This is a genomic window from Bradyrhizobium semiaridum, assembly GCF_020329505.1.
Lineage (GTDB): Bacteria > Pseudomonadota > Alphaproteobacteria > Rhizobiales > Xanthobacteraceae > Bradyrhizobium > Bradyrhizobium semiaridum.
The window spans coordinates 337,328-452,670 of record NZ_JAGKJJ010000002.1 but is presented as its reverse complement, the minus strand read 5'-3'; the positions used below and the strand labels follow the sequence as shown (position 1 = coordinate 452,670).

The following is a 115,343-nucleotide window of genomic DNA, read 5'->3' as shown; positions in this document are numbered from 1 at the left end:
CGAAGGTGTTCTTCTTCAGCTTGTATTTGCCGCCGCCGATGGTCTCGTCGGCCAGCGGCGCGATGCCGTAGGCCGGCGCCGGCGGCCACAGCCGCAGCGCCTCCTTCAGACATTGCGTGATGTAGGTGAGCTGCGTGACCTGCTGATAGGTCGGCTTCGCATCGACGTCGGGGCCGAGGACGCGATCGACCTCCTCGTAGCACTTCTTCAGGATCTCGGGATGCTTCAGCAGCGCGTAGATCGTGCACGACAACAGGCCTGAGGTGGTCTCATGGCCGGCAATCAAAAAGGTGTTGATCTGGTAGCGGATGTTGACGTCGTCGAGCTGCTCGCCGGTGGCGCGGTCGACGCCGGTCATCATCGCGGCCAGCATGTCCTTCTTGTCGGAGGTGGCATCGGTGCTGCCGCGGCGCTCGGCGATGATCTCGTCGACCATCTTGTTCATGAAGGCGACGTCTTCGGCCAGCGTCTTGCGCCGCTTCTGCATCCACAGCCGTTCGAGCGGCAGGCCGCGGGTCATCATGATGGTTTCGAGCGAGCGCACCAGCGATTCCACGAAGGGATGGTAGTCGCGGCGATAGAACGAGTTGAAGCGGTAGTCGAAGCCGCACAGGCCGATGGTGTCCAGCGTCAGCGCCGTCATGTCGTGGACGACGTCGATTTCCTCGTCGGCGTTAAGCCGCTCCCATTTTTTGACCAGCTGCTCGGCGATATCGACCATGCTCGGGTGGTAGGACTGCATGGCGCGGTTGCCGAACGGCTGCATCAGGATGTTGTGCGCCTTGCTCCAGTTCGGCTCCTTGGTGTCGGCGGTGAACAGGCCGTCGCCGCCGACCGCGCGGACCCGGCGCAGCGAGCCGCGCACCGCCTTGTCGAACCGCTTCTCGTCGGAGAGCTCGTCGACCAGGTCGTGGCCGGACACGATGACAAGCGGCGCGCCCATCATGTCGAGCCAGAAGATCGGCCCGAGCTCCTTGGAGAGCCGCACCAGATCCTGCACCGGCGCCGTCGAATCCAGCGACAGCATGTTGCCGACCACCGGCTTCGTCGGCGGCTGCGGGATCGGACTCAGTCGGTTGCCGGACGCCATGTCGAGATTGCCCCCTGTGTCACCTCAAACTCACCCGTCATTCCGGGATGCGCCGGCAGGCGCAGGCCCGGAATCCATACTCGCGATCGTGGCTACGGATTCCGGGCTCGCGCGCCCCGGAATGACGAACCATTATCGTCACCCAAACCGCTTTTTACGCCACTCGATCAGTTTGGCGCTGACCTCGTCGGGCTTTTCCTGCTGCGTCCAATGGCCGCTGTCCTTGACCAGATACTTCTCGAGGTCAGGCACCAGCTTCTCCATGCCGTCGGCGGCCGAGGGCGGCAGCACCGCGTCGTTCTCGGCCATGATCATCAGCGACGGCACCTTCACATGATGGTCGAGGCCAGACGAGCGCTCCCAGTTGCGGGTGAAATTGCGATACCAGTTGATGCCGCCGGTGAAGCCGGTCTTCGTAAAAGTGTCGACAAACACCTTCTTCTCGTCGGCAGACAGGATCGGTTTACGCGGATCGTGTTTGGCGTCGTAATTCGCGATCATCTGCGGAAATGCCAGGTTGAGGCGGGCCGAGGCGCCGACGCCGGCGATCGGCTGCTCCTCTGGCGTGCCGGGCGGCCGCGCCACTGGCTTGCGCATGAAGGCATCGAAGGTCTGCTCGACCCGGCTACCGAAGATGCGGTCCGGCTCGCGCGCCGGGTCCTGGAACTGGACGATGTACATGTGCTCGCCGAAGCGCTGGCGGAACAGCGCGATCGGGTCCATCGGCGACCGGTCCCAATGCGGCGTGTTGACGCCGACGACGCCGGCGACCCGCTGAGGATGCCGCAGCGGCATCTGCCAGACCACGAAGCCGCCCCAGTCGTGGCCGACGAAGATCGCCTTCTCGACCTTGAGATGATCGAGCAGCCCGACGAGATCGGCGGTCAGATGCTCCATGTCGTAGGCCTCGACCGGCTCCGGCCGGTCGGTCGCGCCATAGCCGCGCTGATCCGGCGCGATGACGCGGATGCCGGCATCACCCAGCGCCTTGATCTGGTGGCGCCAGGAAAACGCCAGCTCCGGCCAGCCGTGGCACAGCACCACGGGCGGCGTGTCGGTCTTGGGCCCGGCTTCGTAGAAGCCCATGCGGATGCCGTTGGTCTCGGCGAATTGCAGCGGCGGCATTTCAATCATGACATGGATCCTATTCGGCCGCGCCCTTGACTTCGGCCGGCGGAGGCGCGAACGCCGCCTCCAGCGCATCGAACTCGAGCGGCAGCATGTCGCACATCACCTGCACATGCGGGATGATGTTGGCGCCGACGATGAAGCCGAAATCGAGCTGGTCGCGGTAGCTCTGCACGGTGATGTTCAGCGCAACGCCGTGGGTCGAGATCGAGACCGGGAAGATGTGCAGCAGCTCGGCGCCCGCCGCATAAAGCGTCTGCCGCGGCCCGGGCACATTCGACACCGTGATGTTGGTGGCCGGCGGCAGCACGTTGGAGAGGTCGGAGCGGCTGTACAGCAGCGCCAGGATCTGCACCAGGATCGGCGCGCCGAGCAGCGAGATGTTGGAGACCTGCGGCACCAAAGCGCGCAGCGGATGCGACATCTCCTTGGATTTGGTCGACTGCGCGATAATGGTCTCGAGCCGCTTCTTGGGATCTTCGACGTCGGTCGCGATCGAGCAGATCATGCCGAACACCTGGTTGTTCGCGTCGGCATTGCCCTCCTCGCGCAGCGAGATCGGCACGCCCGCGGTCAGCGACTTGTTCGGCAGCGCACCCTGGCTGAGCAGATAGCGCCGCACCACACCGGAGGCGAGCGCCAGCACGACGTCGTTGAGCTTGCCGCCGGAGGCCTTCGCCAGCGCCTTGGCGCGCGACAGCGAGATCGAGGTACCGGCAAAGCTGCGCTCCGAGGAGATCGCCTTGTTGAGGATGGTCGGCGGCGAGGACATCGCCTGCAGGCTCTCGCGCGAGCGCGGATCGGCGACCTTGGCGACGACGTCGGACAGGCTTTTCATCACGGTCGGCATGCTGCCGGCGAACTTCACCGCGTTCTCGATCTGGAACATGGCGTTGTCGAACAGGATCGAGCCGAGATCGCTCTTGCCCGAGCGCGGCAGCTCCAGGCTCTTCTGCGCGGCGGCTGCCGCCTCGAACGGCTGGGTCCAGAGCTGCTGATAGGCATCGATCAGGTTGGCCGCGATGTCGCGCGGCTCCTGCGCGACCTTCTTCGCACTCGGCGGCTCGACCACGCGCGGCACCGGCGTCAGGTCGTAGATCATGCTGGTCAGCGCCGCGCCGGCGCCGCCGTCGATGCAGGCGTGGTGCATCTTGGAATACAGCCCGATCTCGTTGTCCTTCATGCTTTCGAAGACGTAGAACTCCCACAGCGGGCGGGCGCGGTTGAGCAGCTTGGCGTGCATCCAGCCGACGATGCGCTCCAGCGTCGCGCGGTCGCGCGGCGCCGGCAGGCTGGCGCGGAAAATGTGGCGGTCGATGTCGAACTGGTCGTCCTCGACCCAGGACGGATGGTCGATGTCGAGCGGCGCCTTCTGCAGGCGCGCCTTGAGGATCGGCGCGATGTGCAGCCGCGAGGCGATCATCGCCTTGAACTCCTCGAAGAAGTCGCCCTTGTAGCCTTCGGGCAGGCGGAAGATCGCCATGCTGCCGACATGCATCGGCATCTCAGGCGTTTCCAGATAGAGGAACGATGCGTCCAGCGAGGACAGCTTCTTGGCGTCGCTCATGATTCCCTCCCGAGAGCAAACTCAAACGGGCGCCTTGACGGCGCTTCTCGTCATTCGATCAGGATAGTGCCTGTTCCGCAGGCCCATAGGCAATGGCAAACGGCCCCGAACGAGCAAAATGCCGGAATTGGCCCTCCGGCTGCGCCAGCCGGTCGGCGATCGCCCACAGCGCCGCCGGATTGACGCCGAGGCCGATATGGCTGGCGAGATGCACCTCGATGTTCTCCGCGGTCGCCGAGGGCCGCAGGCGCGAGGTACGCCAGTTCACGATGCCGTCGGTGCGGGAATAGATCGAGGTGGTCGGCACCGGCATGTCGCCGGCGATCGCCGCGCGCACCTCCGGGATGTCGTCCACGCCTTCGCCGGACAGGATCTCGTACAGCCGCGTCGCATTGGTGGCGCGGATGTCGTCGGCGAACGGGCTGCCCAGCGTGATGATCTGGCGCACCAGCTCCGGCATCTGCAAGGCGAGATCGCGCGCATAGACGCCGCCGAGGCTCCAGCCGATGATCGAGACCTTGCGCCCGGTCGCCTCGTGAATTCGCTTCAGCAGGTCGCGCAGCGCGCCGCGCCTGGAGCCGATGCCGCCGAAATTGCGGCCCATGTTCCAGGCATAGGCGTCGTAGCCGAGCTCCTTCAGATAGCGCCGCATCGGCGCCATCGAGAGATCGCTGGCAAGGAAGCCGGGCAGCGTCAGCACCGGATGGCCGTCCCCCTTCGGCGCCTGCATCAGGAGCGGCGACAGCAGCAGGCTCGAATTGAGCTCGAGCACGCCGCGCGCCTCGGCCAGCATCAGGAACAGGCTTGGCGGGCGCAACCGGCGTTCGGTCACCTCGGCGCTCCTGTCCATGATTTCGCTACCTCTTGTCCTTCTTGCCCATGCCGCCGAGGCCGGCCATCGTCACGAACATGTCCTGGAAGCGCTCGGCGATCTTGGGATCGAAGGTGAACCAGCTCTGCATCAGCGATTCCGGCGAGATCTTCTCGATGTTCGAGGTCATCTGCTGCTGCAGCTTGTCCATCACGGCGGCCTGCATCGGCGCCACGTCCGGCAGTCCGAAGAACTGCCGCGCTTCGAGGGGCGTGCAATCTATTTCGACATTGACCTTCATAACCGCCTCCTCAAACGCGCCTGGCTCGCGTCAGTATCGCCACGACAGGGTGAATCATGCAAGCGATCCAACCTGCCCCATCGCCGGGCCGGCCTCAATCATCCGTTATGTCAGCCAAACCCTGCCGCGGCAAATCGCCCGGAATGGCAAACGAGGCGCTGCCGCCGCCAACTCCCTCATCACGGCGGAAACCCTCGAAAGTTGAATGTCGCCTGCTGGGGCCGCCCGCCTATCCTGCCCCCCCGGTCGGAGAAACCGCAACCACGCCGCCGATTGACCCTTGGGAAATCGCGCTTGCGCGGCGAGCAAACTCTGGCAACATGGCCGGTAAAATCTGCCGGAACGCGCGCCCGGCCAACAAAAACGGGGGACGAAGATCACATGTCGGGACGTCGGAATCTATTTGCTGCGACAGCGGTCGCCCTTCTTGCCTGGACGCTGCCGGCATCCGCCCAGACCTTGCGCTATGCCAACCAGGGCGAACTCAAATCGCTGGATCCCTATACGCTGAAGGAATCCACCACGATCGCCCATCACGGCCATGTCTATGAAGGCCTGATCGCGCGCGACAAGGACCTCAAGATCATCCCGGCGCTGGCCGAAAGCTGGGAAACCGTGAGCCCGACCAAATGGCGCTTCCATCTGCGCAAGGGCGTGAAATTCCATAACGGCGATCCCTTCACCGCCGACGACGTGCTGTTCTCCGCCGAGCGCGTCCGCGCCAAGGGCTCCAACTTCCTCAGCAACGTGCCTGGTGACGCCAAGTTCACCAAGGTCGACGACTACACCGTCGACGTGACGCTGGACTCGCCCAATCCCATACTGATCTCGCAGTGGGATAGCTGGTACATCATGGACAAGAAGTGGTGCGAGGAAAACAACTCCGTCGCACCGACGCCGGCCTCCGCGACCACGCCGAGCTTCGCGGCGCTGCACGAGAACGGCACCGGTCCGTTCACAATCGAGAGCCACCAGCCCGGTGTGAAGACCGTGTTCAAGGCGTTTCCGGGCTATTGGAAGAAGCCGGAGCACAATCTCAAGGAGATCATCTTCACCCCGATCGGCTCCGACGCGACCCGCGTCGCCGCGCTGCTCTCGGGCGAGGTCGACGTGATCGAGCCGGTTCCGATCCAGGACATCCAGCGCGTCAATTCCAGCGGCAACGCCACCGTGCTGACCGGGCCCGAGATCCGCACCATCTTCGTCGGCATGGACGAGTCGCGCGACGAGCTCCTGTTCTCCAACGTCAAGGGCAAGAACCCGTTCAAGGACATCCGCGTCCGCGAGGCGATCTACAAATCGATCGACGTCGAGCTGATCAAGAGCCGCGTCATGCGCGGCATGTCGACGCCCTCGACCTTGATGATCGCGCCGCAGCTCTATCCGCTGTCGAAGGAGTTCACCCGGCCGAAGCTCGATCCCGACGGCGCCAAGAAGCTGCTCACCGACGCCGGCTATCCGAACGGCTTCGAAGTCACGATGGATTGCCCGAACGACCGCTACGTCAACGACGCGGCGATCTGCCAGGCGGTGGTCGGCATGCTCGCCCGCATCGGCATCAAGGTGAACCTGCTGGCGCAGCCGAAGGCGCAGTTCTTCGCCAAGGTGCTGAAGCCCGGCGGCTATCAGACCTCGATGTTCATGCTGGGCTGGACCCCGGCGACCTCGGACTCGCACAACGTGCTGCACGACATCCTCGGCTGCCGCGACGATCCGAAGGATGCGACCCGAGGCGAGGCCAATCTCGGCGGCTATTGCAACAAGGAGGTCGACGCGCTCACCGACAAGGTGCTGGTGGAAAGCGACACGGCCAAGCGCGACCAGCTGATCAAGCAGGCCTACGAGATCGTCATCAAGGACTTCGGATACGTGCCGCTGCACCAGCAGTCGCTGGCATGGGGCGTATCGAACAAGGTCAAGCTGGTCCAGCGCGCGGACAACCAGGTTCTGCTCTACTGGGCCACCAAACAGGGTGAATGAGTGACCCCAGCGAATTCGGTCCCGGAAGCGGCTGCTTCCGGGACCTCTCGTTTTCCGGCCGCGCAATGCCGCGCCGGCGCCGGTCCAAGTCTGAAAAGCAGTGAAAGGTAGAGATGCTCGCTTTCACTCTTCGTCGCATGTTACAGGCGATCGGCGTGATGCTCGCTGTCGGCGTCATCGCGTTCTCGATGTTCCGCTTTGCCGGCGATCCGGTGAACCAGATCGTCTCGATCGACACCTCGGCAGCGGAACGCGCCTCGATCCGGCAGTCGCTCGGCCTCGACGATCCCGTGCTGGTGCAGTTCGCCCGCTACTTCATCGATGCCGTCCAGTTCAAGTTCGGCGTCTCCTACCAGTTCCGCCTGCCGGTCTCCTCGCTGCTGATGGAGCGCCTGCCGGCGACGCTGGAGCTTGCGATCTGCGCGACGCTGTTCGCGATGGTGGCCGGCATCCTGATGGGGGTCTATTCGGCGCTGCGCCGCGACACCGTGCTGGCCAAATTATTCCAGGCGGTATCGCTGATCGGCATCTCGCTGCCGACCTTCCTGATCGGCATCCTGCTAATCTATCTGTTCGCGGTAACGCTGGGCTGGCTGCCCTCCTTCGGCCGCGGCGAGGTGGTGAAGCTCGGCTGGTGGACCACCGGGCTCCTGACCGTCTCAGGGTTGAAGGCGCTGATCATGCCGGCGATCACGCTCGGGCTGTTCCAGATGACCCTGATCATGCGGCTGGTGCGCGCCGAAATGCTCGAGGTGCTGCGCACCGACTACATCCGCTTCGCCCGCGCCCGCGGCCTGACCACGCGCGCGATCCATTTCGGCCATGCGCTGAAGAACACACTGGTTCCCGTGATCACCGTGGCCGGCCTGCAGTTTGGCTCGGTTATTGCTTTCTCGATCATCACCGAAACCGTGTTCCAATGGCCGGGCATGGGGCTTCTGTTCGTGCAGGCCGTGCAAAACGTCGATATCCCGATTATGGCCGCCTACCTGTTGATGGTCTCGCTGATCTTCGTCACCATCAACCTGGTGGTCGACATCCTCTACACCGTGGTCGATCCGCGCCTGCGCTCGACCGTCGGCCGCGCGTCGTGAGGGCTTGATCGATGTCCGACGCCGTCGTTCCCCATCGCAACCAGGACAGTGCGCAGGGCGCGCGGGTTGGCGCCGGCTGGTTCAGGCGCGCGCTCGACAGCGACATCTTCTATTCGTTCCGCCGCTCAAAGCTGACCGTGGTCGCCGCCGTGATCACGGCGCTGTTCTTCCTGCTGGCGATCTTCGCCTCCTGGCTCGCAGTGCAGAACCCGTTCGATCCGGCGCAGCTGCAGCTCTTGAACTCGCGGATCTCGCCGCTGTGGACCGCCGACGGCCAGAGCCCGTTCCTGCTCGGCACCGACGAGCAGGGCCGCGACGTGTTCTCGGCGATCCTCTACGGCCTGCGCATCTCGCTCGCCGTCGGCCTTGCCGGCGTGGTCTTCGCCGGCGCGCTCGGCATCGGACTCGGGCTGATCGCCGGCTATTTCGGCGGCGCGGTCGACGGCGTCATCATGCGGATCGCCGACGTGCAGCTCACCTTTCCGGCGATCCTGATCGCGCTCCTGATCAATGGCGTCGCCAAATCGCTGCTCGGCAACAAGCTCGACGAGACCAGCACGCTCGGCGTGCTCGTGATCGCAATCGGCCTCAGTTTCTGGGTGCAATATGCCCGCACCGTGCGCGGCTCGGTCATGGTCGAGAAGAACAAGGACTATGTCGCCGCGGCGCAGCTGATCGGCCTGCCGGCGCCGAAGATCATGCTGCGGCACGTGCTGCCGAACACGATGGGCCCGATCCTGGTCATCGCTACCATTAACCTCGCGCTTGCGATCATCACCGAGGCGACGCTGTCGTTCCTTGGCGCCGGCATGCCCGACACCATGCCCTCGCTCGGCACCTTGATCCGGATCGGCAACAATTATCTGTTCGCCGGCGAATGGTGGATCGTCGCCTTCCCGGGCATCGCACTGGCAGGCCTGATCCTGTCGATCAACCTGCTCGGCGACTGGCTGCGCGACGCCCTCAATCCGAAGCTCCGATGACCCAGCCCGTCCTCTCCGTCCGCAACCTCGAAGTGGAATTCGTCACCCGCCGCGCCACCTTGCGCGCGATCAACGGCGTGTCGTTCGACATCGCGCGAGGCGAGGTGCTCGGCGTGGTCGGCGAATCCGGCGCCGGAAAATCGGTGACCGGGCTCGCCGTAATCGGGCTGATCGACCCGCCCGGCCGCATCTCGGCCGGCGAGATCGAGCTGTCGGGCACGCGGATCGATCACCTGCCGCCCGAGCAGATCCGGCGCATCCGCGGCAAACGGATCGGCATGATCTTCCAGGATCCGCTGACCAGCCTCAATCCGCTGTACCGGATCGGCGACCAGATCGTCGAAACCATCCGCACCCACACCAACCTCACGGAAACCGCCGCGCGCAAACGCGCCATCGACTTGCTCGCCGAGGTCGGCATTCCCGCGCCGGAGAAGCGCATCGACGGCTATCCGCACGAATTCTCCGGCGGCATGCGCCAGCGCGTCGTCATTGCGCTCGCGATCTGCGCCGAGCCCGAGCTGATCATCGCCGACGAGCCGACCACCGCGCTCGACGTCTCGGTACAGGCGCAGATCATCGCGCTGATCAAGCGGCTCGGCCGCGACCATGGCACCGCGGTGATGCTGGTGACCCACGACATGGGCGTGATTGCGGAAACCTGCGACCGCGTCGCAGTGATGTATTCCGGCCGCATCGCCGAGATCGGCCCGGTGCAGGAGGTGGTTCGCAATCCGCTGCATCCCTACGCCAAGGGCCTGATGGGTGCGATCCCGACGCTCGCCGGCGAGGACAAGCGCCTGGTGCAGATCCCCGGCTCGATGCCGCGGCTGTCGGCGATCCCGCCGGGCTGCCCGTTCAATCCGCGTTGCGCGTTCGTGTTCGACCGCTGCCGCGTCGATCGTCCCGAGCCGATCCGGCAGGGCACGCAAGCCGTCGCCTGCCATCTGTTCGATCCGGTGAAGGAGACGGCGGCATGAGCGCGACGCTGATCGACGTCAAAAACCTGCGCCGCGTCTTCGACGTCTCCAAGCCGTGGCTCAACCGCATGCTCGAGGGCGGCCATCTCGAATACCTGAAAGCCGTCGACGGCGTCACGTTCGACATCAAGCGCGGCGAGACCTTTGCGCTGGTCGGCGAGTCCGGCTCGGGCAAGACCACGGTCGCGCGCATGGTGGTCGGCCTGTTGCCGCCGACTTCGGGCGAAGTCGTGATCGACGGCGTCTCGATGACCGATCCGCGGCAGGCCCAGGCACGCCGCCGCCTGCGCCGGCGCATCCAGATGATCTTCCAAGACCCCTATGCGAGCCTCAATCCACGCTTCCGGGTCGATGCCATCGTGGCCGAGCCGATCCGCGCCTTCGACCTGATTCTGGGCGAGCGCGACATCAAGGCCCGCGTCGGCGAACTGCTCTCGCTGGTCGGCCTGCACCCCGACGACGGCTTGAAATTCCCGCACGAGTTTTCCGGCGGCCAGCGCCAGCGCATCGCGATCGCCCGCGCGCTGGCGTCCGAAGCCGAGTTCATCGTCTGCGACGAGCCGACCTCGGCGCTCGACGTCTCGGTGCAGGCGCAGATCCTCAATCTGATGCGCGATTTGCAGGACAAGTTCGGCCTGACTTATCTGTTCATCAGCCACAATCTGGCAGTCGTCCGCCACATGGCGAGCCGGATCGGCGTGATGTATCTCGGCCGCATTGTCGAGATCGCCGAGGGCCGGAAACTGTTCGAAAACCCGCGGATGCCCTACACCAAGATGCTGCTCGGCGCGGTTCCGGATCTGGCGATGTCCGGCCGGCAACGCATTCCGGTCAAGGGCGAAATCCCGAACCCGATCAATCCGCCACCGGGCTGTTCCTTCAACCCGCGCTGTCCCCTCGCCTTCGACCTGTGCCGGCAGAAGGCGCCGGACCTGATCGAGGGCGTCGCCTGCCACGCGGTCAACGATCCCGCCGCCGCCGTTCCGGCGTGATCACGCGGATGCGACGCGTCATGTCTACCAGGTAGTTGGCATCCCAGCCCGCCTGTGATCAAGTGCGCGCGCCGCCAATAAGAAGAAATGGTGAAGCCACATGAGCAACATCAACCCCGATCCGTTCACAACTCGCCCCGAAATCGAGGGCACGTTCGGCGTCGTCACCTCGACGCACTGGATCGCCACCGCAGTCGGCATGGCGACGCTGGAGAAGGGCGGCAATGCCTCTGACGCCGGCGTCGCGACCGCCTTCACGCTGCAGGTGGTCGAGCCGCATCTGAACGGCCCGGGCGGCGACGTTCCGGTTATCGTGCACGACGTCAGGCGCGGCAAGACCGAGGTGATCTGCGGCCAGGGCCCGGCACCAGCGAAAGCGACGATCGCGCATTATCGCAGCGAAGGCCTCGACATGGTGCCCGGCACCGGCCTGCTCGCGGCCTGCGTGCCCGGCACGTTCGAATCCTGGATGCTGCTGCTGCGCGACTACGGCACGTTGAAGCTGCGCGATGTGCTGGAGCCCGCGATCGCCTATGCCCGCGACGGCCATCCGCTGGTCGAGCGCGCCTCGGCGACGATCCAGACCGTCGAGCAATTGTTCCGGAAATACTGGACGACGTCAGCCGACGTCTACCTGCCGAATGCCGAGGTGCCGAGACCCGGCACCATCTTCACCAACAAGCGGCTGGCGGAGACGTACACACGCATCCTGCAGGAAGCCGAGAGCGCCGGCGGCGACCGCATCGCGCAGATCGAGCGCGCGCGCCAGGCCTGGTCGAAGGGTTTTGTCGCCGAAGCCATCGACAAGTTCTGCCGCACCCAGGAGGTGATGGACGTCTCGGGCTCGCCGCATCGCGGCGTGCTGTCGGCCGACGACATGGCGCGATGGGAGCCGACCATCGAGGCGCCGCTGACCTACGACTACGGCCGCTACACCGTGCAGAAGGCAGGTGTCTGGAGCCAGGGCCCGGTGATGTTGCAGCAACTCGCGCTGCTGAAGGGTTTTCAGCTCGATGGACTCGATCCCACAGGGCCCGACTTCATCCATTTACAGATCGAATGCGCCAAGCTCGCCTACGCCGATCGCGAGACGTTCTACGGCGATCCGAAATTCACCGACGTCCCGATCGAGACGCTGCTGTCGGACGCCTATAACGACGAGCGGCGCAAGCTGGTCTCGAAGGACAAGGCGTTGCTCGACTTCGTCCCAGGCTCAGTCGAAGGTTTTGGGGCTGTCGTCAAACTGCGCCGCGCCGAAGGACATCGCGAGGCGGTCGGCGCCATGGGCGCCGGCGAGCCCACCGTCGGCCGGTTCGGCGAGGTGCGCGGCGACACCGTGCATTTCGACATCATCGACCGGGACGGCAACATGATTTCGGCGACGCCGTCCGGCGGCTGGCTGCAATCATCGCCGGTCATTCCAGAACTCGGTTTCTGCCTCGGCAGCCGTGCCCAGATGTTCTGGCTGGAGGAGAACCATCCGGCCGCGCTCGCGCCGGGCAAGCGCCCGCGCACCACGCTGTCGCCGACCATGGCGCTGCGCGATGGCGAGCCGTATCTATCATGGGGTTCGCCCGGCGGCGACCAGCAGGACCAGTGGATCACGCAATTCTTCCTGCGCCACGTCCATGCCAAGATGAACCTGCAGGAGGCGATCGACGCGCCGGCCTGGCACTCCGAGCATTTCCCGATCTCGTTCTGGCCGCGCACCGCGCGGCCCGGCGTGCTGGTGCTGGAAAGTCGCGTGCCGAAATCGACGATCGACGAGTTGAAGCGCCGCGGCCATGTGGTGGAGATCGGTCCCGACTGGTCGGAGGGCCGCCTGACCGCAGCCTCGAAGGTCGGCCCGCGTCGCCGCGCCGCGGCCAACCCGCGCGGCATGCAAGGCTACGCCGCAGGCCGCTAGAGACGAAGGTTTGCATGACCTGGTCGATCATCGCCCGCGACAGCGCTACCGGCCAGCTCGGCATTGCCGTTGCGACGCGGTTCTTCGCGGTCGGCGCGCTGGTGCCGCACATCGCACCTGGCGTCGGCGCGATCGCGACGCAGGCGCTGGTCAATCCGTATTTCGGCGTCGACGGCCTGCGCCTGCTGCGCGGCGGTGCGAGTCCACACGATGCCATCGCCGTGCTGCTTGCGGCCGATAGCGGCCGTGAGACCCGACAGGTGCACGCCATGGACGCCAGCGGCCGCATCGGCGCGCATTCCGGCAAGGACTGCGTCGACTGGTTCGGCCATATCGCGGGCGACGGCTTCTCGATCGCCGGCAATATGCTGGCGGGACCGGCGGTGCTCGGTGAAACCGCCCGCGTCTATGCCGCCAACGACAAGCTTCCTTTCGCGCAGCGGCTGATCAAGGCGATGTTCGCCGGTGAAGCGGCCGGTGGCGACAAGCGCGGCAAGCGGTCGGCGGCGCTGCTGATCCACGGTACGGAGGAATGGCCTGACCTCGACCTGCGGGTCGACGATCATTCCGATCCCCTGCGTGAACTGGAACGGCTGGAGGCCGTCAGCCGCGAGCACTGGGTGCACTTCCGAAAATTCCTGCCGACCCGGGACAAGCCGGCCGGCACCACCGATCGCGCCACGATCGAGACCGGCATCAAACTTGCAACGGCGAGCCGGCAATGACGATACGACCGTTGATCGAGATCGAAGGCCTGCGTGTTTCCTTCCAGGGTGACGATGGCCGCACCACACATGCCGTCGACAGTGTCGACCTTTCCGTCGCCAATGGCGCGACGCTCGGCCTCGTCGGCGAGTCCGGCTGCGGCAAGAGCGTGACATCGCTTGCCATCATGGGACTGCTGCCGAAGCAATCTGCCACGGTCTCCGGCACGATCCGCTTCGACGGCTTCGATCTGCTCCAGGTTCCGGACGAGACGCTGCGCGACCTGCGCGGCAATCGCCTCGCCATGATCTTTCAGGAGCCGATGACCTCGCTGAACCCGAGCTTCACGATCGGCGACCAGATCATCGAGACGATCCTGCGCCATCGCGGCGGCTCCCGGCGCCAGGCACGCGATCGCGCCATCGAACTGCTGCGGCGCGTCCATATCCCCTCGCCCGACAAGCGCATCGACGAGTTTCCCCACAAACTCTCGGGCGGCATGCGCCAGCGCGTGATGATCGCGATGGCGCTGGCCTGCGATCCGCAGCTGTTGATCGCCGACGAGCCGACCACCGCGCTCGACGTCACCCTGCAGGCGCAGATCCTCGATCTGATGCGCGAATTGAAGGCGGCGAGCGGCGCGGCGATCATCCTGATCACCCACGACCTCGGCGTCGTCGCCGAAGTCTGCGACGAGGTCGCGGTGATGTACGCCGGGGAGATCGTCGAGCGCGCGCCGGTCGACGAATTGTTCGCCAATCCGCAGCATCCCTATACGGTCGGACTGCTCGGCTCGATCCCGCGGCTCGATCGCCGTACCAGCCATCTCGCCACCATCGAGGGCATGGTGCCGAACATGGCGAACCCGCCCGCCGGCTGCCGCTTCGCTGCGCGCTGCCCGTTCGTCGCGGGCGACTGCGCCAAAGCGGCGCCGCCGCTCGCGATGCTGAGCGCGACCCACGCCTCGCGCTGCATCAGGGCGCCGCTGGAACGGCTGGTGTCATGACGGCGCTGCTCGAGGTCGAAGGGCTGGTGAAGCATTTCGTTGCCGAACGATCGCTGTTCGGCCGCGCGACCGCCCATGTCAAGGCGGTCGATGGCGTCAGCTTTACCGTCGAGGCCGGCAAGACGCTGGCGCTGGTCGGCGAATCCGGCTGCGGCAAATCCACGGTCAGCCGCCTCGTGTTGCGGCTGATCGAGCCGGACGCCGGCGCCGTCCGTTTCGAAGGCCGCGATCTCGGCGCGCTCAATGCCGAACAGCTGCGCGCGTTTCGCCGCGACGCACAGCTGATCTTCCAGGACCCCTATGCCTCGCTCAATCCGCGGATGACGGTGAGCCAGATCCTCACCGAGCCGCTGGCACTGCACAATCTTGTACCGCCTGCGCGCCGCCGCGAACGCGTCGAGGAGCTGCTCCGCCTGGTCGGGCTCGAGCCGCGCTTCGCGCGCCGCTATCCGCACGAATTCTCCGGCGGCCAGCGCCAGCGCATCGCGATCGCGCGTGCACTCGCGGTCGAGCCGAAGCTGATCATCTGCGACGAGCCGGTATCCGCGCTCGATGTCTCGATTCGATCGCAGATCCTCAATCTGCTGCGCGATCTGCAGGATCGGTTGAAACTCGCCTACATCTTCGTCTCGCACGACCTCGCGGTGGTCAAACACATCGCCGATCGCGTCGCCGTGATGAACCTCGGCAACATCGTCGAGGCTGCCGACGCCGAGGCGCTGTTCGCGGCGCCGCGTCATCCCTATAGCCGCGCGCTGTTGTCGGCGATCCCGGTGCCCAAGCCGAAGGCAAAACGCAGCCGCATTGTGCTGCAGGGGGAAATGCCGAGCGCGCTCAATCCGCCCGATGGCTGCCGATTCCACACGCGCTGCCCGTATGCGATCGAGCGCTGCCGCAGCGAGATGCCTCAGCTCAGCGACGATGGCATCGGACATGCGACGGCCTGCCATCGCGTGGCGGAGCTGCCGCCGGCGGACGCGATCGTGCCGTCCGATGGCGGCTTCACCCCGACATTGGAAAAACTGGTCGCGGCGTTCAACGCAGTGGAAGCTGTGGGGCGGACCGGGGTTGGTAACGAGACAAGAGCGTAGCGAATAAAGAGGGGTTGGCGATGAGAATCTGGCGCTTGGCGGTCCTGGTGGCGGCCCTTGTGGCGTGGTGCGGAACAGCCGCGCGTGCCGAAACCACCCTGCGCATCGGGCTCGCCGAGGACCCCGACATCCTCGACCCCACGATCGCGCGCACCTATGTCGGCCGCATCGTGTTTTCCGCATTCTGCGACAAGCTGTTCGACATCGACGAGAAGCTCAACATCGTGCCGCAGCTCGCGCTGTCGTACGAGACGTCGGCCGACGGCAAGGAGATGACGATCAAGCTCCGCCCTGGCGTCAAATTCCACGACGGCGAGCCGTTCGACGCCGAGGCGGCAAAGTTCTCGCTGGAGCGGCACATGACGCTGCCGACCTCCTTCCGCAAGTCGGAGCTCGCCAGCGTCGACCATGTCGAGGTCGTCGATCCCCTCACCATCAAGCTGGTGCTCAAGACGCCCTACTCGCCGCTGATCGCCCAGCTCACCGACCGGTCCGGGATGATGGTGTCGCCGAAGGCCGCAAAGGCCGCAGGCGACAAGTTCGGCCTGCATCCGGTCTGCGCCGGGCCCTACAAGTTCGTCGAACGCGTGCAGCAGGACCGCATGGTGTTCGAGAAATTCGCCGGCTACTGGAACAAGGACAATGTGTTCATCGATCGGATCGTCTACCTGCCGATCGTGGACGCCACCGTGCGGCTTGCCAATCTGAAGTCCGGCGCGCTCGACCTGATCGAGCGCGTGCTGGCAACCGACATCAAGGACGTCAAGGCCGATCCGAAGCTCGTGCTGTCGACGGCGCCCGACCTCGGCTATCTCGGCCTCACCATCAACATCGCCAACGACAAGAACAAGGGACCGCTCAGCCAGTCGGTAAAAGTGCGCCAGGCGCTGGACCTGGCGATCGATCGCGAGGCGCTCAACCAGGTGGTCTTCAACGGCGAGTTCACGCCGGGCAATCAGTGGGTCAGCCCGACCCATCCCTATTACCAGAAGTCGTTCCCGGTTCGCGGCGCCGATGTCGCAAGAGCCAAGGCGCTCCTGAAGGAAGCCGGCGTCCCGCTGCCGGTCACGGTCGACTACATGGTGCCGAAGGGACCGGAATATGAGGCGGTCGCCCAGGTCGTCCAGTCGATGGCGGCCGAAGCGGGCTTCGACATCAAGATCCGCGTGGTCGAGTTCGCGACCACCTTCAAGCAGGCGCAGGCCGGTGAATTCCAGGTATTCGAGATCAACTGGAGCGGCCGGATCGATCCCGACGGCAATTCCTACATCTTCATGCACAGCAAGGCGCCGCAGAACGACGGCGGCTATTCAAATCCGGAAGCCGACAAGCTGATGGAAGATGGACGTCTCACCGCTGATCCCTCCGAGCGCAAGGCGATCTACGAGAAGCTGACCAGGATCCTGCTCAACGACGAGCCAATCATCTACCTCTATCACCGGAAGCTCTTGATTGCGCACACCAGCAAGCTCGAAGGCTACCGGCAGATGCCGGACGGCCTGGTGCGGGTGGTCGGGCTAAAGCTGAAATGATGGCTAGGGCGATGGCGGCGCGGAGCTCACAATGCTGAATTTCCTCGCCAGGCGGCTGCTGCAGATCATCCCAACGCTGTTCTTCGTGTCGGTGCTGATCTTCTCGCTGCAGCACCTGCTGCCGGGCGATCCGGCGCTGGTGATGGCCGGCGAGGAACGCGACCCTGCCGTCATCGAGCAGATCCGCAAGCTGTACCATCTCGATCAGCCGGTCGCGGTGCAATATGTCTATTGGGTCAAGGGCGTGCTGTCGGGTGACCTCGGCGAGTCCTTGCGCAACAAGATGCCGGTGCTGGCACTGATCGCGCAGAAGCTGCCGGTCACGATGCAGATCGCCGGCATGGCGATCGTGATCGCTTTCCTGATCGGCATTCCTGCCGGCATCATCTCCGCGGTGAAGAAGGGCACGGCCTGGGACTACGGCGCCAATTTGTTCGCGCTGTGGGGCATCTCGACGCCGAATTTCTGGCTCGGCATCATGCTGATCTTCCTGTTTTCCGTCCAGCTCGGCTGGCTGCCAGCCTCGGGCTACGTGCCGCTCAGCGAGAACTGGCGCGCCAGCCTCGCCGCCTCGATCATGCCTGCCTTCGTGCTCGGCAACGCGATTGCCGCGATCCTGATGCGGCACACCAGAAGCGCCATGCTGCAGGTGCTGGAGAGTGACTATGTCCGCACCGCGCGCGCCAAGGGCCTGTCCGAACGTTCGGTGATCCTCAAGCACGCGATGCGCAACGCGCTGACGCCGATCATCACGCTCGGCGCGCTCGAGCTCGGCACGCTGCTGTCGGGCGCGGTCTTGACCGAACAGATCTTCTCGATCCCGGGATTTGGCAAGCTGATCGTCGACGCCGTGTTCAACCGCGACTATGCCGTGGTGCAGGGTGTCGTGCTGACGACCGCGACGATCTACATCACGCTCAATCTGATCGCCGATCTCGCCTATATCCTCGTCAATCCGCGGCTGAGGAGCTGAGCCGATGACCGACGCCGCGCTCGGCCCGCTCCCCACCCTCGCCGCCTCCGAAACGCTCGACAGCCCGGCGCGGCGCGCCGGGCGGCGGCTGATCCGGCGCAAGGGCGCAGTCCTCGGCCTCTCCGTGATCTCGGTCTTCATCGTTATGGCGGTGTTCGCGCCGTGGATCGTGCCCTACGATCCGACCGCTGCCAGCTGGTCGCTGGTGCGGAAAGCGCCGTCGGCGCAGCACTGGTTCGGCACCGACGAGCTCGGCCGCGACGTGCTCGCCCGCGTGGTGTTCGGCGCCCGCGCCTCGCTGCTCGCCGGTCTGACCTCCGTCAGTATCGCGCTGGCGATCGGCGTCCCGCTCGGGCTCGTCGCCGGCTACCGCGGCGGCTTCATCGACGCGCTGATCAGCCGCATCACCGATGCGATGCTGGCCTGCCCATTCCTGATCCTGGCGATCGCGCTCGCCGCCTTCCTCGGCCCGAGCCTCGGCAATGCGATGATCGCGATCGGCATCTCGGCAACCCCGATCTTCATTCGCCTGACCCGCGGTCAGGTGCTGAGCGTCAAGGTCGAGGATTACATCGAGGCGGCGCGCGCCATGGGCAATCCGCGCTGGCGGATCGCGCTGGTGCACATCCTGCCGAACATCCTGCCGGCGCTGCTGGTGCAGGCGACGCTGTCGATCGCGGCCGCGATCATCGCCGAGGCCGCGCTGTCCTTCCTCGGCCTCGGCCAGCAGCCGCCGGCGCCGTCCTGGGGCAGCATGCTCAACGCCGCGCAGCGCTTCCTCACCAATGCGCCCTGGATGGCGATCTGGCCTGGGCTGGCGATCTTCCTGGTTGTGCTGTCGTTCAACCTGGTCGGCGACGGCCTGCGCGATGCGCTGGACCCGAAGGCGCGGTAGGCCATCAGCGACGCCGACCACCTCTTCCCCGTCATCCTGAGGTGCGAGCCCTGCAGCGCAATTGCGCTGCTGGGCGAGCCTCGAAGGATGAATCGGCCACCAGCCGGGCCGTGCATCCTTCGAGGCTCGCAAGGGCTCGCGCCTCAGGATGACGGGGTTGGATTTGGGCGGCCCACCGTCGCCGCTACGATCCTCACAATGATGCGGAGGATTCTTACGACGCTAAATCACCACCTCGCGCAGCACGCGGCGGCAATCCATCTCGTATTCGAGATCGACCACCGGCGGGCGGCAGAAGTGCCAGGTCAAGCCGGAGCGCGTGGCGCCGCGGCGGACCAGTTCGTCGACGATCACGGGATGGACGTCGTGGACGGTGTAGGCCTGCACGTTGGTGGTCTCCGTCCAGCCGAAGCCGAACTCCGCAAGGCGGCGCTCCATCTCGCCGGTGGTGAAGCGGACCTTCTCCCGCCATGCGTCCGGGCTGAGGTCGCGATAGCGCACGATGCGCTCGGGATAGCTGCCGGCGCCGCCGCGCGCCTCGGCGCCGCCTGCGATCACGAAGGATGGCGACGCGCCGCTGCTCGGCCGCGTGAACGAGAACGCGTAGAACGACGGCTCGGACGGCGGGTCGATTTCCGGGCAGACATTGCTGCGCGCCACCGGATTGGTGCTGCCGTCATAGAGGCCCCATTCAGCGAGCGTCTTGACGTAATGCTGGTTGAAGGCGCGAAACCCCTCCTCCGTGAAGGCGGCGGGTGACCGCAGCTCGCAGGCGCAGAACGAGGTCAGCGGCCGGCCCGTGCTCTGGATGTAGGCCGCGATCCGCGCAAAGCCTTCGGCGAGCGGTAGCAGCCGGTCGAACCGCACCCGCTCGATCTCGTAGCCCGCACTCGCCTGCGCACCGCTCGAATACTGGAACACGGCAGGGATGAAACGGTAATTGCCTGCCACGAAGTCGCTCACCATGTCTGTTTCCTCCAGATCTTGTCAGGCGGGCTTCCTGCCCGGTCCGCGCGTCGAAGGATATCACGGCCAAAAGAAAAGGCGGCAGTGGCTCTCGCCAGTTGCCGCCTTTCCTGTACGCATGAGTCTGGAGCCTCAGGTCGGTTTCAGTGCACCCGGATGACCGCCGCCGAGATCGAAATCGGCGATCTGCTTGGCCCGGTCCGAACGGGACGCCGCCTCGTGGTCGGTCGCGATCACCGTGTAGACCATCGGCAGCACGAACAGCGTGAACAGCGTGCCGATCGTCATGCCGGCCACGACGACGAGGCCGATCGAGAAGCGGCTGGCCGCGCCGGCGCCCGAGGCGGTCAGCAGCGGCAGCAGGCCGGTGACCATCGCCGCCGTCGTCATCAGGATCGGACGCAGCCGGATCCGGGCCGCCATCTCGATCGCCGAGCGGCGGTCGAGCTTTTCGTTGAGCTGGAGCTCGTTGGCGAACTCCACCATCAAGATGCCGTGCTTGGTGATCAGCCCGACCAGCGTCAACAGCCCCACCTGGGTGTAGATGTTCATGGTGGCGACGCCGAAGAACAGCGGGATCAAGGCGCCGACGATCGCCATCGGCACGCTGATCATGATCACGAACGGGTCGCGCAGGCTCTCGAACTGCGCCGCCAGCACCAGGAAGATGATGATGATCGCGAACGCGAAGGTGACCATCAGCTGGCTGCCTTCACGGACGTATTGCCGGGAGTCGGCCAGGAAGTCGTAGCTGAAGCCGGACGGCAGCTTCTTTGCCTCGCCCTGCAGGAAATCCACCGCCTGTCCCATCGAGACGCCCGGCATCGGCACCGCCTGGAAGGTGGCGGAGTTGAGCTGGTTATAGTGCGTCAGCGCGTTCGGATCGACGCCGGTCTCGACCGTGACGACGGTCGAGAGCCGCACCAGCTGCCCGGTCGCGGTCGGAACATAGTAATTGTCGAACGATTCCGGTGCGAGGCGCGCGGCGCGCGGCACCTGCGGGATCACCTGATAGGAGCGACCCTCGAGGTTGAAGCGGTTGACGTAGTTGCCGCCGAGCAGCGTCGCCAGCGCGTTGCCGATCGACTGCATGGTGATGCCGAGATCGCTCGCCTTGGAGCGGTCGACCTTCACCCGGACGACCGGCTGGTTGAAGTCGAGGTCGCTGTCGGTGACGATGAACAGGCCGCTCTTGCGCGCGGCGTCCTTCAGCTTGTTCATCTGGTCGAAGACCTGCTGGAAGCCGGACGTCGAGCTGATCACCATCTGGACCGGCAGACCGCCCGGACCGCCCGGCAGCGGCGGCAAGCTGAACGCGAACGCGCTGATGCCCTCGATCTTCGACAGCTCGTTCTGCACCAGCGGCTGCAGCGTCTGCGCGCTGCGCTTGCGCTCATCCCACGGCTTGAGCAGCATGCCGGCGAAGCCGCCCTGCGGACCGGTGATGCCGTTCAGGACGAAACGCAGATCGGTCTCCGGAAACTTCTGGAACTCCTTGTCCATCTTGTCGCCGTAGAAATCGATGTAGTCGATGTTGGCGTATTTCGGCGCCTTGGTCACCGCGAACACGATACCCTGGTCTTCCTGCGGCGCCAGTTCACTCTGGGTGTGCATGAAGAGGAAACCGACCAGACCGAGGATGGTCAGGGCGAACAGGGCCGTGATCGGCCGGTAGTCCAGCGAGCGATCGAGCATGCGGCCATAGCCGCGGGTGATCGAACCGAACACGCGGTTGACCAGCCTGGCGAAACGGCCCTCTTCGGCGCTCTTGAGGAACACCGAGCACATCATCGGCGACAGCGTCAGGGCGACCACGCCCGAGACGATGACCGAACCGGCCAGCGTGAAGGCGAATTCGCGGAACAGCGCGCCGGTGACGCCGCCGAGGAAGCCGATCGGCGCGTACACCGCCGCCAGCGTGATGGTCATCGAGATGACCGGGCCGACGATTTCGCGGGCGCCCTTCAGCGACGCCTGTACCGGTGGCATGCCCTCCTCGAGATGGCGGTGGATGTTCTCCACCACCACGATGGCGTCGTCGACCACGAGGCCGATCGCCAGCACCATCGCCAGCAGCGTCAGGAGGTTGAAGCTGAAGCCGGCCGCCGCCATCAGGATGCAGACGCCGACCAGCGACAGCGGAATGGTGACGACCGGAATGACCACCGAGCGGAGCGAGGCGAGGAACAGGAAGATCACGACGACGACGATCAGCACCGCTTCACCGAGCGTCTTCTCGACCTCGTCGATCGACGACTGGATGAATTTGGTGGAATCGTAGGCCACTTTCATCTTCATCGACGGCGGCAGGTTGCGCTCGAGATCGGGGAACAGCGCGCGCACGCCCTTCACCAGGCTCAGCGGGTTGCCCTGCGGCGTCGCCTTGATGCCGATGAAGATCGCGTGCTCGCCGTTGAAGGCGACGCTGGCATCGGTGCTCTGCGCCGCGAGCTCCACCGTCGCGATGTCCTCGATGCGCACGAAGCCGCCGTCCTTCGACTTCACGATCATCCGCTTGAACTGATCGATGTTCTGAAGGTCGGTATTGGCCGACACGTTGGAAACGATGAAGAAGCCCTTGGTCTGGCCGGCGGCGGCCTGGAAGTTGTTGGCGGCGATCGCGGCGGCGACGTCGTTCGGCGACACGCCGCGTCCGGCCATCCGGGTCGGGTCGAGCCAGACGCGCATCGCAAAGGTCTGGCCGCCCAGGATGTCGGCGGAGGCGACGCCGTCGACCGTCGAGAGTACCGGCTGCACGACGCGGGTCAGATAGTCCGAGATCGCCGATCCGGTCAGCTCTTCGCTGGAGAATCCGAGATACATCACCGCGATGGTGTCGCCGGTCGCCTTGGTCACCACGGGGTCGAAGGCTTCCTTCGGGATCAGGTATTTGACCGAGTTGACCTTGGCCAGCACCTCGGTCAGCGCCTGGTTCGGATCGTGATTGAGCTTGATGTAGACCTGGATCGTCGAGGTGCCGAGCACCGAGTTCGACGTCATGTAGTCGACGCCTTCCGCTGAGGCGACGGCCTGCTCGATCGGCGTGGTGATGAAGCCGTTGATCAGCTCCGGCGACGCACCGGGATAGGACGTCGTGATCGTCACCACGGTGTTCGACAGGTTCGGATATTGCCGGATCGGCAGCACCATCGCCGCGCGCAAGCCGATCAAGAGGATCAGCAGGCTGACCACGACCGACAGCACCGGTCGCTTGATGAAAATATCAGTGAAGGCCATCGCCAACTCTATTCTTGTTGTGCGCCGAATTCGGCAGCGCGTGGCGGAGGGCCCCGCTGGGCCCTCCTGATAATGATGATCGCATCAGTAGCGCGGCGGCTCGGCCGGCACCGGCGGCGGCGGATCGGTCGAGATCGCAACCGGCATGCCCGATTGCAGCTTGATCTGGCCGACCGCAACGACCTTGTCGCCGGGCTTCAGGCCCTTGAGGATCTCGACACGGCCCTCGACGCGATTGCCGGTCTTCACGAAGGTACGGTCGGCGGTCAGCGTGATCTTGCCGTCGTCGCTCTTCTTCTCGTTGATCAGGAACACCGAGTCGCCATACAGCGTGTAGTCGACCGCCGTCTCCGGAACGGTGACGACGGCGGGCTTCTCCGGCAGCACGATCGTGGTGGTCGCGAACATGCCGGGCTTGAGGATGCGATCCGGGTTCTGGATCGTGGCCTGCACACGGATGTTGCGGGTGTCGGTCGAGATCTGCGGCTCGATCGTCGTGATCTTGCCCTCGAAGGTGCGGCCCGGATAGGCGTCGACCACAACCCGCACGGTCTGACCGACCTTGATCTGCGAGCTCTGCTTTTCGGTGACGGTCAGGTTGGCATACAGCACCGACAAGTCGGTCAACGTCACGATCTGTGTGCCGGCGTTCAAGTACTGGCCGACCTCGACCATGCGAACGCCGAGGTCACCCTCGAACGGCGCGCGCACCAGCTTCTGCGAGATCAGCGCCTCGGTCTTGGCGATGCCTGCCTTGGCCTGGTCGTAGGTCGCCTGCGCCTGATCGACGGTGGACTGCGGTCCGAACTGGCGCGAGGCGAGCTGCTTGGCACGATCGAGCTGCAGTTCGGCAACGGTGGCCTGCGCCTTGTAATTGGCGAGGTCGCCCTGCTCGGGTGCATCGAACAACTGCACCAGCGGCGTGCCCGCCTTCACATGGCTGCCGGCCGTGAACAGGATATCGGTGATGCGGCCGGACACGTCGGAAGTGACGTTGACCTGATGCACCGCGACGAGATCGCCGACCGCGGTGAGCAGGTTCGGAATCACCTCGGACTTCGCCTCGACCGCGGAGACGTTTGACGGCGGCGGCTTGTTGTTGGCGAAGAACTGCGCGATCATGTGGCTGCGGAAGGCGTTGAAGCCGACCAGCCCGCCGACCAGCACGGCCAGCAGCAAGCCAACGATGACGAACCAGCGCACCATGCGGACCGGGCGCTTGGCCGGCTTTTCCTTGATCGGTTGCCCCGAGATGTGGCTTTCGGACTGAATGTTCATGTCATGCACTTTCTGCAGTTACCGACTGTCCCGCACTCGGTGACGGCTCGCGGCTCAAATGAGTTGAGATTGCGGCTTCGGTAAGTCCGATGCCGCGGAGAATGAATTGGCAAAGCTGCCGCTCGGCTGCAGCGGCATCGCCGTAGGGGAGACATGGTGTCGCAGGAAGCTGCGTCAGCGCGCCCATCAGCACGGTATGATGCGCAAACCAGAACAGGTTGAGCGGCTCGTCGCCGATCCTGGTCGCTTCACCCGCGGAGATTGCGCGCTCGAGCGAAGCGGCGAAGGTCGGGCCGATCAGCTTGCCGACTTTGTCGTAAAGCAGCCGCGCGAACTCGCCGTCGTCGAGATGGCTGGTCACCATCAGCCGCATCCGCTGCGCCTCTTCCTGGTCCGGCGCATCACGAAGCTGCATGAAGTGGCTCACCATGCCCTGCACCAGCTCGACCAGCGTCGCGGTCGACGGCTCCTGACCCAGCAGATGCGCCAGATCGGGATCGGCTTCGCACTCCTCGGCCAGGATCTCGGCATAAAGCGCGGCCTTCGAGGGGAAGTGCTTGAACAGCAACCCTTCGGAAATGGCAGCCGCGGCCGCCACGCTCTTGGTCGTGGTGCCGGCAAAGCCGTTGCGGGCGAAGCATCGCTTTGCGGCGCTCAATATCAGCTGACGCCGCAAATCACTCGTCATGCGTAAGTTCGACATTTGGGGTCGTGAGTAATCACTCACCTTACCCAATGTCAAGGTTCTATTGCACCGCGAAAGTCATTTTATATCGGACTGTGGCCGAGCGACCCTCTGATCCGATTGACGATGTAGGTGCCGTCCCGGCTGGACAGCACGCGCTCCAGATTGGCGTCGTCGATCTTCGCACTGGCGAACCGCGGGCCTGCCGTAACATCCTGTAAAGTCGAGGCAAAACCCTCGACCTCCGCCATGGTCGAGATCGCCCTGCAATCGCCGATTCCGCACGCTTTGGCAACGCCGACGAGGTCGACGCCGGCCCCGGTGTGGCTGGCCTGGCCGCCGGTCTCGCCGTAAGCCTCATTATCAAGCACGATGATCGAGAGGTTTTTCGGCTGTTGCAGGCCGACGGTGGCGAGGCTTCCGATGCCCATCAGCATCTCGCCGTCGCCGGTGATGACCACCACCGGCAGCGTCGGCTGCGCCAGCGCGAGGCCGAGCCCGATCATCACGGCGCCGCCCATGCCGCCCCACAGATAGAAGTTGCGGTCGTGATCGCCGGCCGCGGCGATGTCATAGGTGGAGGCGCCGAGGCCGCCGACGGCAATGGCGCCGCCCCGATCCTTGAGCAGTGCGGCGACGACGGCGCGGCGGTCGAGGAGATTGGCTTTGCTCATTTGGTGAAGACCTTTGCCCCGATCAGGCGCTGCGACAGCAGGACGGCGGTGGGCGTGCAGGCGTTGTAGGCCTGCGCGGCGCCGGCCTCGACGACCTCGCGCACCTCCTCGGGGTGCGAGGCGCGCAGCACCTTGACGCCGGACAGTTCGAGGATGCCCTGGGTGTTCGAGCCCATCGGCACCTGCCAGGGATTGAACTCGCCCCACTCGCCGCGCATCGTCACGAGCGTCAGGAACGGCAGGCGGAAGATCTGCACCAGCGAGAGCATGTTGATGCAATTGCCGACCCCGCTCGATTGCATCAACAACACGCCGCGCTGGCCGCCGGCCCAGGCGCCGGCGAGCAGCGCCACACCCTCCTCCTCGGTCGTCAGCGCGATGCCGCGCATGGTCGAGGAGCCGAGGACGCGCTCGATCAGCTGCGAATGTCCGGCGTCCGGCACGTAAGGCACCTGACGGACCTCGAAGCGCTGCAATATCGAAAAGATCTCCTCGGGCCAGGAGGCCGCGGTTTCGGCACGGGCATGCATCGGCGTTTCCGGTCTTGGTTCTGTTTGGCCGCGACTGTAGAGGGGCGCGCGCGCTTCATCAAAGCGCAATAGCGCATGTGGCTCTGCGATTTGCTCGCATCGGATGGGACGCGGCGCGCGTTCCGCGCCGGCCGCAAATCCTGTTGCGCGACAGCCGCGGGCGGCTTACGATAGTTGCAAATGAAACTAATTAGGGCTGGATATCCGCCATGAACGGAGACGCGTGCGCCCTGGCTGACGATTTCGACCTCGAGAAGCTGACGGGCGAATTCTACGCCAACCCCTACCCGACCTATCGGGCGCTGCGCGAGCACGCGCCGGTCAAGCGGCTGCCCAACGGCTGCTATTTCCTGACCCGCTACGACGACCTCGTCACCGCCTACAAGAACACCAAGGCGTTCTCTTCCGACAAGAAGAAGGAGTTTTTGCCGAAATACGGCGACTCGCTGCTGTATGAGCACCACACCACGAGCCTCGTCTTCAACGATCCGCCGGCGCACACCCGCGTGCGGCGGCTGATCATGGGCGCGTTGTCGCCCCGGGCGATCGCCGGCATGGAAGGCGACCTGATCGCGCTGGTGGACCAGCTGCTCGACCGGATCGCCGCGAAGGAGCGCTTCGAGCTGATCGGCGATTTCGCCTCCGCGATCCCTGTCGAGGTGATCGGCAATCTGCTCGACGTGCCGCATGACGAGCGCGAGCCGCTGCGCGACTGGTCCTTGGCGATTTTGGGTGCGCTCGAGCCTGTGATCGGCAAGGAGGCGTTCGAGCGCGGCAACAACGCAGTGAAGGATTTCCTCGCCTATCTCCAAACCCTCGTCGAGCGCCGCCGCGCCAAGCCCGGCAATCCCGAGCGCGACGTGCTGACCCGGCTGATCCAGGGCGAGGACAATGGCGAGCGGCTGACCGCGAAGGAACTGCTGCACAATTGCATCTTCCTGCTCAATGCCGGCCACGAGACCACCACCAACCTGATCGGCAACGGGCTGGTGACGCTGACCGAACATCCGGATCAGAAGGCGCGGCTGATCGCGCAGCCCGATCTGATCAGGACCGCGGTCGAAGAGATGCTGCGCTACGAGAGCTCGAACCAGCTCGGCAATCGCATGATCGTCGAGGACATCGAGCTCGGCGACACCAAGTTGCCGGCGGGCACGCTGGTGACGCTGTGCATCGGCGCCGCCAACCGCGACCCCGCCCAATTTCCCGACCCTGAAGCCTTCGACGTCGCGCGCACGCCGAACCGCCACCTCGCCTTCGGTACCGGCGCGCATCAATGCGCCGGGATGGCGCTGGCCCGCCTCGAAGGCGCGATCGCGATCTCGCGCTTCCTTGCCCGCTTCCCGAACTACGCGCTGGACGGCGCGCCGGTGCGTGGCGGCCGCGTGCGCTTCCGCGGCTTCCTCAGCGTGTCCTGCCGGCGCGAGGCGTGAGAATTTCCGCGAATTGGCCGGCGACCCCACTTCCCTGTGGAGGAACTGATGTCCAAATCAGCTGCAGGCGCGCATTGATGTAATCTGGCGCGATCGCGGGAGTGACGCAGGATGAGTCCATCGGTCACTGATTTCCTCGCAACCGAAGCGCAGTTCGGCACCTATAATTATGAGCCGATCGGGGTTGTGCTATCCCGCGGCGAGGGCGTCTGGGTTTGGGACACCGACGGCAAGCGGTATCTCGACTGTCTCTCCGCCTATTCGGCGGTGAGCCAGGGCCACTGTCATCCGAAGATCCTGGCGGCAATGATCGAGCAGGCGCACCGGCTGACGCTGACCTCGCGTGCCTTCCACAACGACCAGCTCGCTCCCTTCTACCGCGAGCTCGCGGAGCTGACCGGCTCGCACAAGGTGCTGCCGATGAACAGCGGCGCCGAGGCGGTGGAAAGCGCCATCAAGTCGGTGCGCAAATGGACCTATGAGGTCAAGGGCGTGCCGGACGGGCAGGCCGAAATCATCGTCTGCGCCAATAATTTCCACGGACGCACGCTCGGCATCGTCGGCTTCTCGACCGACCCTGCGTCGCGCGACCATTTCGGTCCGTTCGCGCCGGGCTTCAAGATCATCCCGTTCGGCGATGCCACAGCGCTCGAGCAGGCGATCACGCCGAACACCGCGGCCTTCCTGGTCGAGCCGATCCAGGGTGAAGCCGGCGTCATCATTCCGGCGCCAGGCTATTTTGCCCGCGTGCGCGAGCTTTGCACCACGCACAATGTGATGCTCGTGCTCGACGAGATCCAGACCGGGCTCGGCCGCACCGGCAAGCTGCTCGCGGAGCAGCACGAAGGCATCGAGGCTGACGTGACGCTGCTCGGCAAGGCGCTGTCGGGCGGCTTCTATCCGGTCTCGGCGGTGCTTTCGAACAACGAGGTGCTCGGCACGTTGCGGCCCGGCCAGCATGGCTCGACCTTCGGCGGCAACCCGCTGGCCTGCGCGGTGGCGCGGGCGGCGCTGCGCGTGCTGATCGAGGAAGGCATGATCGAGAACGCTGCGCAACAGGGCGCGCGCTTCCTCGCCGGATTGCAGGACGTCCGCGCCAACGTGATCCGCGAGGTACGCGGGCGCGGGCTGATGCTGGCGATCGAACTGCACCCGGAAGCCGGTGGTGCCCGCCGCTACTGCCTGGCGCTGCAGGCGCGCGGCATCCTCGCCAAGGATACCCACGAGCACACCATCCGCATCGCCCCGCCGCTGGTGATTACGGGCGATCAGGTCGATTGGGCCGTTGAGCGGATCGATGCGGCGCTGAAGCAGGATCTCTCGTGACGATGGGACAGGCCTTATCTGAAGCGTAGGTTCGCGCGCGAGAGCTGGCTGATCGAGGAGCAGCCCATCAGCCGCATGTCCCGCACCAGTTCCGCCTGCATCAGACCGAGCGCGCGCTCGACCCCAGCCTGGCCGGCCGAGGCCAGCGGATACAGATAGAAGCGTCCGAGACCGACCGCCTTGGCGCCCAACGACAGCGCCTTCAGCACGTGGCTGCCGCGCTTGATGCCGCCGTCCATCATCACGTCGATCCGGTCGCCGACCGCATCGACGATCTCGGCCAGTTGATCGAACGCCGCGCGGGAGCCGTCGAGCTGCCGGCCGCCATGGTTGGACAGGATGATGCCGGTGCAGCCGATCTCGACGGCACGTTTGGCATCCTCGACCGACATGATGCCCTTCAGGCAGAACTGCTCGTTCCACTGCCGGACCATGCCGGCGACGTCGTCCCAGGTCATCGCGGGATCGAGCATCTCGGTGAAATAGCGGCCGATCGACATCGCGCCGCCGCTCATGTCGACATGCTCGTCGAGCTGCGGCAGCTTGAAACTTTCATGGGTCAGGTAGTTGATCGCCCATGCCGGCTTGATGGCGAATTGCAGCATGCCGCCGAGCGTCAGGCGGAAGGGAATCGAAAACCCGGTGCGCAGATCGCGCTCGCGGTTGCCGCCGGTGATGCTGTCGACGGTCAGCATCATCACGTTGACGCCGGCCTGCTTGGCGCGCTGCATCATCGCCGAGTTCAGGCCGCGATCCCGGTGAAAGTAGAACTGGTAGACCTGCGGCGTGTCGTGCGCCTTGCGCAATTCCTCAAGGCTGGTGGTGCCGAGCGAGGAGACGCCGAACATCGTGCCGAATTTCGCCGCCGCGGCAGCGACCGCCCGTTCGCCCTGATGGTGAAACAGCCGCTGCAACGCCGTCGGCGAGCAGTAGAACGGCGTCGCCAGCTTCTGCCCCATCACGGTGACCGAGAGATCGACCTTCTCCACGCCGCGCAGGACGTTGGGCACCAGATCGCAGCGCTCGAAACTCGCGGTGTTCTGCCGCAACGTCGCCTCGTCGTCCGCGCCGCCGTCGATGTAATTGTAGATCGGTCCCGGCAGCCGCCGCCGTGCCAGCTCGCGGAAATCATGGAAATTATAGCAATCGCTCAAACGCATCTCGTGCTCCGATCCGGGCGGCGCCGTGCGACGGCTTTCCTTCCGTACGCACCGCCGCGCCCCGAAATAACGGGCACGCCTCGCCTTGTCCACCGAACGGGATTTGGAAGTCAGGCCACCTGGCGGTCAGACTACCGTGCGGTGCCGCTCGATGCAGGTCCGCATCACCTCGTCGATCGGCCGGCTCCACCAGTCGTTGGAAAAGATCTCGATCTCCGAATAGCCGGCAAAGCCCTGCGCTTCGACCGCCGCGCGCACCGACCTGATGTCGATCACGCCGTCGCCCATCATGCCGCGGTCGTTGAGGATGTCCTTGGTCGGTACCAGCCAGTCGCAGACATGGAAGGCGAGCAGGCGATCCTTGCCGGCCCGCGCGATCTGGCTCATCAGCTCGGGATCCCACCAGATGTGATAGACGTCGAGCGCGACGCCGAGCGCACCGCTGCGGCCGGGATCGAGCGCATCGCAGATGTCGAGCGCGTGTTTCGTCGTGTTGACGCAGGCGCGATCGGCGGCATAGGCCGGATGCAGCGGCTCGATCGCGAGCGGCAGCTTTGCCTGCTTTGCATAGTCCAGCATCTCGGCGATGCCGTCATGCACCTGGTTCCGCGCCACCGCGATGTCCTTGGACGCCGCGCTGCCCGGCCGCGAATATTGCGGCAGGCCGCCGACCACCAGCACGATGCAGGACGCGCCGAGCGCGGCGGCCTCGTCGATCGCGCGGCGGTTGTCGTCGCGCGCCTCCATGCGATGCGCGTGATCAGCCGGGAACATGCCGCCGCGGCAATAGCCCGACAAATCGAGCCCGGCGTCCTTCACCGCACGCACCGCACGCTCGAGGCCGACGGCGGCGACCTGGTCGCGCCAGGGATCGATGGCGCGGATGCCGTGACGCGCGCAGGCGTCGATGATGGCAAGGAGATCGCCCTGCTTGCGGACCGTCGCCGTATTCAGCGAGAGCCAGCGATGGTCACCGGAAAAATCGCGCATCAGGGTTCAATGCCGCGCGTCGCGAGGATCGTCGCCATCCGGCGCGTCGCCAGTTCCGGATTGGCGAGCAGCCCGGCCTTGTCGGCGAGCCGGAACAGCTCGGCGAGATGCAACGTCGAGCGCGCGCTCTCCTGTCCGCCGACCATCGTGAAATGATCCTGGTGGCCGTTGAGGTAGGCCATGAACACGATGCCGGTCTTGTAGAACCGCGTCGGCGCCTTGAAGATGTGGCGCGACAGCGGCACCGTCGGACCCAAGACGTCGTGGAAGCCGGCCTCGTCGCCAGCCGCCAGCCGCGACAGCGCGTAGGACGCGGCAGGCGCGATCGCATCGAAGATGCCGAGCAGCGCGTGGGAAAATCCCTTGTCGTCGCCGGCGATCAATTCGGCATAGTTGAAGTCGTCGCCGGTATACATCTTCACCCGCGCATCGAACCGACGCCGCATGTCGATCTCGCGCTGCTTGTCGAGCAGCGATACCTTGACGCCGTCGACCTTGGCCGCGTTGGCGTTGATGATTGCGACCGCCGTGTCCATCGCCTTGTCGAGATCGGCCGTGCCCCAATAGCCCGACAGCGCCGGATCGAACATGTCGCCGAGCCAGTGGATGATCACGGGTTCGCGCACCTGCGACAGCACGCGATCATAGACCCTGGCATAATCCTCGGCGCTGCTGCCGAGTTTTGCCAGCGCGCGCGAGGCCATCAGGATGATGCGGCCGCCGGCTTTTTCGACTGCGGCGATCTGCTCCTCATAGGCGCGGACCACGTCGTCGATCGATTTTGCGTTCTCGACAGCGAGATGATCGGTGCCGGCACCGGAGAACACCAGTGCGTTGCCCCTGGCCTTCGCCGCCCTGACCGAGCGCTGGATCAATTCCAGCGAGGTCGTCCAATCCAGCCCCATGCCGCGCTGCGCGGTGTCCATCGCTTCGGCGACTCCAAGGCCGAGATCCCAGACATGCTCGCGGAACGCAATGGTCCGGTCCCAGTCGATCGCGGCCGTCAGCCACGGGTCGACGTCGGCACGCGGATCGGCGACCACATGCGCCGCCGAGAAGGCGACGCGGTTCAGCGTGCCCTCGAGCTTCGCCGGAAAGGTCCGCGACGCGGCGAGACGATAGGTCTCGATGCCGCCATCAGCGGTCGGCAGCTTCAAGGACAATGAGGACATCGGCAGGACTGTCTTGTTCATGACAACGGCCCTTGTTCAGACCACGATCGGCGCGACGTCGATCCAGCGCCGCTCCTTCCAGCTCTTCAGCGCACACTCGGCGAGTTGTACGCCCTTGGCGCCTTCCAGCAGCGTGTGCTTGTAGGGCGCATCCTCACAGACGTGGCGGATGAACATTTCCCACTGCTCCTTGAAGCCATTGTCGTAGACGACGTTTTCCGGCAGCTTCTGCCAGTCGGCGTAGAAATCGTGCAACCGCTTCTCGTCCGGGTTCCACACCGGCCGCGGCGTCGCCTGGCGCGCCTGGATCATGCAGTCGGTGAGGCCCGCGACCGCGGAACCGTGGGTGCCGTCGACCTGGAAAGTCACGAGGTCGTCGCGATAGACCCGTGTCACCCAGCTCATGTTGATGTGGGCGATCACGCCGCCCTTGAGCTTGAAAGTCGCATAGGCGGAATCATCTGCCGTCGCCTGGTACTTCTTGCCCTTCTCGTCATAGCGCTCCGGGATGTCGGTCGTCCCGATGCACACCACGCTCTCGACCTCGCCAAAGAGATTGTCGAGCACGTAGCGCCAGTGGCAGACCATGTCGAGGATGATGCCGCCGCCGTCCTCGCTGCGGTAGTTCCACGACGGGCGCTGCGCCTCCTGCCAGCCGCCCTCGAACACCCAGTAGCCGAACTCGCCGCGGACCGAGAGCATGCGGCCGAAGAAACCGGAATCGCGCAAGAAGGCGAGCTTCTTCAGGCCGGGCAGGAACAGCTTGTCCTGGACCGTACCGTGCTTGAGGCCCTTTGCATTGGCGAGTTTGACCACCGCGACCGCCTCTTCCAGGTTGGTCGCGATCGGCTTCTCGCAGTAGACATGCTTGCCGGCGTTGATCGCCTTGGTGAGCAGCGACGGCCGCGCCTGCGTGGTGGCGGCGTCGAAGAACACGGTATCGGCCTTGTCCGCCAGCGCGCGGTCGAGATCGGTGGTGTGACGTTCGATGTTGAACCGCTTGGCCAGCGCCGCGACCTTCTCGGCATCGCGGCCGACCAGGATCGGATCGGGCATGATGCGGTCGCCGTTCGACAGCAGTACGCCGCCCTGCTCGCGGATCGCGACGATCGAGCGGATCAGATGCTGGTTGAGCCCCATCCGGCCGGTAACGCCGTTCATGATCAGGCCGAGGCGTTTGGTGGTCATAGTGTCTGCTCCTGCAAAAGGCGTGAGGTGGGCCGCTTCAGCGGCTGCATGGCGGACCAGTCCGGATGGACCGAACTGGCAAAGCCGGGGGCGGCGGCGATTGATCCGGTCAGGAGATCGCCGTCATGGATCGCGAGGCGGACTTTTGCGCCGTCGCGCCTGTAGAGATCGGGATGCGCGGCAAGGAAGGCATCGGCCTCGTCGGCCGGCGTCTCGGCAAAACCGTCGACATAATGGTGCCCGTTGCGCTCGGCATGGGTGACGCCGATCAGCGCGCCGAGCGCAAGATCCTGCTGCACGGCAAGCCCGGTCTGGCAGGTCAGGTCCTCGCCGCTGATGAAATACGAATCGCCCGCTGCGCTCCACACCGCGGCGCGCGCGGCGTTGATGATCGACTTGTAGATACCCTTGCACGATTTCGAGGAGATGCCGCGATAGCCGAGCGCCCGGGCCGCCGGGAATGCGTCGTAGGAATCGTCGGCCTCATCGATGATGAAGCTGCGCGCGGACAATGCCCCGAGCGGCGAGGCCTTCGTAACCTCGCGAGGCATCGGCTGTTCGATGTAAAGCAGATTTGCCGCGATCGGCGCCAACGTCGCGTCATGATCGAGCTGGTCGACCAATGCCTTCAGCGTCGCCAAGTCGGCATACTGCTCATTGGCATCGAGCGTGACCTTGACCGGGTATGCCAGCGTCGCGAGCTCCTTGCCGATCCGCGCCAGTCGCGCCGCGTCATGCGCCGGATCGCCGTTCAACTTGAGCTTGAAATAACGCGCGCCGGCATTCTCTCGGAGGTCGGCGACACCGCCTTCACCCTCGATCCTGTCGTCCATGCCGACGGTGTGCCGGATCGCAACGCGACCGAGCGGCTCGCGCGCGGCAAGGAACCGCGACACGGCGATGTCGTCGAGATCAGGCGACAGCCGCGCATCGACACCTGCGATGTTCGCGGCCATGCCGTCGAAGAAGCTCACACCGGCTGAGCGGAGGGCCGCGTCCAGGATAGCCTTGTCGATTTCCGCTGGGCCAAGCGCCGCGACGAGCGGCGGGATATCCTCCGCGGCGCAGGCTGCGACGTGCGCACCGATGCATCTGGCGTGCAGGCCGAACGCGGTATCGAGGTCTGGATTCGAAAGATACAGTTCGCGCGCGATGGCGAGCGACCGGCGGAGCTCGTCGACGGTCTGCTCCGGCGTCAGATGCGGCCGCTTGTCGAACCATTTCGCCGCCAGCATTTCGGCGGTGACGCCGACGGCGCGCCCGCTGCCTTCGACTTCGATCTCGACCCGCACGAACAGCTGCGTCGACGCACTGATCGTGACGGCGCCAAAGCGGAACGGACGGGCAAACGGCACCGGTCGTTCGAAGAAGGTGATATCCCTGACAGCGAGGCGAAGCGGCATCGAAGCTCTGGCCTAGTCCAGCGTTCCCTGCGTGAAGAAGTGTTTTCGGATCCGCTGCACCAGTTCGGTGAAGACGGGATCCGACATCGAATCCAGCGAACGCGGCCGCGGCAGCGGCACGTCGTAGATCGCAGCGATCGCACCGGGCCGCTCGGTCATCACGAGCACGCGGTCGGCGAGGAACACGGCTTCCGGAATCGAATGCGTGATCAGGAGCACCGTCTTGCCGGTCTCGCGCTGGATCCGCATCAGCTCGACATTCATGCGCTCGCGCGTCATGGCATCCAGCGCGCCGAACGGCTCGTCCATCAGCATGATCTTGGGATCGTGCACCAGCGCGCGGCAGATTGAAGCGCGTTGCTGCATGCCGCCCGAGAGCTGCCAGGGCAGCTTCTTCTCAAAACCCTCGAGCCCGACCAGCTTGAGCAGCTCCTTGGCACGCGCCAGATACTTGTCCCGCGGCAGCTGCTTCATGTCGATCGGCAGCATCACGTTGGAGAGGATGTTGCGCCATGGCAGCAGCAGCGCGTTCTGGAACACGATGCCGACATTGCCGTGCGGCCTGGTCACCTTGTCGCCGTCGATCAGCACCTCGCCCGTGGTCGGCGGCAACAGGCCCGAGATCATCTTGAGCAGGGTGGACTTGCCGCAGCCGGACGGGCCGACCACGACGAAGAACTCGCCGTCATTGATGGTGAAGTCCAGCGGCCGCAGCGACGGCACGTCGCCGTCGCGCGACCGGTAGGTCTTCGACACGCCGGACAGTGTGATGCCCGGCGCGGCGCTGCCGGCGCGGTCCGACACCAGGCGCAGATGCGCGGCGGGTTGGCTGACGTGAGCTGGTTTCGTAGCAGCGTTCATCGCAGCTCCCTCTCCCGTTGATGCGTCACGAACCACCCTTCGGCAGATAATCGTTGGTGTAGAACGCCTTCGGATTGTCCTTGGCTTTGGCGTCGAGGCCGCCATATTCGACCATCAGGTTCACCGAGTCGGTCATGTTCTCGTCGGTGACCTGGAACGGCCGCTTGTCCTTGGTCTCGGGCGTGCGATAGAGCGGGATCGTCAGCTCGAAGCCCTGCGTCAGCGTATCGATCTTGCCGCCCTTCGGGTTGGCGTCGAGGATCGACTGCGCCGCGGCCTTCGGCTCCTTCTCGGCGGCTTCCACCGCCTTGGTCGTTGCCGACATGAAGCGGCGGACCAGGTCGGCATTGGCCTTCACATAGTTGGAGTTCGCGATGATGCCTGATGACACCATGTGGATGCCGTAGTCTGCGAACTTGATCGGATAGACGTCCTTGCCGGTGGCGTCCTTGATCTTCATCGACTGGTCCATGACGTAGCCGAGCAGGAGATCGGCCTGGCCGTTGATCACGGCGTTGAGCTTGGTCTGGCCGTCGCCGGCGACGGTGTGGAAGTCGCTCTCCTTCAGGCCGGTCTTCTTCAGGAACAGCGGCCAGATCTGCGTCATCGAGTCAGCCGGCGTGATCGCCACCGTCTTGCCCCTGATGTCCTCGGGCTTCCTGATGTTCTTGTCGACAAAGCCCATCGCCGACATCGGGCTGGTCTGCAGCAGCACGCCGGTCGCGATCACGGGCGCCCCCTTCACCGCGGCGCGCATCATGGTGGGCACGTCGACGTAGCCGAAATCGGCGGTCTTGGCGGCCACTGCCTGCGTGGTCGCGGCCGAGCCGCGGCCCTCCTGGATCTCGAGGTCGATGCCTTCGGCGGCGTAGATGCCCTTGGCCTTGCCGTAATAGAACGGCGCGTGCTCGCCATAGACGTACCAGTTCAGCATCAGCACGACCTTGTCGGCGGCGGCCGCCGGCGCCATGGCCGATACGGTCCAAGCCAGCGCGGCAATGACAGCAGTGATTGATCGCATCAGATAACCCTCCCGTTATTTTTTCCCGTCATTGCGAGCGAAGCGAAGCAATCCATTCCTCCAACTGCGGCACTGTGGATTGCTTCGTTTTGCTCGCAATGACGAACGCTGTTTCTTTTCAACCCTACGAAGCGAAGATGATGTCGTCGCGCTGGCTGACGTGCCAGGGGATCACCAGCCGTTCGATGCGGTCGACGATCCAGAACAGGACCACGCCGAGCAGCGCCAGGATCACCAGCGCCGCGAACATCGTCGGCAGGTCGAAGGTGCCGATCGAGCGCTGCATCACATAGCCGATGCCGGAATTTGAGCCGACGAACTCACCGACGACGGCGCCGACCACGGCAAGCGTCACCGAGACTTTCAGGCCGGAGAAGATCGCGGGCATCGCATGCGGCAGGTTGACCGCGCGGAACACCGCGAAGCGGCCGCCCTGCATGGCGCGGGCCAGATCGACCATGTCGGGGTCGACCGATTTAAAACCCTGTACGGCGGAGACCACCACCGGGAAGAAGCCGAGCAGGAACGCCGAGATCACCTTCGGGATGATGCCGAAGCCGAACCACACCACGAACAGCGGCGCGATCGCGATCTTCGGCACCGATTGCGAGAACACCAGCAGCGGATAGACGTAGCTCTCCACCGTTCTGGAGCCCGCGATCAGCATCGCGACGGGAATGCCGAACAGTGCCGAGAGCAGGAAGCCGCAGATGGTGGCGTAGGTGGTCGGCCAGGACTGTCGCAGCAGCTCCGGCCAGTCGGTCCACAGCACCGCGACGACGTCGCCGGGCGACGGGATCTGGTAGGCCGGGATGCGGAACAGGCGGATCGCCAGATCCCACGCCACCACGATGACGACCAGAAACAGCAACGGGCGCACCCACGCCGCGTTCAGCACCTTCGATGCGATTGAAGGGCTCTTCGCCTCCGCCACGTCGCGCTCCCTATTGTCGGTTCTTCGTTGGTGAAATTAACCCGTTGGATAAATACTGTCCAGCCCCCTCGCGCGCGGCAAATGCACGCCGGGATTTGCGACTTTCGTCAGGTGGAAATTACAGGATTGACGGCCCGTAGCCCGGATGAAAGCGCAGCGCAATCCGGGATCAAACCATCCGCGGAGCGAGTGGCCCCGGATTGCGCTGCGCTTCATCCGGGCTACGCAGGTGATACGCGCCGCGAGATCGCCGCCTCACACCACTCGGTGTTCGAGCGACGGCAGCGCGGGCGCGCCGACGAATGCGGCGGTGGACTTGCCGGTCAGCGCGGCCAGCACCAGCGCGATCATATGCTCCAGCCGCTCGTCGCGCGCCTCCTTCTTCAGGAGGTCGCGGCCGAAGATCACGCTCAGCGTCGCGCTGTTGGAGAGATAGAAGAACGCCAGGCCCGCGATCGAAATGTAGAGCTGCACCGGATCGACCGCGACGCGGAAATCGCCGCTCTCGACGCCGCGCGTCACCACGGTGCGGATCATCTCGACAAACGGCGAGTGCATCGACTTGACCTTGGTCGAGCGCTTAAGATGCTTCGCCTTGGCGAGGTTTTCGGTATTGAGCAGCGCCAGGAACTCGGGATTGCGCAGGAAATAGTTCCAGGTGAAATCGATCAGGCGGCCGATCGCCTCGGGTGGATCGAGATGCTCGAGGTCCAGCGTGCGCTCCTCGGCGCGGATCTTCTCATAGGCGCCTTCCAGCACCTCGAGATAGAGATCCTCCTTGTTGCCGACGTGGTAGTACAGCATGCGCTTGTTGGCGCCGGCCGCGGCCGCGATGCGGTCGACCCTCGCGCCCGCGAGGCCATAGGCGGCGAACTCCTGCTTGGCCGCCTCGAGAATGCGCAGCCGCATCCCCGCGGGGTCACGCTGCCATTTCAGGATTCGCTTTGCCTTGGCCAAATCGATTGCTCAGTGATGCCGGTTGGTCAATGTAGCACGATGCGCCCGGTTTGCGAACGAATGTTGTGATGGTGGGCGCGCGCAAAATAGGTCTCGCATTTGCGGCATGGCCTCGCTTTTTTCTCGTCGTTCCGGGGCGTGCGTCAGCACGAGCCCGGAATCCATCAACCCACAGGCGTTGCGGATGAATGGATTCCGGGCTCGCGCCAAGAGGCGCGCCCCGGAATGACGAGAGAATGGAGCTTGCGGCTACTCTTCCGTGCCTGGCGACGGCTGCACCAGCAGCGTCGGCACACCGCAGGTGCCGCTGCGCACCGTCATCACACGGGTGCCCGGCTTGCGGCCGGTGCGGACGTCGGAGACATCAACGCCGGCCGCCGTCAGTCGCGCGTGGGTGGCCTCGATATCGGAAACACGCCAGCAGATACCGCGCAGCCGATCCGAGGCGCCCGGCTCCGCCTTGTCCGGCCGATGCGTGACCTCGACGACGAGATCGCCGCAGCGGAAGAACATCAGCCGTCCCCATTCCGGGTGCGAGCGGTCGAGCGCCATGTCGAGCCCGAGTCGCGCGCCGTAGAGCGCGGCACAGCGTTCCGGGTCCGCCGTGGAGACGACGACATGGTCCATCGCGGTGATCGATGCCGGCGTGGTGCGTACCGACAGCGGCCGTTCCTGGTCGCGCTCCAGGAAAAACATGCGGACGCCCCGCGTCGTTTCGGTCGCTGCGCGAGTGCGCTTCCACGACAGCACCGCGCCGCTGGCCTCATCGCGGCTTTCGACCTCGACGACCGGCTCCGGCCTCAGCGTCAAGCGGTCGAGGCGGCGGTGCAGCCTCGTGATATCACTGGTGCGGAAGCAGAGGCTCGCCAGCCCTTCGCCCTGCGTCGCCAGCGCACCGCGGACGCGCTGCGCGGCCTCGTCGTCGCCGCGTGGCGCCATCAATTCCAGCGTGGTGTTGTCGAGCGTGAACAGCACGCGGTCGGCGCCGTCGCCGCTGTTGCGCCAGGAGGGTGCCCGCGCGAACAGCGTCTCATAGGCAGCGGCCGCCGCCGCGATGTCGCCGGTGAGGACGACGACGTGATCGAGACCGGTGATCATGGCTGGTACCCTCCCGAATCTGGCGTCATTGTGCCCTCCTACGCTGCAAGTACGGCGCAATCCCGGAACCGCTTCCAGCGGACGGCCGTTATGCCGGATGCCAGAACGGCCCGCGGACCACGTCAACCCGTCACTCTAGCCGCAATCCAGGCAGGGTTGCGAATAATTTCAGCGAACTCGGCGGAGCAGCGATGCTAGTCTGCATCACCGGCCGGGACCACAGCAAGCCACGACGGAAAGCGAATGCAGGCTCTCTTCATCGGACAGACCTATATCGACGTCACCTTCATCACCGACCATATGCCCGTCGGCGACGAGAAGCACGTCGCCGACGCCTATGCGGTGTCGTTCGGCGGCAACGCCGTGACCGCGGCATTTTGCTGCGCCAAGCTCGGCATCGCGCCGGACCTGATCGCCACCATGGCCAATGACTGGCTGGGGCGGATGTTCTGGGACATGGCCGACCGCTACGGCATCTCGATGCATCCGCGCAAGGTCAACTCGTCCTCGCTGTCCTTCATCATGCCCAAGGACGGCAAGCGCGCGATCGTGCGCTGCCGCGACGACCACCACATCCACCCCTTTCCGCTGCTCAACCTGCAGGGCTGCCGCGCCCTGCATATCGACGGCCATCAGCCGGACGCCGCGATGCACTACGCCAAGCAGTGCCGCGAGGAAGGCATTTTGACCTCGCTCGACGGTGGCGGCCTACGCACCAACACCCACGAGCTGCTGCAATATATCGACGTCGCGATCGTCGCCGAGCGGCTGTGCGAGCAGATGGACAAGACGCCGGAGCAGATGCTCGACTACCTCAAGGAGCGCGGCTGCAAGGTCGGCGGCATCACCATGGGCGAGCGCGGCCTGCTCTGGTATGACGAGGCTGGCGCGGTGCGCACGCTGCCCGCGTTCCCGATCTCGCGCCAGCGCGTGATCGACACCAACGGCGCCGGCGATGTCTTCCATGGCGCCTACATCTATTCTTATCTCTCCAACCCGAGCAAGGGCTGGCAAGAGCATTTCAAGTTCGCCCGCGCGGCATCGACCTTCAAGATCCAGAAGCTCGGCAACGAGGCCGGCCTGCCGACGCTGGCCGATATCGCGGCGGTCAAGCAGGAGTTTCGGGCGGACGCTTGATCGGGTGAGGCATGGGGCGCGTCTTCGTCGCTGGCAGTATCAACATGGATGTGGTGGCAACGGCCGAGCGCCATCCGCGGATTGGCGAGACCGTCGCCGGCGAAGCCGTGTTCTACTTTCCCGGCGGCAAAGGGGCCAACCAGGCGGTGGCCTCGGCCAAGCAGGGCGTGCCAACCACGCTGGTCGGCCGGCTCGGCACCGATGCGTTCGCGAAGGAGCTGAGAACGTTCCTTGCCGCACAAGGCGTCGATCTCGGCTTCGTCAAGCACACCGACAACATGCATTCCGGCACGGCGATCATCACGCTTGCCAATGCCGACAACACGATCGTCGTCGTGCCGGGCGCCAACGGGCTGGTCGATGCTGATGACGTCGCAGCGCCTGTCCTTGCAAAGGGCGACGTCGCGGTCAGCCAGTTCGAAATCCCGCTGCCGACGATCGCGGCGTTCTTCGAGCGCGCCCGCGCCGCCGGCACCACCACAGTCCTCAATCCGGCGCCAGCGAAAACAGCCGACTCCGCGCTGCTCGATCTCGTCGACATCCTGATCCTCAACGAGACCGAGCTCGGCGTCCTCGCCGGAACCGAGCTCAGCGACGGCGACCCGCCGGCGCGCTTTGCCGAGGCGGCGCGGAGCCTGGCGCAAGGCAAGACCATCTGCGTCACGCTTGGCAAGCGCGGCGTGCTGGCGCTGCTCGATGGTGGTGAGCCGATGCTGGTGCCCGGCCGTGAGGTGAAGGCCGTCGACACCACCGGCGCCGGCGATTGCTTCGTCGGTGCGCTGGCCTCGCAGCTCGCGAGCGGCGAGCCGCTGCGGGATGCGCTCGCCTACGCCAACGTCGCCGCCTCGATCTGCGTGCAGCGAATGGGTGCCGCGCCGTCGATGCCGACGCGGGAAGAAGTGGAGGCGCTTCTCCCCCCACGTCGTCCCGGCGAGATTGTTACGTCAGCGCGCTCTTCAGATCAAAGCTGGCATCCGCCGCCTGCTCCGGCGTGATCGAGCCGCCGGCGCCGAGCAGCCTCCGGCCGAACATGTGATCGCCGGCGCGGTTGACCGACTCGATGCCGAGCAGCCTATCGCCGCGATAGCAGAACGCCGAGAACGCGCCCTGCGCGCGGTCGCCGCGCACCACGACGCGGTCGTAGCCGGTGGTGAGGCCGGCCATCTGCAGCTTGTCGGGACCCTGGTCGCTCCAGAACCACGGCAGCCCGTCATAGACCTCGGTCTTGCCGGTCAGCCGCGCGGCCACGCAGCGGGCGTGGTCGGTCGCGTTCTGCACAGATTCCAGCCGCAGCGATCCGCCGAACCGCTTGCTGGTGTAGAGCGCGCAATCGCCGATCGCGGAGACATTGGGATCGGCGGTCGCAAGATGCTCGTCGACGATGATGCCGGACGCCACCGGCAATCCCGCCTCCGCCGCGAGTTCGACATTCGGCAGCACGCCAACACCGACCACGACGAGATCGGCCGGGACGTGGGTGCCGTTGCTCAGGCTGACACCCGTCACCTTTGCGCCGCTGGCCTCGATCGCCGTCACTTGGACGCCGAGGTGAATGCGAATGCCTGCCGCCGCATGCCGCGACTGTGAAAACTCGGAGATCTCCGCGGTCACGGCCCGCGCCATCACCCGCGTGGCGAGCTCGACCACGTCGACCTCGAGACCCTTGCCGCGCGCGGTGGCGGCGAATTCGAGGCCGATGAAGCCGGCGCCGATCACGACGACGCGCATGCCGGGCTTGATCATGTCGCGCAGCGTCTGGCTCTCGTCGAGCGTGCGCAGGTAACGCACCGCGTCGAGTTTGGCGTTGGGGATATCGAGCAGGCGGTTTCGCGCGCCGGTCGCGAACACCAGATGGCCGTAATCGAGCGAGGCGCCGGAGGCCAGCGTCACCTTCCGCGCGCTGCGGTCGACCGCATGGGCACGGTCGGTGATCAGCTCGATCTTGTTGTCCTGGTAGAATTTGTCGGGCCGGAACATCAGCGTCTCGGGTCCGCCGGTTCCCTTCAGATAGGCCTTCGACAGCGGCGGCCGCTGATACGGCAAATGTCCCTCGTCATTGAGCAGTGTGATGCGCTCGGCGAAGCCGGCCTGGCGCAGCGACGCCGCGAGCTGGAAGCCGGCGTGTCCCGCGCCGATGATGATGACCGCACCCGTCATCGCGACAACCCAAATCCGAGCGAGCAGGAGTGACCCATGCCGTTCCTCTCCGTCGATGTTAGCTTGCTTGCCCCGTCCCCGCAGCGCTCGTGTCTGCGTACCCGAGGGCGGGCACCATTTGGCCCGATGGCCCGCGCCGGCGCAAGGGGGGTCTCCACCAAATCGAGCTGCCCCTGCCGCCTGCGGCAAGGCTGGATTGCCAGGCCTGCCGCCAAGGCCTTAAATGCCGGGAAACAAACAGCCCCAAGGTCTTCAACAAGGTCTTCAATATGCCAGAACCCGCCACCACCCCCGCCAGTGATCCCGCTTTGCTCCGGATCGACGGTGCCATCGCGACCATCACGCTGAACCGGCCGGCCGCCTTCAACGCGATCGACATGTCGATCGCCAAGAAGCTCAGGCAGATCGGCGCCGAGGTCGAAGCCAACAAGGACGTCCGCGTGGTGGTCATCGAAGGCGAAGGCCGCGCCTTCTGCGCCGGCGGCGATCTGCAGACCATCGGCGCCGCGGCCGAAGCCGACAACATCCCAGCCGTGGTCGGCGAGATGCTCGAGAACTATCACGCCTTCATCACCGCACTGCGGCGGATGCCCAAGCTGGTGCTCGCCAGCGTGCACGGCTCGGCAGCCGGCGCCGGCCTGTCGCTCGCCTTCGTCGCCGATCTCTGCATCGCCGCCGAGGACGCCCGCTTCACGCCCGCCTATGCCAAGATCGGCGTCTCGCCGGATGGCGGCGGCACCGTGGGTCTCGCCGCCAGCGTCGGCCCGCGCCGCGCGCTCCAGATATTCCTCGCCGAGGATAATTTCACCGCGCAGCAGGCGCAGCAATGGGGCCTCGTCGCCAAGGTGGTGCCTGCGGCCGAGCTCAAGAGGGCGACGCGAGAGTTCGCATTGCGGCTGGCGCAGAACGCTCCGGCCGGCCTCGCCGCCACCAAGGCGCTGATCCATCAGGCGCCGACCACACCGATCGAGGCACAGCTCGACGCCGAGCGCGACGCCATCATCGGCTGCATGAACACCGACGAGTTCCGCGTCGCCGTGAAGAAGTTCACCAGCAAGTCGAAATAGCTCCTGATGGCCTTGCGGTCCCGCTCCTTTCTGTGTCTCCGCCACGGCGCCACTGACTGGAACCGGCAAGGCCGATTTCAGGGCCGCCCGGCGCGGCCACGCTGCGGCTCGCGGGCTCGGCGATCGGTGCGCGTCGCATGGACCGGAGACGCATGGGCCGGCGAAGAAATCAGTCAGTTCGGACAGATATAGCCGGTGCCGCCGGGCGCCTTGAAGCAGCCGACCGATTCCGGGATCACCTGCTTGGGCAGCCACAGCACGACCTTCGGGAAATAGATCGTGAAGCAGATCGTGACCAGGAACACGACATAGATCGGCAGCGCCGCGCGCAGCGCCTTCACAAAACTGATGCCGACAAATTTCGAGGCCATCAGCAGCACCAGCCCGTAGGGCGGCGTGATCAGGCCGAAGGCGAGCGTCGCGATCAGCACGACGCCCATATGGACGCCGTTGATGTCGCCGGCCTGGGTCAGCGCGTTCACCAGCGGCATGAAGATGATGATGGTCGGCACCGGCTCGATGAAATCGCCGACCACTGTGAACAGCAGCACCATCAGCAGCATGATGAGTTGCGGATCGTTGCCGGCGATCGCGGTGATCCAGTCGGCGATGTAGATCGCCCCGCGCAGGTAAGCGAGCATCCAGCCGAATGCGTTCGCAGCGCCGATCGTGATCAGCGGCAGCGAGAAAATCAGGCCGGCAAGGCAAAAATCGTAAGGGATCTTCTTCAGATGCCCGCGGTTGAGCGCCGGGATTACTACGATGATGATATAGGCCACCGCGACCACGCCGGCCTCGGTCGGCGTGAACCAGCCGGTCAGGATGCCGCCGAGCAGGATCACCGGGATCATCATCGGCAGCGCCGCGTCGCCGGCGGCAAAGGCGACCTGGCGCAGCGGCGCGCGCGGCTTGCGCAGGCCGGAGGGACCGAAGAAGTAGCAGTAGATCATCAGCCCGAAGCCGATCATCAGCCCCGGCACTACGCCGGCCATGAACAGGCCGGCGATCGAGACATTGCCGACCGCGCCGTAGACTACCGCGGTGATGCTCGGCGGCACCAGCGCGGCGATCGTCGAGGCGGAGGCGATGATCGCGGCGATGAAGGCGGGCTCGTAGCCCTCCCGCTTCATCGGGCCACCGAGCGCCCGGCTCATTACCGCGACGTCGGCGGTGGTCGAGCCGGACATTTCCGAGAAGAACATGCTGAAGACGACGACGACCTGCGACAGCCCGCCCCTGATGTGACCGACCAGCGACACCGACAGGTTGGCGATCCGGACCACGACGTTGGCCGAGCTCATGAGCTCGCCGACCAGGAGGAAGAACGGGATCGCCAGCAGCGCCTCGGAATCGACGCCGTCAAAAATCTTCTGGATGATCGCTGCCAACGAGACATCCGACAGCAGCGCGCCGATGAACACGCCGGCCATCAGCGAGAACGGCACCGGCACGCCGAGATAGCCGAAGAACAGGAAGCTGACCGACATCAGCAACAGCACGATCGGCGCGCTCATGGCTGCGCTCCGGTCTGCGTGCCGGTGTTGATCGCGGAAATCGCAAGATCCTCGTCGGGCGGTTCCGGGTGGTCAAAACCGTTGCGAAGGCCATTGACGAGCTGCTCGATCGTGAACAAGCCGATCAGGATGCCCGACAGCGGAATGATCGCATAGAGCGATGCGATCGGCGTGCCCGATGGCAGCCGGAAGCTGCCGAAGCCGCGGAGATAGTTGAGATAGCCGTACCAGACGAGACAGAACGCGACACCCAACACAACCAGGCGGATGATGATCTCGACGACCAGCCGCGACCGGCCATGCATCGCCTCCGAGATCGCGGTGAGATAGAGGTGGTCGTTGCGGCGTGTCGCGACCGCGGAGCCGATGAAGATCGCGTAGATGAACAGCGTCGACGTCACCTCCTGCAGCCACAGCCAGGGATGGCCGATGGTGCGGGTGATGATGTCAGCGGTGACCGACAGCGAGAAGCCGAAGCACAGCAGCCCGCACAGCACCATCAGGATGAGCTCAAGCCGGTCCAGCGCGCGCCACTTCAGATGCCGCTGCCGTTGCAGCACCAGTTTGTCGGCGATGGCCATGGCTCGAGCTCTCCGTCGTCCCGAGCCTTCAATTGACCGCGCGGATCAGGTTCTTGATCTTCTCGGCCTGCGGGCCGAGGTCCTTGGCGAGCTTGTCGAGATAGGGATCGGCGATCGCCGTGAAGGTCTTCTTGTCGACGTCCTCGACCACTTTGACGCCGAAGCCCTTCAGCTTCTTCAGCGCGCTGTGCTCGAGGTCGAACGCCTTGGCCGGTTCCTTGGCGCTGACCTCGTTGGCGGCGGCCTGCACCCACCGCTTCTGCTCGGCGGAGAGGCTCTGCCACAATTTGTCGGAGACGAACAGCAGTGCATTGTTGGCCTCGTGCTCGGTGATCGAGAGCACCGGCGCCACCTCGTAATGCTTGTTGACGAGGTAGACGTTGATGCTGTTCTCGGCCGCATCGACCACGCCGGTTTGCAGCGAGGTATAGACGCTGCCGAACGGCATGTGCACCGTCTGGGCATTGTAGGCCGGAAACATGGTGTCCTCGGTCGCGGTCGCCTGCACGCGGACCTTCATTCCCTTGAGGTCGCCGACATTGTGCACCTCCTTCTTGCTGTAGATATGCCGCACGCCCTGCGAGCCGGTGCCGATCACATGCAGGCCCTGGGCGGTGTCATCGATCATGGTCCTGATCGCGTCGAACACTTTCGGATCGGCCAACGCCTTGATCACATGCGCCTCGTCGCGGAACAGGAAGTGCAGCGACATCACGCCGGCCTGCGGCGAGATCGTCGCCGTGTTGGCGGAGGAGATGATGGCAAATTCGATATCGCCTGACTTCACCAATTGCAGCAGCTGCGGTTCCTGGCCGAGCTGGGCACCGGGGTACTGATCGACGATCATGGTGCCCTTGCTCAATTCCTTGAGCTTGTCGGCGAACAGGTCTCCGGCGATCGAATAACCGGTGTTGCGCGGCTGGTCGTAGGCGAAGCGGAAGTGCTTGACCTCCTGCGCGCCGACGCCCGCAGGCACCAGCAGCGCTGCTGCGGCGGATAGCAGTGCCGTCATGGCGATTCCGACGATCTTGGCTGGATAGCCCATCGCGACGTTCCCCCTGCTTTGTTTATTGGCTCGATCATCCCACCAGTCCTGCGGGATTGTCAATAAAACAGGAGAAATTCGTCGACGGCGACGCCAAAGCAGGCGTTACGCGACCGACATTATCGATAATTTGGCCGCGCCATCCTTATTTACCCTTGGCGCGCATGAAGTCGAAGTCGCAGCCTTCGTCGGCTTGCAGGATGGTCTCGTTGAACAGGTGCGCGTAGCCGCGCCTGGCCCAGTCGGGCGTACCAGTCGGCGCCAGCGCGGCGCGGCGCTTCTGCAGTTCGGCCTCATCGACCAGGAGGTCGATGCTGCGCTTGGCGACGTCGAGCCGGATCATGTCACCGTTCCGCACCAAACCCAGCGGACCGCCGACGGCGGACTCCGGGGTGATGTGCAGCACGATGGTGCCGAACGCGGTGCCGCTCATCCGTGCATCCGAGATGCGGACCATGTCCTTGACGCCGGTCCGCGCGAGCTTCTTCGGGATCGGCAGATAGCCCGCCTCGGGCATGCCCGGCGCGCCCTTCGGCCCGGCGTTGCGCAGCACCAGCACGTCGTCGGCGGTGACATCGAGCGCGGGATCGTCGACCCGCAGCGTCATGTCCTCGACCGACTCGAACACCACGGCGCGGCCGGTATGCTGCAACAGCCTCTCGCTCGCCGCCGATTGCTTGATCACGGCGCCGCGCGGCGCGAGGTTGCCGTGCAGAATGGCCATCGCGCCTTCGGACTTGATCGGGTTCGCCTTGGAGCGGATCGCATCCTGCCCGGGCACCTCCTCGGCGCCGGCAACGACCTCGCGCAACGTCTGCCCAGTGATGGTTCTGGCATCGAGGTCGAGGAGATCGCCGAGTTGCGCCATCAGCTTCGGCAGGCCGCCGGCGTGATGGAAGTGCTCCATGTAATGATCACCCGACGGCTTGAGGTCGACCAGCACAGGCACCTCGCGGCCGAGCCGGTCGAACGCTTGGAGGTCGATCTTGTGCGGCGTGCGGTTGGCGATCGCGGTGAGGTGAATGAGCCCGTTGGTCGAGCCGCCGATCGCCTGCATCACGATCTGGGCGTTGCGGAACGACGACGGCGTCAAAATCTCGCTCGGCTTCGGTCCCTTGGTCTTCGCCATCTCAGCGGCAACGCGGCCGCTGGCCTCGGCGGAGCGGAAGCGTTCGGCATGCGGCGCCGGGATCGTCGCGCTCATCGGCAGCGACAGGCCGAGCGCCTCGGTGACACAGGCCATGGTCGAGGCCGTGCCCATCACCATGCAGGTGCCGACCGACGGGGCGAGACGACCGTTCACCGCCTCGATCTCGGCGTCGTCGATCTCTCCGGCCCGATACTTGCCCCAGAGCCGGCGGCAATCGGTGCAGGCGCCGAGCACCTCGCCCTTGTGATGGCCGACCACCATCGGCCCGACCGGAATCACGACGGTCGGCAGATCGGCGCTGACGGCCGCCATGATCTGCGCCGGCAGGGTCTTGTCGCAACCGCCGATCACGATCACCGCATCCATCGGCTGGGCGCGGATCATCTCCTCGGTGTCCATCGCCATCAGATTGCGCAGATACATCGAGGTCGGATGCGCAAAGCTCTCGGCGATCGAGATGGTCGGAAACACGAACGGCATCGCGCCCGACAGCATCACGCCGCGCTTCACCGCCTCGATGATCTGCGGGACGTTGCCGTGGCAGGGATTGTAGTCGCTGTAGGTGTTGGTGATGCCGACGATCGGGCGGTTGAGCGCATCGTCGGAATAGCCCATCGCCTTGATGAAGGCCTTGCGCAGGAACAGCGAGAAGCCGGCGTCACCATAGCTGGTCAGTCCCTTGCGCAGTCCGTCGGCCATTTTCTTGTATCCCGTGGTTATCAGATCGCACTTAAGGAGCGCGGGAATTATTGTCAATATGAGATAATTCCACGCCGATGGGCGCCTGATCTGCGGCAAATTCACCGCTATTATTGACAATGACTGTGGCGCCGTGGTGTCGTCCGTCCGTCTTTCCGAAGCGGACGAGCATGAAAGCGCAGGCAGCACCGTCAGAGGTTCCCACCCCCTCGCGCGAGGAGGAACAGGCCGAAGTGATCCGCCGGCTGGAGGAGGACATCATCTTCGGCCGCTTCTCCCCCGGTCTGCGGCTGGTCGAGGATACGCTGATGCAGCGCTACGGCGCGAGCCGGCATTTTGTCCGCCAGGCGCTGTTCCAGCTGGAGCGCCAGGGCATTGTGCTGCGTGAGAAGAACGTTGGCGCCACCGTGCGGTTCTATTCGGCGGAAGAGGTGCGGCAGATCTACGAGGTGCGCGAGATGCTGACGCGCCAGGCCGCACTGATGATCCCGCTCCCGGCGCCGGCCAGCCTAATCGAGCAACTAAACGAGCTGCAGCGGCATTACTGCGCCAGGGCCGAAGCGCAGGACATGCGTGGGATTCACGAGACCAACGATGCGTTCCACATCGCGCTGTTCGCGGCCTGCGGCAACCCTTATCTGGTCCGCTCGCTGCAGGACTACATGAACCTGACCCTGCCGATGCGCGCCAAGAATCTCGCCGACAGCGAGGGCCTCGCGCTGTCGCGCCGGCAGCATGAGCTGATGATCGAGCTGCTGAAGGGCCGCGACAGCTGGGCGCTGGCGCAGCTCTGCGTCGATCACATGGCGTACAGCAAGGCGGATTATCTCGCCCGCATCGCCAACGACAAAAAGCCGTAATAGCGCGCGATACGCGGCCCTGATTGTTCAGGAGACGGCGATGCGCTACGTGGCTTTGGTGTTGGGATCGGTCGCCGCGCAACTCGCGCTCGGCGGCAGCAGCGAGGCCGCCGATCCGCGCGCGACGCAACTGACCTACGAGCCCTGGACCAAGACCTGCCTGACGCAGGCGAGTTGCTTTGTCGGCACCGCCGCGCGCGGTCAATGCTCGCCGTCTGGCGGCGGTATCACTGTTGCGCCACAGAACAGCAAGCGTGCGATCCTGAGCGCGAATGTCGGAACGCGGACCATGCTGGAAGGCACGATCAGCCTGCGGATCGATCAAGACGAGCCGATCCAGATCGCCAAGCCGCATTGCTACACGCTCGGTTGCGGCGGCACGCTCGAGGCAAACGGCGAGCTGATCGAGCGGCTGAAGCATGCGCAGACGATCACGGTGGAAGCCAAGAACCTGACGGGTCAAGCGATCAGCCTCTCATTTCCGCTCACCCACTTCGCCGAGGCTTTTGACGGGCCCGGCAGCGAGCCCAAGGTGATCGAAAGGCCGGCCCAGGAGAAGGACGTGCAGCAGCAGCGAGCCGCTTCCGTCCAACAACTCCCCCAATGCGACAACTGATCACTTCTTCCAGTCGATGATCCCGCTCCTGTCGCCGTCGAACTCCATGCTGCAGAACGTGCCGCCCTGGTAGAAGTCGCCGACCGGATCGGGCGGCAGCTTGGCTTGTTCGGCCATCGCGTGCTCGCGAAAATCTTCAGCCCTGCCGGTCGGGCGATAGCCGAGATCGTAGGCGCGGTGATTGTCCCACCATGAGCGCTCGTTGTAGGAGGCGCCGTAAAACACCTCGAAGTGAATGTCGGGGTGCTCGAGCCCGATCCGGCAGAGTTGCACCAGATCTTCCGGCTTGAGCCAGATCGACAGCCTGCGGTGGTCGAGCGGCGCCTCGCCGAAATTGCCGATGCGCAGGCACGTCACCTTGATGCCGTGCTTGTCGGCATAGAGCGCGCCGACCGCCTCGCCGAACACTTTGCTGACGCCGTAGCGGCTATCCGGCCGCGGCGTCACGTCGGTGCCGATGCGGTGATGGCGCGGGTAGAAGCCCACCGCATGGTTCGACGAGGCGAAGATCACGCGCTTGACGCCTTTCCTGCGCGCCGCCTCGAACAGATTGTAGCAGCCGATGATGTTGGCCTGGTGGATCTGGTCCCAGGATCCCTCGACCGAATAGCCGCCGAAATGCAGGATGCCGTCGACGCCTTCGCAGATCGCCTCGACCTGCGCGAGATCGGCGAGATCCGCTGCCTTGAACGTCTCGCCCGCACCGAGATCGGAAGGCTGCTTGATGTCGCTCAGCAAGAGGTCCGGATAGATCGGCGGCAGCAGCTTCCGCAGGCTCGTTCCGATTCCACCCGCTGCGCCGGTCATCAATATGCGTGCCATTCCGTCCCTCATATGTGCTGTGTGCTGCTGCCGAATTGCGGTTGCAGGCCGACGATGATAGCAAACCAGGTACAGAGGAAACACAACAACGAGAACAGCAAATGTCCGATGTCCATTCCGCAGGCTGGCGGCCCGCGACCTATTACCCCGATCCCGCGATCCATGCGCTCGACCCGCGCTTCGAGAAATACTGGCTGAAACTCTCCGCGATCGAGCGCATCGCCACTGGCCTGCGCTGGGCCGAAGGCCCGGTGTGGTTCGGCGACGGCCGCTATCTGCTGTGCAGCGACATCCCGAACCAGCGCATCATCAAGTGGGAGGAAGAGACCGGCGCGGTCAGCAACTATCGCAAGCCGTCGAACTTCGCCAATGGCAACACGCGCGACCGCCAGGGCCGGCTGATCACCTGCGAGCATGGCGGCCGGCGCGTGGTGCGCACCGAATATGACGGATCGATTACGGTGCTGATCGATTCCTATGGCGGCAAGCGGCTGAACTCGCCGAACGATGTCGTGGTGAAATCCGACGGCTCGATCTGGTTCACCGATCCGACCTTCGGCCTGCTCGGCAATTACGAGGGCTACAAGGCGGAGCCCGAGATCGACGCCAACGTCTATCGGCTCGATCCCGAAACCGGCAACGCCACGATCGTCGCCGAGGGCGTGTTGGGGCCGAACGGGCTCGCCTTCTCGCCCGATGAAAAGGTCCTCTATGTCATCGAGTCGCGCGGCGTGCCCAACCGCAAGATCCTGGCCTACGACGTGTCGCCTTCCGGCGACAGGCTGTCCAATAAGCGCGTGTTTGTCGATGCCGGCCCCGGCACCCCGGACGGTTTCCGGCTCGACATCGACGGCAATCTCTGGTGCGGCTGGGGCATGGGCGATCCCGAACTCGACGGTGTCGTCGTGTTCGCGCCCGACGGTGTGATGATCGGCCGCATCGCGCTGCCCGAGCGCTGCGCCAACCTCTGCTTCGGCGGGCTGAAGCGCAACCGCCTGTTCATGGCGGCGAGCCAGTCGATCTATGCGCTCTACGTCAACACCCAGGGCGCGCTCGGCGGATAGTTGTCGCCTCGGCAACGCAAACGTCAAAAGTACCCTCTCCAGAACGTCTGACGCCGGGGCGGTGATCCGCCCCGGCGCCAGCATCTCGTCTCTCGTGGCCCGGCTTACGCGGCGTTGAAGCCGGCGATGGCCTTGACTTCGAGATATTCTTCCAGGCCGTAGCGGCCCCACTCGCGGCCGTTGCCGGACTGCTTGTAGCCGCCGAACGGCGCGGTGCGCTCGTTCGGCACGCCCTGCAGGTTGACGTTGCCGGCGCGGATCTGGCGGCCGACGCGGCGCGCGCTCTCCACGGTATCGCCGGTGACATAACCGGCGAGACCGAACGGCGTGTCGTTGGCGATCTTGACGGCGTCGGCTTCGTCCTTGGCGCCGATGATGGTCAGCACCGGTCCGAAGATTTCCTCGCGGGCGATCGTCATGTCGTTGGTGACGTCGGCGAAGATGGTCGGACGGACATAGAAGCCCTTGTTCACGCCCTCGGGCAGGCCCGGACCGCCGGCGACGAGCGTTGCGCCCTCGTCGATGCCCTTCTGGATCAGCGCCTGGATCTTGTCCCACTGGCCGCGGTTGACCACCGGGCCGATGGTGGTGTCGGCCGCGCGTGGATCGCCGGCCTTGGTCTTGTCGGCGACGCCCTTGGCGATCGCGGCCACTTCCTTCATCCTGGAGAGCGGCACGATCATGCGCGACGGCGCGTTGCAGGACTGGCCCGAGTTGTTGAACATGTGCATCACGCCGCCGGTCACCGCCTTGGTCAGGTCGGCGCCTTCGAGGATCACGTTCGGCGACTTGCCGCCGAGTTCCTGGCTGACGCGCTTGACGGTCGGCGCCGCCCGCTTGGCGACGTCGACGCCGGCGCGGGTCGAGCCGGTGAACGAGATCATGTCGATGTCCGGGTGCTCGCTCATGGCAGCACCGACCTCCGGGCCGAGGCCGTTGATGAGGTTGAACACGCCCTTCGGCACGCCGGCTTCATGGAGGATTTCCGCGAAGATCAGCGCCGAGGTGGGAGTGAACTCCGACGGCTTGAGGATCATGGTGCAGCCGGCAGCGAGCGCAGGCGCGACCTTGCAGGCGATCTGGTTGAGCGGCCAGTTCCACGGCGTGATCATGCCGACGACGCCGACCGGCTCGCGCACGATCACGGCGGTGCCCATGGTCTCCTCGAACTCGTACTTCTTGAGCACTTCGAGGGTGTTCATGAGATGGCCGAGGCCGGCGCCGGCCTGCAGCTTCTCGGCCATCGGCAGCGGCGCGCCCATCTCGTCGGAGACGGCCGCGCCGATCTCCTTCATGCGGCCCTTGTAGACCTCGATCACCTTGGTGAGCAGCGCGATGCGCTCCTCGCGGCTGGTCAGCGAATAGGTCTCGAAGGCGCGCTTGGCAGCGGCGACCGCCTTGTCGAGATCGGCCTTCGAGCCGAGCGCAACCTCATACATCGCCTCTTCGGTCGCCGGATTGACGACCGGGGTGGACTTCTTGACGACTGGATCGACCCAGGCGCCATCGATGTAGAATTGCATGCGATTGACCATCGGAAACCTCTTGTGCGGGGCGTATGGAAAGCGGAACGGAAGCGTTCGGCAGGCATCCTTGCACGAAAGCCCGGCGAATTGAACCCGCCATGTGCGGGACGCGGCTCGTGCGCGCCCTCGGGATATAAAACCGCGAGCGCGCGGGTGGCAAGACTTCCTCCCTCGTCATTCCGGGGCGCGGCGAAGGCGCGAGCCCGGAATCCATTTCACCATCAATTACGCGGCCCGATGGATTCCGGGCTCGTCGCTTCGCTCCGCCCGGAATGACGAAGGTGAGATGTCGCATCACACCGCCATCTTGCGATGCCGCACCGGGGCGCCGGTCGAGAGGCTTTCCGCCGCATCGATGATCGCATTGGCGTCGATGCCGTAGTGGCGGTAGAGGTCGCCGATGGTGCCGGTCTGGCCGAAATGCTCGACGCCGAGCGCCTCGACCCGGTGGCCGCGCACGCTGCCGAGCCAGCCGAGCGCGGCCGGGTGGCCGTCGATCACGGTCACTATGCCGCAGTCGCGGCCGAGCGGCGCCAGCATCTGCTCGATATGACTCAAATGCTGCACGCCGCGGCGGTCGCGGCGCAAATTCCGTGCGGCGGACCATCCGGCATAGAGCCGGTCCGCCGAGGTCACCGCGAGCAGACCGACGTCGCGGTGGCTCTCGCCGATCAGGCCGACCGCCTCGATCGCCTCCGGCGCGACGGTGCCGGTATATGCGATCACGAGGTCGCAGTTCGGCCCCGGCTTGCGCATCCAGTACGCGCCGTCGGTGATGTCGCGCTGCAGATCCGGCGTCATGATGCGCTGCGGCTGTTCCAGCGCGCGGGTCGAGAGTCGCAGATAGACCGAGCCGCCCTCCGCGCTGTCGCGCTGCATGTGCTGGAAACCCCAGCCCATGATCACGGCAAGTTCATCGACGAAGGCCGGGTCGAACGAGGCGAGCCCGTCCTGCCCCATCCCGATCAGCGGCGTCTTGATCGACTGGTGCGCGCCGCCCTCCGGCGCCAGCGAAATGCCTGACGGCGTCGCCGCCACCATGAAGCGCGCATCCTGGTAGCAGGCATAGTTCAGCGCATCGAGGCCGCGCTCGATGAAGGGATCGTAGAGCGTGCCGACCGGCAACAGCCGCGCGCCGTTGATCTGGTGCGACAGGCCGAGCGCCGAGAGCATGATGAACAGGTTCATCTCGGCGATGCCGAGCTCGATGTGCTGGCCCTTCGGCGAATACTCCCAGGTGTAGGCTGACGGGATCTTCTCCTGCCGGAACAGGTCGTGGTTCTCCGCTTTCGCGAACAGGCCGCGGCGGTTGACCCAGGCGCCGAGATTGGTCGAGACGGTGACGTCGGGCGACGCAGTGACGATGCGCGAGGCCAGCGCGCTGTCGCCCTTGGCCAGTTCGTGCAGAACGAGGCCAAAGCCCTGCTGCGTCGACATCTGCGCCGAGGCCTTGAAGGTCAGCCGCTCCGGCACGTCGATCACCGGCGCCGACAGGCGGCGGCGTCCCTCGCGATTGAACGGCGCTTCAGCCAGGAACGCTTCGAGCTTCGCCGGGTCCTGCGACAGACCCTCGAACCTGTCCCACTCATGGCCCGGGCGGATGTTCTGCGCCGCGCGCCACTTCTCCATCTGCGCGACCGTCATCAGGCCGGCATGGTTGTCCTTGTGGCCCTGCATCGGCAGGCCGACGCCCTTGATGGTGTAGGCGATGAAGCAGACCGGACGATCGTGGTCGATCGATTCGAACGCCTCGATCATGCTCGCCATGTCGTGGCCGCCGAGGTTCGACATCAGCGCCAGCAGCTCTTCATCGCTGCGGCGATCGATCAGCGCCGACACCTGCCCCTGGTCGCCGATATCGTCCTGCAAATGCTTGCGGAAGGCGGCGCCGCCCTGGAAGCACAGCGCCGCATACATCTGGTTCGGGCAATTGTCGATCCAACGCTTGAGCGCCTCGCCGCCAGGCTCGGCGAATGCTTCCAGCATCAGCTTGCCGTATTTCACGATCACCACGTCCCAGCCGAAATTGCGGAACATGGTCTCGAACTTCGACCACAGCCCCTCGCGCACCACGGCATCGAGCGACTGCCTGTTGTAGTCGACCACCCACCAAGTGTTGCGCAGCGCGTGCTTCCAGCCCTCGAGCAGCGCCTCGAAGATATTGCCCTCGTCCATCTCGGCATCGCCGACCAGCGCGATCATGCGGCCCTCGGGCCGGTCAGCCATCCAGCCATGCGCCTTGACGTAATCCTGCACCAGCGAGGCGAACAGCGTCTGCGCGACGCCGAGGCCGACCGAGCCGGTGGAGAAATCGACGTCGTCGCTGTCCTTGGTGCGCGACGGATAGGACTGCGCGCCCTTGTAGCCGCGGAAATTCTCCAGCTTGTCGCGGGTCTGGTGGCCGAACAGGTACTGTATGGCGTGGAACACCGGGCTCGCATGCGGCTTCACCGCGACGCGGTCCTGCGGACGCAGCACGGAGAAATACAGCGCCGACATGATGTTGGCGAGCGAGGCGGAGGAGGCCTGATGGCCGCCGACCTTCAGCCCGTCGGTGTTTTGCCTGACATGGTTGGCGTGATGGATGGTCCATGACGACAGCCACAGCACCTTGCGAGCCAAAGCGGACAGCATGTCGAGGCGTTCAGGCGCTAATCCCATGGCGGAACTCCGGAGCAATATCGGCGATGTTACTGCCGCGAGGGCCGGCGAAAATCTCAATTCCACGCGACAGCACAGGAAAAATTGGGATAAATTCCCACGATCCGGGCCCCGCCAGCGAGTTCATCCCAATGACTGCCCTCGATGCCATCGACCGCAAGATCCTCAGCCTGCTGCAGACCGACAGCCGCATGACCATGCAGGAGCTCGCCGACAAGGTCGGGCTGTCGGTGTCGCCCTGCCACCGCCGCGTCAAGCTGCTCGAGGAGCGCGGCGTGATCTCGCGCTACATCGCGACCGTCGACCAGAAGTCGCTGGGCTTGCATGTCTCGGTCTTCATCTCGATCAAGCTCGCGCGGCAGAAGGAGGAGGACCTCAACCGTTTCGCCCGCGCGATCTCCAAATGGGACGAGGTGCTGGAATGCTACCTGATGACCGGCAACCGCGACTACCTCCTGCGCGTCGTCGCCGCCGACCTCGCATCGTATGAAACCTTCCTGAAGACCAAGCTGACCCGGCTCGACGGCATCGCCTCGATCGAGTCGAGCTTTGCGCTGAGCCAGGTGAAGTATTCGACCGCGCTGCCGGTATAGGCGTGACGCGTTGGTGACGTGACGCGTGCCAAATCCACGGTGTCGTCCTGGCGAAAGCCAGGATCCATAGCCACCGAATCTGATCGTGATGGGGATCGTGGCCCCAGCGCCCGGCAACAACAGGCAGTCGGGGTAATGGGTCCTGGCTTTCGCCAGGACGACGGTTGTGGGTGTAGCTCGAGCCACATATTCGGCGTCGTCCCGGCGGAGGCCGGGACCCCCACGCCGCGGCGGATGTTGTGAATGGGCTTCGTCGTTCGAGCGTCGCACGACAATCAGCATTTGTGGGTATGGGTCCCGGCCTTCGCCGGGACGACAGCGAGTTTGTTGTGCCGCTGGTGAGTCATGCTTCCGCATTCTCGCGACATGTTTTGTCCGAGCTTTGCATTTCGTTTCGCCCTTCTTCGAACAGAGGGCGCAGGGAAAGCCGGGTGCCGATCGCACCCATGGGCCCCGAGCAATGGGTAGAAAGCTCGGGGGTAGGACCACAGGTGTAACCGGAAACAACCCGGCTTTCCCTGCGCGATGGGTTACGGCTTATACGTGCTTACCCCGGCGAGACTGGGCTTGTTTGTCACCGCCCTCGCAAGACGCAATTGCATCGAGCGAGAGGACACCTGCCGCTAGGGCGTCCGGCCTGCACGATTTCGCCGTCCGCCTCGCGTGCTGTCGTCACTGACACGCGCGGCGTCCACCGCATCTCTCCACGACGCTAATGACGATGCGCAGCGCCCCTCGATCGGGTGAGACGGCGACATTGAACATCTGAGTTGGGGTGCGCGTCAAGAGAGAATTCCGAAAATACGAATAACAGCGCATGGCGGATCGACGTGGGACCCTCATTCATTTCACCGAAACTCCAATCCCTCGTCATTCCCGGGCGCGCGAAGCGAGAGCCCGGAATCCATCAGGCCGCGCGTTCGGCCGATGGATGGATTCCGGGCTCGCGCCAACAGGCGCGCCCCGGAATGACGAAGACAGGATGCACTTAGTCGCGCAAGAATGGACCGGTGCAGGGTTCCTCTCCCCTTGCGGGAGAGGGGTGCCACACGCTCTCTCAAATTCGCGTTGAGACGCCCGACGTTGCGAAGGCGGTGCTCACGTCGATCATCGCACCCGGAGCTTACCCCTCTCCCCGACCCTCCCCCGCAAGGGGGAGGGAGCCTGACCGGCGCGCTCACCTCACATGAATCGCGCCGTCACAGCAGCTTCCGCTGCGCGAGGTTCTTCATCAGCGCGCCGACGCCGAACGTCCACGGCTCGCATTCGTCGCTGGTCCGCATGCGGTTGACGAGCTTGCCGAGCTGGGGAGCGGCGATGGTGACGATGTCGTCGCGCTTGTGGGTGAAGCCCTCGCCCTTGGCGTCGCGGTCCTTCACCGGGGCGAACATCGTTCCGAGGAACAGGGCGAAACCATCAGGATATTGATGCACGGGGCCGATGGTCTGGGCGACGAGATCGGTCGGATCGCGGCTGATCTTGCTGATCGAGGAATGGCCTTCGAGCACGAAGCCGTCGGTGCCCTTCACCGTCAATCCGACATCCATTTTCCTGACGTCGTCGAGCGAGAACGTCGCATCGAACAGGCGGATGAACACCTCGGCATCGGGGCCGATGCCGACCTCGAGATATTGGCTCCAGGCGTTCTGGTCGATCAGCACCTGCTTCAGCTTCATGGCCTGCTCGGAGCCCGGCTTCAGCTTCGAGAGATCGTCGCCGACGAGGCGCACCACCTCCTTGCGGATCGCCTCCGCCGAGGACGGATTGCCGCGCGCCCGCTCCTCGATCACGCGCTCCAGCATCGAGATCGCGAAAGTGACGCCGGCCGCCTTCAGCACCTGAAGATCGACCGGCGCGAGCAGATGCGGCTTTGCGCTGTCGCGGCGATCGGGCGGCGTGTTGGCGAGGATCGCCGCGAGGTCGCCGATCCGCTCGCCCTTGGTGGCACCGAGCGCAGCGGCGGGATCAGCCTCCGCGCAGAGCGCGCTGACCGTCGGGAAGGCGGCCGTGACGTCGAACACGCCGTCGGCGCGGATCGCGGCGACGGCCGGCCCGCCAGCCTGCGGCAGCCAGACCCGCCCGACCAGCGTTCCGGATGTGCCGTCCTCCGGCAGGACGTCTTGTGGCGTAAGCGAAATCATCGGCGTCTCCTCTTGATTTGTTGCTTGTTAGCACAGTCCCGCTGGCACCGTGAAACCACCGTCATGCCGGTGTCACATAGGGGTAACACGGGCCGTCAATGCTCCCGTCCGATCCACCTAACACACTGAAAGACGGACCTTCATGACTGCCGATCTGACCGACGAAGCGCTGCGCGCCCGCATCCAGCAGGAGATCGCCGACAATCTCGACGAAGAGCTCGAGCTCGAACTCGACGATTTGCGGCTCGACGAGCTCGAGCACGACACAGCAGGCAGCCGGCCGACGCTCGACCGCAAGTTCTATTTCAGCGAGCTGCTGCGGCTGCAGGGCGAACTCGTCAAGCTGCAGGACTGGGTGCAGCACGAGAAGAAGAAGGTGGTGGTGCTGTTCGAGGGCCGCGATTCCGCCGGCAAGGGCGGGGTGATCAAGCGCATCACCCAGCGGCTTAACCCCCGCGTCTGCCGCATCGCCGCGCTGCCGGCGCCGAACGAGCGCGAGCGCACGCAATGGTATTTTCAGCGCTACGTCTCGCATCTGCCGGCCGGCGGCGAGATCGTGCTGTTCGACCGCAGCTGGTACAACCGCGCCGGTGTCGAGAAGGTGATGGGGTTCTGCACCGACGAACAGTATGAGGAGTTCTTCAAGTCGGTGCCGGAGTTCGAGCGGATGCTGATCCGCTCCGGCACCATCCTGCTGAAATACTGGTTCTCGATCACCGACGAGGAGCAGGCGTTCCGCTTCACGATGCGGATCCAGGACCCACTGAAGCAGTGGAAGCTGAGCCCGATGGACGTCGAGGCGCGCACCCGCTGGGAGCTCTACACCAAGGCCAAGGAGACCATGCTGGAGCGCACCCACCTGCCTGATACGCCGTGGTGGATCGTCGACGCCGTCGACAAGAAGCGCGCCCGCCTCAACTGCATCTCGCATCTGTTGAGCCAGATCCCCTACCAGGTGGTGCAGCACGAGCCGGTGATCCTGCCGCCGCGGGTGCGCAACCCGGACTATCACCGCGGCCCGATCCCGCCGGAGATGTATGTGCCGGCACGGTATTGAAGCGGGGCGCGCGCTCAGCCACGTGCACACTGCGCTCCCCCTCCCGTTCTTACGGGGAGAGGGTTGGGGTGAGGGGCCTCCATCCGGCGAGCACCTTGCGGCTTGTTGACGAGTGTGCCCTGCCTCTCACCCGGATTGCATCTTGCGATGCAATCCGACCTCTCCCCGCAAAAGGGCGGGGAGAGGTGAAGAGCCTCTTCCCGCATCCGCCTTCGGCGAGACAAGAGCAGGGCGAGGTGAAGAGCTAGGCATCTCGCCTACCAATGGCGCAGGTTGGTGGTATTGCCGCTTCCGGACACCGACGCTAGGCTTCGGCGATCTGTGCAGGGAGGCCACTCGTGACTGAATCCGACGACACCAAGATCTCCGAAGACCGCCGCGACGCGCTGCGCTATGCGCTCGGTATCGGCAGCGGCGCCGCGCTGGCGGCCGCCCTGACGACGCCGGCTGCGGCGCAGGCGCAGGCCGACAACACGCTGGACCGTATCCGCGCCAACAAGGTGCTGCGGATCGCGGTGCTGCCGGGCGAACTGCCCTATTTCAACAAGGACCTCGCCTCCGGAACCTGGTCGGGCTTCTCGATCGAGATGGCCAACGACCTCGCAAAGCTGCTCGACGTCAAACTTGAATATGTCGAATCGACCTACGGCAACTCGATCCTCGATCTGCAGGCCAACAAGATCGATCTCGGTTTTGCGCTGAACCCGACGCCGCAGCGGGCCCTGGTGGTCGATTTCACCAGCCTCGTGTTCCCGCATCCGTTCGGCGCCATGCTGAAGAAAGGGCTGGAGGCCAAGACCTGGGCCGACATCAACAAGCCCGAGGTCAAGATCGCGGTCGACGTCGGCTCGGCCAACGAGGCGGTGGCCCGGCGCTTTGCGCCGAACGCCACCATCAAGTCGCTGAAGTCGCGCGACGAGGTGATGCTGGAAATGTCGTCCGGCCGCGTCGACTGCGTGGTCAACGCGCTGGTGCTCGGGCTGACCGCGATCGCCAAGAACCCCAACCTCGGCACCTACAAGATCCTGGCCTCGCCCTCGGTGACGATCGCCAGCGGCACCGCGGTGCGGCGCGAGCCGGACAAGCGCTGGCGCGATTTCCTCTCGGTATGGATCGACTACAACCGCGGCATCGGCCAGATGCGCGAATGGTTCGTCAAGGGCCTAGGCCTTGCCGGCGTCAAGCCGGAAGACGTGCCGGTGGAGTTGAGTATCTAGCTGAGGAGGTCGCCGCTTCACCTCTCCCCGCCTGCGGGGAGAGGTCGGATTGCATCGCAGATGCAATCCGGGTGAGGGGGTACGGGTCTCTCGGCGCTCATAACTCGCGGAAGCGGCCCCTCGCCCCACCCCTCTCCCCGCGAAGAGCGGGGAGAGGGAGAGGAAAGATCACACCTTGTCATATGTCAGCCCGCGCTCCAGCCGCCGCGCCACCAACGTCGACGGGAACAGGATCGCGAAATAAATCAGCGCGACGATGGTGTAGACCTCGAGCGGCCGGTACGTATCCGCGTTGATCAGCGTCGCGTTGTAGACGAGATCCGGCACCGCGATGATCGAGACCAGCGAGGTGTTCTTCAGCTGCGTCACCGACTGGTTGACATAGGGCGCCATCATCGGCTTCAGCGCCTGCGGCAGGATCACGAGCCGCATCAGCCGCCAGCCGCGGAAGCCGAGCGCCTTCGCGGCATCCCACTGCCCGACCGGCACGCTCTCGATCGAGCCGCGCACGATCTCGGCATAGAACGCGCCGCCATAGAGCGAGAGCACGCTGACGGCGGCGACATGCGCCGGGATGTTGACGCCGATCACCACCGGGAACGCATAGTAGAACCAGATGATCTGCACCAGGAGCGGGGTGCAGCGGAACGTCTCGATATAGGCGATCAGCAGCCAGTCGATCACGGGAATGCGCCGCAGCCGCAGCATGCCGACGATCAGGCCGATCAGGGTGCCGAGGATGATGGTGCCGATCGTGTAGGCGATGGTCCAGCCGAGCCCGAGCCAGAACAGATGGCTGTACTTGGCGAGGATGCCAAAATCCCAGACGTAGTTCATCCTGCCCCTCGGTTGTCGAACGTTCGCCGGCCCAGCATCGCAGGCCGCCTTGCGCGAGTCACGCGATATACCGGCGCGGCGCGAACGCGCTGACATCGAACGGCGGCGCATCGCCCGCGATCATCGCCGCGATCGCGGCACCCGTTCCAGTGCCGGTGGTGAAGCCGATGTGCTGGTTGCCGAAGGCAAGCCAGAGACCGCGATGCCGCGGCGCCGCGCCGATCATCGGCAGGCTGTCGGGCAATGTCGGCCGCGCGCCGCGCCAGCGCTCACCGACCGCTTCGCCGAACTCGGCCACGCTGCGCGCCATCGGCACCACGGCCTCGAGCTGCGCAAAGTTCGACGGCGCATCACGCGCAGTCAGCTCGACGCCGCTGGTGATGCGGATGCCCTGCTCCATCGGCGTCATCAGGAAGCCGCCGTTGGAATCATGGATCGGCCGCAGCAATCTGCGCGCCGGGTTCGGCGCAAAGTGCTGGTGATAGCCGCGCTCGAACGCCAGCGGCACGCGATAGCCGAGCGGCTGCAGCAGCTCGGCCGACCACGGCCCGAGCGCGACCACGACGTGGCGCGCGGCGATGGTGCCGTCGGCGAGCAGCACGCGCCAGCCGTCGCCTTGCGGCTCGATCCGCCGGATCTCGGACTGCCGCACAATGCCGCCACCGTCCGCGAACATCTGCGCATAGGCCTTGACCACCGCGCCCGGGGAATCCACCGATGCCGTCTGCGTGTGCAACAGGCCGACGCTGTAGGCCGGGATGATGTTGGGCTCCAGCGCGGAGATGCCCTGGCGGTCGAGCACCTCGCTTGTGATGCCGAATTCGGCGAGCGCGGCCTGCTCGGCCTTGGCCGCCGCGAGGGCGTCACCGCGCCACGCCTTCAGCCAGCCGGTCTCGCGGATGCGATGCCCGGCGCCGGCCTTGACGATCCAGTCGCGATGCAGCTTCAGCGACGCGCCGATCAGGCCGTTGAGCGCCGCCGCGCGCGGCTTCGTCTGCGCCGGCACAGCGCTCGCAAGGAAGCGAACCACCCAGCCGGCATTGGCGATCGCCCACGGCAGATTCCAGCGCAGCGCCGGATGGGTGTTGCCGAGATATCTCGGCAGGTTCTTCCAGAGCGAGGGCGTGTTGAGCGGCAGGATCGAGCCGGACGAAAGGATGCCGGCATTGCCATAGGAGGTCTCGCTGCCGGGCTCGCGGCGGTCGACGATGATCACGGAGCGGCCGCGCGCCCGCGCCGCCAGCGCGGCGGAGACGCCGACCATGCCGGCGCCGAGCACCACGACATCGGCCTGTTGTCCCGCTGCAGCCTCGCCCATGCCGGTCACATCAAGGTCAGGCCGCCATCGACCGGCAGCGTGGCGCCGGTGACGTGGCCGGCTTCCGCCGACAGCAGGAAAGCGACGACGGCGGCGACCTCGTCGGGCTCGGCGAGCCGCTGCATCGGATTGGTCTTGGCGACGCGCTCCCAGGTCGCGGTATCGAGCGCGCCGAACAGGCCGGGATCCTTGCGCGTGTAGCCGGGCATCACCGCGTTGGCGGTGGCGCCCGAGGCGGCGAGCTCGATCGCGAGCGACTTCACCAGCACCTCGAGCGCAGCCTTCGCGGCCGCCGACCCCGGATAGGTGGCGCCGGGCACGAAGCGGTGCGGCCCGAAGCTGGAGATCGCGACCACGCGGCCCTGCGCGCCGCGCGTGAGGTCAGCCAGCGCGGCGGCCGCGATCTCGTGGAACGCCGCGGCCATCACCGCGAAGGCGCGCTCCAGCGCCTCGCGCGGCAGGCTGGCGAAGCCGCGGCGATCGGCAAAACCCGCGGCATGCACGATGGTGTCGATCGGCCCGAACGCGGCGCGCGCCGCCCTGACGAGATCGGCGCCGGCGCCGGCCCTGGCGAGATCGCCGGTGCAGATCTCCACTTTGGCGCCCTTGCCGCGGCACGCGCTCGCAACCGCATTCAGCCGATCGAGCGCCGCGGCCTCGGCACCCTGCCCGTGCAGCATCAGGCATTGATCCGACGCGGCGAGCCGGCGCGCAACCGCGGCGCCAATGCCGGAGCCGCCTCCCGTGATGATCGTTACGCGCATGCGTGATGTCGTATTCAGAGAGAAGGAGAACTATAGGAGCGGTATCGCGAAAAGCAAATTGCGCGCCAATGGCGGTCCGCGGGTGGATTTGCGAAGGCGTAACCCACGCTGCGGAAATCACTCACCGCCAGGGCTCGACGAGGATCTTGGTGTGCGCCTCGGGATTGGCGAGATCGGCGAAGGCCTGCGCGACGCCGTCGATGCCGACGCGGCCGGTGACCAGCGAGGCGGCATCGACCTGGCCTTCCGCGATCAGGCGCAGCGAATACGCGAATTCCTCCGGCGTGTAGCCGAGCACGTACTGGACGTTGAGTTCTTTCAGGATGCCGAGCATCGGCTCGGAACGATCGGTCTCCATGCAGACACCGACCACGACAATACGGGCGTCGCGCGGCGCGCCCTCGAACACCTGCTGCAACACGCCGGGCACGCCGACGCATTCGAAGATCAGCGCCGGCTTGAGCGGCGGCAGCAGCGCCTGCATCGGCGGCCGCGCGGCCTTCTCCGCTTCCGTCATCTGGGCATGCTCGGCCCAGCTCGCATAGGGCTGGGTCTTCGCCGGATCGATCACGACATCGGCGCCCATCTTCTCCGCGAGCTGGCGCCGCGCCGGCGAGTAGTCGGCGGCGACGATCGGGCCGAGGCCCTTGATCTTCAGCGCCGCGATCACCGCCAGCCCCACCGGGCCGCAACCGATCACCAGCGGCACCTCGCCGCCCCGGATGTCGGCCTTGGCCACCGCGTGGACGCCGACCGCCAGCGGCTCGGTGAGCGCGGCGTGCTCGGCGGCAAGGCCGTTCGGCACTTCGAGCAGCAGCGGCTCGGAGAGCAGCATCTGCTCGGCATAGGCGCCGGGATTGTCGTTGGAATAGCCGATGCTTCGCGGTCCCTGCGGCGTCAGCAGCGCCGGCAGCGAGCAGACTTTGGTACCGGGTTTGAGCTTGCGCGTGGTGTCGGGACCGTAGTCGAGGATCTCGCAGCAGAACTCATGGCCGAACACGACGTCGCGCGAGAGGTCCATCGGCTGGCGGCCGGGCAGGAACTTGCTCAGCTCCACCATACGGTGGGCATGCTTGCGCGCGTGCAGGTCGGAGCCGCAGATACCGCAGGCGAGCGACTTGACCAGCACCTGGCCGGCGCCCGGCTTCGGCTCGGGCATGGTGTCGACGACAATCTCGCCGTTCCTGAAGATCGCTGCGCGCATAGTGCCTCCCAACTGGATTTTTTCCAGTCATAGCACGGAGGATCGCCATGAATAGCGCATAACACCCTTGCCGGCGCAGGACTGCGTCATCCCCCGGATAGCGGGATCAGGCGTTCGGGGACGGCTCGCTCGCCACAGCCAGCAATTGCGAGCGGCGGATTCGCTCGCGGTGAGCGGTGTAGAGGCCCGAGGCAACGATGAAGGCGGCGCCGAGGATGGTCCATGCGTCGGGCAGTTCGCCGAACACCAGGAAGCCGAGCAAGCTGACCCAGACCAGTTGGGTGTAGGAGAAGGGCGCCAGCACCGAGGCGTCGCCGTAGCGGAACGCCAGCACCACGATCCACTGGCCCGCGGTGGACGCGACGCCGATCAGGATGCCGAACATGATGTCGTGCCAGGTCGGCGCGACCCAGACGAACGGCACCAGCGCCGAGACGATGATGACGCCTGTTATCGACGAATAAGCCATCACGGTGACCGGCCGTTCGCTACCGCTCATCTTGCGCGTCAGGATCAGCGTGCCGGCCCAGGCGAACGCGGAGACGATCGGGAAGAACGCCGCCGGATGGAACGCGGCGGTGCCCGGCCGCAGGATGATGAAGACGCCGACCAGCCCGACCGCGGTCGCGATCCAGCGGCGCAGGCCGACCTTCTCGCCGAGGAATGCGATCGACAGCGCGGTGACGAACAGCGGCGAGACGAAGCTGGTGGCGGAGGCTTCCGCGATCGGCAGGAAGCTCAGCCCGGTGATGAACAGCAGCGAGGAACCGAGCAGCGCAGAGCCGCGCAGCACGTGCAGACCGACACGGTTGCTCTGCATCGCAAACAGCGGCGAGCCCGGCAGCATCGCAGGCAGCATGATCAGCGCGAACACCACGAAGCGAATCCAGGTGATCTCGATCGAGGGCAGCGTCGACGAGAGATATTTCGCGGTGACATCCGAGGTGCCGAGGAACACGGTCGACAGCAGGATCAGCGCAATGCCCTTGAACGGACGATCGGCGCGCGCGGCGGTCTTGCGCGCGACGTTCCTTTGCGCGGCAGTGGTCTTCTCGGGCAATGCAAGCGGAACGCTGTCCAGCCTGGCGGCTGCGGCGGGGGGCGGAGTCACGGCAATCTCGATGGGCAAATAAAGCTGATTTGCTGATGACAGAAAACCCCAATTCCGCAGCAAGGACAATGCCCGAAAACGGGACTCCGATATGCGTCAGCGCGCGCGACGGCCTGCCGCAGACCGCGCGCGGCCGCGGCCGCAACAATTTGTTAGGGATTGTGTGAAGCGGATCGGAAAGAGCGCTTCTGAATGGGGTGACGTCACATTCAGAGCATCGGCAGCGAACGCGGCTTTGGCCCGCGCGGAAAAGCCTCGTCGAGCGCGGCGATCTCGCGGTCGCTGAGCCGGAGATCTCCCGCCGCCGCATTCTCGGTCGCATGTTCCGCGCTCGACGCCTTCGGAATCGTGAGCACGGACGGCGCACGGGCGAGAAAGCTCAGCGCCACCTGGCGCGGCGTCGCCTGATGCGCCTGCGCGATCGATTGCAGCACCGCACCGCCCTTGCTCGACGCTGCGGGAAAATCGTTGTGGCCGAACGGTGAATAGGCGACGACGGCGACGCCGTGCTGCGCGCACCACGGGATCACGGCGTGCTCGATCGCGCGCTCGCGCAGATGGTAGAGCACCTGGTTGCAGGCGATCTTGCCCTCGCCTGCGATGTCGAGCAGCTCGTCGAGATCCTCGGTGTCGAAATTGCTGACGCCCCAGGACCGGATCTTGCCCGCCGCGATCAACTCGTCAAACGCGGCGACGGTCTCCGCCAACGGATAGGTGCCGCGCCAGTGCAGCAGATAGCAGTCGAGGCGATCGGTCTTCAGCCGCTTCAGCGACCGCTCGCAGGCCGTGATGGTGCCGCGCCGCGAAGCATTGCTCGGCAGCACTTTCGAGACCAGGAACACATCGTCGCGCCGGCCGGCGATGGCGTCGGCGATCACGAGCTCGGCGTCGCCATACATTTCGGCGGTGTCGATATGTGTCATGCCGGCATCGAGACCGCGGCGCAGAGCTGCGACGGCCGCCTTGCGGTCGCCGCGATCGAGATACCAGGTGCCCTGCCCGATCGCCGACACCTGCGGGCCGTTGCTGCCGAATGCCTTTGTCTGCATGGTCGTCTTGTTCCGCGATTCTGGCCCCGCGCGGAACGATAAACGAAAGAGACAACCCTGTCTCCACATCGTCGCGGCAAAAGCCGGGACCCATAACCACAGGGTTGTGTTGTTGAAGCAGGCTGTAGCCCCAGCCGCTTTCAACAACCCAAAACCGTGGTTATGGGTCCCGGGTCAGGCCCGGGACGACAGTGGAGTATGTTGCGCGATCCGTGGCCGCGACTAGTGGCTGATCATCCACGGTCTCGCCGTCTGAAAACCGACGGCGCCGCTCTTGGTCTTGGTCACCAGCCGCCCCGGCTTCTTCTTGCCGGTTCCGCAGCAGCCGCAGCCCGAGCCGTGCGCGGCCTTGTACTGGTCGAGCGTCTTCGGGGCGTGGCGGCTCTGTTCGTTGGTGGCGTTCGCCTTGCGCCTGTCTGATGGCATGCAGAAGAACGCCGGCGCGGTCAGGATCACGCGCGGCGCGCTCGTTTCGCATTGCGGGCAGTCCTGCGGCAGGTCGCATTCGGCCATCGGCCGCATGTCGGTGAACGGGCCGCAATCGTTGCAGAGATATTCGTAGACGGGCATTTTTCGATCCTTGCGCAATCGTGTGTGATGTCGGCGATGGATGCGGGGCGGCAAGAACGCGCCGTCCCGCACCCTTCGCGCAGGGATCATTTGTCGGGCGAGATCGGCATCTGCACGTCGCCGGTGATGTGCTTGATCGGACCTGCCGCCGACGGCATCACGTCGAAGTCGAAGATCTCGGTCGGCAACCACAGCGTGGCGCAGGCGTTGGGCACGTCGACCACGCCGGAGATGTGGCCCTGGCACGGCGCGGTGCCGAGGATCGAATAGGCCTGTGCGCCGGAGTACCCGAACTTCTTCAGATACTCGATCGCATTGAGACAGGCCTGGCGATAGGCGATGTGGACGTCGAGATAATGCTGCTTGCCGGCCTCGTCCACCGAGATGCCTTCGAAGATCAGATAGTCCTTGTAGTTCGGCGTGATCGGCGACGGCTTGAACACCGGGTTCTTGATGCCGTATTTCGACACGCCGTCCTTGATGACGTCGACCTTGATGTGCAGCCAGCCGGCCATCTCGATGGCGCCGCAGAACGTGATCTCGCCGTCACCCTGGCTGAAATGCAAATCGCCCATCGAGAGCCCGCCGCCCGGCACATAGACCGGGAAGTAGATCTTGGAGCCGCGTGACAGATCCTTGATGTCGCAATTGCCGCCATGCTCGCGCGGCGGCACGGTGCGGGCGCCCTCGAGGCCGATCTTGGCCTTGACGTTGCCCTTGGCCTGACCGGCATGCGCGGTCGGCGCGAACGGCGGATTGGCGAGGCCCGGCACGCCGGTCGGATTGGTCGCGATCAGCTCGGCTTCGCGCGCATTCCACGCCGCCAGCATCTTGGCATCGGGCAGACAGCCGATCAGGCCGGGATGGATCAGGCCGGCGAAGTTGACGCCGGGGACGTGGCGCGACGAGGTGTAGAGGCCCTTGATGTCCCAGATCGACTTCTGCGCCAGCGGGAAATGGTCGGTCAGAAAGCCGCCGCCGTTCTGCTTGGAGAAGAAGCCGTTGAAGCCCCACAGGCTCTCCTTGAGCGGGCCGACATCGAGCAGATCGACGACCAGGAGATCGCCGGGCTCGGCGCCCTTGACGCCGATCGGGCCGGACAGGAAGTGCACGATCGACAGATCGATGTCGCGGACGTCGTCGGCGGAGTCATTGTTCTTGATGAAGCCGCCGGTCCAGTCGACGGTCTCGATGATGAAATCGTCGCCGGGGCTGACCCACTCGACGATCGGAACCTCCGGATGCCAGCGGTTGTGGATCTTGTCGTTTTCATAGGCCGACTTGCTGAGATCGACCTTGATCAGTGTATCTGGCATCGCAGTGCTCCCCTGGGTTACGCGGTTGATTTAGACAGACAGATATTTCGAGATCTGCGCGGCATCGACGCTGTCGCGCGGATCGTCGCGGACGATTGCGCCGTTCTCGATGACGAGCACACGGTCGGCGATGTCGAGCGCGAAGCTCAGCACCTGCTCGGACACAACGATCGACAGCCCGCGCTCGTCGCGGATGCGCTTCAAGGTGCGCGCTATGTCCTTGATGATTGACGGCTGGATGCCTTCGGTCGGCTCGTCCAGCAGCAATACCTTCGGCTTGGTGGCGAGCGCGCGGGCGATCGCCAATTGTTGTTGCTGACCGCCGGAGAGATTGCCGCCGCGGCGGCCCTTCATCTCGAGCAGCACCGGGAACAGCTCGTAGATGTCACCGGGCACCTCGGAGCCGCCGGACACCACGAGCCCGGTCTCGATGTTCTCCTTCACCGTCATGGTGGAGAAGATCATGCGGCCCTGCGGCACATAGGCGAGCCCCTTCGCGACGCGCTCGTAGCTCTTCAGAGTGCCGAGCTCGGTACCGTCCATGGTCACCTTGCCGCTCCTGGCCGGCAGGATGCCCATCAGCGATTTCATCAGCGTGGTCTTGCCCATGCCGTTGCGGCCCATGATCGCGACGATCTCGTTCGGCGCGACCTGGACGTTGAGGCCGTGCAGCACCTCGCTCTGGCCGTAGGCGACGTGAAGATCGGAGATTGCCAGCATGCTCTGTTGCTCCTTATCCGTTAAGCACCGGACCACCTCACCCCGCTTGCGGGGAGAGGTCGGCACGAAGCGCCGGGTGATGGGGACTCTCCAGGCACCGAGCTCGTGGAGGGGTCCCCGCAGGCGGGAGAGGGAGACGAGGCACTGCCTTCGCTTCGATTGAACCTGGTCATGCTCAGTGCCCCAGATAGACTTCGATCACCTTGGGATCGTTCTTGACGTGCTCCATGGTCCCCTCGGACAGGATCTGGCCCTGATGCAGCACGGTGACCTTGTGGGCGATGTCCTCGACGAATTTCATGTCGTGCTCGATCACCAGCACCGAGCGATCCTTGATGATGCGGTTGAGCAGCTCGGCGGTCTTGGCGCGCTCGGACACGCTCATGCCGGCGACCGGCTCGTCGAGCATCAGCAGGTCCGGGTCCTGGATCAGCAGCATGCCGATCTCGAGCCACTGCTTCTGGCCGTGGCTGAGCTGGTCGGCATAGGTGTTGAGGCGGTCCTTGAGGAAGATCATCTCGGCGACCTCCTCGACCCGCTGCTTGACCACGTCGTCGCGCTGGAAGGTCAGCGAGCCGAACACGGTACGGCCGCGCGGGAACGAGATTTCGAGGTTCTCGAACACGGTGAGATCCTCGAACACCGACGGCGTCTGGAACTTGCGTCCGACGCCGGCCTGCACGATCTCGTTCTCGCGCAGCCGGGTCAGCTCCTGGCCGCGGAACTGGATCGAGCCTGAGGTCGCGCGGGTCTTGCCGCAGATCAGGTCGAGCACCGTGGTCTTGCCGGCGCCGTTCGGGCCGATGATGACGCGGATTTCGTTCTCCTCGACATAGAAAGAGAGATCGTTGACCGCCTTGAAGCCGTCGAAGGAGACGGTGAGGCCGGAGACCGCGAGCAGGAAATCCTTGGGCTGATGACCGATGAGCATGATGTCCCTCCTCACTCGGCCGGCGCGCCATCGGCGACATAGCCGGCCGCCGGTTTCGGCTTGCGTGACGCCAGCAGGCGGTCGATGCGCGGCTGCACGTGGTCGGCCCAGATGCCGGAGAGCCCGTTCGGGAACGCCAGCACCACCGCGATGAACAGTGCGCCGAGGCCGAACAACCAGAGCTGCGGGAACGATTCCGAGAGCGACGTCTTGGCGAAATTGACCAGCAGCGCGCCCCAGACCGCGCCGAAGATCGACATCCGGCCGCCGACCGCCGTGTAGATCACCATCTCGATCGAGGGCACGATGCCGACGAAGGACGGCGACATGAAGCCGACCTCGAGCGTGAACATGGCGCCGCCGATCGCGGCGAACACCGCTGCGGCGCAGAACGCGAAGATCTTGAAGTTGGCGACGCTGTAACCGGAGAAACGCACGCGATCCTCCTGCTCCCGCATCGCCACCAGGATGCGCCCGAGTTTTGTCAGGCGGATGAACTGCGCGGCGACGATGCAGCCGAACAACAATACCACCTCGACGAAATAGAGGATGTATTTGGCGTGATCGGTGCGGATATCCCAGCCATGCAGCGTGCGCAGGTCGGTGATCCCGTTGATGCCGCCGGTGTAGCCCTGCTGGCCCACGATCAGGATGGTCATGATCGCGGCGATCGCCTGGGTGATGATCGCAAAGTAGACGCCGCCGACCCGGCGCTTGAACATCGCCGCGCCGATGATGAAGGAGAAGATCGCCGGCACCACGATGATCGCGATCAGCGCCACCGGAAAGCTGTGGAACGGCTTCCAGAAGAAGGGCAGCGAGGTGAGCTGGTTCCAGTCCATGAAATCCGGAATGCCCGGCGTCGACTGGATCTTGGTGTTCGCGACCGACGATGCCTCGAGCTTGAGGTACATCGCCATGCAGTAGCCGCCGAGGCCGAAGAACACGCCCTGCCCGAGGCTTAAAATGCCGCCGTAGCCCCAGCACAGCACGAGGCCGATGCCGACGAAGGCATAGGTCAGATATTTGGCGACCAGGTTGAGGCGAAAGATGTCCAGCGACAGCGGCAGAACGAGGAACAACAGCAGCGCGAGCGCAAGGAAGCCGACGAGTTCGGAGCGATTGAAAAAGCGCGAGTTGATGATCATGACCAGCCTGCTTGTTCTTACTTGCGGACCTTGAGCGCGAAGAGCCCCTGAGGACGCACCATCAGGATCGCGACGATGGTCAAGAGCGTGATCACCTTGGCCATCGAGCCCGACAGGAAGAACTCCAGCGTCGACTGGGTCTGCGAGATCGAGAAGGCGGAGGCGATGGTGCCGAACAACGAGGCGGCGCCGCCGAACACGACGACCAGGAAGGTGTCGACGATGTAGAGCTGGCCGGCGGTCGGCCCGGTCGAGCCGATCATGGTGAAGGCCGAGCCAGCGATCCCTGCGATGCCGCAGCCGAGCGCGAACGTATAGCGGTCGACCTTCTCGGTGTTGATGCCGACGGCGCCGGCCATCACGCGGTTCTGCACCACGGCGCGCACCTGCTTACCCCAGCTCGACCAGAACAGCACGTAGGCGACCGCGATCGTGATCAGGATGGTCAGCGCCATCACGAACATGCCGTTGATCGGGATCTGAATCGAGTCGGTCGCCTGCCAGGAGCCCATCATCCATTCCGGCAGCTCGACGCCGACCTCGCGGGCGCCGAAGATCGAGCGATAGGCCTGCTGCAGGATCAGGCTGAGGCCCCAGGTCGCCAGCAGCGTATCGAGCGGACGCTTGTAGAGATGACGTATCAGCGCCCATTCGACCAGCATGCCGAGCGCGCCGGAAGCGATGAAGGCCAGGATCATCGCGATGAAGAAGTAGCCGGGGAACAGCCAGGGCGCGATGTGCTGCACGGTGTTCGACGTCATCCAGGTGACGTAGGCCCCGAGGATCATGAACTCGCCGTGAGCCATGTTGATGACGCCCATCTGGCCGAAGATGATGGCAAGCCCGAGCGCCATCAGCACGTAGACGGAGAACAGGATGAGCCCGGCAAACCCCTGCATCGCAAGGATGGCGCCGAGATCACTGAACGAATAGTCGCCGAACATTGATGTCCTCCGTGACCAGCGCACGTCGCGAACCGCTCGCGACATGGAGAATTGATCGCGTGGCACAGTGCCTCGCTGCACCTCTTCGGCTTGCGGGGGAGGTCGCATCGTCAGATGCGGTGCGCGTGGGGCTCTCACCCCACAAAGAGCGCAACCCGTTGAGAGACCCCCACCCCGACCCTCCCCCGCGAGCGGGAGGGGGGGCGCAGGTCTTCTGCAGAAGCGTCACTGGTAGCCCTTGGGGAACGGATCCGGCTCGACGAGATCGGCGGTCTCGTAGATCAGCTCGTACTGGCCGTCGGCTTTGGCGCGGCCGACGCGGGTCTTCGACCAGAGGTGATGGTTCTCGTGGATCCGCACATAGCCTTCCGGCGCGCCCTTGAACTCGACGCCGGGCGAGGCCGCCGCGACCTTGTCGATGTCGAAGCTCTGCGCCTTCTCCACCGTCAGCTTCCACAGCCACGGGCCGAGATAGGCGGCCTGCGTGACGTCGCCGATCACGGTCTTCTCGCCCCACATCTTCTTGAAGGCCGGCACGAAGGCCTTGTTGTTGGCATTGTCGAGCGACTGGAAGTACTTCATGCAGGCGTAGGCGCCGGCGATGTTCTCGCCGCCGATGCCGTCGATCTCGTCCTCGGTCACCGAGATCGTCAGCAGCGTCTGCTTCGACAGATCGATGCCGGCCGCCTTGAGCTGCTTGTAGAAGGCGACATTGGAGCCGCCGACGATGATGGCGTAGATCACGTCCGGCTTGGTCAGCTTGATCTTGTTGATGACCGAGTTGAACTGGGTCGAGCCGAGCGGGAAGTATTCCTCGCCGACCACCTTGCAGCCCTGCAGATGGTTCTCGATGTGCTTGCGCGCGATCTTGTTCGAGGTGCGCGGCCAGATGTAGTCGGAGCCGAGCAGGTAGAAGCTCTTGGCGCCCTTGGTCTTGTTGACCCAGTCGAGGCCGGCGATGATCTGCTGGGTCGCCTCCTGGCCGGTGTAAATGACGTTCTTGGACTGCTCGAGGCCTTCGTAGAAGGTCGGGTAGTACAGCATGCCGTTGTACTGTTCGAACACCGGCAGCACCGCCTTGCGCGAGGCCGAGGTCCAGCAGCCCATCACGGCGGCGCATTTGTCGTTGACCAGCAGCTTCTTGGCCTTCTCGGCGAAGGTCGGCCAGTCGCTGGCGCCGTCCTCCTGGATGAACTTGATCTTGCGGCCGAGCACGCCGCCGGCGGCATTGATCTGCTCGATCGCGAGCTTCTCGGCCTCCACCGAGCCGGTCTCGGAGATCGCCATGGTGCCGGTGACGGAATGCAGGATGCCGACGGTAACTTCGCTATCGGTGACTGCAAGGCCCGTCGTGTTGACCGCGGAGGTTGCAGGAACGTCGGCAAATGAGGGACGCGGGAGCATCGAGATGGCCGGCAGCGCGGCCATTCCCATCAAGAGCTTGCGGCGAAGCGGAGACTTCAGGCCTGGTCTGGTTTCGTCTGACATGAGCACCCCATCTGGTTCGAGAACGCTTACGGATGAGGCGAGGATTGCTCAGTTTTGTGCAGCGCACTGATACGTGAGATCGCGTATACTGCACCGCAAAATAGCGACGTAGGTTTTTTGGTACGGGATTTGCCCGCGACGGCATCAGGCAGCGCGGACCAGGAGTGGCAACGAGTGGCAGGGCGGCAGCGGATCGACCGCGTCAGGCGCCAGTACAATCAATGGGTCGCCAACCAGACGCTGGAGGACTATGCGCTGCGCTTCACGGCCAAGAGCGCAAGACGCTGGTCCGCCGCCCGCGTCGCCAACACCGCCCTCGGCGCGATCTCGTTCCTGGCACTGGAGGCGATCGGCGGCACCATCACGCTGAATTACGGCGCGATGAACGCGACCGCGGCAATCCTCGTCGTCAGCGTCATCATCTTCCTGTGCGGGCTGCCGATCGCCTATCACGCCGCCAAATGCGGCATCGACATCGACCTGCTGACCAGAGGTGCCGGCTTCGGCTATATCGGCTCCACCATCACCTCGCTGATCTATGCCTCCTTCACCTTCATCTTCTTCGCGATCGAGGCGGTGATCCTCGCCAGCGCGCTCGACATGTGCTTCGGCATCCCGCGGCCGATCGGCTATCTGATCAGCGCGGTCGTGATCATTCCGCTGGTGATCTACGGCATCACGCTGATCAGCCGCTTCCAGCTCTGGACCCAGCCGCTCTGGATCATCCTGCACATCATGCCGTTCGCGGCGATCGCCTGGGCCAATCCGCACTCGTTCACGGAGTGGCGCAAATTCGCCGGCGATCATGGCGACCCCGCCGGACATCTCGACCTGCTGCTGTTCGGCACTGCGGCGTCGGTGGTGTTTGCGCTGGTGGCGCAGATCGGCGAGCAGGTCGACTTCCTGCGCTTCCTGCCGCGCGACCGCCGCACCTCGCGCAAGGCGTGGTGGATCGCGCTGCTCGGCGCCGGTCCCGGCTGGATCGTGCTCGGCGCGCTGAAACTGCTGGCCGGCTCGTTCCTCGCCTTCTTCGCGCTCAGCCACGGCGTGCCGGCCGACCACGCCGCCGAGCCCGCCAACATGTATCTGGAAGCGTTTCGATACGTGCTGTCGCAGCCGGATCTGGCGCTGGCGCTGACCGGCAGCTTCGTGATCCTGTCGCAGGTCAAGATCAACGTCACCAACGCCTATGCGGGCTCGATCGCGTGGTCGAACTTCTTCTCCCGCCTCACCCACTCGCATCCCGGCCGCGTGGTGTGGCTGGTGTTCAATGTCGTCGTCGCGCTGCTGCTGATGGAGATCGGCGTCTACAAGGCGCTGGAGCAGACGCTCGCGCTCTATTCCAACGTCGCGATCGCCTGGGTCGGCGCGCTGGTCGCCGACCTCGTCATCAACAAGCCGCTCGGCCTGCGCCCGCAGCACATCGAGTTCAAGCGCGCGCATCTCTGCGACATCAATCCGGTCGGCGTCGGCGCGATGACGATCGCGACCGTGGTGTCGATCAGCGCGTTCTACGGCCTGTTCGGCCCGACCGCGAAGGCGCTGTCCGCCTTCGTCGCGCTGGCCGTCGCCTTCGTGGCCGCGCCGCTGATCGCCTGGGCGACCGACGGCAAATACTACATCGCGCGCAAGCCGAAGCGGAGCTGGCAGAACATCGACCAGATCCAGTGCTGTATCTGCGAGCATTCTTTCGAGCCCGAGGACATGGCGGCTTGCCCGGCCTATGCCGGACCGATCTGCTCGCTGTGCTGCTCGCTCGATGCGCGCTGCCACGACCTCTGCAAGCCGCATGGGCGGATCGGGGCGCAGATGTCGGAAGCACTGGGCAAGGTGCTGCCGCAGCCGATCTACGTCCGCATCAATTCGCAGCTCGGCCATTATCTCGGCGTGTTCGCGGCATCCGCCGGTCTGGTCGGACTGGTGCTCGGGCTGATCTACCTGCAGACCTCGGCGGCCGTGCATGCCGACGAACTGCTGGCCGACGTGCTGTGGAAGGTGTTCTTCGCGCTGATCCTGATCATCGGCGTTGTCGCCTGGCTGTTCGTGCTGGCGCAGCAGAGCCGGCGCGCGGCGGAGGACGAGACGCGGCGGCAGACCGCGCTGCTGATCCAGGAGATCGACGCCCACAAGCGCACCGATGCCGAGTTGCAGCGCGCCAAGGAGGTGGCGGAATCGGCCAACCTCGCCAAGAGCCGCTACGTCGTCGGCCTCAGCCACGAGCTGCGCTCGCCGCTGAACGCGATCTCCGGCTACGCGCAACTGCTGGAGCAGGACAACAGCCTGCAGACCCGGCCACGCGACCAGGTGCGCGTGGTCCGCCGCAGCGCCGACCATTTGTCGGGCCTGATCGACGGCATCCTGGATATTTCCAAGATCGAGGCGGGCCGCCTCCACCTTTCGCGGGACGAGGTGCGCCTGACCGACTTTCTCGACCAGCTCGTCGGCATGTTCCGCCTTCAGGCGGCCGCGAAAGGCATCGAGTTCATCTTCAAGCGGCCGAGCGTGCTGCCGCTGGTCGTCTATGCCGACGAAAAGCGGTTGCGGCAGATCCTGATCAACCTGCTCTCCAATGCGATCAAGTTCACGCAGACCGGCCACGTGCAGTTTGTGGTGCATTACCGCAGCCCGGTCGCCGAGTTCGAGGTGATCGATACCGGCCCCGGCATCCAGGCCGACGATCTCGAGCGCATCTTCGCGCCGTTCGAGCGCGGCGCGCTCGGCATCGCCCAGCCGCAGACCGGCACCGGCCTCGGTCTCACCATCAGCCGCCTGCTGGCCGGCGTGATGGGCGGCGATATCAAGGTGAGCAGCACGGTCGGCGCCGGAGCTACGTTCCGCGTCAAGCTGCTGCTCTCCGAGGTCACCAATCCGCGGCGCGAGGCGCCGGTCGATGCTCCCGTCTACGGCTACCTCGGCCCGCGCAAGACCATCCTGATCACCGACGACGACCCCACCCATCGCGACCTCCTGCGCGAGGTGCTGGCGCCGCTCGGCTTCATCCTGCTCAGCGCACCTGACGGCCCCGGCTGCCTTGCGCTGGCGCAGCATTGCCGGCCCGACCTGTTCCTGCTCGACATCTCGATGGCTGGCATGGACGGCTGGACGGTCGCCGAAGCCCTGCGTTCGGCAGGCCACCATCAGGCCCGCATCCTGATGATCTCGGCCAGCGCGCTGGAGGCGCATGGCGCACCGCTGGCGCAGCCGTTCCACGACGGCTATCTGATGAAGCCGATCGACATTCCACGGCTGCTCGAAACCATCCGCCAGCTCTTGAAGATCGAGTGGCAATACGAGGCCGAGCAGGCCCCCGCTCCGCAATGGAAGCCGGACAGCGGCGCGCGGCCGCCCGTCAAATATGTCGAGGAGCTGATCGGCCTCGGCCAGCTCGGCTATATCAGGGCGATCCAGCTCAAGCTCGACGAGATCGGCAACGAATCTCCCGAACACGCCGGTTTCGTCGCCCAGATGCGCACGCTGGTCGACCGTTTCGATCTCGACCAGTACATGGCGACGTTAAAGATATTGCACAGCTATGACCATTGACCCCAAGAAGCGCGACGTCGCCCTCGTCGTCGACGACTCGCCCGAAACGCTGCGCCTGCTCACCGACGCACTCGACGGCGCCGGCATGACCGTGATGGTGGCGCTCGACGGCGCCTCCGCGATGCGGATCGCCGAGCAGATCACGCCCGACATCGTGCTGCTCGACGCCGTGATGCCCGGCATCGACGGGTTCGAGACCTGCCGGCGGATGAAGCGCGATGCCGGGCTCGACGGCGTGCCGATCATCTTCATGACCGGACTCGCCGAGACCGAGCACATCGTGCGCGGGCTGGAGGCCGGCGGCGTCGACTACGTGACCAAGCCGATCGTGGTCGAGGAGATGCTGGCGCGCATCCGCGTCCACCTCGCCAATGCGCGGATGACCCAGAGCGCCCGCGCCGCACTCGACGTCTCCGGCCGCTATCTGCTCGCGGTCAACAGCGCCGGCAAGCTGCTCTGGGCGACGCCGCAGGCGCAGCGGCTGTTGTCCGACACGCTGGCGGGCGACGGCGAGGATTTCGTGCTGCCCGATCCGATGCCGCAATGGCTCGACCAGGCGCAAAAGGGCAAGTCCGGCGCCAAGACCGCGACCATGGCATCGTTTCCAGGCAACGATCAGCTTCGCCTGCAATATATGGGCAAGCTCGGCCCCAACGAATTCCTGCTGCGTCTCGCCAAGGACACTTCCGGCGACCTGCCCGCCGAATTCTCCAGCGAGCTCGGCCTGACCACGCGTGAGGGCGAGGTGCTGTCCTGGCTCGCCAAGGGCAAGACCAACCGCGACATCGCGCAGATCCTCGGCCTCAGCCCGCGCACCGTCGACAAGCATCTGGAGCAGATCTATTCCAAGCTCGGCGTCGAAAACCGCACCGCCGCCGCGGCCATTGCGGTCAATGCGAGGAACAGGAGGGGGTGAACGCTGATCCCTCCCGGTCATGCTGCGAGAATCTGAATGCATGACGAGCAGACTCAGCGTCGTCCTGGCGAAAGCCAGGACCCATTCCCCCAGCCGCTCGTTGTTGCACGACGCTGGAGCCTCGATCCCGCTCCCAATCAAGTTCGGTGGCTATGGGTCCTGGCTTTCGCCAGGACGACGCGTGAGGAGGCCGCTCGCCAGAATGTCCATCACCATGACCCTGAGAGGGCTTTGAAGCTTTGTCACCCAGCGCCGTCATCGCCGGGCTTGTGCGCAATTGCGCACATGGACCAGGCGATCCCGTACGCCTCCGTGCACGCGGCCCTGCGGCGGCGGAGCTACGCCGCCTCGACAAAGCTGTGGCGCTCGTAGAGGAATTCGAGCACGCGCTGCCGGCATTTCAGATAGGCCGGGTTGGTCGCGAGTTCGAGCCGTTTGCGCGGGCGTGCCAGCGGCACCTCGAGCACCTCGCCGATCCGCGCGCTCGGGCCGTTGGTCATCATCACGATGCGGTCCGACAGCAGCACGGCCTCGTCGACGTCGTGGGTGATCATCAGGATGGTGTTGCCGAGCTTCTGATGCAGCGCCATCACCGAATCCTGCAGATGCGCCCGGGTCAGCGCATCGAGCGCGCCGAATGGCTCGTCGAGGAGCAGCACCTTCGGCTCCATCGCCAGCGCCCGCGCGATGCCGACGCGCTGCTTCATCCCGCCGGAAATCTCGCTCGGGCGCTTGTCCCTGGCATGCGCCATCTGCACCAGGCTGAGATTGTGCATCACCCAGGCGTCGCGCTCGGCCCGGGTCTTGGTCTTGGCGAACACCTTGTCGACGCCGAGCTTGACGTTCTCGTAGACGGTCAGCCACGGCAGCAGGCTGTGGTTCTGGAACACGACGGCGCGATCCGGCCCCGGTGAATTGACCTCGCGGTTCTCCAGCAGCACGCAGCCATTGGTGGTGCCGGTGAGGCCGGCGACGATGTTGAGCAAGGTCGACTTGCCGCAGCCGGAGTGGCCGATGATCGAGACGTATTCGCCTTTATCAATGGTGAGGTTGATCTCCTTCAGCACCTCGGTCGTGGCGTTGCCGCGGGAAAAGGTCTTGTCGATGTGATCGAGCTTCAGATAGGCCTGCATGACTTGCCTCCTCAGTTCGCGGCCGTGCCGCGGGTCACGACCTTGCCAAGACCTGCGATCAGACGGTCGAGCACGAAGCCGATGATGCCGACATAGAACAGCGCCAGGATGATCTCGCTGATGTGCGAGGAATTCCACGCATCCCAGATGAAGAAGCCGATGCCGACGCCGCCGATCAGCATCTCGGCGGCGACGATCGCAAGCCACGACAGGCCGATGCCGATGCGCAGGCCGGTGAACATGTAGGGCGCGGCGGCCGGGATCATGATCTTGGTGAAGAACTCCAGCGGATTGAGCTGCACCACGGCGGCGACGTTGCGATAGTCCTGCGGGATGTTGCGGATGCCGACCGCGGTGTTGATGATGATCGGCCAGATCGAGGTGATGAAGATCACGAAGATCGCCGAAGGCTGGCCGTCGCGGAACGCGGCGAGCGAAAGCGGCAGCCAGGCCAGCGGCGGGATCGTGCGCAGGACCTGGAACAGCGGATCGAGCCCGCGCATCGCCCAGACCGATTGCCCGACCAGCGTGCCGAGCGCGATGCCGGCGATCGCCGCCAGCGAATAGCCGTAGGCGACGCGCTGCAGGCTGGCGGACAGATGCCAGAACAGGCCCTTGTCGATGCCGCCATTGTCGAAGAACGGATCGAGGATCAGCTCCTTGGTATCCTTGAACACCTTCGAGGGCGGCGGCAGGCTGGAGCCGGCACGACGGCAGACCAGTTCCCACACCAGCAGCAAAAGCGCGACCACGATCAGCGGCGGCACGATGCGCACCGCAGCGTCCTTCGCAATCCTGGCATAGGTTTCGGCGCGCGGCGTCCGCTTCGGCATTATGGTCGTCACGACCGGCGCCGCCTGAGCAGCCGGCGGCGGCGCGACCGCGGTGACTTCGGTCTTCATGGCAGGCATCGACATCGACAATAAATCTCCGTGATCAAAAGGCGGGGCCGCGACAGCGCGCGGCCAACATGGCCAAATCAGACATCGACACGCTTGATCGACAGCGACTTCAGGTAAGCGGCCGGATTCTCCGGATCGAACACCTTGCCGTCGAAGAAGGTCTCCTTGCCGCGCGAGGTCGAAGTTGGAATGTCCGACACGCCGAGCTCCTTGGCGGCCTCCTTCCACAGATCCTCGCGGTTGACCTTGGCGATCAGCGCCTTGGTGTCGAAGCTAGCCTCGTATTTGCCCCAGCGGATGTCTTCGGTCAGGAACCAGAGGTCGTGGCTCTGATAGGGGTAGGACGCGTTGTCCTTCCAGAACCGCATCTGCTGCGGCGAGTTCTCGACCACGCGGCCGGTGCCGTAGTCGAACTTGCCCTTCATGCGGTCGGTGATGTCCTCGACCGGGCAATTGATCCACTGCCGCTTGGCGCAGATCGCCGCGGTCTCCTCGCGGTTCTCGGCCTTCTCGCACCACTGCTGCGCTTCCATCACCGCCATCAGCAGCGCCTTCGCCGCCTTCGGGTTCTTGTCGACCCAGGCGGCGCGCAGGCCGAACGATTTCTCCGGATGCTTGTCCCAGAGTTCGCCGGTGGTAACAGCGGTGTAGCCGATGTCCTGGTGGATCAGCTGCAGATTCCACGGCTCGCAGACGCAGAAGCAGTCCATCGTGCCGACCTTCATGTTGGCCACCATCTGCGGCGGCGGCACCACGATGGTCTCGATGTCCTTGTCGGGATCGATGCCGCCGGCGGCGAGCCAGTAGCGGATCCATAGATCATGCGTGCCACCGGGGAAGGTCATCGCGGCCTTCACCGCCTTGCCGGACGCCTTCTTCTTCTCCAGCGCCACCTTGAACGGCGCGGTGTCGATGCCGAGCTTGAGATCGGCATATTCCTTGGCGACCGAGATGCACTGGCCGTTCAGATTGAGCCGCGCCATGATGTACATCGGCGTCGGCTGATTGTTCTGCGTCACCTTGCCGGCCGAGATCAGATACGGCATCGGGGTCAGGATATGCGCGCCGTCGATGCCGTTGCCTTCGGAGCCGAGCACGAGGTTGTCGCGCGTCGTGCCCCACGAGGCCTGCTTCTGCACCTCGACATCGGGCATACCGTATTTGGCGAAGATGCCCTTCTCCTTGGCGACGAACAGCGGCGAGGCGTCGGTCAGCGCGATGAAGCCGAGCTTGGCGCCCTTCACCTCGGGGCCCGCGCCCTGCGCGAATGCGCCGGCGGGGAAGTTCAGCTTCGCGGCGGCAAGCAGCGCCGCGGTGCCGCCGGCGGCCTTGAGGAGTTGGCGACGGCTCGGTCCGCGGCCTGAATTACGGTCAATGCGCTTGGTCATGAACAGTCTCGTCCTTTTGCGTCTGTGCTGAGGATGGCCGTCCGTCTGGCGTCGCCGCTGTCCACGCATGAGGGCGCGTTCGGGCGTGGCCCGGTTGCGGCAGCACAATTCGGATCAATTGGTCTCAAGGGACGGCGTCGATGGCGTCGGCGACTACTATTCAAGCCGCGTGCCAAATCGTTGCAGCGCAAAAATGTGATCGGTGAGAAAGAGTTGCGAACAATGTCGCAGGACACGGCGGCCACGTCGCGCGCATCCAAATTTGGCGCGCCGCTCAATTCTTGTGCGTCGCACAAGAATTGAGCAGAGCGTTCAGCGATTGATCAGGCGTGCTCCGGCACCTTGGTTCCGAGCGGCGCCGGCGCCATGCCGCCGCCGGGCTTCACGCGGAATTCGTAGGTCATCAGGTGCCACGGACCATCCGACGTCTTGCCGTCGGGCATCACCGCATCGCCGCCGCGCTTCTCGACCTTGGCGATCAGATCATTCTTCACGCCGAACACGACGTCGGAATCGATGTACTTGTCGCCATCGATGAAGACATGCGTGATCAAGGGCTCGTAACCCTTGGCATTGACCAGGAAGTGCACATGCGCGGGCCGCATCGGATGGCGGTTGGTCTGTGTGATCATCTGGCCCACCGGACCGTCGGTCGGGATCGGATAGCTGCATGGCAGGATGGTGCGGAAATAAAAGCGGCCGTCGGCGTCGGTGATGAAGCGCGCCCGCGACGAGGCGCCCTCGGCGGCATAGTTCGCCTTCTGCGAGTCGTAGAAGCCGTCCTCATCCGCGTGCCAGACATCGACCGGCACACCCGCCAGCGGCTTGCCCTTGAGGTCGGTGACGCGGCTCTGCACGAACATGCGCTCGCCGGGCAGGCTTGCCGAGATGTCGGTGCCGTGCGGCGTGACCTTGTGCTCGCCGACATAGAACGGGCCGAGCACGGTGGTCTCGGTGGCGCCGTCGCGATCCCTGTGGTTGACCGCATCGACCAGCATCGAGACGCCGAGCACGTCGGACAGCAGGATGAACTCCTGGCGGATGTCGGTGCACTTCTGCCCGGTGCGAGTCAGGAAATCGATCGCGTAGTCCCATTCCTCGAAGGTGAGATCGGTCTTGCGGACGTAGTCGTGCAGCGACTTCACCAGTTCCTGCAGCAGGAACTTGGCCCGCGGACTGGGCGTCTGGTCAAAGCTCTTGATGACGGCGGCGGTGAGTTCGGCGTCGTTGAACTGGGTCATCTGTGGCGTTTCCCTTGACGTATTCCCGGCCCCTGAGAGCGCGATTGCGGGTCGGAGCGTACACTACCAACCGTATGCAGGTAAGCGCCGACAGAATGGTGCGGTAGACACTTTTCGGCTATCAAACCCTCCTCGTCAGCCGGAGAAGAGCCCGATGCTAGCCCCCACCTCTGCCTCACCCGAATCCGCGGGCATGTCGACCGCAGCGCTGAACCGCCTCGAGGCGCATCTGAAGACCCGCTACATCGACGCAGGCCGGTTTCCCGGTACTCAACTTCTGATCTATCGCCGCGGCAAGGTGGTGCACTCGGCGGTGCAGGGCTTTGCCGATCTCGAGCGCAAGGTGCCGGTGAAGGACGACACCATCTTCCGCATCTATTCGATGACCAAGCCGATCACCTCGGTCGCCTTCATGATGCTGGTCGAGGAAGGCCGCGTCGCGATCGACGAGCCGGTCGCCAAATATATTCCCGAGTGGAAGAATCTCGGCGTGTTCGTCGCAGGCAACGCGCCCGCCTTCCTGACCCGCCCGCCGACCCGGCCGATGCTGATCGTCGACCTCTTGCGTCACACCTCGGGCCTCACCTACGGCTTCCAGCAGCGCTCCAATGTCGATGCGGCCTATCGCGCGAAGAAGATCGGCGAGGTTGAAAAGGCCGGGACGCTCGACAGTATGATCGAGGACCTCGCCAAGATCCCGCTGGAATTCTCGCCGGGCGAGGGCTGGAATTATTCGGTCGCGACCGACGTGCTCGGCTATCTCGTCGGCAAGATCTCGCGCATACCGTTCGAACAGTTTCTCAAGGAGCGCATCTTCAAGCCGCTTGGCATGAACGACACCGACTTCTTCGTGCCGGCGGAGAAGGCGCACCGCTTCGCCGCCTGCTATTCGGCCGACCCGCAGGGCGGCTTCAATCCGCTCGCCGCCGATCGCAAGGGCACGCTGACCCTGCAGGACGACCCGGCCACCAGCTCGTTCCTGTCGCCGCCCTCGCTGATCTCCGGCGGCGGCGGGCTGTGCTCGACCGCTTCCGACTACCTCACGTTCTGCCGCGCGCTGCTCAATGGCGGCGAGCTCGGCGGCGTGCGGCTGCTGGGGCCGAAGACGCTGAAGCTGATGACCTCGAACCATCTGCCCGGTGGCGTCGACCTGCCGGCGATGTCGCGTTCGCTGTTCAGCGAGGCCGCCTATAACGGCATCGGCTTCGGCCTCGGCTTCGCCGTCACCATGCACCCGTCGCAGACGCTGATTGCCGGCAGCCCGGGCGAATTCAACTGGGGCGGCGCGGCGACGACGTCGTTTTTCATCGACCCGGCCGAGGAGCTGATCACGATCTTCATGACCCAGGTCCTGCCGTCGAGCGCCTACCCGCTGCGGCGCGAGCTGCGCACCATGGTCTATGCCGCGATCACCGACAGCAATCTCTGACCCGCCCCCATGTCGCGGGGCACACCGGGCGCCGCGACACTCTCCCTGACCGGCCCCTGCCTCACCCGCGACATTTTGGCACGCAAGTTGCTAAGGTAGAACGGTTGGGTCGGAGCGGTTGGCGGCCGGCCACAGGTCAGGGGGAAGTCATGTCGACCATCGCAGCGGTAGCCGCCGAGACGCGCAAGCCGCTTTACACGTCGCTGTTCGTTCAGGTGCTGGTGGCGCTGCTGCTCGGCATCGTGATCGGCATGGCCGCGCCCGACTTCGCCGTCGGGTTGAAGATCTTCAGCGACGCCTTCCTCAAGCTGATCTCGATGATCGTAGCGCCGATCGTGTTCTGCGTCGTGGTGCACGGCATCGCGGGCGCCGGCGATCTGAAGAAGGTCGGACGCGTCGGCGTCAAGGCGTTGGTCTATTTCGAGGTGATGACGACGATCGCGCTGGTGGTCGGCCTCTTGCTCGCCTACTGGTTCGGGCCCGGCCACGGCATGAACATCGACACCGCGACGCTGGATCCCAAGGCGCTCGGCAACTATGCCGGCAATGCGCAGAAGCTGAAGGGCGACGGCGTCGGCAGCTTCCTGCTCAACATCATCCCGATCACCTCGTTCGATGCGTTGTCGCGCAACGATGTGCTGCAAGTGCTGTTTTTCGCCATCATCTTCGGCGTCAGCCTCGCATTGGTCGGCGGCGAGAAGGGCGAGAAGGTCACCTCCATGATCGAGGCGATCTCGACCGTGCTGTTCCGCGCCATGGGCCTGATCGTGCGCTTCGCGCCGATCGGCGTGCTCGGCGCCGTCGCCTACACCGTCGGAAAATACGGCGTCGGCTCGCTGAAGCAGCTGCTGTCGCTGGTGGCGCTGTTCTATGTCTCGGTCGCGATCTTCGTGCTCGGCGTGCTCGGCGCGGTGATGGCGCTCGCCGGCGTGAACATCCTCAAGTTCCTCGGCTACCTGCGCGAGGAGCTGATGATCGTGCTGGCGACCGCGTCTTCGGACGCGGTGCTGCCGCAAGTGATGCGCAAGCTGGAGCGGTTCGGCGTCAAGGATTCCGTGGTCGGCCTCGTGATTCCGACCGGCTATTCCTTCAATCTCGACGCCTTCTCGATCTACCTGACGCTGGCAGTCGTGTTCATCGCGCAGGCGACCAACACGCCGCTGTCGTTCGGCGACCTGCTGCTGGTGCTCGGCGTCTCGCTGATCACATCGAAGGGCGCACACGGCGTGCCGGGCTCGGCGATCGTGATCCTGGCGGCGACGCTCAACGCGGTGCCGAGCATCCCTGCCATCGGCCTCGTGCTGGTGCTCTCGGTCGACTGGTTCATCGGCATGGCGCGCGCGGTCGGCAATCTGATCGGCAACTGCGTCGCCACCGTGGTGGTCGCGGCATGGGAAGGCGATCTCGACCGCGAGCAGGCACGCCGCGTGCTCGACGGCGCCGAAACGGTGGATGTGACGACGGGCTGAGGCGCCCACGCACCGCGCGCCGCGGTGCAGGGCGCATGGTCCACGATCGGCGGCGGTCTACTTGACGAGCTTCAGATAGGGCGGGAAGCGGCTGGCTGCCGCCTGCACCTGGGCCTGCTCGTTCGACGCCATCATGTCGCACAAGGCCTTGAGCTCGGAGTCCGTCACCTTGTGGAGCTCCATCCGAAGCTCGAGGATCGCAAGGGACAGCAGTCGCGCGGTCTCGGCGCTTCCTCTATCGAGCAGAAATGCCTGACATTCCTCCAGCGTCGCGAGCAGCGACAGCAACCGTTCTTCCATGCTTGCGACCGGCATAGTTTCTACTCCCGGAGCCGCGAGGTCGGATCGACGCGTTCCGCTCTTTCGCTTCATTGGCCTCTCCCGCCAGAGTTCGCCGGTGGTAGGCACAGACTTGGGCGGAATGATTCAGAACTTTTGGGCAATTGTCCAGCAACATTCCGAAAGCCTGACTTGGACTTATCGCAAACTTTTGGCGGGACGAGCCGCCCGGTTCATGTCATGAACGCCAGCCGTCACGACCTCTGGATGCACTAGCAGGGGTTGCATCTCAAATAAGGTGCCCGTAATATACGGATCGCCCGTAGAAATACGGAACGCGTGTCTGTGCCGCCCAGTAAGCATGCACGCAAAATCTGTGACGATCAAACTCGCGCTAGTTGTAGTTTGGTCAAGATTTTGCCAAATGTTGAGGGCGGGGTGTCGGGTAGACACCTTGGCGCGATCGACTTCAGGTAGTCGGCCGTGTCGGTAAATGGGTGCTTCCAGCGCGCGAGCGTTTGGATACCATCCCGCGGTCTTCTTGGATTTTCGTAGTTCTCAACGATGAACTGACGGTCCATACGAGCATAACGCGGTACATCATGGCCGAGTCTCTGACCCCACCGGGCCAGGGATTCCCGATTTGAAGGACGGGTCACAAGGATGAACAGATCAGCAGCAAAGAAGATGAAACAGCGCAGTGCCGGCAAGCCGGACATTGAGTTGGGCAAGCGGATTCGCCTGCGCCGTGTCGAGCAGAAGATCTCGCAGGCCGAACTCGGCGACAAGCTCGGCGTCAGCTTCCAGCAGGTTCAGAAGTATGAGAAGGGCGTCAACCGCGTCGGCGCAGCCCGTCTGCAGCAGATCGCATCCGCACTCGATGTGCCGGTGACCTTCTTCTACGACGGCGACAACAAGGCGCGCGAAGTCGAAAGCCTGCTCTTCCTGGACAGCGCCTTCAGCCTGCGGTTGCTGCGCGCCTACAGCAAGATCAAGGACCAAACCGTGCAGCGCCAGCTGGTTTCGCTGATGGAATCGATCGCCGCCAACGAAGACTGAGCGGCGTCGAAGGTCCGTTCGCCGCGGCGCGAACGCGATTGACAATGCGAACGGACCGGCCGCTGGCCGGTCACCGCGACGGCCAATTGCCCTCGGGCTGCATGATTTTTTGAAGCGCTGCTATCCGTGATGGCAGCGCTTTTTTCTTAGGTCCTCTTCCATTCTCTCCCCTCCTGAGCTTGCGCGTGCATCCGGCGTGATACGCGCCGTACGCCGCCATTCTGCCGCGCGGCCAATTGTCGCCCGCAAGCGGAGCCATCTCACAACACCCGCATTTCCTGCGTTGAACCGGCGTCGCTGAAGCGACGTGCGCGCGACTCGGCTTTTTGTCGCAGCAACCAAGCCGCCACGCCCGACGTTTTCAGGCTTCAACCAAGGAGACCTCAATGAACATCAAGCTTGCTGTTATTGGACTGGCCGCGCTCGGCGGCGTTGCCCTGATGTCGGGTTCGGCATCGGCGATGCCGAACGGGCTTCCGCAGGCCGGCCACATCGCAGGCGAAACGTCCAACGTCGATCACGTCCGTCAGGTCTGCGATCGCTGGGGCCGCTGCACCTGGAGGCCGGGCCCCTACGGCTACTACGGACCGCGCCATCACGGTTGGCATCATCGGCCGCACTACCGTCACCACCACTACCATCATCACCGGCACCGCCATCATGGCGGCCACCACGGCGGGCATCGGCGCTAGGGCAGCCGTCCCAGCAAGCTTGAGCGTTTTCCGCCGCGACAAAGCGTAGCTGTTGCGCGGAGATCCTGCGCAAGTTTTCGTGATCAGCGAGGGGGCTTCGGCCCCCTCATTTTCAGCGTCCCCTCATTTTCTGCCATGGCTCAGGGGAATCGTTCTTGCGCGCTAAAGCGCCGCCAGCACGGCCTTGGCGACATCAGCGGTGCCGTTACTGCCGCCGAACTCCATCGGCTTGATGCCGCCGGCATAGGCCTTGTCGACCGCACGCTCGATCCGCTCACCGGCCTCGGCGGCGCCCTCGACGCCATGCTTGTCGGCGAGCCAGTCCAGCATCATTGCCGCCGAGAGGATCATCGCAGTCGGGTTGGCCTTGCCCTGCCCCATGATGTCGGGCGCGGTGCCGTGGCACGGCTGGAACACGGCGTGACGATCGCCGATATCCGCCGACGGCGCCATACCCATGCCGCCGATCAGGCCGGCGGTGAGATCGGACAGAATGTCGCCGAACATGTTCTCCATCACCATGACGTCGAAATCCCAGGGCCGCTTGACCAGCAGCGCGGAGCAGGCGTCGACATAGAGGCGGTCGGTCTTGACGTCGGGATGGCGCTTGGCGGCTTCGTCGAACATGTCGCGGAAGAACGCGAATGCCTTGAACACATTCGCCTTGTCGACGCAGGTCAGCCCGCCACCGACGCGGCCGCGCGCCTTGCGCCGCTCGGCGAGGCGGAACGAGAATTCGAACAGCCGCTCCGAGGTCTTGCGCGTGATCACCAGCGTCTCGCGCGCCTCGCCGTCGGTGACGACGCCCTTGCCCATCGAGGCGAACAGGCCTTCGGTCGACTCCCTTATGACGACGAGATCGATGCCCTTCTGATCGGCGCCGACGATCGGGCTCGGCACGCCCGGGATGAGCCGCGCCGGCCGCACGCCGGCATAGAGATCGAAATGAAAGCGCAGCTCGACCTGCGGCATGATCTCGGTGTTGTCAGGGTAGCGCACCGACGGCAGCCCGCAGGCCCCCAACAGAATCGCGTCGGCCTCCTCGCACAGCCGCACCGTGGAGTCCGGCATCGACTTGCCGGTCTCCTTGTAATTGTTGGCGCCGGCCGGCGCCTCGGTGAAGCGGAATCGGAGATCGGTCGACTGCTCGATCTTGCGCAGCACCTCGAGCGCAGGCGCCATCACCTCCGGACCGATGCCGTCGCCGCCGAGCACGGCGATGTGGAATGCGTTGTTGGCGGACATGGGGGGATTACCTCGATTGGAATGCCAACGTTCACCCGATCGTCATTGCGAGGAGCGAAGCGACAAAGCAATCCATCCTTCCGGCGCGGCGGTATGGATTGCTTCGCTTCGCTCGCAATGACGCGGCGGGCGTCATGGCAGTTACGGCGTCAGCACGGCACGGCCGACGAGCTGGCCCTTCTGCAGATTGGTCAGCGCCTCGTTGGCCTTGGCGAGCGGCATCGGCGTGACCGGTATCGCCGGGATCTTCTTGGTGCGGACGAGGTCGAGCAGCTCCTGCGTCTCACGCAGATTGCCGACATAGCTGCCCTGGATGGTCACCGCCTTGATCGGGATCAGCGGCAGCGCCCAGGTCGCGCCGCCGCCGAACAGGCCGACGATCACGAGCTTGCCGCCCTTGGTCAGGCAGTCGAAGCCGAGCTGCGAGGTCTGCGCGTTGCCGACCAGGTCGATCGCGGCGCGGATCGGCTGGCCCGCCTTCTTCATCAGTTGCTCCAGCGCGTCCGGCGCCTTGCCGTCGACGGTCGCGAGCGCGCCGGCCGCTTCCGCCGCCTCGCGCTTCCTGGCATCGATATCGACCACGATGGCGCCCTTGCCGCCCATCGCCTTCAACAGCGACAGCGCCATCAGGCCGAGACCGCCGGCGCCGAAGATCACGATCGGGGTGTCGAGGTCCTTCTCGACCTTCTTCAGCGCGCTGTAGGTGGTGACGCCCGAGCAGGCGTAGGGCGCGGCGGTGACCGGATCGAGCCCCTTAAGGTTGAGCAGATATTTCGGATGCGGCACGGTCATGTGATCGGCATAGCCGCCGTCGCAATAGACGCCGAGCGCATTCGGCTTGATCGCGCACATGTTCTCGTCGCCGCCGAGACAGGTCGGGCACTTGCCGCAGCCGAGCCAGGGATAGGCCAGCGCGACGTCGCCGATCGCAAGACCGCCCTTGTCGGCCTCCTTGACGTCGGGCCCGAACGCAACCACCTCGCCGACCGTCTCGTGGCCCATCGTGCGGGGCAGCGAGACGCCGCGATCCTTCAGCGACAGCGGCTTGCGGCCGTGGCCGAGATCATAGCCGCCTTCCCAGATGTGCAGGTCAGAGTGGCAGACGCCGGCCGCCTTGACCTTGATCAGCACCTGCGTGCCCGACGGCTGCGGCGTCGGCTGATCGACCTCCTTCAGCGGCGCGTTGAAATCGACGACCTGGAAGCTCTTCATCGCTGTTCTCCCGGAATCTTGTTCTTGCAGGCGACATTCTTGCGGGCGACCCTGCCACGCCCGTCCGTTCAGGACAAACGGGGTAGTTCAAATCAGGGAATGATGGCAAGCCGCGAGCTGGCCGGGCGCGACCAGGCGCAGTTCCGGCACCTCGGCGGCGCAGCGCGCATCGGCCCGCGGACAACGGGTGCGGAAGCGGCAGCCCGAGGGCGGCGCGATCGGCGACGGCGGCTCGCCGACCGGGACGCTCTGGGTCGGGCGGACATCCGGGTCGGGCACCGGGATCGCCTCGATCAGCAGCGCGGTATACGGATGCGCCGGCCGCGCGAACAACTGCTCGGATGGGCCGACCTCGCAGAGCCGTCCGAGATACATCACGGCGACGCGGTCGCTCACTGCCTTCACGACCGCAAGGTCGTGCGCGATGAACAGCAGGGTCAGGCCGTAGCGCGCCTTCATCTCCTCCAGGAGATTGAGGATCTGCGCGCGGATCGAGACGTCGAGCGCCGAGACCGGCTCGTCACAGATCACGAATTCCGGATTGAGCACCAGCGCACGGGCGATGCAGATGCGCTGGCACTGCCCGCCGGAGAATTCATGCGGCAGGCGTCCGCTCACCAGCGCGGGATCGAGGCCGACCGCCGACAGCACCTCGTTGACGCGCCGCCGGCGTTCCTCGGGATCCCTGACACCGGCGATCACCAGCGGCTCGGCGACGATGTCGCCGATCCGCCGCCGCGGATTGAGCGAAGCGATCGGATCCTGGAAGATCAGCTGCGCGCGCCGGCGCATCTGGCGCAGCGTCTCGCCGCGCAGCGCGGTGAGATCGTGGCCGTCGAACAACACCTTGCCGGAGACGGCCTGGCGCAATTGCAGCACCGCGCGGCCGAGCGTGGATTTGCCGCAGCCGGATTCACCGACCAGGCCCAGCGTCTCGCCGCGGGCGATGTCGAGGCTGACATCGGACACCGCATGGATGGTCTTGCCGCCCACCGAATATTCGACGACGAGGTTTTCCACCTTCAGGAGCGGATCGGATGCCGCCTGCAACATCATGCGTCCGCCCCTGCCGTGATCGGATGGAAGCAGGCATAGAGATGGTCCGGCGCCTCGGCCGCGCTGAGGTGCGGCTTCTCGGTGCCGCAGCGGCCGGCGGAATAGCGGCAGCGCGGCGAGAACGAGCAGCCCTTGAGCGGCCGGGTCGGATCCGGCGGACGGCCGGAGATCGCCGGCAGCGGCGTATGCGGCGCGGCATCGAGTTTCGGCAAGGCGGCGAGCAGCGCCTCGGTGTAGGGCATCCGCATCTGCTTGAACAGCGACGGCGTCGGCGCGCGCTCGACCACGCGCCCGGCATACATCACCGCGACCTCGTCGGTGCGCCCTGCGACGACGCCGAGGTCATGCGTGATGATGATCATTGCCATGTGGCGACGCTGCTGCTCGCGCGCCAGGAGATCGAGGATTTGCGCCTGGATCGTGACATCGAGCGCGGTGGTCGGCTCGTCCGCGATCAGGAGCTTCGGCTCGCAGGACAGCGCCACTGCGATCGCGACGCGCTGGCGCATGCCGCCGGAAAGCTGGTGCGGATATTGCGACAGCCGCTGCTCGGGCGCGGGAATGCCGACGGCAGCCAGCAGTTCGATGGCCCGCTGCCTCGCCTTGCCAAGATCGAGCTCGAGGTGCTCCTGCATGGTCTCGGTCAGCTGGGTGCCGATGGTCAGCACCGGATTGAGCGAGGTCATCGGATCCTGGAACACGACTGCGAGCGAGCGGCCGCGCAGCCTGCGCAATTTCTCCGCCGGAAGCGCCGGCAGATCCTGCCCGTCGAACATCACCCGGCCGGACAGTTTTGCTTTTTTCGGTAGCAGCTGCAGGATCGCGCGCGACAGCATGGTCTTGCCGCAGCCGGACTCGCCGACGATGCCGAGCGTCTTGCCGGCGCCGACGGCGAGATCGACATGATCGACCGCCCGCAGATTGCCGCGCGGCGTCGGCAGGTCGACCACCGCGTTCTCGACCGAGAGCAAGGCGGCGCCGCTCACAGTGCGCCCTGCCTGGGGTCGGTCAGCGCACGCATGGTGTCACCGATCAGGTTGAACGAGAGCACGGTCAGGAACATCGCGATCGCCGGGAGGAAGGCGAGCCTTGGCGCCACGTCGAGGCTCTCACGCCCCTCGCCGATCATGCTGCCCCAGCTCGAGATCGGCGGCGGCACGCCGAGGCCGAGGAACGACAGCGCGCCCTCGACCACGATGGTGACGGCGACCGCGAGCAGGAAGAAGGCGAGCAGCGGCAGCAGCACGTTGGGCAGCAATTCGCGCAGCAGGATGCGCGCGTGGGTCGCGCCGAGCGCCTGCGCCGCGATGACGAATTCGCGCCGCGCCAGCGACAGCGTCGCCGCCCGCGCCACCCGCATGAAGGCGGGAATGCCGAGTACGCCGAGGATGCAGGTCAGGTTGAAGATCGACTGGCCGAGATAGGCGGTCACCGCCAGCGCCAGGATCAGCGGCGGGAACGCCAGCAGCACGTCCATGCTGCCGACCACGATCGATTCGAACCGGCCGCGGAAATAGCCCGCCAGCATGCCGAGCGCGCCGCCGAACACCAGCCCGATCACCGGCGCGCAGAGGCCGACGATCAGCGAAATCCGCGCGCCGTAGATCAGCCGGGACAGTTCGTCGCGGCCGAGGCCGTCGGTGCCGAGCCAGTGCTCAGCCGAGAACGGCGCGCGCCGTTCCAGCATATCCATGTCGGTCGGGCTCGGCAGCGGCAGCAGGTCGGCGCAGATCGCGACCGCAAACACCAGCAGCATCCAGCCGATCGCGACCCAGAACAGCGTGCCGAGCCGGCGCCCGCGCTTCGGCGGAGCCGTGGCGGTCTCATCGAGGCTCAGCTCAAGCGTGGCCATGGCGGATCCTCGGGTCGAGCACGGCATAAAGCATGTCGACGATGAAGTTCATGATCACGAAACCGGCGGCGACCAGCAGCACCACGCCCTGCAGGATGATGAGGTCGCGGGTGTAGATCGCGCCGACCAGCAGGCGGCCGATTCCGGGCAGTGCGAAGATCGTCTCGACGATCACGGTGCCGCCGATCAGCCGGCCGATATTGATGCCGGTGATGGTGACCAGCGTCAGCGACGAGGGTTTCAGCGCATGCACGAACAGGATGCGCGACGGCTTCAGGCCCTTCGCCTTGGCGAGCGCGATGTAATCCTCCTGCAGCGCCGCGATCATGTCGGAGCGCAGCACGCGCATGATGCCGGGCCATTCCGCCAGCGCCAGCGTCAGCGCCGGCAACACCATGAAGCGCAGATTGGCGATCGGGTCTTCGGTGAACGGCACGTAGCCGGTCGCCGGCAGCCAGCGCAGCTCGACCGCGAACAGATAGATCAGCAGGATCGCGGACAGGAAGGTCGGCACCGACAGCATGCCGAAGGCCGAGCCGGTCATTAAGCGGTCGAACGCGCTGCCGGCTTTCGCCGCGCAGGCGATCGCGAGCGGCACGCCGATCGCGAGCCCGATCAGCTCGGCGAAGATCATCAGTTCGAACGAGACCGGCACCCGCTCGCTGACCGCCTGCAGCACGGTCTGCCCGGTGCGGAAGGAACGCCCGAAATCGCCCTGCAGGATCTGCCAGAGCCAGCCGAAATAGCGCTGCCAGATCGGCAGGTCGAGCCCCATGTCATGGCGCAGCGCGGCGACATTTTCCGGTGTCGCCTGATCACCGAGGATGACGTAGGCGAGATCGCCCGGCAACAGCGAGGCGATCACGAAGGTCAGCACGGAGACGGCAATCAGCACCGGCACCAGGTACAGCAGCCTCCGCGCAACGAAGAACAGCATGCAGAGCTATTCCTTCCAGGCGGTGGAGACGTCGAGCACTCCGTTGAACATCTTCGGCACACCCTTCACCTTCGCATTCGAGATCGCGTAGTAGGTGTTCTGGAAGGTCCAGAACCAGATCGCCTGCTTGTTGATCAGGCGGCTGATCGCGCAATAATCCTCGGTGCGCTTGTCGATGTCGGCGGTGGAGCGCGCATGCTCGAGCAGCCGGTCCAGCTCCGGATCGGAATAATTGGCAAGCGCGACCGGGCTGCCGGTGTGGAAATTCGCATACATCTGCGGATCGGGGTCGGCGAGATCGACGATGCGCCACGGCGTCATCTGGAACTGGCGCATGAACGCGCGCGGCACGATGGTGGCCTGATCGACCTGCTCGATCTCCATGTTGATGCCGGCCCGCTTCCAGAGCTGCTGCAGCACCTGGCCGACGGTGCGGCCGCGCGGCGTCGCCGTGACCAGCATCTTGAACTCGACCGGCTTGCCGTAATCCTTAATCAGCGCCTTGGCCTTCTCGATATCGAACGGCAGCGCGCCGTCATCCTTGCACTTGACCCAGGAGCCGTCGCCATACGGGTTCGACGCCGGCCGGCTCAGGCCGCTGCTGACCGCCTGCGACATCTTCGGCCGGTCGAGCGCCATCACCACCGCCTGCCGCACCCGGATGTCGTCGAACGGCGGGTTCTTGGTGTTGACCGCATAGACCGCCGCGCCCGAGCCCTTGTAGGTGTGCACGGTGAGCTTGGAGTCCTTCTGCGCCTTCAGAATATTGTCGGCGTCGGCCTCGTCGTCCCAGATGATGTCGGCCTCGCCCGATTGCAGCGAGGCGAAGCGCGACTGCGCGTCCGGCAGCGGCTTTAAGATGATGCGGTCGAGATAGGGCTTGCCCTTGTCCCAATAGTCCGGGTTCTTCTCCAGCACCATGCGGTCGCCGGCGGTCCAGGACTTCAGGATGTAGGGACCGGTGCCGACCGGATTGCGATTGTAGTCGTCGCCCTTGGTCTTCCAGGCGGTCGGCGACTGCATCACGTTGTTGGAGCTCTGGATAGTCTGGGTCGCCGGGAAGTTCACCGACGGATCGCTGAAATTGTAGACGACGGTGAGATCGTCAGTGGTCTGCACGCTGATAATGCTCGAGATGTAGAATGCGCAGCGGCACTTGTTGGCCGGGTCCTTCTGGCGATCGAAATTCTCCTTCACCGCCTGCGCATTGAACGGCGTGCCGTCATGGAATTTGACGCCCGGCCGGAGCTTGAAGGTCCAGGTCTTGAAGTCGTCCGAATGCGACCACGACAGTGCGAGCTTGGGCTGCGGCTCGCCCTTGTCGTTGAGGGTCACCAGCGTATCGAAGATCGCAGCCGCTGCCGTGTTGGCCGAGGTGTCGTAGACACCGACCTTGAGCGGATCGAAGCCCGGGATATCCAGTTCCTGGCCGACAGTCAGCGTGCCGCCCGACTTCTGCGCGCCGGCGGGTGTTGCTGACGCCGCTGAAACAAATCCCGCGACAAGAAATAAGCGCGCAAGCGCATGCGCGCGGCCGACCGGCTTCATCCGTGCTCCCTCCCGAGATGCGCAACGTCCGGTGTTCCGGATCGTTGTGATGGAGCATAACATTGTCCGGAATCGCCGTGCGCGGCAAGACCGTAAGACGGATGAAAAGGTCGCGGGTTGATTAACCGCGCGCCGTCTTCGGTGGCTGCGCCGCGAAACCCGCGATCTGATCCTCGGAGAGGCCGATCTCCTTCAGATAAGAGAGCGTGTGCTCGCCGAGCGTCGACATCCGCTTGCCCGCGGCGACCGTCGCCCCCGACATCCGGAACGGCGGGTTGAGCACCTTGAAGCTGCCGCCACCATCGGCGACCTCGGCCAGCGCGCCGCGATGGGCGATCTGCGGATCGGCCAGCGCTTCGCTCACGGTCCGATAGGCCGACGACGGCACGCCGTACTCGTTGAGCGCGGCGAGACAGGCCTGCGTGCTGATCGCGCGCGACCACGCCTCGACGCCCTCCATCAGGCTCGGCCAGTTCTCCCGCCGATCGGAATACCTGGCGAAGCGCGGATCGGACACCCATTCGGGGCGGCCGATTACCTGCATCAGGTTCTGGAACGTCTTCTCGCTGGCGATTGCCACCATGACGTAGCCGTCGGTGGTCTCGATCGGCCCGAACATCGGGCGCTGGCTCGGCTTCACCTCGAACTGCGACCACTGCAACTCGTTCAGGGTCAGGCTCAGCATCGATTCCAGCATCGAGACGTCGATGTGCTGTCCCTTGCCGCTCGTGCTGCGCTGATAGAGCGCGGCCGAGATCGCCCCGAAGGCATAGGTGCCGGTCAGCACGTCGGCGTGGTAGATGCCGCAATAATCCGGCCGGCTGCGGCCGCGCTGATAGGCCAGATGCGCCATCTCGTAGCCGGAGGCGGCATGGATCACCGGGGCGTAGGCCGGCAATTCCGCCGACGGTCCGGTCTGGCCGTAGCCGGAGATCGAGCAGTAGATCAGCTTCGGATTGATGCCGCTAACGACTGCATAGTCGAGCTTCAGCCGCCGCATCACGCCGGGACGGAAATTCTCCACCAGCACGTCGGCGGTGGCGATCAACCGCCGCACCGCCTCGACGCCGGCCGACGACTTCAGGTCGAGCACCACGCTCTGCTTGCCGACATTGAGCTGGCCGAACACCGCCGAACAATTGTTGCGGACCGGCGGCCGGGTGCGCATGGTCTCGCCCTCGGCGGGCTCGATCTTGATCACCTCGGCGCCGAGATCGGCGAGCATGCGCGTGCAATGAGGTCCGGCGATCGTGGTCGAGAAATCCAGCACGCGGAGGCCGGCAAAGCTGCCTGTCAAATTCCCCTCATCGATGCCTGCTACTGTCGTCGCCAAGGCTTCCTCCATCGCGCGTCTTCATTGTTTGCCGCGTGACCCTAGAGCATGATCCAAAAAGTGGAAACCGGTTTTCCGAGCGGATCATGCTCAGATAGAGAGATGAGATCATGAGGGGCTTCCGCGAAAGCGCATCATGATCTCAAGTGAGCCGCGCTGACAGGAACGCGCCTCGTCCAGACCAGGCCCGCGGGCCGCCCTGCATTTTACTCAAAGGCAGGTTGGACCCGATCTTGCATAGCCCTGTAACGGGTGGAACGAGGGCGCACTTGTTGAAGGTCTTGTTCGTCACGACCGAGATGGACGATTTCGTCCGCGTGGGCGGGCTCGCCGCCGTTTCGGCGGCATTGCCGCGGGCGCTCCGCCCCTGGAGCGACGTCAGGATCATGCTTCCCGGCTACCGGGACGTGGTCGAGCAGTTCACCCACATCGAGATCATCGGGCAATGCACCGAGCGCGCCGAGATGCCGGCCTGCACGCTCGGGCGCGCCGCGACCAAGGACGGGCTGCCGGTCTATGTGCTGCTGTGCCCGCAGCTCTACGAACGGCCCGGCAATCCCTATGGCGACGAGTCCGGCCGCGACTGGCCGGACAACGACATCCGCTTCGGCCGCTTCGCCTCTGCCGCTGCCGAACTTGCAGCCGGTACGCTGGACAAGAATTGGGCAGCCGACCTCGTCCACGCCAATGACTGGCAAGCCGCGCTCACACCGGCCTACCTCGCCTGGCGCGGGCTGCGGATTCCGTCGATCCTCACCATCCACAATCTCGCCTATCAGGGCCTGTTTCCGCGGAGCTCGCTGCGGCGGATCGGCGCACCGGAAAGCTCCTTCCACATCGACGGGCTGGAATTCTACGACAAGCTGTCCTTCCTCAAGGGCGGCCTCGTCTACGCCTCGCACCTGACCACGGTCAGCGCGACCTATGCGCGGGAGATCACCACCGCGGAGCTCGGTTGCGGGCTCGAAGGCCTGCTGCGCGTCCGTTCCGCCGCCGACCAGCTCACCGGCATCCTGAACGGCATCGACGAGAGCTGGGACCCGCGCACCTGCGCGCAGCTGGCACAACCGTTCGGCGCCGGCGACTGGGAGGGCAAGCAGGCCAATGCCGACTATGTGCGCCGGCAGTTCGGCCTCGCGATCTCGCGCGGACCGATCTTCGGCCTCGTCGCCCGGCTCGTGCATCAGAAGGGCGTCGACCTCGTGTTGTCGGCCGCCGACGAGATCATCGAGACCGGCGGGCAGATCGTCGTGATCGGCACCGGCGAGCCCGAGATCGAGGACGCCCTGGTGGCGGCGCACCGCCGCCGGCCGGACGCGATCGGCGTCGTGATCGGCTTCAACGACGCGCAGGCGCGCCGGATCTTCGCCGGCAGCGATTTCACGCTGATGCCGTCGCGCTTCGAGCCCTGCGGCCTCAGCCAGATGTATGCGCAGCGGTTCGGCTCGCTGCCGATCGGCCACCAGACCGGCGGCCTCGCGGAAACCATCACCGACGGCGAGACCGGCTTCCTGTTTCCGCAGCCGTCGGCGGAGTCCTTCCTCGGCGGCGTCAGGCGCGCCTTCGGCGCCTATCACGCCAAGGATCGCCTGCACGCCATGCGCGCCAGCGCGATGGCCAAATCCTACAGTTGGGATTTGTCGGCGGCCTGCTACGGCGCGCTCTACAAGCGGCTGGTCATGCCGCGGGTGGCGGCGTAGCGGCGGGACGTGTCCGCCGGGTCTCGGGCATCACCAGCCAGATCATCAGCAAGCCCAGCCCCGCGACACAGGCGAGCCCGATAAAGGCGGTGCTGCTGCCGAGCTTGTCGCTGACATAGCCGGCCAGCACCGTGCTGAGCGAGGCGCCGATGCCGACCGCGGTGCCGACGATGCCCTGCGCCAGGTTGAAATGGCCGCTGCCGAAGGCGACATCGGCCACCACCAGCGGCACCATCACGCTGAAGATCGCCGCGGTGATGCCGTCGAAGACCTGCACGGCGACGAGCAGGTAGGGATCGCGCACCGTCGCGAACAGCAGGCCGCGGATCGCCAGCGCGGCGAAGGCGATCAGCAGCAGCGGCCGCCGGCCCCAGGCCTGCGCCTTGCGGCCGACCGACGGCGAGGACAGCGCAACGATCGCCTGCGGCACGATGATACAGGCCGCGATCAGCACCGGCGCCCATTGGCTCGACCGTGTCGTGACCACGCCCGCCATCAGCGGCAACATCGCCGCGTTTGCGAGCTGGAACAGCATCATGGCGCCGGCAAAGATCAAGAGCGAGCGCTGCCGCACCAGGCTGAAGACGCTGGTCGCCTTCTTGTCGGGCTTCTCGCGCTTCACCTCGCCATGGGCCTGCGCGATGTCGATCTCGCGCTCGCGGATCCGGGCCAGCGACAGCAGCGTCGGGATCGCGAGCAGGAAAGTGACGAGGAACACCGAGCGGTTCGACAATAGATAGCCGACCGCGCCCATCAGCGCTGCGGCGGAGCCGTTGCCGAGCGAGGCAAAACGCGCGTTGCGTCCGAGCCGCTCCCCGATCGCATGCGGCCCAACCAGGCCGAGGCTGATCGCGGCGATCGCCGGTCCTAGCACGCAACTCGCCAGCGCATGGAACGTCGCGGCCACCGTCACCACCGGGAGGATTGGCCAGAGCGCATAGGCCAGCGCGCAGATGCCGATGGTGGCGACCGCAAAGCCCGCGACGATGCGCTCCGAACGTGCGGCATCGACGATCGCACCGCCCGGCATCTGGCCGAGCAGGCCGATGATGCCGCCGATCGAGAGCACGAAGCCGATCTCGACCTGGGTCCATTTTTGCGTTGTCAGATAGACCGCGATGAACGGGCCGAAGCCGGTCTGCACGTCGGCGAGGAAGAAGATGAACCAGTCAAGCCCGCGCTGGCTTTCGCGCGACGGGGTCCGCGACTCCTCAGGCATCCGCTGATCGGGTGCGGGTGTCGGTCGCGCAACACGGGTGTCGCCGGCTGATCGCTCGTCACGATCGTCGCCAACCGTCTCGAAGGGAGCGTTCGGACGCGCGACCAGCTTCAGTCCCCTAATGTTCATAATCCCATGGATGGAGGCTGCCGGCCGCACCCAGCACGATCACCGGCGTATCTTCCTTGTATTCGGGCGCCGCGCTCACCTGCTGCTTGTTCAGATCAAGCGAGATGCTGTCGGTCTTGCTGGAAACGCCAGAAAAACGCAGCGCGTTCCAATCGACCACGATCTTGCGGCTGCCGACGCCGAGGAAGCCGCCGAAATCGATCACGGCGGCGCGGACCTTGCCGTCACGGTCGACGATGACGTCGACGATGCGGCCCATGTCTTCATTGGCGGAGCTGCGCACGTCGCGCCCGAGAATGCCGTGCGCGTCGCGGGCGCCGATCACGGTTACCGACGGCGGCGGCGACGGCTCCTTTGCCGGATCCTTGACTGGTTCTTTGGCCTGCTCCTTCGGCGCGGCCTGGGCCGCCTGCGGCGGTGACGGCGAAGGCGCCGGCGCCGAATCGTCGGCCGCGCGGACGCCCGCCGCGGTGACCAGCACCCCCGCAACGAGCGTGACTATGATCCTCGAACGCATCAAACTCTCCCCACGATGGATCTTGCCTCACGCGAGCCGGAGCGGCGGCGCTCAGTGCGTCAGCACGATCGACACCTGAATCTGGCCGCGCGTGCGCAACACTTCGAGCGACACTTCGCTGTCATGTCGGCGCAGCCTCAGATCGACGCTGGAGGCGCCGAGCCTGAGGTCGCGCAACAGCACGTCGCTGAGGAATTCCGGCAAGCATGGATCTCGCAGCCGAATCTCGCCGCGCGCGACGTCGAATTCGAGCCCGAGCGCGGCCTCGAGCAGCGTGAACGGCGTCGCGCTCGCCCACGCCTGCGGCGCGCAGGCGACCGGATAGAGCACGGGTCCGCGCCGCCGTTCGCGGCGGAAGCCGCAGAACAGCTCCGGCAGCCGCCGCAGCTCCATGTAACTCGCGGCGTCGAACAGTCCCTTGAACAAATGCGCCACCGAATGCTTCAGGCCGTAGCGTGCGAAGCCGAGCGCGATCAACGCATTGTCGTGCGGCCAGATCGAGCCGTCATGATAGGACATCGGGTTGTAGCGCGCCTCGCCGACCGCGACGGTGCGAATGCCCCAACCCGAGAAGAAGCGCTGGCTCATCAGCCCGGCCGCGACCCGTCGCGCGCGGTCTTCCCGCACGATTCCGGTGAAGAGCAACTGGCCGGCATTGGAGGTGCGGACCTTGCACTGCCGCTTGGCGCCGTCGAGCGCCACCGCGTAAGTGCCGATCTCCTCGCACCAGAATGCCTGCTCGAACTGCTCGCGCAGCCGCTCGGCTTCGGCTTCGAGCTGCGCCGCCTTCTCGGCCATGCCGAGCCGCCGCGCCGCGCGCGCGGCAAGCCGCTTGCCGATGAACACATAGCCCTGCACTTCGGCGAGCGCGATATTTCCTTCGGCAAGCGTACCGTCGGCATGGAAGATCGCGTCGAACGAATCCTTCCAGCCCTGGTTGCGCAGCCCCTCCTCGGTCGCGCGCTGATATTCGAGGAAGCCGTCACGGTCGGGATCGCCCGGCCCGTCGATCCATTGCAGTCCGGCCTCGATGGCGGGCCACAATTCGCGCAGCGTCTCCTCGTCACCGGTGCGCTCGAGATAGAGCCCGGCGAGCAGCACGAACAGCGGCGTCGAATCGACGCTGCCGTAATATTGCGCGAACGGCACCTCGCGCAGCGCCGCCATCTCGCCGCCGCGCATCTCGTGCAGGATCTTGCCCGGCGCGGCATCCGACAGCGGGTCGATCGTCTTGGCCTGGAAGACCGCCAACCGCTTTAGCACGCCCTTGGCGATCCGCGGGTCGACCCACAGCATCTGCAGTGCGGTGATCAGGCCGTCGCGGCCGAACGTCGTCGAATACCAGGGGATGCCGGCATAGGGATAACGGCCCTGCGGCGTCTCGGTCATCAGCATGTTGAGGTCGGCCATCGCCTGGCACAACACCTCGTTGAAGATGTTGTTCGAGGTCTCAATCGAGGCCGCGCCGGCCGACGAGTTCCGCATCTCGCGGCGATGCGCGAGCAGCCCGCGGAAGAACGGCACCGGCTTCTGCATGATCGGCTTGTTGCAGGACACCGCGACGAACAGCGAAGTGACCTGCGCGGGTGCGAGGTCGAAATGATAGGTCGCGGCATTCACCGACAGCCGCGTCGGCCGTGGATCGAAATGCAGCGCGGTGATCCGCGCCTGCTCGTCGAGGCCGTGATATTCCAGCACGACGTCGGTCGGTCCCAACAGTTTGCTCGCGCCGATGCCGCGGCGCGGCCGCCGCTCGCCGCGCACCTCGAACAGATCGGCGAAGTCATTGTCGAACAGCAGCGTCAGATCGAAGCTTGCCGGATGGTCGCCGTGATTCTGCAGTCCGATGCGCTGATAGGCCGTGCCTCGCCACAGGAAGATCGAGCGCACGATGTGCAGCGTATCCTTCTGCAGGGTGAGACGGCCGTCCCGGTAGACGTCGGAATTGGTGAGGTCGACGGTCAGCGCCGAGTTGTCGTCGCGCAGATTGGAGCCGAGCAGCAGCGGCTGCACGTCTTCCAGCACCATTTCGAGCCGCGCGAGGTAGCGCGTGTCGGCGTTGAACAGCCCATCGGGCCCGCCGGCGGAGGCGCCGATATCGCCATGGCTGTCGAGTACGATGAAGGTATCGTCATGTTTGAGCGAGCGCCGCGGCCGCGCCGCGGGCCCGGTCATCGGAATGTAGAACGGGGATTCCACGACGATCTGTTCAGTGATGCGGGCGCTGATCTGCGTAACGACGTCGGCTGCCATCGGAACCTCGGACGACTCTTCTTAGCTCGAATTTTGGCTCGAACGAACGCACCGCAACTTGAACACGTTTGTTGGCGCGGGATCAGGCCGCGCTGGTGGAGAGGCGGCCCATCTCGCGCGCGACGAGGTCGCGGTAGGGACCCCTTCCCTTGACGAGGATATCGGGCGGACCGTCCTCGACGATCCGGCCGCCCTGCAGCACGACGACGCGGTCGAAGCTGCGCAGGGTCGCGAGGCGATGCGCGATTGCCACCACCGTACGCCCGCGCATCAGCCGCGACAACGCCTCGCGGATCGCCTCCTCGGATTCGGCATCGAGCGCGGCGGTGGCCTCGTCGAGCAGCAGGATCGGCGCGTCCTTGAGGAAGGCGCGCGCAATGGCAATGCGCTGCCGCTGGCCGCCGGACACCTTGACGCCGCGGTCGCCGACGATGGTGTTCATGCCCTCGGGCAGGCTCTCGATGAAGTCGCAGCGCGCCGCGATCGCCGCGCGCAGCACCTCGTCGTCGGTGGCATCCGGCCGGCCGTAGCGAATGTTCTCCAGGATCGAACGGTGGAACAGCGAGATGTCCTGCGGAACCACCGAGATCGCCGCGCGCAGGCTGAGCTGCGTGACGCGAGAGATATCCTGGCCGTCGATGGTGATATTGCCGTTCTCGACATCGTAGAAGCGCTGCAGAAGGGTAAACAGTGTTGACTTGCCGCCGCCAGACTGGCCGACCAGGCCGACGCGCTGGCCGGGCTGGATGCGCAGGCTGAAGCGCTCAAACACCTGCAGGCCGCCCGGATAGCGGAACGAGACATTGTTGAAGGCGATCGCCGCGCCGCTCTTCACCAGCGCCTCAGCCTCCGGATGATCTTTCAGCTCGTGCGGCTGCAGCAGGGTCGCAAGCGCCTCGGTGAGCCGCGCGACATGCTGGGTGACGTCGACCAGCGCGACCGCAAGATCGCGCGTTGCGCTGAGAATAGAGATGCCGAGGGTGCAGACCAGCACGACGTCGCCGGTGGTCGCCGCGCCCTGCTGCCAGAGATTGAGGGCCCAGGCCAGCATCGCGATGGTCAAGATGACGGTCACGCCGGCGTGAACGAGGCGCAGCTTCTCAAGATAGCGCAGGGAGCGGCCCCGCGCGATGAGTTCCCGATTCACCGTCGCATCGAAACGATCATGCTCATAGCCGAGACCGCAGAACGCGCGCACCAGGGGCAAGTTGTTGATCACGTCGACCATTTCGCCGTCGACCGCTGCCGCCCTGTTGGCGAAATCGTCATGCAGCGGCCTGCCGGCGGCCGCCATTCGGAACATCGCCAGCACCATGATTCCCGCGATCAGGATCAGCACCGCTGACATGGTTACGCTGACGGTTCCAACCAGCGTGATCGCGGCGGATGTCGCGATGCAGGGCGGCAACACATTCCAGACGAACATGTTCTCGACCGTGAACACCGCATTCGACGTCGCCGTGATGCGGCTGGTCAGCATCCCCGGCAGCCGGTCCGTGAAGTAGCTCGGCGCATGTCCGGTAAGATGGCGGAACATGTCTCGGCGCAGATCGCCGGTGACGCTGACAAAGGTGTAGCTCGCGGTCCAGCTCGCGATCCGCCACAGGAAGTTGTCGGCCGCGATCAGCGACATGAGCAAAGCGAATGCCAGCCATACGCCGCTCGCGGAGGACGGACCAGCAGCCAGTGCGTCGACCAGGTTCTTCACGCCGTATTGCGTGCCCACCGAACAGGCAACCGCCGCGACCACGGCTGACAAAATTACAACATGCGAAGGCAGGCGCCGACGCAGATAGCGCAGCACAAACGGAAGCGGGCGATGCGCATATCCTGACAGATGGTCCATGAACGTCCCTGCAAAACCTGTTGGGAGTGAACGGGATTTGTCTATTTCGGTTTCCCGTGCACGGTGACGTGAAGCGCGGCTGATCGTTTCCTTGGTGTGGCCACCACTGCGCAACAATTTCGCTCCGCTCGCATCGGCAAAAACGTGTTGGAGCGTGATGGCATCACCAAGACCACAGTGTGATGGAAGAAAGAACCGACAGATGTCGCGCACCAAGGGAACTACGCACGTGCGAGAACGTTCCCGTCTTCGGCATGCCGGGTGCCATCAGAGGGCTGAGGGTCAATCCATCCACATCACATACAGGAGACAGAAATGCGCATCGCGCAGGTTGCCCCGCTGACGGAGGCTGTTCCCCCCAAACTCTACGGTGGCACCGAACGGGTCGTGCACTGGCTGACCGAAGAACTCGTTACACTCGGACACGACGTCACGCTGTTCGCCAGCGGCGACTCGCAGACCTCCGCGAAGCTCGATGCGACCTGGCCCAAGGCACTGCGCCTCGATGGCTCCGTCCGTGATCCCAACGCGCTGCACATGGTGATGCTGGAGCGCGTGCGGCAGAAAAGCGACGACGACGAGTACGATTTCCTGCACTTCCATCTCGACTACTATCCATGGTCGCTGTTCTCGCGACAGCCGACGCCGTTCGTGACCACGCTGCATGGACGGCTCGACCTTCCCGAGCATCAGCCCGTCTTCAATACGTTCTCCAAGATCCCGGTGATCTCGATCTCGAACGCGCAGCGTCGGCCGGCGCCGCAGGCGAATTGGGTGCGCACCATCCACCACGGCCTGCCCGAGAACCTGCTGACACCGCAGCCGGTCAAGCCGTCCTATCTCGCCGTGCTCGGGCGCATCGCGCCGGAGAAAGGCGTCGACCGCGCGATCAAGATCGCGACGCGCTGCGGCATCCCGCTGAAGATCGCGGCCAAGGTCGACCGCGCCGATCAGGAATATTACGACGAGCTGATCAAGCCGCTGATCACGAACAATCCGCTGGTGGAATTCATCGGCGAGATCAGCGACCGCGAAAAGCCGGATTTCCTGAGCGGCGCGCTCGGCCTCCTGGTTCCGATCGACTGGCCGGAGCCGTTCGGCCTCGTGATGATCGAGGCGATGGCCTGCGGCACGCCTGTCATCGCCTATAACCGCGGCTCCGTGCCCGAGATCATCGAGGACGGCTTGACCGGCTTCATCGTCGAGGACGAGATCAGCGCGGTATCTTCGGTCGGCCGTCTCGAGACGCTGAATCGCGGCGCGATCCGAAAGCAGTTCGAGACTCGCTTCACCGCGCGCCGGATGGCGCTCGACTATCTCGCCGCCTATCGCAGCCTGATGGAAGAGAAGCCGCGCTTCAAGCTGGTGGCGAGCGCCGAGTAGCGGTTGCAGCGGCCGATCGCATGATCCGGCGGGCCTGCCCACATCGCGTGGAGGCCTGTCGGTCATTCGATTGTCAATAATACTTCGGGCGATGGCGAACGTCCCTCGCCTGCAGCGGCCCCATGAGCAGGTTGCTGCGCCGCACTCTCGCATACCCCTCTGCGCGAGCGCGGGGGCTATATCGCCTTTGCGAACGCTGAATTACGTGCTCTTATGCGCCCGCTTGATCTAAAAACAAAAAGCGAGCGGACAGAGCAACCGTACCGCGATCGCACAGGGGGACGCCATGACAGGGGACCGCAAGCCTTCGGCCATTAATAATGTCGCGCCGAGCAAAGTCTCACAGACCAAGCTGAACCGGCGCAAATTCCTGGTCCGGACCGGCGGCATCATGGCTGCTGGCGCCTTCGGCGCCGTCCCGCTGCGCGGCTGGGCCGCAGACCCCGTCAATATCGGCGCGCTCTATCCGACCACCGGCAGCATGGCGCAGATCGGCGTCGGCTGTGTTGCCGCCGCCAAGCTCGCGGTCGACATGGTCAACGAAGCCGGCGGCATCAAATCGCTCGGCGGCGCCAAGCTCAACCTGATCGTCTCCGACGTGCAGAGCGACACCACGGTGACGCGCACCGAGACCGACCGTCTGATATCAGGCAACAAGCTGTCGGCGATCCACGGCTGCTACGCCAGCGCGCTGACACTGATCGCGAGCGAAGTCTGCGAGCGCGCCCGGATCCCGATCATCACCGGCTCGAGCTCGGATCAGCTCAACAAGGGACGCAGCTACACCTTCACGCCGTTTGCGCGGGCCTCGCAATTCGCCAAAACGCAGTTGCAGATGGCCAAGCTCGTCAGCGAGCAGGCCAAGGTCGCCGTGATCTTCGAGAACACCGCGTTCGGCACCTCGACCTCGAACGGCCTGAAGGAGCTGGCGCCCGGCGAAGGCGTCGAGATCGTGATGTTCGAGCCCTATTCGGCCGGCTTCACCGACGCGAGCCCGCTGATCAACAAGGTCAAGGCCTCCGGCGCCAACACCCTGTTCTCGATCTCCTATCTCAACGACCTGATCCTGATCGTGCGCACCGTGAAGCAGGTCGGGCTCAACATCGCGATCAATGGCGGCTCCGGCGGCTTCGTGATGCCGGACTTCTACAAGAATGTCGGCAAACTGGCCGAGGGCCTGCAGGGCGTCGGGCACTGGAATCACGACGTCAGCGAGGAGGCCCAGAAGGTCAACGTCGAGTTCAAAAAGCGCACCGGCGAGTTCGCGTTCGAATATGCCGGGGGCCTCGTGGCACAGACCTTCATGCTGGCCGACGCGCTGGAACGCGCGGCCTCGACCGATCCGAAGAAGGTGCGCGAAGCGCTCTCGACGCTCGACGTCTCCTCGGGCTATGCGGCGATGGCGCCCGGCGGCAAGGTGAAGTTCGGGCCGGACGGCAAGAACGTCTACGGCAGGCCGGTCGGCGTGCAATGGCAGAACTCCGACCTCGTCAGCGTCTTCCCGAAGGAAGACGCCCGCGCGCCGCTGATGAAGACCTGAAGATCGGCCACATCACATGTGGGAGACACTGGCCCAGGCCGTAATCAACGGTCTGCTCATCGGCGGCATCTACGCGCTTGTCAGCATCGGCGTCACGTTGATCTTCGGCGTGGTCAAGATCGTCAATTTCGCCCAGGGCGAGTTCGTGATGATCGGGATGTACATCTCGTTCTTCCTCGCCACCCAGTTCGGCATCGATCCCCTGGTCTCGCTGGCGGTCTCGATGCCGGTGCTGTTCCTGGCCGGCGTGCTGATCCAGCACTTCCTGATCCGCAGGGTGCTCGGACCGAACGACATGCCGCAGATCTTCCTGACCTTCGCGCTGTCGCTGCTGCTGCTGAATCTGTCGCTGATGTTCTTCACCGCGAACTACCGCACGGTGCACACCTCCTATTCCGACGAGGCGCTGCATTTCGGCGGGCTCTACATTCCGGTGGCGAAGCTGATCGCCTTTGCGGTCGCGATGGGGCTGAGCGGCCTGCTCTGGGTGTTCCTGCACACCACCGATCTCGGCAAGGCGATGCGCGCCGCGTCGCAGAACCGCGACGTCGCGATGCTGATGGGAATCAATCCGAACCGCGTGTTCGCGGTGGCGTTCGGCACCGCGCTGGCGCTGGCCGGCGCGGCCGGCTCGCTGCTGATGCCGTTCTATTCGGCCTATCCGTTCGTCGGCCAGGTGTTCGTGTTGATGGCGTTCGTCGCCGTCGTGATGGGCACGCTCGGGAATGTGGCGGGCGCGCTGGTCGCGAGCCTGATGATGGGGGTCGCCGAATCGCTCGGCATCCAGTTCGTCGGCGCCGACTCCGGCCTGATCGTGGTGTTCGCGCTGCTGCTGCTGACGCTGGCGTTCAAGCCGAGCGGCCTTGGTGCACGGAGGGGCCGCTGATGCAAGCGCTCGGCAAGATGAAATGGCTCTGGATCGCGCTGGCGATCGTGGTGATGATCGCCCTGCCCCAGATCGTCACCTCGTCATTCGCGATCGACATCTTCATCCGCATTCTGCTGTTTTCGTTCATCGGCGTCGCCTGGAACCTGATGGGCGGCTATGCCAAGCAACTCTCGCTCGGCCATGCCGCCTATTTCGGGCTCGGCGCCTACACCTCGACCATCATGCAGGTGAACTACGGTATCTCGCCCTGGATCGGGATGATGGCCGGTGGCGTGGCCGCGATGCTGGCGAGCCTGCCGATCGGCTGGCTCTGCTTCCGCCTGCGCGGCCCCTATTTCACCATCGCCACCATCGCCACGGCACAAGTGCTGATGCTGGTCTTCCTCAAGTTCCGTGATTTCGCCTGGGGCGCCGAGGGCACCACGGTCCCGAATCTCGGCAGCGCGCCCTTGATGATGCAGTTCGAGGAAAAGTCGTCGTATTACTACGTCGTGCTCGGATTGCTCGCCGTCGGGCTCTGGGTCACCCACAGAATCGAAAAATCCTGGATGGGCTACTATCTCGTCGCGATCGGCGAGGATGAGGACGCAGCGGAAGCGATCGGCGTCAACGCGCCGAAGGTCAAGCGCGACATCTACATGCTCAGCGCGTTCCTGACCGCGCTCGCCGGCACCTTCTACACCCAGTACATCTACTTCATCGATCCCGCGACCGCGTTCAGCTTCAACGTCTCGATCGAGGCCGCGCTGGTGTCGATCGTCGGCGGCATCGGCACGCTGTGGGGGCCGGTGATCGGCACCGTGCTGCTGGAGACGACGTCGGCGCTGCTGCAGAGCTGGCTCGGCAGCTCGGTCGGCGGCATCCAGCTCACCGTCTACAGCCTGATCCTGATGGCCGTGATCCTGTGGCGGCCGACCGGACTGATCGGCTTCGCCACCGACCTCTATCACCGCTATGCCCGGCGTAAGCCGGCGCACGCCTGAGGCGATCGCGATGGCGGAAGCACTGGTCATCAAGGGCCTCAGCAAGCGCTTCGGCGGCCTGCGCGCGGTGCAGGACGTCAGCTTCACCGTGCAGGAGAACGAGACGGTGGCGCTGATCGGCCCGAACGGCGCCGGCAAGACCACGAGCTTTCATCTGATCACGGGTTTCCATCGGCCCGACGCCGGCTCGGTGCTCGCCTTCGGCCAGGAGGTCGTGGGACTCAAGCCGCATGACGTCTGCGCGCTCGGGATGGCGCGCACCTTCCAGGTGGCCAAGCCATTTGGCGCGATGACGGTGCTGGCCAATGTCATGACCGGCGCCTTCCTGCGCGACCGCCACGTCGCCGCCGCCGAGCGGAAGGCGCTCGAGGCGATCGAGTTCGTCGGGCTCAGTGCCAGGGAGCAGACGCCGGCCAAGGACCTCACCACCATCGACCAGCGCCGCCTCGAGATGGCCCGCGCGCTGGCGACGCAGCCCAGGATCCTGTTGCTCGACGAGGTGATGGCCGGGCTCAATCCGTCGGAGATCGACCAGGCCGTGGCGCTGGTGAAGAAGCTGGCCGCCAGCGGTCTGACCATCGTGATCGTCGAGCATGTGATGCGCGCGATCATGGCGGTGGCGCGCCACATCGTGGTGCTCGACCACGGCCAGAAGATCGCCGAGGGCGCGCCGAAGGAGATCGTGGAGAATCCCGAGGTGATCCGCGCCTATCTCGGCTCCTATGTGCATCCGCCCGCGCAGGGGGACGCCCATGCTTGAGCTCTCCCGCGTCAGCGCCAGCTACGGCTCGGTACCGGCGATCACCGACGTCGACATCTCGATCGGCGAGGGCGAAGCCGTCGGCCTGTTAGGGGCCAACGGGGCCGGCAAGAGCACGACGCTGCGCGCCGTCTCCGGCCTGGTGAAGCTGTTCGGCGGCAAGGTGACATTCGACGGCGTCGATCTCGCCGCGCTGCCGCCCTACCGCATCCCCGAGCTCGGCATCGCCCACGTCCCGGAAGGCCGCCAGGTCTTCCCGGAGATGACGGTGCAGGAAAATCTCGAGATCGGCGCCTACACGCCGAGGGCCAAGCCGGACCGCCAGCACACGATGCAGCTGGTCTACGACATCTTCCCGCGCCTCGCCGACCGCAGGAAGCAGCTCGCCGGCACCATGAGCGGCGGCGAGCAGCAGATGCTCGCGGTCGGCCGCGGTTTGATGCTGAAACCGCGGCTTCTGATGCTCGACGAGCCCTCGCTCGGGCTGGCGCCTGTGATGACCGACGTCACCTTCGAGAAGATCGGCGAGATCCACAAGATGGGCACCGCGATCCTGCTGGTCGAGCAGAACGTCAGCCGCGCGCTGTCGCTGGTACAGCGCGCCTATGTGCTGGAGAGCGGCAACGTCATCATGCACGGCACCAGCGCCGAGCTCGCCAACAACAAGCAGGTGCAGGCGGCGTATCTGGGGATTTGAGCTGTTCCTTCGTCACACAACGACTGTGCGCTTCGGCTCGACAATCTCGAACATGCGCGGGAATTCGTCCATCAGCGACATCAGCTCGCCGAGCCGCTGCGGCTCGCCCGAGACCTTGATCCTGCCGGCGTCGACCGCCTCGGGAAATGTGGTCAGCTTGGCGATCACCTCATCCAGCACGCTGCGGGCCAAGGTGAAGCTCGCCTGCGCATCCGAGGCCTGCGCACCCTTGACGTAGGTCAGCGCCGAGTTCTCGAGGTTGAGCACGAAGCTCTCGCCGGTGTCCGTAAAAGTCCAGTTCAGCACGATGCGCTTGCCTTCAGCCTTGGGGCCGTTGAGACGGATGCCGAGCACGTCCCAGAGCTGCTCGGTGCGCAGCGCGGCCAGCGTCTCGCGCGGCATCGGCGAGCGCGGCGGTGTCTTCGGCATGCCCTGGCGCAGCTCCTGTGCGCCGAACAGATAGGCGTTGCGCCAGGTCGAGCTTTCCGCGGCATAACCGAGCTGCTCGAACGTGTCGGCGAGCATCGCCCGGGCCGCCTGGTTGTCCGGCTCGGCGAACACGAGATGGCTGACGGCCTGTGCCACGAAACGGAATTCACCCTTGGCGAAATCCGCCGCAGCCCGCTTCAGGATCGCGTCGGCGCCGCCCATATACTCGACATATTTTTTGCCGGCCTGGACCGGCGGCAGCGGATCGAGATTGACCGGGTTGGCATCGTACCAGCCGAGATATTTCTGGTAGATCGCCTTCACATTGTGCCTGATATGGCCGTAGTAGCCGCGGCCGTGCCAGGCGCCTTCGAGGCTCTGCGGCAGGCGGATGGTCTCCGCGATCTCGGCAGCGTTGAGCCCGTGGTTCATCAGGCGGATGGTCTGGTCGTGGGCGTATTTGTAGAGATCGCGCTGCTGGCGGATCATGGTGTCGATCCGCGCCGCGCCCCACACCGGCCAGTGGTGCTGGCCGCACATCGCCGCGGCCTTGCCACCCCACATCTGCAGCGCCTCGCCGAGATATTTCGACCACGCCAGCGCATCGCGGACGTCGGCGCCGCGGAACGGCAAGAGATTGTGGAAATTGTGCGTGCAGTTTTCCGCGAGGTTGAGCAGCTTGTAGCGCGGGATGAAGAAATGCATCTCCGCCGGCGCCTCGCTGTTCGGCGCCATCTGGAATTCGAACTCGACGCCGTCGATGATGCGCGTATCGCCGGTCGCGATGATCAGGTCGGTCGGCCGCAGCAGCGCTACCCCGCCCGCGGCCATGGTCTTGCCGAGCCCGCAATCGACGTGGCCCTGAACGCCCTTGGCGAGGAACGGCCCGAACTGGTATTGCGCGCGGCGCAGCATCGCCGGTCCCGCAATGATGTTCTCGGAGACCGCGTGCTCCATGAAGAAGTTCGGCGCGATGATCGGCACGCCGGCCGCCAGCATCGCGTCATCGACCACGCCGCGCGCCCCGCCCCAATGGTCGGTATGGGTGTGGGTGAAGATCACGGCGGCGACCGGACGCTTGCCGCGGTGTCGGAAGTAGAGCTCCATCGCGGCACGTGCGCCCTCGATCGAGGTCAGCGTATCGACGACGATGACGCCCCTGTCGCCCTCGATCAGCGTCATATTGGCAATGTCGAGCCCGCGCACCTGGTAGACGCCGGGCACCACCTCGAACAGGCCGTGATGCATGTTGAGCCGCGACTGCCGCCACAGGCTGGGATCGACCGTCGGCGGCGCCGCCGCCTCGGAGAGGAAGCCGTACGGCTCCAGGCTCCAGACCGTCCGGCCCTGCGCGGAGGTGATCTTCGCGTTCTCGATGGTGCCGAGAAAGCCGCGCGCGGCATCTTCGAAATCGCTGGTGTCGGAGAACGGCAGCGCCTTCAGCGTCGCCGCATGCTGGGCAATCACGAAAGCGGATGCAGGCTTCGGAGCTTGCTGTGACGTGTCGCTGGCTGTCATGGCGATTACTCCCTCACACGACGAAAAGTCTGCGCACGATCCCCTCAGCGAAACTGCACGCCTTCGAACTGGCCGCTCCTGCGCCAGGCATCGATGTACTTGAAGTAGGCCAATGCGCCCGAGGGATGGCCGACATTGAGCTTGGCGGCCGGACCTGGTTCACGCCCCTCATTGTTGTAGTAGCCGGGCGTGCAATCCGGTCCGCCGATCATCCGGCCGACGCCGGTCAGCAGCAGCTCGACCCAGCGGTCTTCGGCCTCCTTGCTGACCTCGATCTGCCTGAAGCCGTTGTCCCGCGCGTGGCTCACCATCAGGGCAATGGTGCGCGCCGAGTCGGTCAGATTGTGCGGCACGTTGGAAATCAGATTGGCGCCCTGCGTCGGCTGCACGAAGAACACGTTCGGAAAGCCGTGGACGTGGATGCCGTGCTTGGTGCGCATGCCCTCGGCCCAATGCTCCGACAGCTTGACGCCGCCGCGGCCGGTCAGGTCGAAGCCCGCCCGGCGGCGATATTCGGTCCCGACCTCGAACCCCGACGCGTAGATGATGCAATCGAGCTGGTACTCCCTGCCCGCGACGACGATCCCGTGCTCGGTGATCCGTTCGACGCCCTTGCCATCGGTATCGACCAGATGCGTGCCCGGCGTGTTGAACGCCTGAAGATAGGAATCGTGGAAGCACGGCCGCTTGCAGAGCTGGCCGTACCAGGCCTTGAGATTGTTCGCCGTCTCGGGATCGGTGACGATGCTGTCGACCCGGTTGCGGATCTCCTCCATCTTCTCGAAATCGGACTCCTCGAAGGCGGCGCGCATGTTGGCCACCGTGCGCTGCTCGCGCGGCAGCAGCATGACCTTGGCGCGAATACGTTTGGACAGGTCAGTCCAGCCGTCCTGCACGAGATCCTCTTCGGCGGACCCGCCGGCCTGGTTGGCGGTGAAATTCTCGAGCCAGCGCTGCTGCCAGCCGGGCGTTGCGATCTCCGCGAACCATTT

At 65.2% G+C, this 115,343-nt stretch carries 98 protein-coding genes (2 of these 98 running past the window's edge); 36 read left to right on the top strand and 62 right to left on the bottom strand.

Going from position 1 to position 115,343, the window contains the following annotated elements:
- The 5 genes from J6500_RS04425 to J6500_RS04405 all read right to left on the bottom strand — a co-directional run.
- Positions 1-1,090, bottom strand: partial view of a bifunctional cytochrome P450/NADPH--P450 reductase gene (locus J6500_RS04425; protein WP_225711446.1) — the beginning only. Its footprint begins 2,147 nt before the window's first position; the window shows 1,090 of its 3,237 coding nt (coding positions 1-1,090); it begins with the start codon at positions 1,088-1,090; the stop codon falls past the left edge of the window.
- Positions 1,091-1,228: 138 nt separating this feature from the next.
- Positions 1,229-2,224, bottom strand: a complete 996-nt coding sequence (locus J6500_RS04420; protein WP_225711445.1) for an alpha/beta fold hydrolase — start codon at positions 2,222-2,224, stop codon at positions 1,229-1,231.
- Positions 2,225-2,234: 10 nt separating this feature from the next.
- Positions 2,235-3,785: a WS/DGAT/MGAT family O-acyltransferase gene (locus tag J6500_RS04415; protein ID WP_225711444.1), complete on the bottom strand. Its 1,551-nt coding sequence runs from the start codon at positions 3,783-3,785 to the stop codon at positions 2,235-2,237.
- A gap of 58 nt (positions 3,786-3,843) precedes the next feature.
- Positions 3,844-4,635 carry an esterase/lipase family protein gene (locus J6500_RS04410; RefSeq protein WP_225711443.1) on the bottom strand — a complete coding sequence of 264 codons (792 nt, stop codon included), beginning with the start codon at positions 4,633-4,635 and terminating at the stop codon, positions 3,844-3,846.
- Positions 4,636-4,642: 7 nt separating this feature from the next.
- Positions 4,643-4,897, bottom strand: a complete 255-nt coding sequence (locus J6500_RS04405) for a DUF6489 family protein (protein WP_225711442.1) — start codon at positions 4,895-4,897, stop codon at positions 4,643-4,645.
- A gap of 381 nt (positions 4,898-5,278) precedes the next feature.
- On the opposite strand from J6500_RS04405, the gene J6500_RS04400 reads away from it, so the two are divergent.
- From J6500_RS04400 to J6500_RS04345, 12 genes are all read left to right on the top strand, one after another.
- On the top strand, positions 5,279-6,877 hold the full coding sequence (locus J6500_RS04400) for an ABC transporter substrate-binding protein (RefSeq protein ID WP_225711441.1): 1,599 nt from the start codon (positions 5,279-5,281) through the stop codon (positions 6,875-6,877).
- Between the two features lie 113 nt (positions 6,878-6,990).
- Positions 6,991-7,971 carry an ABC transporter permease gene (locus tag J6500_RS04395; RefSeq protein ID WP_225711440.1) on the top strand — a complete coding sequence of 327 codons (981 nt, stop codon included), beginning with the start codon at positions 6,991-6,993 and terminating at the stop codon, positions 7,969-7,971.
- An 11-nt stretch (positions 7,972-7,982) separates the two neighbouring features.
- Positions 7,983-8,954 (top strand): ABC transporter permease, encoded by a 972-nt coding sequence (locus tag J6500_RS04390; protein WP_225711439.1) that lies wholly within the window; start codon positions 7,983-7,985, stop codon positions 8,952-8,954.
- Positions 8,951-9,934 (top strand): ABC transporter ATP-binding protein, encoded by a 984-nt coding sequence (locus J6500_RS04385; protein WP_225711438.1) that lies wholly within the window; start codon positions 8,951-8,953, stop codon positions 9,932-9,934. Before J6500_RS04390 ends, J6500_RS04385 begins: the two co-directional genes overlap by 4 nt.
- A complete protein-coding gene (locus tag J6500_RS04380) occupies positions 9,931-10,926 on the top strand; it encodes an ABC transporter ATP-binding protein (RefSeq protein WP_225711437.1) in 996 nt (331 codons plus the stop codon). Before J6500_RS04385 ends, J6500_RS04380 begins: the two co-directional genes overlap by 4 nt.
- A gap of 100 nt (positions 10,927-11,026) precedes the next feature.
- Positions 11,027-12,832: a gamma-glutamyltransferase family protein gene (locus J6500_RS04375; RefSeq protein ID WP_225711436.1), complete on the top strand. Its 1,806-nt coding sequence runs from the start codon at positions 11,027-11,029 to the stop codon at positions 12,830-12,832.
- A 14-nt stretch (positions 12,833-12,846) separates the two neighbouring features.
- Positions 12,847-13,557, top strand: coding sequence for a DUF1028 domain-containing protein (locus J6500_RS04370; RefSeq protein WP_225711435.1), 711 nt, complete (start codon positions 12,847-12,849; stop codon positions 13,555-13,557).
- Positions 13,554-14,543, top strand: coding sequence for an ABC transporter ATP-binding protein (locus tag J6500_RS04365; RefSeq protein ID WP_225711434.1), 990 nt, complete (start codon positions 13,554-13,556; stop codon positions 14,541-14,543). The genes J6500_RS04370 and J6500_RS04365 overlap by 4 nt, the downstream gene beginning before the upstream one ends.
- The gene (locus tag J6500_RS04360) at positions 14,540-15,634 is read left to right on the top strand and encodes an ABC transporter ATP-binding protein (RefSeq protein ID WP_225711433.1); all 1,095 of its coding nucleotides are present in this window, start codon (positions 14,540-14,542) and stop codon (positions 15,632-15,634) included. Before J6500_RS04365 ends, J6500_RS04360 begins: the two co-directional genes overlap by 4 nt.
- A 20-nt stretch (positions 15,635-15,654) precedes the next feature.
- Positions 15,655-17,166: an ABC transporter substrate-binding protein gene (locus tag J6500_RS04355; protein ID WP_225711432.1), complete on the top strand. Its 1,512-nt coding sequence runs from the start codon at positions 15,655-15,657 to the stop codon at positions 17,164-17,166.
- A 31-nt stretch (positions 17,167-17,197) separates the two neighbouring features.
- The gene (locus tag J6500_RS04350) at positions 17,198-18,139 is read left to right on the top strand and encodes an ABC transporter permease (RefSeq protein ID WP_225711431.1); all 942 of its coding nucleotides are present in this window, start codon (positions 17,198-17,200) and stop codon (positions 18,137-18,139) included.
- A 4-nt stretch (positions 18,140-18,143) separates the two neighbouring features.
- Complete coding sequence (locus J6500_RS04345) at positions 18,144-19,034, top strand: ABC transporter permease (RefSeq protein WP_225711430.1); 891 nt, start codon at positions 18,144-18,146, stop codon at positions 19,032-19,034.
- Between the two features lie 222 nt (positions 19,035-19,256).
- Here J6500_RS04345 and cnbZ read toward each other — a convergent pair whose 3' ends face one another.
- From cnbZ to J6500_RS04315, 6 genes are all read right to left on the bottom strand, one after another.
- The gene (gene cnbZ / locus J6500_RS04340) at positions 19,257-20,000 is read right to left on the bottom strand and encodes a 2-amino-5-chloromuconate deaminase CnbZ (RefSeq protein WP_225711429.1); all 744 of its coding nucleotides are present in this window, start codon (positions 19,998-20,000) and stop codon (positions 19,257-19,259) included.
- A gap of 132 nt (positions 20,001-20,132) precedes the next feature.
- A complete protein-coding gene (locus J6500_RS04335; protein WP_225711428.1) occupies positions 20,133-23,237 on the bottom strand; it encodes a multidrug efflux RND transporter permease subunit in 3,105 nt (1,034 codons plus the stop codon).
- An 84-nt stretch (positions 23,238-23,321) separates the two neighbouring features.
- The gene (locus J6500_RS04330; RefSeq protein WP_225711427.1) at positions 23,322-24,515 is read right to left on the bottom strand and encodes an efflux RND transporter periplasmic adaptor subunit; all 1,194 of its coding nucleotides are present in this window, start codon (positions 24,513-24,515) and stop codon (positions 23,322-23,324) included.
- 1 nt (position 24,516) lies between these two features.
- Positions 24,517-25,218 (bottom strand): TetR/AcrR family transcriptional regulator, encoded by a 702-nt coding sequence (locus J6500_RS04325; protein ID WP_225711426.1) that lies wholly within the window; start codon positions 25,216-25,218, stop codon positions 24,517-24,519.
- 65 nt (positions 25,219-25,283) lie between these two features.
- Entirely contained in the window at positions 25,284-25,874 is a 591-nt protein-coding gene (locus J6500_RS04320; RefSeq protein ID WP_225711425.1) for a thiamine pyrophosphate-dependent enzyme, read from the bottom strand.
- On the bottom strand, positions 25,871-26,404 hold the full coding sequence (locus J6500_RS04315; RefSeq protein ID WP_225711424.1) for a thiamine pyrophosphate-binding protein: 534 nt from the start codon (positions 26,402-26,404) through the stop codon (positions 25,871-25,873). The genes J6500_RS04320 and J6500_RS04315 overlap by 4 nt, the downstream gene beginning before the upstream one ends.
- Before the next feature lie 209 nt (positions 26,405-26,613).
- Between J6500_RS04315 and J6500_RS04310 the strand changes: the two genes are divergently transcribed.
- Positions 26,614-27,837 (top strand): cytochrome P450, encoded by a 1,224-nt coding sequence (locus J6500_RS04310; RefSeq protein WP_225711423.1) that lies wholly within the window; start codon positions 26,614-26,616, stop codon positions 27,835-27,837.
- A 111-nt stretch (positions 27,838-27,948) separates the two neighbouring features.
- On the top strand, positions 27,949-29,163 hold the full coding sequence (gene rocD / locus J6500_RS04305) for an ornithine--oxo-acid transaminase (protein WP_225711422.1): 1,215 nt from the start codon (positions 27,949-27,951) through the stop codon (positions 29,161-29,163).
- Positions 29,164-29,177: 14 nt separating this feature from the next.
- Here rocD and J6500_RS04300 read toward each other — a convergent pair whose 3' ends face one another.
- The 10 genes from J6500_RS04300 to J6500_RS04255 form a co-directional block, all read right to left on the bottom strand.
- Entirely contained in the window at positions 29,178-30,323 is a 1,146-nt protein-coding gene (locus tag J6500_RS04300; RefSeq protein WP_225711421.1) for an alpha-hydroxy acid oxidase, read from the bottom strand.
- 126 nt (positions 30,324-30,449) lie between these two features.
- The gene (locus tag J6500_RS04295) at positions 30,450-31,313 is read right to left on the bottom strand and encodes a sugar phosphate isomerase/epimerase family protein (protein ID WP_225711420.1); all 864 of its coding nucleotides are present in this window, start codon (positions 31,311-31,313) and stop codon (positions 30,450-30,452) included.
- Positions 31,313-32,506, bottom strand: a complete 1,194-nt coding sequence (locus J6500_RS04290) for a dihydrodipicolinate synthase family protein (protein ID WP_225711419.1) — start codon at positions 32,504-32,506, stop codon at positions 31,313-31,315. Before J6500_RS04290 ends, J6500_RS04295 begins: the two co-directional genes overlap by 1 nt.
- 15 nt (positions 32,507-32,521) lie before the next feature.
- A complete protein-coding gene (locus tag J6500_RS04285; protein ID WP_225711418.1) occupies positions 32,522-33,673 on the bottom strand; it encodes a Gfo/Idh/MocA family protein in 1,152 nt (383 codons plus the stop codon).
- Complete coding sequence (locus tag J6500_RS04280) at positions 33,670-35,076, bottom strand: hypothetical protein (RefSeq protein WP_225711417.1); 1,407 nt, start codon at positions 35,074-35,076, stop codon at positions 33,670-33,672. The genes J6500_RS04285 and J6500_RS04280 overlap by 4 nt, the downstream gene beginning before the upstream one ends.
- Positions 35,077-35,088: 12 nt before the next feature.
- Positions 35,089-35,937: an ABC transporter ATP-binding protein gene (locus tag J6500_RS04275; protein WP_225711416.1), complete on the bottom strand. Its 849-nt coding sequence runs from the start codon at positions 35,935-35,937 to the stop codon at positions 35,089-35,091.
- Between the two features lie 25 nt (positions 35,938-35,962).
- Entirely contained in the window at positions 35,963-36,961 is a 999-nt protein-coding gene (locus tag J6500_RS04270; RefSeq protein WP_225711508.1) for an ABC transporter substrate-binding protein, read from the bottom strand.
- Positions 36,962-37,082: 121 nt separating this feature from the next.
- Positions 37,083-37,892 carry an ABC transporter permease gene (locus J6500_RS04265; RefSeq protein WP_225711415.1) on the bottom strand — a complete coding sequence of 270 codons (810 nt, stop codon included), beginning with the start codon at positions 37,890-37,892 and terminating at the stop codon, positions 37,083-37,085.
- Between the two features lie 255 nt (positions 37,893-38,147).
- Positions 38,148-38,849: a TetR/AcrR family transcriptional regulator gene (locus J6500_RS04260; RefSeq protein ID WP_225711414.1), complete on the bottom strand. Its 702-nt coding sequence runs from the start codon at positions 38,847-38,849 to the stop codon at positions 38,148-38,150.
- A 249-nt stretch (positions 38,850-39,098) separates the two neighbouring features.
- Positions 39,099-39,947 (bottom strand): VOC family protein, encoded by an 849-nt coding sequence (locus J6500_RS04255; protein WP_225711413.1) that lies wholly within the window; start codon positions 39,945-39,947, stop codon positions 39,099-39,101.
- Between the two features lie 243 nt (positions 39,948-40,190).
- Here J6500_RS04255 and J6500_RS04250 point away from each other — a divergent pair, with 243 nt between their 5' ends.
- On the top strand, positions 40,191-41,084 hold the full coding sequence (locus tag J6500_RS04250; protein ID WP_225711412.1) for a sugar kinase: 894 nt from the start codon (positions 40,191-40,193) through the stop codon (positions 41,082-41,084).
- An 11-nt stretch (positions 41,085-41,095) separates the two neighbouring features.
- Entirely contained in the window at positions 41,096-42,079 is a 984-nt protein-coding gene (locus J6500_RS04245) for a ribokinase (RefSeq protein ID WP_225711411.1), read from the top strand.
- Here the strand turns inward: J6500_RS04245 and J6500_RS04240 are convergent.
- Positions 42,024-43,241 carry an NAD(P)/FAD-dependent oxidoreductase gene (locus J6500_RS04240; RefSeq protein WP_225711410.1) on the bottom strand — a complete coding sequence of 406 codons (1,218 nt, stop codon included), beginning with the start codon at positions 43,239-43,241 and terminating at the stop codon, positions 42,024-42,026. The genes J6500_RS04245 and J6500_RS04240 overlap by 56 nt on opposite strands.
- A gap of 269 nt (positions 43,242-43,510) precedes the next feature.
- Here J6500_RS04240 and J6500_RS04235 point away from each other — a divergent pair, with 269 nt between their 5' ends.
- The gene (locus tag J6500_RS04235; RefSeq protein ID WP_225711409.1) at positions 43,511-44,308 is read left to right on the top strand and encodes an enoyl-CoA hydratase/isomerase family protein; all 798 of its coding nucleotides are present in this window, start codon (positions 43,511-43,513) and stop codon (positions 44,306-44,308) included.
- A 173-nt stretch (positions 44,309-44,481) separates the two neighbouring features.
- On the opposite strand, the gene J6500_RS04230 is transcribed toward J6500_RS04235, so the two are convergent.
- The 4 genes from J6500_RS04230 to J6500_RS04215 form a co-directional block, all read right to left on the bottom strand.
- Positions 44,482-45,822 carry a TRAP transporter large permease gene (locus J6500_RS04230; protein ID WP_225711408.1) on the bottom strand — a complete coding sequence of 447 codons (1,341 nt, stop codon included), beginning with the start codon at positions 45,820-45,822 and terminating at the stop codon, positions 44,482-44,484.
- Positions 45,819-46,403, bottom strand: a complete 585-nt coding sequence (locus tag J6500_RS04225) for a TRAP transporter small permease (protein ID WP_225711407.1) — start codon at positions 46,401-46,403, stop codon at positions 45,819-45,821. The genes J6500_RS04230 and J6500_RS04225 overlap by 4 nt, the downstream gene beginning before the upstream one ends.
- A gap of 28 nt (positions 46,404-46,431) precedes the next feature.
- On the bottom strand, positions 46,432-47,448 hold the full coding sequence (locus tag J6500_RS04220) for a TRAP transporter substrate-binding protein (RefSeq protein WP_376707754.1): 1,017 nt from the start codon (positions 47,446-47,448) through the stop codon (positions 46,432-46,434).
- A gap of 145 nt (positions 47,449-47,593) precedes the next feature.
- Positions 47,594-49,297 carry an IlvD/Edd family dehydratase gene (locus J6500_RS04215; protein ID WP_225711406.1) on the bottom strand — a complete coding sequence of 568 codons (1,704 nt, stop codon included), beginning with the start codon at positions 49,295-49,297 and terminating at the stop codon, positions 47,594-47,596.
- Between the two features lie 170 nt (positions 49,298-49,467).
- On the opposite strand from J6500_RS04215, the gene J6500_RS04210 reads away from it, so the two are divergent.
- Entirely contained in the window at positions 49,468-50,157 is a 690-nt protein-coding gene (locus tag J6500_RS04210; RefSeq protein ID WP_225711405.1) for a GntR family transcriptional regulator, read from the top strand.
- 40 nt (positions 50,158-50,197) lie between these two features.
- Positions 50,198-50,773, top strand: a complete 576-nt coding sequence (locus tag J6500_RS04205; protein ID WP_225711404.1) for an invasion associated locus B family protein — start codon at positions 50,198-50,200, stop codon at positions 50,771-50,773.
- Here the strand turns inward: J6500_RS04205 and J6500_RS04200 are convergent, their stop codons facing one another.
- On the bottom strand, positions 50,774-51,595 hold the full coding sequence (locus J6500_RS04200) for an NAD-dependent epimerase/dehydratase family protein (protein ID WP_225711403.1): 822 nt from the start codon (positions 51,593-51,595) through the stop codon (positions 50,774-50,776).
- A gap of 101 nt (positions 51,596-51,696) precedes the next feature.
- On the opposite strand from J6500_RS04200, the gene J6500_RS04195 reads away from it, so the two are divergent.
- Positions 51,697-52,659, top strand: coding sequence for an SMP-30/gluconolactonase/LRE family protein (locus tag J6500_RS04195; RefSeq protein WP_225711402.1), 963 nt, complete (start codon positions 51,697-51,699; stop codon positions 52,657-52,659).
- Between the two features lie 104 nt (positions 52,660-52,763).
- Here J6500_RS04195 and J6500_RS04190 read toward each other — a convergent pair whose 3' ends face one another.
- Positions 52,764-54,194 (bottom strand): aldehyde dehydrogenase family protein, encoded by a 1,431-nt coding sequence (locus tag J6500_RS04190; protein ID WP_225711401.1) that lies wholly within the window; start codon positions 54,192-54,194, stop codon positions 52,764-52,766.
- Between the two features lie 285 nt (positions 54,195-54,479).
- Positions 54,480-56,846 (bottom strand): thiamine pyrophosphate-binding protein, encoded by a 2,367-nt coding sequence (locus tag J6500_RS04185; RefSeq protein ID WP_225711400.1) that lies wholly within the window; start codon positions 56,844-56,846, stop codon positions 54,480-54,482.
- Between the two features lie 131 nt (positions 56,847-56,977).
- Between J6500_RS04185 and J6500_RS04180 the strand changes: the two genes are divergently transcribed.
- Positions 56,978-57,439, top strand: coding sequence for an Lrp/AsnC family transcriptional regulator (locus J6500_RS04180; protein WP_225711399.1), 462 nt, complete (start codon positions 56,978-56,980; stop codon positions 57,437-57,439).
- Between the two features lie 1,199 nt (positions 57,440-58,638).
- Here the strand turns inward: J6500_RS04180 and J6500_RS04175 are convergent.
- Positions 58,639-59,580, bottom strand: coding sequence for a fumarylacetoacetate hydrolase family protein (locus J6500_RS04175; protein WP_225711398.1), 942 nt, complete (start codon positions 59,578-59,580; stop codon positions 58,639-58,641).
- A 142-nt stretch (positions 59,581-59,722) separates the two neighbouring features.
- Between J6500_RS04175 and ppk2 the strand changes: the two genes are divergently transcribed.
- Positions 59,723-60,637, top strand: a complete 915-nt coding sequence (gene ppk2 / locus J6500_RS04170; protein WP_225711397.1) for a polyphosphate kinase 2 — start codon at positions 59,723-59,725, stop codon at positions 60,635-60,637.
- Between the two features lie 338 nt (positions 60,638-60,975).
- Positions 60,976-61,854, top strand: a complete 879-nt coding sequence (locus J6500_RS04165) for a transporter substrate-binding domain-containing protein (protein WP_225711396.1) — start codon at positions 60,976-60,978, stop codon at positions 61,852-61,854.
- 168 nt (positions 61,855-62,022) lie between these two features.
- Here J6500_RS04165 and J6500_RS04160 read toward each other — a convergent pair whose 3' ends face one another.
- The 13 genes from J6500_RS04160 to urtA form a co-directional block, all read right to left on the bottom strand.
- Positions 62,023-62,691 (bottom strand): amino acid ABC transporter permease, encoded by a 669-nt coding sequence (locus tag J6500_RS04160; protein ID WP_074128493.1) that lies wholly within the window; start codon positions 62,689-62,691, stop codon positions 62,023-62,025.
- A gap of 58 nt (positions 62,692-62,749) precedes the next feature.
- On the bottom strand, positions 62,750-64,009 hold the full coding sequence (locus J6500_RS04155) for an NAD(P)/FAD-dependent oxidoreductase (RefSeq protein WP_225711395.1): 1,260 nt from the start codon (positions 64,007-64,009) through the stop codon (positions 62,750-62,752).
- A 5-nt stretch (positions 64,010-64,014) separates the two neighbouring features.
- Positions 64,015-64,773, bottom strand: a complete 759-nt coding sequence (locus tag J6500_RS04150) for an SDR family NAD(P)-dependent oxidoreductase (RefSeq protein ID WP_225711394.1) — start codon at positions 64,771-64,773, stop codon at positions 64,015-64,017.
- Positions 64,774-64,894: 121 nt separating this feature from the next.
- Positions 64,895-65,977, bottom strand: a complete 1,083-nt coding sequence (locus tag J6500_RS04145) for a zinc-binding dehydrogenase (protein ID WP_225711393.1) — start codon at positions 65,975-65,977, stop codon at positions 64,895-64,897.
- A 106-nt stretch (positions 65,978-66,083) separates the two neighbouring features.
- On the bottom strand, positions 66,084-67,088 hold the full coding sequence (locus tag J6500_RS04140; protein WP_225711392.1) for a DMT family transporter: 1,005 nt from the start codon (positions 67,086-67,088) through the stop codon (positions 66,084-66,086).
- 209 nt (positions 67,089-67,297) lie between these two features.
- A complete protein-coding gene (locus J6500_RS04135; protein WP_225711391.1) occupies positions 67,298-68,137 on the bottom strand; it encodes an aldo/keto reductase in 840 nt (279 codons plus the stop codon).
- A gap of 222 nt (positions 68,138-68,359) precedes the next feature.
- Positions 68,360-68,707, bottom strand: a complete 348-nt coding sequence (locus J6500_RS04130) for an FmdB family zinc ribbon protein (RefSeq protein WP_225711390.1) — start codon at positions 68,705-68,707, stop codon at positions 68,360-68,362.
- A gap of 86 nt (positions 68,708-68,793) precedes the next feature.
- The gene (gene fmdA / locus J6500_RS04125) at positions 68,794-70,023 is read right to left on the bottom strand and encodes a formamidase (RefSeq protein ID WP_225711389.1); all 1,230 of its coding nucleotides are present in this window, start codon (positions 70,021-70,023) and stop codon (positions 68,794-68,796) included.
- Between the two features lie 30 nt (positions 70,024-70,053).
- The gene (gene urtE / locus J6500_RS04120) at positions 70,054-70,743 is read right to left on the bottom strand and encodes an urea ABC transporter ATP-binding subunit UrtE (protein WP_225711388.1); all 690 of its coding nucleotides are present in this window, start codon (positions 70,741-70,743) and stop codon (positions 70,054-70,056) included.
- A 175-nt stretch (positions 70,744-70,918) separates the two neighbouring features.
- On the bottom strand, positions 70,919-71,674 hold the full coding sequence (gene urtD / locus J6500_RS04115; protein ID WP_225711387.1) for an urea ABC transporter ATP-binding protein UrtD: 756 nt from the start codon (positions 71,672-71,674) through the stop codon (positions 70,919-70,921).
- Between the two features lie 11 nt (positions 71,675-71,685).
- Complete coding sequence (gene urtC, locus J6500_RS04110; protein WP_225711386.1) at positions 71,686-72,822, bottom strand: urea ABC transporter permease subunit UrtC; 1,137 nt, start codon at positions 72,820-72,822, stop codon at positions 71,686-71,688.
- Positions 72,823-72,839: 17 nt separating this feature from the next.
- Positions 72,840-73,766, bottom strand: coding sequence for an urea ABC transporter permease subunit UrtB (gene urtB, locus J6500_RS04105; protein WP_225711385.1), 927 nt, complete (start codon positions 73,764-73,766; stop codon positions 72,840-72,842).
- 225 nt (positions 73,767-73,991) lie between these two features.
- The gene (gene urtA, locus J6500_RS04100; protein ID WP_225711384.1) at positions 73,992-75,254 is read right to left on the bottom strand and encodes an urea ABC transporter substrate-binding protein; all 1,263 of its coding nucleotides are present in this window, start codon (positions 75,252-75,254) and stop codon (positions 73,992-73,994) included.
- A 174-nt stretch (positions 75,255-75,428) separates the two neighbouring features.
- Here urtA and J6500_RS04095 point away from each other — a divergent pair, with 174 nt between their 5' ends.
- Positions 75,429-78,797, top strand: coding sequence for a hybrid sensor histidine kinase/response regulator (locus J6500_RS04095; RefSeq protein ID WP_225711383.1), 3,369 nt, complete (start codon positions 75,429-75,431; stop codon positions 78,795-78,797).
- Complete coding sequence (locus J6500_RS04090; protein ID WP_225711382.1) at positions 78,787-79,713, top strand: response regulator; 927 nt, start codon at positions 78,787-78,789, stop codon at positions 79,711-79,713. The genes J6500_RS04095 and J6500_RS04090 overlap by 11 nt, the downstream gene beginning before the upstream one ends.
- Positions 79,714-80,051: 338 nt before the next feature.
- Here J6500_RS04090 and J6500_RS04085 read toward each other — a convergent pair whose 3' ends face one another.
- The 4 genes from J6500_RS04085 to J6500_RS04070 all read right to left on the bottom strand — a co-directional run bounded on the left by J6500_RS04085 (position 80,052) and on the right by J6500_RS04070 (position 84,377).
- Positions 80,052-80,846 carry an ABC transporter ATP-binding protein gene (locus tag J6500_RS04085; RefSeq protein WP_225711381.1) on the bottom strand — a complete coding sequence of 265 codons (795 nt, stop codon included), beginning with the start codon at positions 80,844-80,846 and terminating at the stop codon, positions 80,052-80,054.
- Positions 80,847-80,857: 11 nt separating this feature from the next.
- Positions 80,858-81,763, bottom strand: a complete 906-nt coding sequence (gene ntrB / locus J6500_RS04080; RefSeq protein WP_225711380.1) for a nitrate ABC transporter permease — start codon at positions 81,761-81,763, stop codon at positions 80,858-80,860.
- A 62-nt stretch (positions 81,764-81,825) separates the two neighbouring features.
- Positions 81,826-83,136, bottom strand: a complete 1,311-nt coding sequence (locus tag J6500_RS04075; RefSeq protein ID WP_225711379.1) for a CmpA/NrtA family ABC transporter substrate-binding protein — start codon at positions 83,134-83,136, stop codon at positions 81,826-81,828.
- A 323-nt stretch (positions 83,137-83,459) separates the two neighbouring features.
- The gene (locus J6500_RS04070; RefSeq protein ID WP_225711378.1) at positions 83,460-84,377 is read right to left on the bottom strand and encodes an intradiol ring-cleavage dioxygenase; all 918 of its coding nucleotides are present in this window, start codon (positions 84,375-84,377) and stop codon (positions 83,460-83,462) included.
- A 154-nt stretch (positions 84,378-84,531) separates the two neighbouring features.
- Between J6500_RS04070 and J6500_RS04065 the strand changes: the two genes are divergently transcribed.
- Together J6500_RS04065 and J6500_RS04060 are read left to right on the top strand one after the other, a co-directional pair.
- Positions 84,532-85,806 (top strand): serine hydrolase domain-containing protein, encoded by a 1,275-nt coding sequence (locus tag J6500_RS04065; RefSeq protein ID WP_225711377.1) that lies wholly within the window; start codon positions 84,532-84,534, stop codon positions 85,804-85,806.
- 149 nt (positions 85,807-85,955) lie between these two features.
- Entirely contained in the window at positions 85,956-87,275 is a 1,320-nt protein-coding gene (locus J6500_RS04060) for a dicarboxylate/amino acid:cation symporter (protein WP_225711376.1), read from the top strand.
- 57 nt (positions 87,276-87,332) lie between these two features.
- On the opposite strand, the gene J6500_RS04055 is transcribed toward J6500_RS04060, so the two are convergent.
- Positions 87,333-87,590, bottom strand: coding sequence for a hypothetical protein (locus J6500_RS04055; protein WP_225711375.1), 258 nt, complete (start codon positions 87,588-87,590; stop codon positions 87,333-87,335).
- A gap of 627 nt (positions 87,591-88,217) precedes the next feature.
- On the opposite strand from J6500_RS04055, the gene J6500_RS04050 reads away from it, so the two are divergent.
- Together J6500_RS04050 and J6500_RS04045 are read left to right on the top strand one after the other, a co-directional pair.
- Positions 88,218-88,613, top strand: a complete 396-nt coding sequence (locus tag J6500_RS04050; RefSeq protein WP_094194089.1) for a helix-turn-helix domain-containing protein — start codon at positions 88,218-88,220, stop codon at positions 88,611-88,613.
- Positions 88,614-88,999: 386 nt separating this feature from the next.
- On the top strand, positions 89,000-89,305 hold the full coding sequence (locus J6500_RS04045) for a hypothetical protein (protein ID WP_225711374.1): 306 nt from the start codon (positions 89,000-89,002) through the stop codon (positions 89,303-89,305).
- Between the two features lie 162 nt (positions 89,306-89,467).
- Here the strand turns inward: J6500_RS04045 and J6500_RS04040 are convergent, their stop codons facing one another.
- From J6500_RS04040 to J6500_RS04005, 8 genes are all read right to left on the bottom strand, one after another.
- Positions 89,468-90,550, bottom strand: coding sequence for an isocitrate/isopropylmalate dehydrogenase family protein (locus J6500_RS04040; protein ID WP_225711373.1), 1,083 nt, complete (start codon positions 90,548-90,550; stop codon positions 89,468-89,470).
- Positions 90,551-90,691: 141 nt separating this feature from the next.
- The gene (locus J6500_RS04035) at positions 90,692-91,762 is read right to left on the bottom strand and encodes an alcohol dehydrogenase (RefSeq protein ID WP_225711372.1); all 1,071 of its coding nucleotides are present in this window, start codon (positions 91,760-91,762) and stop codon (positions 90,692-90,694) included.
- 87 nt (positions 91,763-91,849) lie between these two features.
- A complete protein-coding gene (locus J6500_RS04030; protein WP_225711371.1) occupies positions 91,850-92,818 on the bottom strand; it encodes an ABC transporter ATP-binding protein in 969 nt (322 codons plus the stop codon).
- Entirely contained in the window at positions 92,815-93,804 is a 990-nt protein-coding gene (locus J6500_RS04025; RefSeq protein WP_225711370.1) for an ABC transporter ATP-binding protein, read from the bottom strand. Before J6500_RS04025 ends, J6500_RS04030 begins: the two co-directional genes overlap by 4 nt.
- Positions 93,801-94,670, bottom strand: coding sequence for an ABC transporter permease (locus J6500_RS04020; protein WP_225711369.1), 870 nt, complete (start codon positions 94,668-94,670; stop codon positions 93,801-93,803). Before J6500_RS04020 ends, J6500_RS04025 begins: the two co-directional genes overlap by 4 nt.
- Positions 94,657-95,607 carry an ABC transporter permease gene (locus J6500_RS04015; protein WP_225711368.1) on the bottom strand — a complete coding sequence of 317 codons (951 nt, stop codon included), beginning with the start codon at positions 95,605-95,607 and terminating at the stop codon, positions 94,657-94,659. The genes J6500_RS04020 and J6500_RS04015 overlap by 14 nt, the downstream gene beginning before the upstream one ends.
- Before the next feature lie 6 nt (positions 95,608-95,613).
- Entirely contained in the window at positions 95,614-97,155 is a 1,542-nt protein-coding gene (locus J6500_RS04010) for an ABC transporter substrate-binding protein (protein ID WP_225711367.1), read from the bottom strand.
- Positions 97,156-97,276: 121 nt separating this feature from the next.
- Complete coding sequence (locus J6500_RS04005; protein ID WP_225711366.1) at positions 97,277-98,500, bottom strand: CaiB/BaiF CoA transferase family protein; 1,224 nt, start codon at positions 98,498-98,500, stop codon at positions 97,277-97,279.
- 260 nt (positions 98,501-98,760) lie between these two features.
- On the opposite strand from J6500_RS04005, the gene glgA reads away from it, so the two are divergent.
- Entirely contained in the window at positions 98,761-100,188 is a 1,428-nt protein-coding gene (glgA, locus tag J6500_RS04000; protein WP_225711506.1) for a glycogen synthase GlgA, read from the top strand.
- On the opposite strand, the gene J6500_RS03995 is transcribed toward glgA, so the two are convergent.
- From J6500_RS03995 to J6500_RS03980, 4 genes are all read right to left on the bottom strand, one after another.
- Positions 100,166-101,407 (bottom strand): MFS transporter, encoded by a 1,242-nt coding sequence (locus tag J6500_RS03995; RefSeq protein WP_225711365.1) that lies wholly within the window; start codon positions 101,405-101,407, stop codon positions 100,166-100,168. The genes glgA and J6500_RS03995 overlap by 23 nt on opposite strands.
- Positions 101,408-101,525: 118 nt before the next feature.
- Positions 101,526-102,053 carry a PRC-barrel domain-containing protein gene (locus tag J6500_RS03990; RefSeq protein WP_225711364.1) on the bottom strand — a complete coding sequence of 176 codons (528 nt, stop codon included), beginning with the start codon at positions 102,051-102,053 and terminating at the stop codon, positions 101,526-101,528.
- Positions 102,054-102,104: 51 nt separating this feature from the next.
- Positions 102,105-104,306 (bottom strand): amylo-alpha-1,6-glucosidase, encoded by a 2,202-nt coding sequence (locus J6500_RS03985; protein ID WP_225711363.1) that lies wholly within the window; start codon positions 104,304-104,306, stop codon positions 102,105-102,107.
- A gap of 82 nt (positions 104,307-104,388) precedes the next feature.
- Positions 104,389-106,152 carry an ABC transporter ATP-binding protein gene (locus tag J6500_RS03980; RefSeq protein WP_225711362.1) on the bottom strand — a complete coding sequence of 588 codons (1,764 nt, stop codon included), beginning with the start codon at positions 106,150-106,152 and terminating at the stop codon, positions 104,389-104,391.
- A gap of 315 nt (positions 106,153-106,467) precedes the next feature.
- Between J6500_RS03980 and J6500_RS03975 the strand changes: the two genes are divergently transcribed.
- The 6 genes from J6500_RS03975 (at position 106,468) to J6500_RS03950 (ending at position 112,404) form a co-directional block, all read left to right on the top strand.
- Positions 106,468-107,535: a glycosyltransferase family 4 protein gene (locus tag J6500_RS03975; RefSeq protein ID WP_225711361.1), complete on the top strand. Its 1,068-nt coding sequence runs from the start codon at positions 106,468-106,470 to the stop codon at positions 107,533-107,535.
- Positions 107,536-107,821: 286 nt separating this feature from the next.
- On the top strand, positions 107,822-109,075 hold the full coding sequence (locus J6500_RS03970) for an ABC transporter substrate-binding protein (protein WP_225711360.1): 1,254 nt from the start codon (positions 107,822-107,824) through the stop codon (positions 109,073-109,075).
- Positions 109,076-109,091: 16 nt separating this feature from the next.
- Entirely contained in the window at positions 109,092-109,961 is an 870-nt protein-coding gene (locus J6500_RS03965) for a branched-chain amino acid ABC transporter permease (protein ID WP_225711359.1), read from the top strand.
- Positions 109,961-110,947, top strand: coding sequence for a branched-chain amino acid ABC transporter permease (locus tag J6500_RS03960; protein WP_225711358.1), 987 nt, complete (start codon positions 109,961-109,963; stop codon positions 110,945-110,947). Before J6500_RS03965 ends, J6500_RS03960 begins: the two co-directional genes overlap by 1 nt.
- Positions 110,948-110,957: 10 nt before the next feature.
- On the top strand, positions 110,958-111,707 hold the full coding sequence (locus J6500_RS03955) for an ABC transporter ATP-binding protein (protein ID WP_225711357.1): 750 nt from the start codon (positions 110,958-110,960) through the stop codon (positions 111,705-111,707).
- On the top strand, positions 111,700-112,404 hold the full coding sequence (locus J6500_RS03950) for an ABC transporter ATP-binding protein (RefSeq protein WP_225711356.1): 705 nt from the start codon (positions 111,700-111,702) through the stop codon (positions 112,402-112,404). The genes J6500_RS03955 and J6500_RS03950 overlap by 8 nt, the downstream gene beginning before the upstream one ends.
- A 12-nt stretch (positions 112,405-112,416) precedes the next feature.
- On the opposite strand, the gene J6500_RS03945 is transcribed toward J6500_RS03950, so the two are convergent.
- Positions 112,417-114,351: an alkyl/aryl-sulfatase gene (locus J6500_RS03945; RefSeq protein ID WP_225711355.1), complete on the bottom strand. Its 1,935-nt coding sequence runs from the start codon at positions 114,349-114,351 to the stop codon at positions 112,417-112,419.
- Between the two features lie 44 nt (positions 114,352-114,395).
- Positions 114,396-115,343 carry the 3' portion of a flavin-containing monooxygenase gene (locus J6500_RS03940; RefSeq protein WP_225711354.1) on the bottom strand. The gene runs 873 nt beyond the window's last position, so the window shows 948 of its 1,821 coding nt (coding positions 874-1,821); its start codon lies off the right edge, out of view; the stop codon is at positions 114,396-114,398.

Excerpts from the sequence above, each read along its gene's own strand:
- J6500_RS04085 (WP_225711381.1), bottom strand. The coding sequence starts at position 80,846 with ATGCAGGCCTATCTGAAGCTCGATCACATCGACAAGACCTTTTCCCGC.
- J6500_RS04375 (WP_225711436.1), top strand. The coding sequence starts at position 11,027 with ATGAGCAACATCAACCCCGATCCGTTCACAACTCGCCCCGAAATCGAG.
- J6500_RS04330 (WP_225711427.1), bottom strand. The coding sequence starts at position 24,515 with ATGAACATTCAGTCCGAAAGCCACATCTCGGGGCAACCGATCAAGGAA.
- J6500_RS04065 (WP_225711377.1), top strand. The coding sequence starts at position 84,532 with ATGCTAGCCCCCACCTCTGCCTCACCCGAATCCGCGGGCATGTCGACC.
- J6500_RS04295 (WP_225711420.1), bottom strand. The coding sequence starts at position 31,313 with ATGCGCGATTTTTCCGGTGACCATCGCTGGCTCTCGCTGAATACGGCG.
- J6500_RS04205 (WP_225711404.1), top strand. The coding sequence starts at position 50,198 with ATGCGCTACGTGGCTTTGGTGTTGGGATCGGTCGCCGCGCAACTCGCG.
- J6500_RS04040 (WP_225711373.1), bottom strand. The coding sequence starts at position 90,550 with ATGTCCGCCAACAACGCATTCCACATCGCCGTGCTCGGCGGCGACGGC.
- J6500_RS04190 (WP_225711401.1), bottom strand. The coding sequence starts at position 54,194 with ATGGTCAATCGCATGCAATTCTACATCGATGGCGCCTGGGTCGATCCA.
- J6500_RS03995 (WP_225711365.1), bottom strand. The coding sequence starts at position 101,407 with ATGCCTGAGGAGTCGCGGACCCCGTCGCGCGAAAGCCAGCGCGGGCTT.
- J6500_RS04160 (WP_074128493.1), bottom strand. The coding sequence starts at position 62,691 with ATGAACTACGTCTGGGATTTTGGCATCCTCGCCAAGTACAGCCATCTG.
- J6500_RS04380 (WP_225711437.1), top strand. The coding sequence starts at position 9,931 with ATGAGCGCGACGCTGATCGACGTCAAAAACCTGCGCCGCGTCTTCGAC.
- J6500_RS04320 (WP_225711425.1), bottom strand. The coding sequence starts at position 25,874 with ATGAGCAAAGCCAATCTCCTCGACCGCCGCGCCGTCGTCGCCGCACTG.
- J6500_RS03960 (WP_225711358.1), top strand. The coding sequence starts at position 109,961 with ATGCAAGCGCTCGGCAAGATGAAATGGCTCTGGATCGCGCTGGCGATC.
- J6500_RS04135 (WP_225711391.1), bottom strand. The coding sequence starts at position 68,137 with ATGCAGACAAAGGCATTCGGCAGCAACGGCCCGCAGGTGTCGGCGATC.
- J6500_RS04400 (WP_225711441.1), top strand. The coding sequence starts at position 5,279 with ATGTCGGGACGTCGGAATCTATTTGCTGCGACAGCGGTCGCCCTTCTT.
- J6500_RS04175 (WP_225711398.1), bottom strand. The coding sequence starts at position 59,580 with ATGATTTCGCTTACGCCACAAGACGTCCTGCCGGAGGACGGCACATCC.
- ppk2 (WP_225711397.1), top strand. The coding sequence starts at position 59,723 with ATGACTGCCGATCTGACCGACGAAGCGCTGCGCGCCCGCATCCAGCAG.
- J6500_RS03975 (WP_225711361.1), top strand. The coding sequence starts at position 106,468 with ATGCGCATCGCGCAGGTTGCCCCGCTGACGGAGGCTGTTCCCCCCAAA.
- J6500_RS03945 (WP_225711355.1), bottom strand. The coding sequence starts at position 114,351 with ATGACAGCCAGCGACACGTCACAGCAAGCTCCGAAGCCTGCATCCGCT.
- J6500_RS04035 (WP_225711372.1), bottom strand. The coding sequence starts at position 91,762 with ATGAAGAGCTTCCAGGTCGTCGATTTCAACGCGCCGCTGAAGGAGGTC.
- J6500_RS04220 (WP_376707754.1), bottom strand. The coding sequence starts at position 47,448 with ATGGGCTATCCAGCCAAGATCGTCGGAATCGCCATGACGGCACTGCTA.
- ntrB (WP_225711380.1), bottom strand. The coding sequence starts at position 81,763 with ATGTCGATGCCTGCCATGAAGACCGAAGTCACCGCGGTCGCGCCGCCG.
- J6500_RS04180 (WP_225711399.1), top strand. The coding sequence starts at position 56,978 with ATGACTGCCCTCGATGCCATCGACCGCAAGATCCTCAGCCTGCTGCAG.
- J6500_RS04215 (WP_225711406.1), bottom strand. The coding sequence starts at position 49,297 with ATGGCCGACGGACTGCGCAAGGGACTGACCAGCTATGGTGACGCCGGC.
- J6500_RS03985 (WP_225711363.1), bottom strand. The coding sequence starts at position 104,306 with ATGGCAGCCGACGTCGTTACGCAGATCAGCGCCCGCATCACTGAACAG.
- J6500_RS04225 (WP_225711407.1), bottom strand. The coding sequence starts at position 46,403 with ATGGCCATCGCCGACAAACTGGTGCTGCAACGGCAGCGGCATCTGAAG.
- J6500_RS04195 (WP_225711402.1), top strand. The coding sequence starts at position 51,697 with ATGTCCGATGTCCATTCCGCAGGCTGGCGGCCCGCGACCTATTACCCC.
- J6500_RS04030 (WP_225711371.1), bottom strand. The coding sequence starts at position 92,818 with ATGATGTTGCAGGCGGCATCCGATCCGCTCCTGAAGGTGGAAAACCTC.
- J6500_RS04410 (WP_225711443.1), bottom strand. The coding sequence starts at position 4,635 with ATGGACAGGAGCGCCGAGGTGACCGAACGCCGGTTGCGCCCGCCAAGC.
- J6500_RS04390 (WP_225711439.1), top strand. The coding sequence starts at position 7,983 with ATGTCCGACGCCGTCGTTCCCCATCGCAACCAGGACAGTGCGCAGGGC.
- J6500_RS04150 (WP_225711394.1), bottom strand. The coding sequence starts at position 64,773 with ATGCGCGTAACGATCATCACGGGAGGCGGCTCCGGCATTGGCGCCGCG.
- J6500_RS04050 (WP_094194089.1), top strand. The coding sequence starts at position 88,218 with ATGAACAGATCAGCAGCAAAGAAGATGAAACAGCGCAGTGCCGGCAAG.
- J6500_RS04315 (WP_225711424.1), bottom strand. The coding sequence starts at position 26,404 with ATGCATGCCCGTGCCGAAACCGCGGCCTCCTGGCCCGAGGAGATCTTT.
- fmdA (WP_225711389.1), bottom strand. The coding sequence starts at position 70,023 with ATGCCAGATACACTGATCAAGGTCGATCTCAGCAAGTCGGCCTATGAA.
- J6500_RS03965 (WP_225711359.1), top strand. The coding sequence starts at position 109,092 with ATGTGGGAGACACTGGCCCAGGCCGTAATCAACGGTCTGCTCATCGGC.
- J6500_RS04015 (WP_225711368.1), bottom strand. The coding sequence starts at position 95,607 with ATGCTGTTCTTCGTTGCGCGGAGGCTGCTGTACCTGGTGCCGGTGCTG.
- J6500_RS04245 (WP_225711411.1), top strand. The coding sequence starts at position 41,096 with ATGGGGCGCGTCTTCGTCGCTGGCAGTATCAACATGGATGTGGTGGCA.
- J6500_RS04250 (WP_225711412.1), top strand. The coding sequence starts at position 40,191 with ATGCAGGCTCTCTTCATCGGACAGACCTATATCGACGTCACCTTCATC.
- J6500_RS03970 (WP_225711360.1), top strand. The coding sequence starts at position 107,822 with ATGACAGGGGACCGCAAGCCTTCGGCCATTAATAATGTCGCGCCGAGC.
- J6500_RS04345 (WP_225711430.1), top strand. The coding sequence starts at position 18,144 with ATGACCGACGCCGCGCTCGGCCCGCTCCCCACCCTCGCCGCCTCCGAA.
- urtD (WP_225711387.1), bottom strand. The coding sequence starts at position 71,674 with ATGCTCATCGGTCATCAGCCCAAGGATTTCCTGCTCGCGGTCTCCGGC.
- J6500_RS04235 (WP_225711409.1), top strand. The coding sequence starts at position 43,511 with ATGCCAGAACCCGCCACCACCCCCGCCAGTGATCCCGCTTTGCTCCGG.
- J6500_RS04365 (WP_225711434.1), top strand. The coding sequence starts at position 13,554 with ATGACGATACGACCGTTGATCGAGATCGAAGGCCTGCGTGTTTCCTTC.
- J6500_RS04045 (WP_225711374.1), top strand. The coding sequence starts at position 89,000 with ATGAACATCAAGCTTGCTGTTATTGGACTGGCCGCGCTCGGCGGCGTT.
- J6500_RS04350 (WP_225711431.1), top strand. The coding sequence starts at position 17,198 with ATGCTGAATTTCCTCGCCAGGCGGCTGCTGCAGATCATCCCAACGCTG.
- J6500_RS04210 (WP_225711405.1), top strand. The coding sequence starts at position 49,468 with ATGAAAGCGCAGGCAGCACCGTCAGAGGTTCCCACCCCCTCGCGCGAG.
- urtC (WP_225711386.1), bottom strand. The coding sequence starts at position 72,822 with ATGATCATCAACTCGCGCTTTTTCAATCGCTCCGAACTCGTCGGCTTC.
- J6500_RS04415 (WP_225711444.1), bottom strand. The coding sequence starts at position 3,785 with ATGAGCGACGCCAAGAAGCTGTCCTCGCTGGACGCATCGTTCCTCTAT.
- J6500_RS04155 (WP_225711395.1), bottom strand. The coding sequence starts at position 64,009 with ATGGGCGAGGCTGCAGCGGGACAACAGGCCGATGTCGTGGTGCTCGGC.
- J6500_RS04090 (WP_225711382.1), top strand. The coding sequence starts at position 78,787 with ATGACCATTGACCCCAAGAAGCGCGACGTCGCCCTCGTCGTCGACGAC.
- J6500_RS04310 (WP_225711423.1), top strand. The coding sequence starts at position 26,614 with ATGAACGGAGACGCGTGCGCCCTGGCTGACGATTTCGACCTCGAGAAG.
- J6500_RS04020 (WP_225711369.1), bottom strand. The coding sequence starts at position 94,670 with ATGGCCACGCTTGAGCTGAGCCTCGATGAGACCGCCACGGCTCCGCCG.
- J6500_RS04200 (WP_225711403.1), bottom strand. The coding sequence starts at position 51,595 with ATGGCACGCATATTGATGACCGGCGCAGCGGGTGGAATCGGAACGAGC.
- J6500_RS04240 (WP_225711410.1), bottom strand. The coding sequence starts at position 43,241 with ATGACGGGTGCGGTCATCATCATCGGCGCGGGACACGCCGGCTTCCAG.
- J6500_RS04005 (WP_225711366.1), bottom strand. The coding sequence starts at position 98,500 with ATGGAGGAAGCCTTGGCGACGACAGTAGCAGGCATCGATGAGGGGAAT.
- J6500_RS04325 (WP_225711426.1), bottom strand. The coding sequence starts at position 25,218 with ATGTCGAACTTACGCATGACGAGTGATTTGCGGCGTCAGCTGATATTG.
- J6500_RS04070 (WP_225711378.1), bottom strand. The coding sequence starts at position 84,377 with ATGACCCAGTTCAACGACGCCGAACTCACCGCCGCCGTCATCAAGAGC.
- J6500_RS04355 (WP_225711432.1), top strand. The coding sequence starts at position 15,655 with ATGAGAATCTGGCGCTTGGCGGTCCTGGTGGCGGCCCTTGTGGCGTGG.
- J6500_RS04060 (WP_225711376.1), top strand. The coding sequence starts at position 85,956 with ATGTCGACCATCGCAGCGGTAGCCGCCGAGACGCGCAAGCCGCTTTAC.
- J6500_RS04335 (WP_225711428.1), bottom strand. The coding sequence starts at position 23,237 with ATGGCCTTCACTGATATTTTCATCAAGCGACCGGTGCTGTCGGTCGTG.
- J6500_RS04360 (WP_225711433.1), top strand. The coding sequence starts at position 14,540 with ATGACGGCGCTGCTCGAGGTCGAAGGGCTGGTGAAGCATTTCGTTGCC.
- urtA (WP_225711384.1), bottom strand. The coding sequence starts at position 75,254 with ATGTCAGACGAAACCAGACCAGGCCTGAAGTCTCCGCTTCGCCGCAAG.
- J6500_RS04075 (WP_225711379.1), bottom strand. The coding sequence starts at position 83,136 with ATGACCAAGCGCATTGACCGTAATTCAGGCCGCGGACCGAGCCGTCGC.
- J6500_RS04055 (WP_225711375.1), bottom strand. The coding sequence starts at position 87,590 with ATGCCGGTCGCAAGCATGGAAGAACGGTTGCTGTCGCTGCTCGCGACG.
- J6500_RS04405 (WP_225711442.1), bottom strand. The coding sequence starts at position 4,897 with ATGAAGGTCAATGTCGAAATAGATTGCACGCCCCTCGAAGCGCGGCAG.
- J6500_RS04290 (WP_225711419.1), bottom strand. The coding sequence starts at position 32,506 with ATGAACAAGACAGTCCTGCCGATGTCCTCATTGTCCTTGAAGCTGCCG.
- J6500_RS04145 (WP_225711393.1), bottom strand. The coding sequence starts at position 65,977 with ATGCGCGCAGCGATCTTCAGGAACGGCGAGATTGTCGTCGACACCATG.
- J6500_RS04385 (WP_225711438.1), top strand. The coding sequence starts at position 8,951 with ATGACCCAGCCCGTCCTCTCCGTCCGCAACCTCGAAGTGGAATTCGTC.
- J6500_RS03955 (WP_225711357.1), top strand. The coding sequence starts at position 110,958 with ATGGCGGAAGCACTGGTCATCAAGGGCCTCAGCAAGCGCTTCGGCGGC.
- J6500_RS04230 (WP_225711408.1), bottom strand. The coding sequence starts at position 45,822 with ATGAGCGCGCCGATCGTGCTGTTGCTGATGTCGGTCAGCTTCCTGTTC.
- J6500_RS04255 (WP_225711413.1), bottom strand. The coding sequence starts at position 39,947 with ATGATCACCGGTCTCGATCACGTCGTCGTCCTCACCGGCGACATCGCG.
- J6500_RS04285 (WP_225711418.1), bottom strand. The coding sequence starts at position 33,673 with ATGACCACCAAACGCCTCGGCCTGATCATGAACGGCGTTACCGGCCGG.
- J6500_RS04275 (WP_225711416.1), bottom strand. The coding sequence starts at position 35,937 with ATGAACGCTGCTACGAAACCAGCTCACGTCAGCCAACCCGCCGCGCAT.
- J6500_RS04300 (WP_225711421.1), bottom strand. The coding sequence starts at position 30,323 with ATGCGTTTGAGCGATTGCTATAATTTCCATGATTTCCGCGAGCTGGCA.
- J6500_RS04130 (WP_225711390.1), bottom strand. The coding sequence starts at position 68,707 with ATGCCCGTCTACGAATATCTCTGCAACGATTGCGGCCCGTTCACCGAC.
- J6500_RS04420 (WP_225711445.1), bottom strand. The coding sequence starts at position 2,224 with ATGATTGAAATGCCGCCGCTGCAATTCGCCGAGACCAACGGCATCCGC.
- J6500_RS03980 (WP_225711362.1), bottom strand. The coding sequence starts at position 106,152 with ATGGACCATCTGTCAGGATATGCGCATCGCCCGCTTCCGTTTGTGCTG.
- cnbZ (WP_225711429.1), bottom strand. The coding sequence starts at position 20,000 with ATGGTGAGCGACTTCGTGGCAGGCAATTACCGTTTCATCCCTGCCGTG.
- urtE (WP_225711388.1), bottom strand. The coding sequence starts at position 70,743 with ATGCTGGCAATCTCCGATCTTCACGTCGCCTACGGCCAGAGCGAGGTG.
- rocD (WP_225711422.1), top strand. The coding sequence starts at position 27,949 with ATGAGTCCATCGGTCACTGATTTCCTCGCAACCGAAGCGCAGTTCGGC.
- J6500_RS03990 (WP_225711364.1), bottom strand. The coding sequence starts at position 102,053 with ATGCGTTCGAGGATCATAGTCACGCTCGTTGCGGGGGTGCTGGTCACC.
- J6500_RS04370 (WP_225711435.1), top strand. The coding sequence starts at position 12,847 with ATGACCTGGTCGATCATCGCCCGCGACAGCGCTACCGGCCAGCTCGGC.
- J6500_RS04280 (WP_225711417.1), bottom strand. The coding sequence starts at position 35,076 with ATGCCGCTTCGCCTCGCTGTCAGGGATATCACCTTCTTCGAACGACCG.
- J6500_RS04185 (WP_225711400.1), bottom strand. The coding sequence starts at position 56,846 with ATGGGATTAGCGCCTGAACGCCTCGACATGCTGTCCGCTTTGGCTCGC.
- urtB (WP_225711385.1), bottom strand. The coding sequence starts at position 73,766 with ATGTTCGGCGACTATTCGTTCAGTGATCTCGGCGCCATCCTTGCGATG.
- J6500_RS04010 (WP_225711367.1), bottom strand. The coding sequence starts at position 97,155 with ATGAAGCCGGTCGGCCGCGCGCATGCGCTTGCGCGCTTATTTCTTGTC.
- J6500_RS04395 (WP_225711440.1), top strand. The coding sequence starts at position 6,991 with ATGCTCGCTTTCACTCTTCGTCGCATGTTACAGGCGATCGGCGTGATG.
- J6500_RS03950 (WP_225711356.1), top strand. The coding sequence starts at position 111,700 with ATGCTTGAGCTCTCCCGCGTCAGCGCCAGCTACGGCTCGGTACCGGCG.